At 72.1% G+C, this 115,343-nt stretch carries 95 protein-coding genes and 3 pseudogenes (2 of these 98 cut by a window edge); 46 read left to right on the forward strand and 52 right to left on the reverse strand.

The features are described from left to right. The 3 genes in view from sufD to ACIRRH_RS12845 are tightly spaced (at most 55 nt apart) and all read right to left on the reverse strand, a layout consistent with a single transcriptional unit that may run on beyond the window. Positions 1-280, reverse strand: partial view of a Fe-S cluster assembly protein SufD gene (gene sufD / locus ACIRRH_RS12835; protein ID WP_403065927.1) — the start only. It extends 953 nt beyond the left edge of the window; 280 of the gene's 1,233 nt are visible here — the first part of the coding sequence; it begins with the start codon at positions 278-280; the stop codon falls past the left edge of the window. Between the two features lie 55 nt (positions 281-335). Continuing rightward, positions 336-1,751: a Fe-S cluster assembly protein SufB gene (gene sufB / locus ACIRRH_RS12840; protein WP_403065930.1), complete on the reverse strand. Its 1,416-nt coding sequence runs from the start codon at positions 1,749-1,751 to the stop codon at positions 336-338. 9 nt (positions 1,752-1,760) lie between these two features. Then, entirely contained in the window at positions 1,761-2,603 is an 843-nt protein-coding gene (locus tag ACIRRH_RS12845; protein WP_403065933.1) for a helix-turn-helix transcriptional regulator, read from the reverse strand. A gap of 177 nt (positions 2,604-2,780) precedes the next feature. Between ACIRRH_RS12845 and ACIRRH_RS12850 the strand changes: the two genes are divergently transcribed. Then, complete coding sequence (locus tag ACIRRH_RS12850; protein WP_403065936.1) at positions 2,781-3,707, forward strand: ABC transporter ATP-binding protein; 927 nt, start codon at positions 2,781-2,783, stop codon at positions 3,705-3,707. An 83-nt stretch (positions 3,708-3,790) separates the two neighbouring features. Continuing rightward, positions 3,791-4,510 (forward strand): ABC transporter permease, encoded by a 720-nt coding sequence (locus ACIRRH_RS12855; RefSeq protein ID WP_403066265.1) that lies wholly within the window; start codon positions 3,791-3,793, stop codon positions 4,508-4,510. Between the two features lie 69 nt (positions 4,511-4,579). Here the strand turns inward: ACIRRH_RS12855 and ACIRRH_RS12860 are convergent, their stop codons facing one another. After that, the gene (locus tag ACIRRH_RS12860; protein ID WP_403065939.1) at positions 4,580-5,263 is read right to left on the reverse strand and encodes an LAETG motif-containing sortase-dependent surface protein; all 684 of its coding nucleotides are present in this window, start codon (positions 5,261-5,263) and stop codon (positions 4,580-4,582) included. Positions 5,264-5,624: 361 nt separating this feature from the next. Continuing rightward, entirely contained in the window at positions 5,625-6,935 is a 1,311-nt protein-coding gene (locus ACIRRH_RS12865; protein ID WP_403065942.1) for a choice-of-anchor A family protein, read from the reverse strand. Between the two features lie 313 nt (positions 6,936-7,248). On the opposite strand from ACIRRH_RS12865, the gene ACIRRH_RS12870 reads away from it, so the two are divergent. Next, on the forward strand, positions 7,249-8,172 hold the full coding sequence (locus ACIRRH_RS12870; protein ID WP_403066267.1) for a heme A synthase: 924 nt from the start codon (positions 7,249-7,251) through the stop codon (positions 8,170-8,172). A gap of 71 nt (positions 8,173-8,243) precedes the next feature. Here ACIRRH_RS12870 and ACIRRH_RS12875 read toward each other — a convergent pair whose 3' ends face one another. Beyond that, positions 8,244-8,864 carry a 2'-5' RNA ligase family protein gene (locus ACIRRH_RS12875; RefSeq protein ID WP_403065944.1) on the reverse strand — a complete coding sequence of 207 codons (621 nt, stop codon included), beginning with the start codon at positions 8,862-8,864 and terminating at the stop codon, positions 8,244-8,246. Further along, the gene (locus ACIRRH_RS12880; RefSeq protein ID WP_403065947.1) at positions 8,857-10,128 is read right to left on the reverse strand and encodes an XRE family transcriptional regulator; all 1,272 of its coding nucleotides are present in this window, start codon (positions 10,126-10,128) and stop codon (positions 8,857-8,859) included. The genes ACIRRH_RS12875 and ACIRRH_RS12880 overlap by 8 nt, the downstream gene beginning before the upstream one ends. Before the next feature lie 93 nt (positions 10,129-10,221). Here ACIRRH_RS12880 and rfbB point away from each other — a divergent pair, with 93 nt between their 5' ends. Genes rfbB through ACIRRH_RS12895 form a run of 3 tightly spaced genes read left to right on the forward strand, consistent with a single transcriptional unit; the run spans position 10,222 to position 13,366 of the window. Then, positions 10,222-11,196 carry a dTDP-glucose 4,6-dehydratase gene (gene rfbB, locus ACIRRH_RS12885; RefSeq protein ID WP_403065950.1) on the forward strand — a complete coding sequence of 325 codons (975 nt, stop codon included), beginning with the start codon at positions 10,222-10,224 and terminating at the stop codon, positions 11,194-11,196. Between the two features lie 11 nt (positions 11,197-11,207). Continuing rightward, positions 11,208-12,206 carry an ATP-grasp domain-containing protein gene (locus ACIRRH_RS12890; protein ID WP_403065953.1) on the forward strand — a complete coding sequence of 333 codons (999 nt, stop codon included), beginning with the start codon at positions 11,208-11,210 and terminating at the stop codon, positions 12,204-12,206. A gap of 17 nt (positions 12,207-12,223) precedes the next feature. Then, the gene (locus ACIRRH_RS12895) at positions 12,224-13,366 is read left to right on the forward strand and encodes a DegT/DnrJ/EryC1/StrS family aminotransferase (protein WP_403065956.1); all 1,143 of its coding nucleotides are present in this window, start codon (positions 12,224-12,226) and stop codon (positions 13,364-13,366) included. A 141-nt stretch (positions 13,367-13,507) separates the two neighbouring features. Here the strand turns inward: ACIRRH_RS12895 and ACIRRH_RS12900 are convergent. Next, positions 13,508-14,083 (reverse strand): annotated as a pseudogene (locus ACIRRH_RS12900) (UDP-N-acetylglucosamine--N-acetylmuramyl-(pentapeptide) pyrophosphoryl-undecaprenol N-acetylglucosamine transferase); the annotation flags it as partial. A gap of 143 nt (positions 14,084-14,226) precedes the next feature. After that, entirely contained in the window at positions 14,227-14,562 is a 336-nt protein-coding gene (locus ACIRRH_RS12905; RefSeq protein WP_403065959.1) for a hypothetical protein, read from the reverse strand. Between the two features lie 119 nt (positions 14,563-14,681). Here ACIRRH_RS12905 and ACIRRH_RS12910 point away from each other — a divergent pair, with 119 nt between their 5' ends. After that, on the forward strand, positions 14,682-15,323 hold the full coding sequence (locus ACIRRH_RS12910; protein ID WP_403065962.1) for a DUF2461 domain-containing protein: 642 nt from the start codon (positions 14,682-14,684) through the stop codon (positions 15,321-15,323). Positions 15,324-15,381: 58 nt separating this feature from the next. On the opposite strand, the gene ACIRRH_RS12915 is transcribed toward ACIRRH_RS12910, so the two are convergent. Beyond that, positions 15,382-16,329 carry a heme o synthase gene (locus ACIRRH_RS12915; protein WP_403065965.1) on the reverse strand — a complete coding sequence of 316 codons (948 nt, stop codon included), beginning with the start codon at positions 16,327-16,329 and terminating at the stop codon, positions 15,382-15,384. Between the two features lie 462 nt (positions 16,330-16,791). Here ACIRRH_RS12915 and tkt point away from each other — a divergent pair, with 462 nt between their 5' ends. From tkt to pgl, 5 genes are all read left to right on the forward strand, one after another. After that, a complete protein-coding gene (tkt, locus tag ACIRRH_RS12920) occupies positions 16,792-18,891 on the forward strand; it encodes a transketolase (RefSeq protein WP_403065968.1) in 2,100 nt (699 codons plus the stop codon). Between the two features lie 89 nt (positions 18,892-18,980). Continuing rightward, positions 18,981-20,123 (forward strand): transaldolase, encoded by a 1,143-nt coding sequence (tal, locus tag ACIRRH_RS12925; protein ID WP_403065971.1) that lies wholly within the window; start codon positions 18,981-18,983, stop codon positions 20,121-20,123. 61 nt (positions 20,124-20,184) lie between these two features. Then, a complete protein-coding gene (gene zwf / locus ACIRRH_RS12930; RefSeq protein WP_403066269.1) occupies positions 20,185-21,741 on the forward strand; it encodes a glucose-6-phosphate dehydrogenase in 1,557 nt (518 codons plus the stop codon). Beyond that, the gene (gene opcA, locus ACIRRH_RS12935; protein WP_403065974.1) at positions 21,738-22,838 is read left to right on the forward strand and encodes a glucose-6-phosphate dehydrogenase assembly protein OpcA; all 1,101 of its coding nucleotides are present in this window, start codon (positions 21,738-21,740) and stop codon (positions 22,836-22,838) included. Before zwf ends, opcA begins: the two co-directional genes overlap by 4 nt. Then, positions 22,835-23,623 carry a 6-phosphogluconolactonase gene (gene pgl, locus ACIRRH_RS12940; RefSeq protein ID WP_403065977.1) on the forward strand — a complete coding sequence of 263 codons (789 nt, stop codon included), beginning with the start codon at positions 22,835-22,837 and terminating at the stop codon, positions 23,621-23,623. Before opcA ends, pgl begins: the two co-directional genes overlap by 4 nt. 65 nt (positions 23,624-23,688) lie before the next feature. Here the strand turns inward: pgl and ACIRRH_RS12945 are convergent, their stop codons facing one another. The 11 genes from ACIRRH_RS12945 to uvrA form a co-directional block, all read right to left on the reverse strand. After that, the gene (locus ACIRRH_RS12945) at positions 23,689-23,976 is read right to left on the reverse strand and encodes an RNA polymerase-binding protein RbpA (RefSeq protein WP_223245297.1); all 288 of its coding nucleotides are present in this window, start codon (positions 23,974-23,976) and stop codon (positions 23,689-23,691) included. 205 nt (positions 23,977-24,181) lie between these two features. After that, complete coding sequence (gene secG / locus ACIRRH_RS12950; protein ID WP_403065980.1) at positions 24,182-24,418, reverse strand: preprotein translocase subunit SecG; 237 nt, start codon at positions 24,416-24,418, stop codon at positions 24,182-24,184. A gap of 87 nt (positions 24,419-24,505) precedes the next feature. Continuing rightward, positions 24,506-25,291, reverse strand: coding sequence for a triose-phosphate isomerase (gene tpiA, locus ACIRRH_RS12955; RefSeq protein WP_403065983.1), 786 nt, complete (start codon positions 25,289-25,291; stop codon positions 24,506-24,508). 6 nt (positions 25,292-25,297) lie between these two features. Continuing rightward, positions 25,298-26,509: a phosphoglycerate kinase gene (locus ACIRRH_RS12960; RefSeq protein ID WP_224275310.1), complete on the reverse strand. Its 1,212-nt coding sequence runs from the start codon at positions 26,507-26,509 to the stop codon at positions 25,298-25,300. A 154-nt stretch (positions 26,510-26,663) separates the two neighbouring features. Further along, positions 26,664-27,671: a type I glyceraldehyde-3-phosphate dehydrogenase gene (gene gap / locus ACIRRH_RS12965; protein ID WP_403065986.1), complete on the reverse strand. Its 1,008-nt coding sequence runs from the start codon at positions 27,669-27,671 to the stop codon at positions 26,664-26,666. A gap of 325 nt (positions 27,672-27,996) precedes the next feature. Further along, on the reverse strand, positions 27,997-28,977 hold the full coding sequence (gene whiA / locus ACIRRH_RS12970) for a DNA-binding protein WhiA (RefSeq protein ID WP_224275316.1): 981 nt from the start codon (positions 28,975-28,977) through the stop codon (positions 27,997-27,999). Then, a complete protein-coding gene (gene yvcK, locus ACIRRH_RS12975; RefSeq protein ID WP_403066271.1) occupies positions 28,968-30,065 on the reverse strand; it encodes a uridine diphosphate-N-acetylglucosamine-binding protein YvcK in 1,098 nt (365 codons plus the stop codon). Before yvcK ends, whiA begins: the two co-directional genes overlap by 10 nt. 63 nt (positions 30,066-30,128) lie before the next feature. Continuing rightward, entirely contained in the window at positions 30,129-31,013 is an 885-nt protein-coding gene (gene rapZ / locus ACIRRH_RS12980) for an RNase adapter RapZ (RefSeq protein WP_308020136.1), read from the reverse strand. Positions 31,014-31,131: 118 nt separating this feature from the next. Continuing rightward, positions 31,132-33,171, reverse strand: coding sequence for an excinuclease ABC subunit UvrC (gene uvrC, locus ACIRRH_RS12985; RefSeq protein ID WP_403065991.1), 2,040 nt, complete (start codon positions 33,169-33,171; stop codon positions 31,132-31,134). Positions 33,172-33,255: 84 nt separating this feature from the next. After that, the gene (locus ACIRRH_RS12990) at positions 33,256-33,687 is read right to left on the reverse strand and encodes a Rieske (2Fe-2S) protein (RefSeq protein WP_403065994.1); all 432 of its coding nucleotides are present in this window, start codon (positions 33,685-33,687) and stop codon (positions 33,256-33,258) included. A 118-nt stretch (positions 33,688-33,805) separates the two neighbouring features. After that, a complete protein-coding gene (gene uvrA / locus ACIRRH_RS12995; RefSeq protein WP_403065997.1) occupies positions 33,806-36,718 on the reverse strand; it encodes an excinuclease ABC subunit UvrA in 2,913 nt (970 codons plus the stop codon). 267 nt (positions 36,719-36,985) lie between these two features. Here uvrA and ACIRRH_RS13000 point away from each other — a divergent pair, with 267 nt between their 5' ends. Next, a complete protein-coding gene (locus tag ACIRRH_RS13000) occupies positions 36,986-37,726 on the forward strand; it encodes a maleylpyruvate isomerase family mycothiol-dependent enzyme (protein ID WP_403066000.1) in 741 nt (246 codons plus the stop codon). Positions 37,727-37,771: 45 nt separating this feature from the next. Further along, positions 37,772-38,425, forward strand: coding sequence for an MBL fold metallo-hydrolase (locus tag ACIRRH_RS13005; RefSeq protein WP_403066003.1), 654 nt, complete (start codon positions 37,772-37,774; stop codon positions 38,423-38,425). 81 nt (positions 38,426-38,506) lie between these two features. Here the strand turns inward: ACIRRH_RS13005 and ACIRRH_RS13010 are convergent, their stop codons facing one another. The 4 genes from ACIRRH_RS13010 to zapE form a co-directional block, all read right to left on the reverse strand. Further along, positions 38,507-39,484 (reverse strand): TerC family protein, encoded by a 978-nt coding sequence (locus ACIRRH_RS13010; RefSeq protein WP_403066006.1) that lies wholly within the window; start codon positions 39,482-39,484, stop codon positions 38,507-38,509. Positions 39,485-39,675: 191 nt separating this feature from the next. After that, positions 39,676-40,254 carry a TerD family protein gene (locus ACIRRH_RS13015; RefSeq protein ID WP_403066009.1) on the reverse strand — a complete coding sequence of 193 codons (579 nt, stop codon included), beginning with the start codon at positions 40,252-40,254 and terminating at the stop codon, positions 39,676-39,678. 266 nt (positions 40,255-40,520) lie between these two features. Beyond that, entirely contained in the window at positions 40,521-42,611 is a 2,091-nt protein-coding gene (gene uvrB / locus ACIRRH_RS13020) for an excinuclease ABC subunit UvrB (protein ID WP_403066011.1), read from the reverse strand. A 216-nt stretch (positions 42,612-42,827) separates the two neighbouring features. Then, complete coding sequence (gene zapE / locus ACIRRH_RS13025; RefSeq protein ID WP_403066014.1) at positions 42,828-43,910, reverse strand: cell division protein ZapE; 1,083 nt, start codon at positions 43,908-43,910, stop codon at positions 42,828-42,830. A gap of 70 nt (positions 43,911-43,980) precedes the next feature. Here zapE and ACIRRH_RS13030 point away from each other — a divergent pair, with 70 nt between their 5' ends. From ACIRRH_RS13030 to msrB, 4 genes are all read left to right on the forward strand, one after another. After that, a complete protein-coding gene (locus ACIRRH_RS13030) occupies positions 43,981-44,772 on the forward strand; it encodes a pyrimidine reductase family protein (protein ID WP_403066017.1) in 792 nt (263 codons plus the stop codon). Between the two features lie 51 nt (positions 44,773-44,823). Next, a complete protein-coding gene (locus ACIRRH_RS13035; protein WP_224275336.1) occupies positions 44,824-45,285 on the forward strand; it encodes an indole-3-glycerol phosphate synthase in 462 nt (153 codons plus the stop codon). Positions 45,286-45,396: 111 nt separating this feature from the next. Beyond that, positions 45,397-46,827 (forward strand): UDP-N-acetylmuramate--L-alanine ligase, encoded by a 1,431-nt coding sequence (gene murC / locus ACIRRH_RS13040; protein ID WP_403066020.1) that lies wholly within the window; start codon positions 45,397-45,399, stop codon positions 46,825-46,827. Between the two features lie 31 nt (positions 46,828-46,858). Beyond that, positions 46,859-47,263 carry a peptide-methionine (R)-S-oxide reductase MsrB gene (msrB, locus tag ACIRRH_RS13045; RefSeq protein ID WP_403066022.1) on the forward strand — a complete coding sequence of 135 codons (405 nt, stop codon included), beginning with the start codon at positions 46,859-46,861 and terminating at the stop codon, positions 47,261-47,263. Between the two features lie 48 nt (positions 47,264-47,311). On the opposite strand, the gene ACIRRH_RS13050 is transcribed toward msrB, so the two are convergent. The 7 genes from ACIRRH_RS13050 to ACIRRH_RS13080 form a co-directional block, all read right to left on the reverse strand. After that, positions 47,312-48,505: a cytochrome P450 gene (locus tag ACIRRH_RS13050; protein WP_403066024.1), complete on the reverse strand. Its 1,194-nt coding sequence runs from the start codon at positions 48,503-48,505 to the stop codon at positions 47,312-47,314. Next, on the reverse strand, positions 48,502-49,059 hold the full coding sequence (locus ACIRRH_RS13055) for a GTP-binding protein (RefSeq protein WP_403066273.1): 558 nt from the start codon (positions 49,057-49,059) through the stop codon (positions 48,502-48,504). The genes ACIRRH_RS13050 and ACIRRH_RS13055 overlap by 4 nt, the downstream gene beginning before the upstream one ends. Positions 49,060-49,159: 100 nt before the next feature. Further along, positions 49,160-49,513, reverse strand: coding sequence for a DUF742 domain-containing protein (locus ACIRRH_RS13060; protein WP_403066026.1), 354 nt, complete (start codon positions 49,511-49,513; stop codon positions 49,160-49,162). Next, positions 49,510-49,941 carry a roadblock/LC7 domain-containing protein gene (locus ACIRRH_RS13065; protein WP_403066028.1) on the reverse strand — a complete coding sequence of 144 codons (432 nt, stop codon included), beginning with the start codon at positions 49,939-49,941 and terminating at the stop codon, positions 49,510-49,512. The genes ACIRRH_RS13060 and ACIRRH_RS13065 overlap by 4 nt, the downstream gene beginning before the upstream one ends. Then, entirely contained in the window at positions 49,938-51,830 is a 1,893-nt protein-coding gene (locus ACIRRH_RS13070; protein ID WP_403066030.1) for an ATP-binding protein, read from the reverse strand. The genes ACIRRH_RS13065 and ACIRRH_RS13070 overlap by 4 nt, the downstream gene beginning before the upstream one ends. Before the next feature lie 172 nt (positions 51,831-52,002). Next, positions 52,003-53,013 (reverse strand): MBL fold metallo-hydrolase, encoded by a 1,011-nt coding sequence (locus ACIRRH_RS13075; RefSeq protein WP_403066032.1) that lies wholly within the window; start codon positions 53,011-53,013, stop codon positions 52,003-52,005. A gap of 238 nt (positions 53,014-53,251) precedes the next feature. Continuing rightward, a complete protein-coding gene (locus tag ACIRRH_RS13080; protein WP_403066034.1) occupies positions 53,252-54,208 on the reverse strand; it encodes a GNAT family N-acetyltransferase in 957 nt (318 codons plus the stop codon). Between the two features lie 267 nt (positions 54,209-54,475). On the opposite strand from ACIRRH_RS13080, the pseudogene ACIRRH_RS13085 reads away from it, so the two are divergent. From ACIRRH_RS13085 to ACIRRH_RS13105, 5 genes and pseudogenes are all read left to right on the forward strand, one after another. Further along, positions 54,476-55,815, forward strand: a pseudogene (locus ACIRRH_RS13085) (DUF692 domain-containing protein). A 29-nt stretch (positions 55,816-55,844) separates the two neighbouring features. After that, positions 55,845-56,927: a TIGR04222 domain-containing membrane protein gene (locus ACIRRH_RS13090; protein WP_403066036.1), complete on the forward strand. Its 1,083-nt coding sequence runs from the start codon at positions 55,845-55,847 to the stop codon at positions 56,925-56,927. A 95-nt stretch (positions 56,928-57,022) separates the two neighbouring features. Then, a complete protein-coding gene (locus ACIRRH_RS13095; RefSeq protein ID WP_403066275.1) occupies positions 57,023-58,045 on the forward strand; it encodes a TIGR04222 domain-containing membrane protein in 1,023 nt (340 codons plus the stop codon). An 89-nt stretch (positions 58,046-58,134) separates the two neighbouring features. Further along, positions 58,135-58,917 (forward strand): TIGR04222 domain-containing membrane protein, encoded by a 783-nt coding sequence (locus ACIRRH_RS13100; protein WP_403066038.1) that lies wholly within the window; start codon positions 58,135-58,137, stop codon positions 58,915-58,917. Between the two features lie 58 nt (positions 58,918-58,975). Further along, a complete protein-coding gene (locus ACIRRH_RS13105) occupies positions 58,976-59,203 on the forward strand; it encodes a hypothetical protein (protein ID WP_403066040.1) in 228 nt (75 codons plus the stop codon). Positions 59,204-59,588: 385 nt separating this feature from the next. On the opposite strand, the gene hemQ is transcribed toward ACIRRH_RS13105, so the two are convergent. Next, complete coding sequence (hemQ, locus tag ACIRRH_RS13110; RefSeq protein ID WP_403066042.1) at positions 59,589-60,308, reverse strand: hydrogen peroxide-dependent heme synthase; 720 nt, start codon at positions 60,306-60,308, stop codon at positions 59,589-59,591. Further along, a complete protein-coding gene (hemG, locus tag ACIRRH_RS13115; protein ID WP_403066044.1) occupies positions 60,305-61,735 on the reverse strand; it encodes a protoporphyrinogen oxidase in 1,431 nt (476 codons plus the stop codon). Before hemG ends, hemQ begins: the two co-directional genes overlap by 4 nt. A 131-nt stretch (positions 61,736-61,866) precedes the next feature. Between hemG and ACIRRH_RS13120 the strand changes: the two genes are divergently transcribed. Next, entirely contained in the window at positions 61,867-62,307 is a 441-nt protein-coding gene (locus tag ACIRRH_RS13120; RefSeq protein ID WP_403066046.1) for a DUF523 domain-containing protein, read from the forward strand. Positions 62,308-62,342: 35 nt separating this feature from the next. Here ACIRRH_RS13120 and hemE read toward each other — a convergent pair whose 3' ends face one another. Next, positions 62,343-63,356 carry a uroporphyrinogen decarboxylase gene (hemE, locus tag ACIRRH_RS13125; protein ID WP_403066277.1) on the reverse strand — a complete coding sequence of 338 codons (1,014 nt, stop codon included), beginning with the start codon at positions 63,354-63,356 and terminating at the stop codon, positions 62,343-62,345. Positions 63,357-63,592: 236 nt separating this feature from the next. On the opposite strand from hemE, the gene ACIRRH_RS13130 reads away from it, so the two are divergent. The 5 genes from ACIRRH_RS13130 (at position 63,593) to ACIRRH_RS13150 (ending at position 70,353) form a co-directional block, all read left to right on the forward strand. Beyond that, positions 63,593-64,255 carry a DUF3000 domain-containing protein gene (locus ACIRRH_RS13130; RefSeq protein ID WP_403066048.1) on the forward strand — a complete coding sequence of 221 codons (663 nt, stop codon included), beginning with the start codon at positions 63,593-63,595 and terminating at the stop codon, positions 64,253-64,255. Between the two features lie 320 nt (positions 64,256-64,575). Next, positions 64,576-65,310, forward strand: a complete 735-nt coding sequence (locus ACIRRH_RS13135) for a LuxR C-terminal-related transcriptional regulator (RefSeq protein WP_380766605.1) — start codon at positions 64,576-64,578, stop codon at positions 65,308-65,310. A gap of 175 nt (positions 65,311-65,485) precedes the next feature. Further along, on the forward strand, positions 65,486-66,727 hold the full coding sequence (locus tag ACIRRH_RS13140) for an HRDC domain-containing protein (RefSeq protein WP_403066051.1): 1,242 nt from the start codon (positions 65,486-65,488) through the stop codon (positions 66,725-66,727). 258 nt (positions 66,728-66,985) lie between these two features. Continuing rightward, complete coding sequence (locus ACIRRH_RS13145; protein WP_403066053.1) at positions 66,986-68,203, forward strand: thiolase family protein; 1,218 nt, start codon at positions 66,986-66,988, stop codon at positions 68,201-68,203. A 2-nt stretch (positions 68,204-68,205) separates the two neighbouring features. Then, positions 68,206-70,353 (forward strand): 3-hydroxyacyl-CoA dehydrogenase NAD-binding domain-containing protein, encoded by a 2,148-nt coding sequence (locus ACIRRH_RS13150; RefSeq protein WP_403066055.1) that lies wholly within the window; start codon positions 68,206-68,208, stop codon positions 70,351-70,353. A 98-nt stretch (positions 70,354-70,451) separates the two neighbouring features. Here the strand turns inward: ACIRRH_RS13150 and ACIRRH_RS13155 are convergent, their stop codons facing one another. The 3 genes from ACIRRH_RS13155 to ACIRRH_RS13165 all read right to left on the reverse strand — a co-directional run bounded on the left by ACIRRH_RS13155 (position 70,452) and on the right by ACIRRH_RS13165 (position 75,583). Continuing rightward, entirely contained in the window at positions 70,452-71,978 is a 1,527-nt protein-coding gene (locus ACIRRH_RS13155; RefSeq protein ID WP_403066057.1) for an ArnT family glycosyltransferase, read from the reverse strand. A 172-nt stretch (positions 71,979-72,150) separates the two neighbouring features. Beyond that, positions 72,151-74,058 carry a 1-deoxy-D-xylulose-5-phosphate synthase gene (dxs, locus tag ACIRRH_RS13160; protein ID WP_403066059.1) on the reverse strand — a complete coding sequence of 636 codons (1,908 nt, stop codon included), beginning with the start codon at positions 74,056-74,058 and terminating at the stop codon, positions 72,151-72,153. 346 nt (positions 74,059-74,404) lie between these two features. Further along, positions 74,405-75,583, reverse strand: coding sequence for an ROK family protein (locus ACIRRH_RS13165; protein ID WP_403066061.1), 1,179 nt, complete (start codon positions 75,581-75,583; stop codon positions 74,405-74,407). Between the two features lie 455 nt (positions 75,584-76,038). Here ACIRRH_RS13165 and ACIRRH_RS13170 point away from each other — a divergent pair, with 455 nt between their 5' ends. Together ACIRRH_RS13170 and pepN are read left to right on the forward strand one after the other, a co-directional pair. Then, the gene (locus tag ACIRRH_RS13170) at positions 76,039-77,745 is read left to right on the forward strand and encodes a PQQ-binding-like beta-propeller repeat protein (protein ID WP_403066063.1); all 1,707 of its coding nucleotides are present in this window, start codon (positions 76,039-76,041) and stop codon (positions 77,743-77,745) included. 173 nt (positions 77,746-77,918) lie between these two features. Further along, entirely contained in the window at positions 77,919-80,498 is a 2,580-nt protein-coding gene (gene pepN, locus ACIRRH_RS13175; RefSeq protein ID WP_403066065.1) for an aminopeptidase N, read from the forward strand. A gap of 119 nt (positions 80,499-80,617) precedes the next feature. Here pepN and ACIRRH_RS13180 read toward each other — a convergent pair whose 3' ends face one another. Together ACIRRH_RS13180 and malQ are read right to left on the reverse strand one after the other, a co-directional pair. Then, the gene (locus ACIRRH_RS13180) at positions 80,618-80,845 is read right to left on the reverse strand and encodes a hypothetical protein (protein ID WP_403066067.1); all 228 of its coding nucleotides are present in this window, start codon (positions 80,843-80,845) and stop codon (positions 80,618-80,620) included. 143 nt (positions 80,846-80,988) lie between these two features. After that, positions 80,989-83,109 (reverse strand): 4-alpha-glucanotransferase, encoded by a 2,121-nt coding sequence (gene malQ, locus ACIRRH_RS13185; protein ID WP_403066069.1) that lies wholly within the window; start codon positions 83,107-83,109, stop codon positions 80,989-80,991. A 393-nt stretch (positions 83,110-83,502) separates the two neighbouring features. On the opposite strand from malQ, the gene ACIRRH_RS13190 reads away from it, so the two are divergent. Beyond that, a complete protein-coding gene (locus ACIRRH_RS13190; RefSeq protein ID WP_403066071.1) occupies positions 83,503-87,453 on the forward strand; it encodes a beta-N-acetylglucosaminidase domain-containing protein in 3,951 nt (1,316 codons plus the stop codon). A 241-nt stretch (positions 87,454-87,694) separates the two neighbouring features. Here the strand turns inward: ACIRRH_RS13190 and ACIRRH_RS13195 are convergent. Further along, positions 87,695-88,204 (reverse strand): annotated as a pseudogene (locus tag ACIRRH_RS13195) (HNH endonuclease); the annotation flags it as partial. Between the two features lie 495 nt (positions 88,205-88,699). Here ACIRRH_RS13195 and ACIRRH_RS13200 point away from each other — a divergent pair. Continuing rightward, the gene (locus ACIRRH_RS13200; RefSeq protein ID WP_403066073.1) at positions 88,700-89,869 is read left to right on the forward strand and encodes a mechanosensitive ion channel family protein; all 1,170 of its coding nucleotides are present in this window, start codon (positions 88,700-88,702) and stop codon (positions 89,867-89,869) included. Positions 89,870-90,005: 136 nt separating this feature from the next. On the opposite strand, the gene ACIRRH_RS13205 is transcribed toward ACIRRH_RS13200, so the two are convergent. The 8 genes from ACIRRH_RS13205 to ACIRRH_RS13240 form a co-directional block, all read right to left on the reverse strand. Next, positions 90,006-91,271, reverse strand: a complete 1,266-nt coding sequence (locus tag ACIRRH_RS13205; RefSeq protein WP_403066075.1) for a hypothetical protein — start codon at positions 91,269-91,271, stop codon at positions 90,006-90,008. A 36-nt stretch (positions 91,272-91,307) separates the two neighbouring features. After that, positions 91,308-92,234, reverse strand: a complete 927-nt coding sequence (locus tag ACIRRH_RS13210; protein ID WP_403066076.1) for a hypothetical protein — start codon at positions 92,232-92,234, stop codon at positions 91,308-91,310. 114 nt (positions 92,235-92,348) lie between these two features. Next, complete coding sequence (locus tag ACIRRH_RS13215) at positions 92,349-92,588, reverse strand: hypothetical protein (protein WP_403066078.1); 240 nt, start codon at positions 92,586-92,588, stop codon at positions 92,349-92,351. Between the two features lie 461 nt (positions 92,589-93,049). Then, positions 93,050-93,901 carry a helix-turn-helix domain-containing protein gene (locus ACIRRH_RS13220; protein WP_403066279.1) on the reverse strand — a complete coding sequence of 284 codons (852 nt, stop codon included), beginning with the start codon at positions 93,899-93,901 and terminating at the stop codon, positions 93,050-93,052. Then, complete coding sequence (locus ACIRRH_RS13225; RefSeq protein ID WP_403066080.1) at positions 93,898-94,416, reverse strand: DUF6879 family protein; 519 nt, start codon at positions 94,414-94,416, stop codon at positions 93,898-93,900. The genes ACIRRH_RS13220 and ACIRRH_RS13225 overlap by 4 nt, the downstream gene beginning before the upstream one ends. Then, complete coding sequence (locus tag ACIRRH_RS13230) at positions 94,394-94,621, reverse strand: hypothetical protein (protein WP_393026035.1); 228 nt, start codon at positions 94,619-94,621, stop codon at positions 94,394-94,396. The genes ACIRRH_RS13225 and ACIRRH_RS13230 overlap by 23 nt, the downstream gene beginning before the upstream one ends. Positions 94,622-95,002: 381 nt before the next feature. Then, a complete protein-coding gene (locus tag ACIRRH_RS13235) occupies positions 95,003-95,200 on the reverse strand; it encodes a DUF397 domain-containing protein (RefSeq protein ID WP_403066082.1) in 198 nt (65 codons plus the stop codon). Positions 95,201-95,211: 11 nt separating this feature from the next. Then, on the reverse strand, positions 95,212-96,063 hold the full coding sequence (locus ACIRRH_RS13240; protein ID WP_403066281.1) for a helix-turn-helix domain-containing protein: 852 nt from the start codon (positions 96,061-96,063) through the stop codon (positions 95,212-95,214). A 1,382-nt stretch (positions 96,064-97,445) separates the two neighbouring features. On the opposite strand from ACIRRH_RS13240, the gene ACIRRH_RS13245 reads away from it, so the two are divergent. The 8 genes from ACIRRH_RS13245 (at position 97,446) to ACIRRH_RS13280 (ending at position 106,696) form a co-directional block, all read left to right on the forward strand. Further along, positions 97,446-98,636 carry an ROK family protein gene (locus ACIRRH_RS13245; protein ID WP_403066084.1) on the forward strand — a complete coding sequence of 397 codons (1,191 nt, stop codon included), beginning with the start codon at positions 97,446-97,448 and terminating at the stop codon, positions 98,634-98,636. Positions 98,637-98,740: 104 nt separating this feature from the next. Next, on the forward strand, positions 98,741-100,096 hold the full coding sequence (locus ACIRRH_RS13250) for an ABC transporter substrate-binding protein (RefSeq protein ID WP_403066086.1): 1,356 nt from the start codon (positions 98,741-98,743) through the stop codon (positions 100,094-100,096). Between the two features lie 25 nt (positions 100,097-100,121). Further along, entirely contained in the window at positions 100,122-101,135 is a 1,014-nt protein-coding gene (locus ACIRRH_RS13255; protein WP_403066088.1) for a carbohydrate ABC transporter permease, read from the forward strand. A gap of 21 nt (positions 101,136-101,156) precedes the next feature. Beyond that, positions 101,157-102,065 carry a carbohydrate ABC transporter permease gene (locus ACIRRH_RS13260; RefSeq protein ID WP_403066090.1) on the forward strand — a complete coding sequence of 303 codons (909 nt, stop codon included), beginning with the start codon at positions 101,157-101,159 and terminating at the stop codon, positions 102,063-102,065. Beyond that, positions 102,065-103,354, forward strand: coding sequence for a 6-phospho-beta-glucosidase (locus ACIRRH_RS13265; protein ID WP_403066092.1), 1,290 nt, complete (start codon positions 102,065-102,067; stop codon positions 103,352-103,354). Before ACIRRH_RS13260 ends, ACIRRH_RS13265 begins: the two co-directional genes overlap by 1 nt. 143 nt (positions 103,355-103,497) lie before the next feature. Further along, entirely contained in the window at positions 103,498-104,517 is a 1,020-nt protein-coding gene (locus ACIRRH_RS13270; RefSeq protein WP_403066094.1) for an N-acetylglucosamine kinase, read from the forward strand. A gap of 148 nt (positions 104,518-104,665) precedes the next feature. Beyond that, a complete protein-coding gene (locus ACIRRH_RS13275; protein ID WP_403066096.1) occupies positions 104,666-105,247 on the forward strand; it encodes a hypothetical protein in 582 nt (193 codons plus the stop codon). 345 nt (positions 105,248-105,592) lie between these two features. Then, complete coding sequence (locus tag ACIRRH_RS13280) at positions 105,593-106,696, forward strand: hypothetical protein (protein WP_403066098.1); 1,104 nt, start codon at positions 105,593-105,595, stop codon at positions 106,694-106,696. A gap of 80 nt (positions 106,697-106,776) precedes the next feature. Here ACIRRH_RS13280 and ACIRRH_RS13285 read toward each other — a convergent pair whose 3' ends face one another. Both ACIRRH_RS13285 and ACIRRH_RS13290 read right to left on the reverse strand, forming a co-directional pair. Continuing rightward, the gene (locus ACIRRH_RS13285) at positions 106,777-107,472 is read right to left on the reverse strand and encodes a response regulator (RefSeq protein WP_403066100.1); all 696 of its coding nucleotides are present in this window, start codon (positions 107,470-107,472) and stop codon (positions 106,777-106,779) included. Next, complete coding sequence (locus ACIRRH_RS13290) at positions 107,469-108,674, reverse strand: sensor histidine kinase (RefSeq protein WP_403066102.1); 1,206 nt, start codon at positions 108,672-108,674, stop codon at positions 107,469-107,471. Before ACIRRH_RS13290 ends, ACIRRH_RS13285 begins: the two co-directional genes overlap by 4 nt. A gap of 134 nt (positions 108,675-108,808) precedes the next feature. Here ACIRRH_RS13290 and ACIRRH_RS13295 point away from each other — a divergent pair, with 134 nt between their 5' ends. Beyond that, positions 108,809-109,720 (forward strand): ABC transporter ATP-binding protein, encoded by a 912-nt coding sequence (locus ACIRRH_RS13295; RefSeq protein WP_403066104.1) that lies wholly within the window; start codon positions 108,809-108,811, stop codon positions 109,718-109,720. Continuing rightward, positions 109,717-110,559 (forward strand): ABC transporter permease, encoded by an 843-nt coding sequence (locus ACIRRH_RS13300; protein ID WP_403066106.1) that lies wholly within the window; start codon positions 109,717-109,719, stop codon positions 110,557-110,559. Before ACIRRH_RS13295 ends, ACIRRH_RS13300 begins: the two co-directional genes overlap by 4 nt. A 14-nt stretch (positions 110,560-110,573) precedes the next feature. Here ACIRRH_RS13300 and ACIRRH_RS13305 read toward each other — a convergent pair whose 3' ends face one another. Then, positions 110,574-111,329 carry a tyrosine-protein phosphatase gene (locus tag ACIRRH_RS13305; RefSeq protein WP_403066108.1) on the reverse strand — a complete coding sequence of 252 codons (756 nt, stop codon included), beginning with the start codon at positions 111,327-111,329 and terminating at the stop codon, positions 110,574-110,576. A 374-nt stretch (positions 111,330-111,703) separates the two neighbouring features. Between ACIRRH_RS13305 and ACIRRH_RS13310 the strand changes: the two genes are divergently transcribed. From ACIRRH_RS13310 to ACIRRH_RS13320, 3 genes are all read left to right on the forward strand, one after another. Then, positions 111,704-112,819, forward strand: a complete 1,116-nt coding sequence (locus tag ACIRRH_RS13310; RefSeq protein ID WP_403066110.1) for a PucR family transcriptional regulator — start codon at positions 111,704-111,706, stop codon at positions 112,817-112,819. A gap of 215 nt (positions 112,820-113,034) precedes the next feature. Beyond that, positions 113,035-113,763: a hypothetical protein gene (locus ACIRRH_RS13315; protein WP_403066112.1), complete on the forward strand. Its 729-nt coding sequence runs from the start codon at positions 113,035-113,037 to the stop codon at positions 113,761-113,763. 78 nt (positions 113,764-113,841) lie between these two features. Then, positions 113,842-115,343: the 5' portion of a flotillin family protein gene (locus ACIRRH_RS13320; protein ID WP_403066114.1), read on the forward strand. Its footprint extends 529 nt past the window's final position; the window shows 1,502 of its 2,031 coding nt (coding positions 1-1,502); it begins with the start codon at positions 113,842-113,844; the stop codon falls past the right edge of the window.

The raw sequence follows: 115,343 nt of genomic DNA on the forward strand, positions 1-115,343 counted from the left end.
ACTCGACCTTGTCCTCGCCCCGCTCCGAGGCGGCGGCGGTGCCGTCGTGCAGCCCCCCGAGGCGGTGCAGCGGGGTGAACCGCCAGTCCTCCTCGCGGCCGCTGGGCACCGGGAAGTCGTTCACGTCGAAGGACGGCTTGACCGCGACGCGCGCGTCGATCGGCTGCTGGACCGCGGTGCGGCCGGTGCCGGGGCCGGCGAGCTGCGCGCCCGCGCCGGCGGTGCCGACCTCGATCGAACCGGCGGTGGTGGAGCCGGTGGTGTTCTGGACGTCAGCCATGGCTGTCGTAGTGCTCTCTTCCTCGAAAAGTCGGTGGGCGGTCTGCGGCTGGGCGTCAGCCGACCGCGCCCTCCATCTGGAGCTCGATCAGCCGGTTGAGCTCCAGCGCGTACTCCATCGGCAGCTCGCGCGCGATCGGCTCGACGAAGCCGCGGACGATCATCGCCATCGCCTCGGTCTCGGTCAGGCCACGGCTCATCAGGTAGAACAGCTGGTCCTCGCTGACCTTGGAGACGGTCGCCTCGTGGCCCATGGACACGTCGTCCTCGCGGACGTCCACGTACGGGTAGGTGTCCGAACGGGAGATCGTGTCGACCAGCAGCGCGTCACACAGCACGTTGGACTTGGCGCCGTGCGAGCCCTCGCCGATCTCGATCAGGCCGCGGTAGGAGGTCCGGCCGCCGCCGCGCGCCACCGACTTGGAGACGATGTGCGAGGAGGTGTTCGGCGCCATGTGCACCATCTTGGCGCCGGCGTCCTGGTGCTGGCCCTCGCCCGCGAAGGCGATCGACAGGGTCTCGCCCTTGGCGTGCTCGCCCATCAGGTAGACGGCCGGGTACTTCATGGTGACCTTGGAGCCGATGTTGCCGTCGACCCACTCCATGGTCGCGCCCTCGTACGCCACGGCACGCTTGGTGACCAGGTTGTAGACGTTGTTCGACCAGTTCTGGATGGTCGTGTAGCGGCAGCGGCCGCCCTTCTTGACGATGATCTCCACGACCGCCGAGTGCAGCGAGTCGGAGGAGTAGATCGGGGCGGTGCAGCCCTCGACGTAGTGGACGTAGGCGTCCTCGTCGACGATGATCAGCGTCCGCTCGAACTGGCCCATGTTCTCGGTGTTGATCCGGAAGTAGGCCTGCAGCGGGATGTCCACGTGCACGCCCTTCGGCACGTAGATGAACGAGCCGCCGGACCACACCGCGGTGTTCAGCGAGGCGAACTTGTTGTCGCCGGCCGGGATCACGGTGCCGAAGTACTCCTTGAACAGCTCCGGGTGCTCGCGCAGCGCGGTGTCGGTGTCCAGGAAGATGACGCCCTGCTCCTCCAGGTCCTCGCGGATCTGGTGGTAGACGACCTCGGACTCGTACTGGGCGGCGACGCCGGCGACCAGGCGCTGCTTCTCCGCCTCGGGGATCCCGAGCTTGTCGTACGTCGCCTTGATGTCCGCCGGCAGGTCCTCCCAGGACTCGGCCTGCTTCTCGGTGGAGCGGACGAAGTACTTGATGTTGTCGAAGTCGATGCCGGTGAGGTCGGAGCCCCAGGTCGGCATGGGCTTCTTGCCGAACAGCTTCAGGCCCTTGAGACGCAGGTTGAGCATCCACTCGGACTCGTTCTTCTTCGCGGAGATGTCGCGGACGACCTCCTCGCTGAGCCCGCGCTTGGCCGCGGCACCGGCGGTGTCCGGGTCGGCCCAGCCGTACTCGTAATTGCCCAGGCCCTCGAGCTCCGGGTGCGAAACGGTGTCAGTCATGCGAGCTTCCTAACGCGCGGACGCAGAATCTTCGGTGGACGTACCGGCAGTCGGCGCTGCATCGGAGCCGCGGCCCGAAGGCAGCCGGGCGGACGACGATGCGGCACCGGATGCCGGCACATAGGTGGTGCAGACCCCGTCGCCGTGGGCGATCGTGGCCAGCCGTTGCACATGGGTGCCCAGGAGCCGGGAGAAGACCTCGGTCTCCGCCTCGCAGAGCTGCGGGAACTGCTCGGCGATGTGCGCGACCGGGCAGTGGTGCTGGCAGAGCTGGGCGCCCGCGGGGGCCTTGGCCGCGGCCGACGGGACACGCCGCACCGTGGCAGCGTACCCGTCCGCGCTCAGCGCCTGGGCCAGCGCCTCGGTGCGCTCCCCGGCGGCGGCCAGGCGCAGGGCCTCCAGGTACTTCTCGGCCTGCTTGCCGAACCGGGCGCGGGCGAAGGCGGCGACCGCCTCCTCACCCGCCTTGCCGCCACCGACCGAGTCCGCGATCCAGCGCAGGGCGTCGGCCGCGAGCTGGTCGTACGCCTGGTAGAAGGCGTCCCGGCCGGCGTCGGTGAGGCCGAAGACCTTGGCCGGACGGCCCCGGCCGCGGCTGCCGTAGACCCGCTGTTCGCGGGACTCGACCAGGCCGGTGGCGGTCAGCCCGTCGAGGTGGCGGCGGACGGCGGCGGCGGTGAGGCCGAGCCGGCTCGCCAGGTCGGCGGCGGAGGAGGGGCCGTGGTCCAGGATCGACCGCGCGACCCGGTCCCGGGTGGCCCGGTGGCCCTCCAGCAGCACCTCGGCCGCCGTCACGGGCACGTCACAGGAGGAGGCCGACTCGGCCTCCTGCTGCTGGACGTGCTCGCGCATGTTTTTCACAACACCAGTGTTGCGTAATTACTTCCGCCGGGACAAGCCGTGATGCAGGCCTCACCGGTGGCATCTGTCACGCAGGCAAGCCTTACCTGGTCTGCGGGAGCGGCCGCCGGACCGCCGATACCCCCCGCCCGGAGGGCCGCGCGTCCGGCGGCTCCTACACTCGCCGGTATGCACTCCGAACCCGCGGTCCAGATCGCCGGGCTGGTCAAACGCTACGGCGACAAGCTCGCGGTGGACGGCCTCGACCTCACCATCCCGGCCGGCGCGATCACCGCCGTCCTCGGCCCCAACGGCGCCGGCAAGACCACCACCATCGAGACCTGCGAGGGCTACCGCCGCCCCGACGCCGGCACCGTCCGCGTCCTCGGCCTCGACCCGGTCGCCCAGAGCGCCGCGCTGCGGCCGAGGATCGGCGTCATGCTGCAGTCCGGCGGCGTGTACGCGGGCGCGCGCGCCGTCGAGATGCTGCGGCACACCGCCAGGCTGCACGCCCGTCCGCTGGACGTCGACGCCCTGGTCGAGCGCCTCGGCCTCGGCTCCTGCGGCCGCACCACCTACCGGCGGCTGTCCGGTGGCCAGCAGCAGCGGCTCGCCCTGGCGATGGCGGTGGTCGGCCGTCCCGAGCTGGTCTTCCTGGACGAACCCACCGCGGGCCTCGACCCACAGGCCCGCCGGGCCACCTGGGAGCTGGTGCGCGACCTGCGCCGGGACGGCGTCACCGTGGTCGTCACCACCCACCACATGGACGAGGCCGAACAGCTCGCCGACCGGGTCGCCATCGTCGACCGCGGCAGGGTGATCGCCCACGGCACCACCGAGGAGCTGTGCCGCGGCGGCGCCGAGGGCGCGCTGCGTTTCGACGGCCCGCCCGGCCTCGACCTCGGCCCGCTGCTCAAGGAGCTGCCCGAGGGTGCCACCACCGCCGAGACCGCCCCGGGCAGCTACCTCGTCGAGGCTCCCGTCGACCCGAAGCTGGTGGCCGCCGTCACCGGCTGGTGCGCGGCCTCCGGCATCCTGCCCGAACGGCTGTCCGTCCAGCGCCGCAGCCTGGAGGACGTCTTCCTCGACCTGACCGGACGGGAGCTGCGCTCGTGAGCGAACGAAGTGAGGGGACCCCGAGCGTGAGCGCCGTGTCCACCGACTACTCCCCCAGTCCCGGCGCGGCGCCCGTCGGCCGGATGCTGCTCGCCCAGACCGCGTTCGAGACCCGGATGCTGCTGCGCAACGGCGAGCAGCTGCTGCTCACCGTGGTCATCCCGACGGTGCTGCTGGTGCTGTTCTCCGCCGTGGACATCGTCGCGGTCGAGGGCCCCGGCAAGCGGGTCGACTTCCTGGCCCCCGGCCTGCTCGCACTGGCCGTGATGTCCACCGCCTTCACCGGCCAGGCCATCGCCACCGGGTTCGAGCGCCGCTACGGCGTGCTGAAGCGGCTCGGCGCCAGCCCGCTGCCGCGCTGGGCACTGCTGACCGCCAAGACCGGCTGCGTCCTGGTGACGGAGGCGCTGCAGGTCGCGCTGCTGTCGGTGATCGCGCTGGCCCTCGGCTGGTCCCCGCAGGGCAACCCGCTGACCGTGGCCGCGCTGCTGGTCCTCGGCACCGCCGCCTTCTCCGGGCTCGGCCTGCTGATGGCCGGCACCCTGAAGGCCGAGGCCACCCTGGCCGGCGCCAACCTGGTGTTCATCCTGCTGCTGCTCGCCGGTGGGGTGATCGTGCCGCTGAGCAGGTTCCCCTCCGCCGTGCAGTCGGTGCTGGAACTGCTGCCGATCTCCGCGCTCTCGGACGGCCTGCGGTCGGTGCTCCAGGCCGGCGCCGGGATGCCGTGGGCGGACCTCGGCATCCTGGCCGGCTGGTCGGTGCTCGGCCTGGCCGCGGCCGCCCGCTTCTTCCGCTGGGAGTAGCCCGCGGGAGCAACGCGCAACGCCCCCCGGCCGTCCGCGGCCGGGGGGCGTCGGGGTCATCGGCCGGCGTCAGCTCTCGCTGCCGCCACGGCGCTTGCGGGCGAGCAGGACGAGCGCACCGCCGACCAGCAGCACGCCGCCACCGGCCGCCGCGATCATCGGGGTCGCGTCGCTGCTACCGGTCTGGGCGAGCGCCGGCGCGCTGGTGGTGGGCGCCGGGGCGGGGGTCTTGCTCGGGGTGGGGGTGGCCGACGGGGTCGGGGTGGCCGGGGGCGTGACCGGCGGGGTCGTGGTCACGGTCGGCGTCGGGGTCGGGGTCGGGGTCGGCGTCGGCGTCTTGGTGGGGGTGGGAGTCGGGGTCGGAGTCGGCGTCGGCGTGTGGCACGGCTCGATGGTCTTGGTCTCGTTGATGTTCCAGCCCTTCTCGTTCGGGTTCTCCGTGGTGGTGACCACCAGGTTCGCCTTGATCGGGGCATCGTGGTCCTTCACCGGGAAGGTGCCGTGGTACTCCTTGGGGAAGATCTTGCCGTCCAGGACCTTCTCGCCGTCGATGGTGAGGCTGACGGTGTTCCTCACGGTCTCGTTGCCGCTGTAGTTGATCAGGTCGATCGTGACCTTGTCGCAGGTCACCGACCAACTCGGCACGTGCGCCGAGGCGTTGGTGGCCAGCGCCAGGGGCAGGAGAAAACCGGCCGCAGCCGTTCCGGCGAGTGCCGTCGCGCCGATCGCGAAGTGCCGCTGCTGTCGTGCCATTACTTTGTTCCCCTCCGAACGGTCCTGTGCAGCAGGCGTGTTGAGTGGTTCGCGGTGGCCCGCTACGACTGTCCGGGGGACTCTACCGGCACTCCCGCACCCCGCCACACCCCGCCGTACGACCGGATATCGACTGTCCGTCCGTCTTCCGATGTGCATGACCAGCCCATCACAGCCGCCACCTCGCGGAACGCGGATTCGGCAATCCCGGATGGACTTCGTCACCTTCAAGACAGAACGGAGCCCTCGGTGATCGGGTTCAATCACCGAGGGCTCCGATGCAGTCAGCCGACGAACCTCCGGGCCGTTCCGGCCTTCCGGCCTTCCGGCCGTTCGAACGCCGCGGCCCGGCCCGGCCGGTTCAGGCCTTCCTGGCCGCCTTGCGCCGGGCGGCCACCACGATCGCGCCACCGGCCGCGAGCACGACCGCACCGCCGATCGCCAGCGGCAGCACCGGGCCGGAGCCGGTGTGCGCCAGGTTGCCGCCCGCGTCCGGCTGGGCGGACGGGCCGCCCGAGGCCACCGGAGCAGTCGTCGAACCACCCACCGACGGACTGGCCGAGCCGCTCGCGCTGGGCTTGCCGCTCGTCGGGGCGGACGGGCTGCCCGAGGGGCTCGCCGAACCGCTCGGGGAGGTCGACGCGCTCGGCGTGACCGACGGCGATCCGCTCGGCACGGTCGGCGGCACCGTCGGCGTGCCGGACGGCGTCGGGACGGTGCCCGGCAGGCAGCCGGTGAAGGGGTAGTGGTGCGTCTCCGCACCGCCCTTGCCGGTCAGCGAGGCGGCGATCACCGAGCCGTTGACCGGGCCGCCGCTGCCGAGGTCGAACGCGGCGTTCGGCGCGAGCACGGTGCCGGCCCAGGCGGCCTGGCTGTTCTTGACCACCTTGGTGGCGGTCGGGAAGTTCCAGAGCAGCTTGGCCCGGATCGCACCGCCCGCGGCGCTCTGGAGCTTGTCGTCCAGCACGAAGGTCTTCTTGCCCTCGTCCCACAGGTGGAAGCCGGTGGTCCCGGCCGCCGCCATGTCGTACGAGCCGCCGGTCACGTTGATGACGGTGACCGAGCCGGCCGGCACCTTGACGAAGACGTCCTTGGCGCCCTGGAGCTTCGCGGCGTCGACGGTGAAGTTGTTGTACTTCGCGTCCCCGCCGGTGAGGGTCAGCTTGGCACCCTCGGCCTGGACGGTGGCGCCGGCGGTCTGCGGCACGGCGGCCAACGAGGTGGCGGCGGCGCGCAGCTTGGCGAACTCGGCCTTGAAGTCGATCGGCGAGGGGCCCTGGGCGATGCTGCCGGCGTGGGCCTGGACCACCGCGCCGTCGGCCTTGGAGCCGAAGACGCCGTTGCCCTTCATCACCTGGGTGTTGTGGCCGGTGATCTTGCCGGCCACGACCAGGGCGTTCTTGCCGGGCAGGGCGTCGACCTGGGCCGCGGTGAGCTCCTGGCCGACCGAGAAGCCGCCGGTGAAGTCGGCGTTGCCGCCGACCGCGACCGCGCCCTCGGCGTCGGGGGTGTGGGTGTCGTCGCCCTCGATGAACTCGCCGTAGAGGTTGGCGACCCCGAGGCTGCGGCACTCCTGGGCGTGGTCGGCGGCGTGGGCGGCCGGGGCGACCAGGCCGGCCAGTGCGAGAGAGCCACCGACGGCGAGCGCGGCGGCGGAAGTGGATATGCGCATGTGCAGGATCTCCGCTTACGTGCGGGATGGGGTGGGAGAGGCCCGAAAAGGTATGGACCAAGCCGCACTCTTTCCGCCGAACAGGCGATTGGTCAAGACCAATCCGCCCCTTGCCCGGACCACCCCGTTTTGTCCGCGTGTCGCCCCTGCGCGTGTCGCGGGCCGCCGGCACCGCAGCATCCCGTCGCGCCGCCCGCACCGTCGCGCCGCACCACCCGCGCCCCGCCCAAAGATCGCCTGTAAGGCCGCCTACGATTGACCCGTGCCTAACCCCTTCTCCCTGCTCGCCGAGCGCTGGCAGCCATCCGCCGAGATGGTCCGGCGCGCCACGTTCGCCGCGCTGGTGATGAGCGTGGTGATCGTCGTCACCGGCGGCGCCGTCCGGCTCACCGCCTCCGGCCTCGGCTGTACGACCTGGCCCCGTTGCACCGACGAGAGTCTGACGCCCACCGCCGAGATGGGCTTCCACGGCGTCGTCGAGTTCACCAACCGAATGCTCACCTACGTGTTGAGCGCCGCCGTCGGCTGGGCGATCCTGGCCGCCCGCTGCCACCGGCCCTGGCGGCACAGCATGACCAAGCTCGGCTGGGCGCAGTTCTGGCTGGTGATGAGCAACGCCGTGCTCGGCGGCATCACCGTGCTGACCGGCCTCAACCCGTACACCGTGGCGCTGCACATGATCGCCGCGATGGCCCTGGTCTGGGTCGCGCTGCTGATGTGGGAGCGGTCCAAGGAGGGCGACGGCCCGGCCAGGCTCTCGGTGGCCCGACCGATCCACCAGCTCTCGTACGTCCTGGTCACCGTGATCGGCCTGCTCGTCGCGGCCGGCACCCTGGTGACCGGCGCCGGCCACCACCCCGGCACACCCAAGGACAACAAGATCGTCCCGCGCATCCCGATCGACTACGACCGCCTCGCGCAGTTCCACGCCGACTTCGCGTTCGTCTCGGTCGGCCTGGCCATCGCGGTGATCTTCGTCTTCGCCGCCGTCAAGGCCCCCCAGCCGGCCAGGGCCCGCGCCAAGGAACTGCTCGCCGTCCTCCTCCTCCAGGGCGTACTCGGCTTCATCCAGTACTTCACGGATGCCCCCGAGCTCATGGTCGGCCTGCACATGCTGCTCGCCGCCCTCACCTGGATCGCCGCGCTGCGCGTCCCGCTCGCCCTGCGCACCCGCGAGGCCGTAGAGACCCCGGTCGACGCTCCGGCCCCACGGACGCCCGAGACCGCCACCGCCTGAGCAACAAGCCAGGTACGTCGAAGGCCCCCATCCACGATGGGGGCCTTCGACGTACCTGGCGCAGGTCTTCGTTATCCGAGCGACACTTGGGCGAACGACTGCCACTCGTACATCCGCTCGTCACGACCGAGGACGATCAGCTCGGCGGACGTAACGCGGGCGGTCGCCGGGTAGGACGCGACTTCCGCCAAGGCATCGGTGGCGGGCTGAACGGGGCCAATGGAGTTGGAGTAGGCGACGGAAACGTGTGGGCGGAACCCGTCGGCCACTTCGGGGACCTGCGTCCAGACGTCGGCGATGGCGGTGCGGATGGCCGAACGGACCGCGTGGACCGCGTCGGCGGGAGCAACGGTGAGCAGCAGCGCTTCGGGGGTCACGATCGCGGGACCGAGAGCAAGGTCGAAGGCGGGGACCTTCGCCAGGTGACGGCCGGCAGCGTCGCCGATGGCGCGGGCGTCGTTCTCGTCCACCTCGTCCACGAAGCCGAGGCCTTGCATAGTGAGGTGGAGCCAGCGGTCCGGGACCAGGTCGAGGCCGGTCACGTCCGCCAAGGCATGACGGTAGTCGGCAGCAAGCCGGTGGAGGTCGTCGGCGCCGTCGAAGGTGAGGTGCCAGGTATAGAAACGGCGACCTTCAGCCCAGCCCGGCCGCCACCACCAGTGATCTGCCATCCGTTCGGGAGTGTCACTCATGGTCGTTGATCCAAGCACTGGTTGCGATCCCCGGGGAGAGGGCGCGCGTGGCTTCGCGGACGGCGGTCTCGACCGCGTCCTGAAGGCGCAGGCCAGCGGCACTGTCTCCCATGGGGGAGGCGGCCGTGTCGCGTGCGAGGTCGCGCAGTCGCCGGCGGACGGGGGCAGTGCGGTGTTCGGTCGGCAGGGCGAGGACAGGGGCGATGGCGTCAAGGACGCCCTCCGGGTCGCGGGCGAGCAGGTGAGCACCGGCGCGGGTGATGTGCAATTGGGCCTCGGTGCCGTAGGCGCGCACGCGCTGCTGCTGAAGTGCGGCGAGTCCTCGCTCGGCGTGAGCGAGGGCGTTGCTTGCGGATCCGGTGCGGAGGTGGACCGCCGCGCTGTAGTTCGCATGACGTCCGGGCTGGCAGCTGAAGAGCCCGCCCACCTGGTCGTGGAGCGTGCTGGAGCGATCGAGGGAGGCGGCGTCCTCGGCCTGACCGATTGCCATCAATGCCTGGGCACGGGCGCCCGCTTCGGCCCAGGCGTCGGCGAGCTGGCACTGGAGGAGAACGGCGACGGTCCCGTGGGCCTGGTACGCAGCACCGCGCTGGGCATGCTGGATGGCCTGACGGAACTGCCCGTCCCAGAACGCGAGTTTGCTGCGGGTGGAACAGATCCAGGCGTACAGGGCCGGATCGTCGGCGTTGTCGGCGCACAACAGAGCGGCGCGCGCGTGGGTCTCTGCCTGTGCGCGGTGCCCGAGGTCGCTGGTCATCCAGGCGAGCATCGCGAAGAGGTAGCCGGCGGTGGTGAACAATTCCCGGCGCTGCTGCGGGCGTTGGTGTCCATAGAGCAGGTCCCAGACGCGATTGAGCTGGAGCTTGGTCTGCTGGAAGACCCGTAGCGGGTCGTCAGCCATCAGATACGCAGCGGCGAGGTACTGGGTGTCGGCGGTGAATTGTTCGAGTGCGACGGGTCCGCAGTTGGTGACCTCCGCCCATTGAGCCCACTGTGCGGTTTCCTGGGCGGCGACCTGGACGAGGTCGGCGCCGGTGAGTGGGACTGTCGGCTCCCTCGACGACGCCGAGGGAGCCGACGGTGTGGCCTGGCGGACTGTGACGGTGTCCGTAGGTGTGGGCTCGGCTCGGTGGCCCAGGATTCGCAGGTCGGATTCGGGAAGGAACTGGCAACACCGTCCCGAATGGTTCCTGTCGATTGATCCGCTCGACGCAGACCTCGCCATCGAATGGCCGCCCGAGCCCGCCTCCGTCGTCGTGGGCAACAGCCTGAGCCTCGCAGAGGCCCTCAACCGCAAGCTGCTGCCCTCCTGCACCGGCTGAACCTCCACCACACCTCACCCAGATCGGTGGCTCCCATGGAGAACATCCTCATCACCGGCGGCGCCGGCTTCATCGGATCGCACTTCGCCCGCCGCCTCATCGACGCCGACCACGTCGCCAAGGTGACCATCCTGGACGCCCTCACCTACGCCGGCAACCTCGGCAACCTCGACGGCATCACCGACTCCAAGAAGTTCACCTTCGTCCAGGGCAGCATCCTCAACCGCACCCTGGTCGACGCCCTGATGGAGACCCACGACGCCGTGGTCCACTTCGCCGCCGAGTCCCACGTCGACCGCTCCCTCACCGACGCCGGGAACTTCGTCTCCACCAACGTGCTCGGCACCCAGACGCTCCTCGACTCCGCCCGCCGCATCGGCGTCCGCAAGTTCGTCCACATCTCCACCGACGAGGTGTACGGCTCCCTGCCGACCGGCACGGCCTTCGAGTCCGACCCGCTGAACCCCACCGTGCCGTACTCGGCGTCGAAGGCCGCCTCGGACATGATCGCCCTGGCCTACCACTCCAGCTACGGCGTGCCGGTGTGCGTGACCCGCTCCTCCAACAACTACGGGCCCCGCCAGTACCCGGAGAAGCTGATCCCGCTGTTCGTCACCAGGCTGCTGGCCGGCGAGAAGGTCACCGTCCACGGCAACGGGGAGCACGTCCGCAACTGGCTCCACGTCACCGACAACTGCGCCGGAGTGGAGCTGGTCCTCCGCAAGGGCATCCCCGGACAGGCCTACAACATCGGCGGTGGCACCGACCTGACCACCATCGAGCTGACCGGCATGCTCCTGCGCGAGACCGGTGCCACCTGGAACCAGGTCACCTACGTGCCCGACCGGGCCGCCAACGACATCCGGTACTCAATGGACTGGGGCAAGCTCGCCCAGCTCGGCTACCAGCCCCGGCAGGACCTGGTGGCCGGCATCGCCGAGACCGTCGACTGGTACCGCCGTAACCCGGACTGGTGGGAGACCGCCGCCACAGCGCGGGCCGCCGCGTGAAGGGCCGGAACGTGGAGACCCCCAGCACGGAGGAGCCCCGTCGCATCCTGGTGACCGGCGTCGGCGGAGCCCCCGGCCTCGACCTGGCGCTCACCCTCCTCAAGCTTGGCCACGAGGTCATCGGCACGGACTCCAATCCCCTCGCGCCTGGCCTGCTTGCCCCCGGCATCACCGCTCGCACCATCGCCCGCGCCGACAGCCCGCTGTACGCCGCTGACCTGATGGAGCTGGTGCACGACCTCAAACCGGACGCCCTGATGTGCTGCGTGGAGAACGAGCTGCCGCAGCTGGTCCACCTGCGCGGGCACCTGGAGCGCGCCGGCGTGCGGACCTGGCTGCCGGACATGGCCGCCGTCACCACCGCGGGCGACAAGTGGGAGTTCCACCAGGCGATGTTCGCCGCGAGGGTGCCCACCCCGAAGACGTGGCTGCCCGACCAGATCGACCAGATCCCCGAGGACACCGAGCTGGTCGTCAAGCCGCGCCGAGGCCAGGGCGCCAAGAACGTGCACTTCTGCCGCACCCGCGAGCACGCCCGCGTGCTGTGCGAACTGGTGCCCTCCCCGATCGTCCAGCAGCGCGTCACGGGAACCGAGTTCACCGCCGACTGCCTGACGGACCGGGGCGGCCGCACCTCCGCGATCCTGCGCCGACGCCTGATGGTCCAGGCCGGGATGTCGATGGTCGCCGTCACCATCGACGACCCGGAGGCCACCAAGCGGGCCACCGAGGCGATCCGGGCGATCCGGGCCGTCGGCCCGGTGGACGTCCAGGGCTTCCTCACCGAAGGCGCCGACCCGCGCGTGGTCATCACCGAGATCAACGCCCGGTTCGCCGCCGGGTTCCTCCTCTCCGAGGAAGCCGGAGCCGACCTGGTCCGCCAGGCCGTGAACGGTCTCTTCCAGCAGCCCGTCGACCACCGGCGGCTCACCTACCGCAGCGGCACCTTCCTCACCAAGTACGTCGCCGTGATGTCCACCGAGCCCCGTGCCGTCCCCGGCACGCCCTGACGAAGGAGCACCCAGCCTTGACCCCGACCACCACGCGCCCCCCGGGCGTCGAACGCAACGCCGCCCCGCTCCTGCACGGCACCGAAGCCGCCGCGCTGGCCGCCGTCCTGCCCGGCGGCCAGTGGGGCCACGGCCCGGCCACCGACCAGTTCGAGGCCGGCGTCGCCGACCTCCTCGGCGTCACCGACACCGTCGCCGTGAACTCCGGCACCACGGCACTCCACCTCGCTCTGCGGTCGATCGGCATCGGCCCCGGCGACGACGTCGTCCTCCCCTCCCTCACCTTCTGCGCCAGCGTCCAGGCCATCACCTGGACCGGCGCCGCACCCCGCTTCGCCGAGATCGACCCCCGCACGCTGGCCGTCACCCCGGACACCGTGCTGGAAGCCCTCACCCCGAACACCCGGGCTGTCATGCCCGTGCTGTACGGCGGCCGGGCCGTGAACCTCACCCCGATCCGCGACCACCTGGCCGGCCGGGGCATCCAGATCATCGAAGACGCCGCCCACGCCTTCGGCTCCCGCTACCCGGACGGAACCATGGTCGGCGCCGACCCCGCCGTGCTGACCTGCTTCTCGCACGACCCGATCAAGAACCTCACCACCGGCCAGGGCGGCACGATCGTCCCCCGCACCCGCGAGGAAGCCGACACCCTGCGCAGCCTGCGCCTGTTCGGCATCGTCCAGTCCAAGGACGCCCGAGCCCGCCTGACCTCCTACGAGATCCAGGGCCCCGGGATGCGCTTCGACATGTCCCAGCTGAACGCCGCCATCGGCCTCGCCCAGCTGAAGAACTTCCCGCAGACCGCCGCCGTGCGCCAGCACCTGTGGCGCACCTACCAGGCCGAACTGACTGGCCTGGACGGCGCCCACCTGGTCGACGTGGACGTGGCGAACACCGTGCCGTTCAACTGCGTGGTGCTCCTCGACCGTCACCGGGACGACGCTTTCCACCACCTGCGGGAGCAGGGCATCGGCGTCGCCGTGCACTACCCGCCCAACCACACCCAGGCCGCGTTCTCGGCCTGGCACGGGGACCTGCCGGTCACCGAAAAGGTCGCCGGCCGGATCCTCGGCCTGCCGTTCCACCCTGCCATGACCCACGACAGCGTCCGCTACACGGTCGCCGCGCTCGCCGACGCGATCAAGGCCACCGCGTGACCGACATCAAGGAGCCGAAGATGAACGCGACGTTCCGCCACCCGAAGCGCCACCGCATCCTGGTGGTCTGCCTGGGCAACCACAACCGCTCGCCGCTCGCCGCCGCGGTCCTCGCCCACGTCGGCGGGGAGAAGGTCGAGGCGCCTGGATCGCCTTGTCGCCTTGGCCGGTCAGCACCTCCGGGCGTACCGGATTGCCGGTCACCACGGCCGTGACACGGGCCGACTCGGGCAGGAACTGGAGCGTCGACTCGGAGGAGACCGCGACCCGCGTCGCCATCCGGGCCAGGGCCCGGTTGCCCAGACCGAGCCGGACGGTCTGCTCATGGACCACCAACGGCCGGTGGCACATCCGGGCGGCCATCCCGACCGGCACCGCGACGTAGCCACCCGTGCCGAGCACCACGTCCGGGCCTAACTCGGCGACCGCAGAGCGGGCCTGCGCGACGCCCAAGGGAACGCGGCCCATGTCCTTGACGTTGGCGGGCGACACCAACTTGAGCGGGTTGGCACTGCGCCGGATCTTCCCGGTGGCGACGGTCCTGAACGGGATGTTCTCGGCGGCGGTCACCTTGGCCTCAAGGCCAGTGGCAGTGCCGATCCACAGCACGTCCAGGGCACCGCCCGCCGCAGCCAGCCGTGAGCGCAGGGCGCGGATCGCAGTGAGGGCCGGGTAGGTATGGCCGCCAGTCCCGCCGCCCGTGACGATCAGCCGCAGAGGCCGGCCAAGACGAGCTACGAGAGCACTGACGTCACGGTTCACGCCTGGAACATACCAGCCTCCAGAGGCCATTCCAGACGGCGAAGGCCCGGGCTCCCGTGCGGGGGGACCGGGCCGTCGCCGTATGCGGAACCAGGGCCTCAGCCGCCGAGCTGAAGGCCGGCCATCCGCTTCCACTCGTACTCGCCGGTCTTCACCTTGAGGCCCAGCTCGCCCTCGAAGTCCTCGTGCAGGGTCAGCCCGGCCAGCTCGGCGGCCCGGCGGCCGACGGCGTAGCTCGGGGCCACCTGGTCACCCCAGGCGCCGTCCGCGCCGACCACGACGATCCGGGTGGCCACGGATCCGACGTACTCGACGACCGCGTCGGCGTTGCCGCCGTGCTGCTGGGCGAAGCTGGTCAGGTGCTTGGCGATGCGCTTGGCGCGGCGCTCGGTACGGGCGTCCGGCGCGGCGGTTGCGGTCTCTGCGCTGCTCATGCCCGCATGCTACCCACCGGTAGACGCCCTGGCGACGGGAGCACCCTGTGCACCGGGCCACATAGTCAATTCCTCCTGGGCCTGAAGCCCTGGGTTGCTCGCCGGAACATACTGAAGACGTGACCTTCAAAGGCTGGCCGGCCGAGGCGCTGGACTTCTACGAGCACCTCGAAGCCGACAACTCGAAGACCTTCTGGCAGGCCCACAAGGACCAGTACGACGACGCCGTACGCGCCCCGATGGAGCAGTTGCTCGCCGACCTGGAGCCGGAGTTCGGGCCGGGGAAGATCTTCCGCCCCAACCGCGACGTCCGCTTCAGCGCCGACAAGTCCCCGTACAAGACGCACATCGGCGCCCACCTGGAGTCCGGCGGCTACATCCAGCTCTCCGCCGACGGCCTGTCCTGCGGCAACGGGATGTACCGGCTCGCCCCCGACCAGCTGGAGCGCTACCGCTCCGCCGTCGCCGAGGACGTCAGCGGCGCCGAGCTGGAACGGGTGATCGCCCGGGTGGAACAGGAGGGCCCGCAGGTGGCCGGCCGGGACTCCCTCACGTCGGCCCCGCGCGGCTACCCCAAGGACCACCCCAGGATCGGACTGCTGCGCCACAAGGGCCTGGTGGCCTGGCAGGAATGGGAGCCGGCCGGGTGGCTGGGCACCCGCGCCGCCTACACCCGGATCACCGGGTTCCTGCACGCCTCCCAGCCGCTGCGGGACTGGCTGGACGGCCACGTCGGCCCGTCCGAACTCCCCTCCCGCTAGCGGAAACGCGAAGAGCCCCGGTCCACCAGGACCGGGGCTCTTCGCCGTCGAACAAGCCCTACTTCACGAACGGGTCGATCGCGCAGACCACCATCAGCAGCGACAGGTAGGTGATCGACCAGTGGAACAGCCGCATCTCCTTGAGCTTCGCGCCCACGACCCCGGCCTTGGCCCGCGCGTACAGCGCGTGCGCCTCGCGCAGCCAGGCCGCGCCCAGCAACACCGCGGCGACCGGGTACAGCCAGCTCATGTGCCCCAGCGGCCAGAGCGCCAGGGAGACCGCCACCATCACCCAGGAGTAGACGACGACCTGCTTGCCGACCGCCACGTTGCCCTTGATCACCGGCAGCATCGGCACACCGGCCCGCTCGTAGTCGTCGCGGACCTTCATCGACAGCACCCAGGTGTGCGGCGGCGTCCAGAAGAACACCACCAGGAACAGCATCACCGCGGCCCAGGACACCGAGTTGGTCACCGAGGACCAGCCGACCAGCACCGGCATGCAGCCGGCGATGCCGCCCCAGACGATGTTCTGCGAGGTGCGCCGCTTGAGCCCCAGCGTGTAGACGAACACGTAGAACAGCAGCGCGCCCAGCGCCAGCCAGGCGGACAGCCAGTTGACCCCGAAGCCCAGCAGCAGGGTCGAGACGACCGCCAGCACGATGCCGAAGACCAGCGCCTCGCGCGGCGACACCATCCCGGTGACGATCGGTCGCCGCTCGGTGCGCGACATCACCGCGTCGATGTCCCGGTCGATGTACATGTTGAGGGCGTTGGCGCCGCCCGCCGAGAGGTAGCCGCCGACGACGACCTTCAGCACCAGCAGCATGTCCGGCACGCCCTGCTGGGCCAGGAACATCACCGGCACGGTGCTCATCAGCAACAGCTCGATGATCCGCGGCTTGGTCAGTGCGACGAACGCGCCGACACGGGCCCCGAACGGCCGGTGTGCAGGAGTCGCCCCGGTGACCCCGGCGGGACGGGTTTCGACGGCGGTCACTAACACCCCAACTGAAGATGAATCTTCGCAGGCGTCCACGGGAACGAAGGGTCCCGAATAGTCCGCTCTGCGCGTACCACGACACCATAGACGTTCCATATATCGCATCCGGCCCCGGGGTCCCCCGGCGAGGCGGAACGCACACCCCCGGGTGAACCGCCCGGTGGGGCCCTCGGACGCCTCCGGCGGGGTCCGTTCGCCCGTCCTGACCACCGGAGCTGCGCGCGGCCCCGAATCAGGAGAGTCTGGGACAAATCACCCAGGCCGCCCTTGTGGGAATCACCCTGCGGAATTGCCGGTTGTCTCAGCACGGAGGGTGAGGCGCGGCCCGGACGGTAGGCTCGCACGCAGAAGCGGGATCTACCCTCCGTGACCGGCACCACCCAGCGTCGGGACCACAGCGCCGTGGCCGACCCGGTCCCCAATTCACGGGGTCACTCTTCACAACGGAAGGAGCCCTGAGACAGGGTGAGCACTGCGCCGACGAACGCATTCGAGTGGACCGATCTGGATGAGCGCACGGTTGACACTGCGCGCGTCCTGGCCATGGACGCCGTCCAGAAGGTCGGCAACGGACACCCCGGGACGGCCATGTCGCTGGCCCCGGCCGCATACCTGATCTTCCAGCGGTTCCTGCGCCACGACCCGACCGACCCGTCCTGGGTCGGGCGCGACCGATTCGTCCTCTCCCCCGGGCACACCAGCCTGACCCTCTACACCCAGCTCTACTTCTCCGGCTACGGCCTGGAGCTGGACGACCTCAAGGCCTTCCGCGTCGCCGGCAGCCGCACGCCCGGCCACCCCGAGCACGGCCACACCGCCGGCGTGGAGACCACCACCGGTCCGCTCGGCCAGGGCATCGCCAACGCGGTCGGCATGGCGATGGCCACCCGCTACGAGCGCGGCCTGTTCGACCCGGAGGCCCCGGCCGGCGAGTCCCCCTTCGACCACACCATCTGGGCCATCGTCTCCGACGGCGACCTGGAGGAGGGCATCTCCGCCGAGGCCTCGTCGCTGGCCGGCCACCAGAAGCTGGGCAACCTGGTCGCCCTCTACGACGACAACCACATCTCCATCGAGGGCGACACCGAGACCGCCTTCTCCGAGGACGTCCTCAAGCGCTACGAGGCGTACGGCTGGCACGTCCAGCGGGTGACCCCGAAGTCCAACGGCGACATCGACGTGGCCGCCCTCGCCGAGGCGCTGGCCGCGGCCAAGGCCGAGACCTCCCGCCCGTCGATCATCGCGATGCGCACCATCATCGCCTGGCCGGCCCCGGACGCCCAGAACACCGCCAAGGCGCACGGCTCCGCGCTCGGCACCGCCGAGATCGCCGCCACCAAGAAGGTCCTGGGCTTCGACCCGGAGAAGACCTTCGAGGTCAGCGACCAGGTCATCGAGCACGCCCGCCAGGTCATCAAGCGCGGCAAGGCCGCCCGCGACCAGTGGCAGCAGTCCTTCGACGCCTGGCGCGCCGCCAACCCGCACCGCGCCGCCGAGTTCGACCGCATCGAGGCCGGCGAGCTGCCCGAGGGCTGGAAGAAGGCCGTCCCCACCTTCCCGGCCGGCAAGGACGTCGCCACCCGCAAGGCCTCCGGCGACACCCTCAAGGCGATCGGCGCGGTGATCCCGGAGCTGTGGGGCGGCTCGGCCGACCTCGCCGAGTCCAACCTCACCACCATCGACGAGGACAGCTCCTTCCTCCCCGAGGGCAACCCGCTGAAGTCCGCCGGCCCGTACGGCCGGACGATCCACTTCGGCATCCGCGAGCACGCCATGGGCTCGACCATGAACGGCATCGCCCTACACGGGAAGACCCGTGTCTACGGCGGCACCTTCCTGGTCTTCGCCGACTACATGCGCCCGGCCGTCCGCCTGGCCGCGCTGATGAAGCTGCCGGTCACCTACGTCTGGACGCACGACTCGATCGGCCTCGGCGAGGACGGCCCGACGCACCAGCCGGTCGAGCACCTGGCCTCGCTGCGCGCCATCCCGGGCCTGTCCATGGTCCGCCCGGCCGACGCCAACGAGACCGCCGTCGCCTGGCGCACCATCATCGAGCGCCAGACCAGCCACCCCGGCCCGGTCGGCCTGGCCCTGACCCGCCAGGGCGTCCCGACCTTCGACCGCGAGGTCTTCGGCTCCGCCGAGGGCACCGCGAAGGGCGGCTACATCCTGGCCGAGGCCTCCACCGGTGACCCGCAGCTGATCCTGCTCGGCACCGGCTCCGAGGTCCAGCTGGCCGTCAAGGCCCGCGAGGCGCTGGAGGCCGAGGGCATCGCCACCCGCGTGGTCTCGGTGCCGTCCTTCGAGTGGTTCCAGGAGCAGGACCAGGCCTACCGCGACAGCGTGCTGCCGCCGTCGGTCAAGGCCCGGGTCTCGGTCGAGGCCGGCATCGCCCAGGGCTGGCGCGAGCTGGTCGGCGACCACGGCCGGATCGTCTCGCTGGAGCACTTCGGCGCCTCCGCCGACTACAAGGTGCTCTTCGAGGAGTTCGGCATCACCGCCGAGCGCGTGGTGGCCGAGGCCCACAACGCCCTGCGCTCCCTCGAGGCCGTCAACCGCTAGCGCCACCCGGCCGGGGCCGCCGACCGCACATCGGCGCCCCGGCCCCTCTGACTACCCCACGAAGCAGAAGAACAAGGGACTGAAGCACCATGACTGACGCACTGAAGCGCCTCAGCGACGAAGGCGTTGCGATCTGGCTGGACGACCTCAGCCGCAAGCGGCTGAACTCCGGCAACCTGGCCGAACTGGTGCAGAACAAGCACGTGGTGGGCGTCACCACCAACCCGACCATCTTCCAGAAGGCCATCGCCGGCGCCGGCGACGACTCCTACGACGGCCAGCTGCGCGACCTCGCCGTCCGCAAGGTCACCACCGACGAGGCGATCCGCATGATCACCACCTCGGACGTGCGCGACGCGGCCGACGTGCTGCGCCCGGTCTACGACGCCTCCAACGGCCGCGACGGCCGGGTCTCCATCGAGGTCGACCCGCGTCTGGCCCACGAGACCGCCACCACCGTGGCCGAGGCCAAGCAGCTGTGGTGGCTGGTCGACCGCCCGAACGTCTTCATCAAGATCCCCGCCACCAAGGCCGGCCTGCCCGCGATCAGCGAGGTCATCGGCAAGGGCATCAGCGTCAACGTCACGCTGATCTTCTCGCTGGAGCGCTACAAGGCCGTCATCGACGCCTACCTGACCGGCCTGGAGGCCGCCAAGGCCAAGGGCCTTGACCTCTCCCAGATCGAGTCGGTCGCCTCCTTCTTCGTCTCCCGCGTGGACACCGAGATCGACAAGCGCCTGGACAAGATCGGCGGCGACGCCAAGGACCTGCGCTCCAAGGCCGCGCTGGCCAACGCCCGCCTCGCCTACCAGGCGTACGAGGAGGTCTTCGGCAGCGTCGACGGCAAGACCGCCGGCAACGCCCGCTGGGCCGCCCTGGAGGCCGCCGGCGCCAAGCCGCAGCGCCCGCTGTGGGCCTCCACCGGCGTCAAGGACCCGGCCCTGCCGGACACCCTGTACGTCACCGAGCTGGTCGCCCCCGGCACCGTGAACACGATGCCCGAGGCCACCCTGGACGCCACCGCCGACCACGGCCGGGTCACCGGCAACACCATCGTCCCCAACTACGCCGACGCCAAGGCCGTGCTGGACGCGATCGCCGCCGCCGGCGTGGACTACGACGACGTCGTCCAGCTCCTGGAGGACGAGGGCGTCGAGAAGTTCGAGCAGTCCTGGAAGGAGCTGCTCGACACCGTCACCGCCTCGCTCGCCTCCTTCGCCGACGAGAAGTGACCCCTGCTCACAGCCAGTGCACGAAAGCGGAGCCCATCAAGTGAGCACTGATTTCCCCGAGTTGACTCCAGAATCGGACGCGGGCGATCTCCCGCCCTCCCCTGCCAACCCGCTTCGCGACCCCTCCGACCGACGGCTCCCGCGCATCGCGGGGCCGTCCGGCCTGGTCATCTTCGGGGTCACCGGCGACCTGTCCCGCAAGAAGCTGATGCCGGCCATCTACGACCTGGCCAACCGCGGTCTGCTTCCGCCGGGCTTCTCCCTCGTCGGCTTCGCCCGCCGTGAGTGGGACGACGAGGACTTCGCCAAGGAGGTCCACGACGCCGTCCGGGACCACGCCCGCACCCCGTTCCGGGAGGAGGTCTGGCAGCAGCTCGCCAAGGGCATGCGGTTCGTCCACGGAACGTTCGACGACGACGAGGCCTTCGACAAGCTGCGCGAGACCATCGAGGAGCTGGACAAGGCCCAGGGCACGAGCGGCAACTTCGCCTTCTACCTGTCCGTCCCGCCGAAGTTCTTCCCGACCGTCGTCCAGCAGCTCAAGAAGCACGGCCTGGCCGACCCGCCCCAGGGCTCCTGGCGCCGCGCGGTCATCGAGAAGCCCTTCGGCCACGACCTGGAGAGCGCGCAGGAGCTCAACAAGGTCGTCCACGAGGTCTTCCCCCGGGACGAGGTCTTCCGGATCGACCACTACCTGGGCAAGGAGACGGTCCAGAACATCCTGGCGCTGCGCTTCGCCAACCAGATGTTCGAGCCGATCTGGAACCGGTCGTACGTCGACCACGTGCAGATCACCATGGCCGAGGACATCGGCATCGGCGGCCGGGCCGGCTACTACGACGGCATCGGCTCCGCCCGTGACGTGATCCAGAACCACCTGCTCCAGCTGATGGCGCTCACCGCCATCGAGGAGCCCGCCTCCTTCCACCCGAAGGCGCTGGTGGCCGAGAAGCTCAAGGTGCTCAGCGCCGTCAAGCTCCCGGCCGACCTCGGCCGGCACACCGTGCGCGGCCAGTACGCCTCCGGTTGGCAGGGCGGCGAGGAGGTCCTCGGGTACCTGGACGAGGACGGGATCGACCCCGACTCCAAGACCGACACCTACGCGGCCATCAAGCTGGAGATCAACAACCGCCGCTGGGCGGGCGTCCCGTTCTACCTGCGCACCGGCAAGCGTCTGGGCCGCCGGGTCACCGAGATCGCGGTCGTCTTCCAGCGCGCCCCGTACCTGCCCTTCGACTCCTACGCGACCGAGGAGCTGGGGCAGAACGCCCTGGTCATCCGGGTCCAGCCGGACGAGGGCGTGACGGTGCGGTTCGGCTCCAAGGTGCCGGGCACCTCCTTCGAGGTCCGGGACGTCACGATGGACTTCGCCTACGGCGAGTCCTTCACCGAGTCGAGCCCGGAGGCGTACGAGCGGCTCATCCTCGACGTGCTGCTCGGTGACGCCAACCTGTTCCCGCGCCACCAGGAGGTCGAGCTCTCCTGGCAGATCCTCGACCCGATCGAGAAGTACTGGGACGCCCACGGCAAGCCCGCCCAGTACGCGGCGGGGACCTGGGGCCCCGTCGAGGCGGACGAGATGCTCGCACGAGACGGCAGGAGCTGGCGCCGGCCATGAAGATCGACCTCACCAAAACGACGTCCAGCAAGATCAACGCCGCGCTGATGGAGGCGCGCCGGGCCAGCGGCTCCACCGCCGCCGGCATGGTGCTCACCCTGGTGATCGTGACCGACGAGGGCAGCGCCTACGACGCCCTCAAGGCCGCCAACGACGCCTCCCGTGAGCACCCGATGCGTACCCTCGCGGTCATCAAGCGCGCCGGGCGCTCGCCCCGGGCCCGCGCCGAGACCCGGCTGGACGCCGAGATCCTGGTCGGCTCGGACGCCGGCTCCGGCGAAACGGCCGTCCTGCGGATGCACGGCGAACTCGCCGCGCACGCCCAGTCGGTGGTCCTTCCGCTGCTGCTGCCGGACGCCCCGACCGTCGTCTGGTGGCCGGACAACGCGCCGCTGCACCCGGCACAGGACCCGCTGGGCTCGCTCGCCCAGCGCCGGATCACCGACGCCGTCACCGCCGAGTCCCCGGTCGGCCAGCTCGCCCAGCGCTCGCAGAGCTACGCCCCGGGCGACACCGACCTGGCCTGGACCCGGATCACCGGCTGGCGCTCGATGCTGGCCGCCGCACTGGACCAGCGGCCGTCCACCATCGTCTCCGCGGTGGTCGAGGGCGAGTCCTACAACCCCAGCGTCGAGCTGCTCGGCCTCTGGCTGACCAACCGGCTGCAGGTGCCGGTCGAGCGGGTCGTCACCGGCGGCCCCGGCATCACCGCGGTGCACCTGCGCACCAAGGACGGGGACATCACCCTGGACCGCCCGGACGGCCTGATGGGCACGCTGTCCATGCCCGGCTCGCCGGACCGCCAGGTGGCGCTCAAGCGGCGCGAGACCTCGGAGCTGATCGCCGAGGAACTGCGTCGCCTGGACCCGGACGACATCTACGCGACGGCCGTGCGCACGCCCGTCGACCAGCTGCACGAGCCGGCCAACGCCGAGACCGCGGCGGCCGAGAAGGTCGCCCGGGAGGTCGCCGAGGAGGCCGTCGAGGAGGCCGCCGAGGCCGCCGTGGCCAACCCCGAGCGGGTGACCGCCGAATCGTCGGAGAAGAAGCCCGCCAGGAAGGCCGCCGGCAAGCGCACCACCAAGGAAGGCGCATGACCAACGCGACCCCGCAGCTGGTCGTCCACCGGGACAAGGAGCTGATGGCCCAGGCGGCCGCGGCCCGGCTGATCACCCGGATCGTGGACGCCCAGGCCGCCCGCGGCAGTGCCTCGGTGGTGCTCACCGGCGGTCGCAACGGCAACGCCCTGCTCGCCGCGATCGCCGCCTCCCCGGCGCGCGACGCGGTCGACTGGGGCCGGCTGGACCTCTGGTGGGGCGACGAGCGCTTCCTGCCCGCCGCCGACCCGGACCGCAACGCGGTCCAGGCCCGCGCCGAGCTGCTGGACGCCGTCCCGCTCGACCCGGCGCGGGTGCACGAGATGCCCGCCTCGGACGGGGTGGACGGCTCGGACGTGGAGGCAGCCGCCGCCCGCTACGCGCAGGAACTGGCGAAGGCCGCCGGGCCGGGCGACCGGCTCGGCGTCCCCGCCTTCGACGTGCTGCTGCTCGGCGTCGGCCCGGACACCCACATCGCCTCGCTCTTCCCCGAGCACCCTGGCGTGCGGGAGACCGAGCTGACCGTGATCGGCGTGCGCGGGGCCCCCAAGCCCCCGCCGACCCGGATCTCGCTCACCCTCCCGGCGATCCGGGAGGCCCGCGAGGTCTGGCTGCTGGCCGCCGGCGAGGACAAGGCGGGCGCGGTCGCGCTGGCCCTGTCCGGCCCCGGCGAGATCCAGGCGCCCGCCTCCGGCGCGTACGGCCGCAGCCGCACCCTGATGCTGCTGGACCGCGCCGCCGCGGAGCGGATCCCGCCGCAGCTCTACCCGCCGGCCTCCGCGTAAGCGGCCCCGGCAACGCCGAAGGGCGCCACCGTCACTCGACGGTGGCGCCCTTCGTGCCGTTCTGCTCAGATCTCGCCGCGGAGCTTCGCCAGCGCCTCGGCCAGGATCGCCTCGCCGTCGGCGTCGGTGCGCCGCTCGCGGACGTAGGCGAGGTGGGTCTTGTACGGCTCGTTGCGCGAGGGCGCCGGCGGGTTGTGCTGGTCCTGCCCGGCCGGGAAGCCGCAACGCGGGCAGTCCCACGTCTCCGGGATCGCCGCCTCGGCGGCGAAGCTGGGACGGGTCTCGTGCTTGTTCGCGCACCAGAAGGAGATCCGGTTGCGCGGGGCGGACTCGCCGCGCTCCGCCTCGCCCATCGGGCCGGCCCCGACCCTGCTGCCACGGATGGCATTGCCACTTGCCACGGTCTGACTCCCTGCGTACTGGTGCGCCGACCCGCCGCGGTGCGCGTCGGTGGCGAAAGTCGTCCTAGTGTAAGCAGGAGCTAAGCATCCGCCACCATCGCCTCCGCACCCGACCGTCCCAGGATAGGCGTTCGGGCGACGGGGCGTCAGGGATACGTCAGCTCTGGTACTTCAGCACCAGGCCGAGGACCACGATGCACGCGAACCAGCCCAGGCCGACCACGATCGTGATGCGGTCCAGGTTGCGCTCGGCCACCGCCGAGCCGCCGCCGGTGGACATCGCGCCACCGCCGAACATGTCGGACAGGCCGCCGCCCTTCCCCTTGTGCAGCAGCACCAGCAGGATCATCAGCAGACTGAAGATGATCAGGGCAATCGAGAACCCGAGAACCACGACGGGACCAACTCTCTCGTATCTTCGGCGAAGGGGCCGGGCCGCTTACGGCGGTCCGGCCCCAAAGCCTACGTTGCTGCGGCGGCGTTAGCCTACTGCCTGCTCACGGTAGCGCACGATCTTGACGAACTCGTCGGCGTCCAGCGAGGCACCGCCGACCAGGCCGCCGTCGATGTCCGGCTTGGCCATCAGACCGGCCGCGCTCGACGACTTCACCGAACCGCCGTACAGCACCCGGACCTTGCCGGCCAGCTCGGCGTCGTACAGCTCGGCGATCCGCGCGCGGATGGCGGCGCAGACCTCCTGGGCGTCCTCCGGGGTGGCCACCTCGCCGGTGCCGATCGCCCAGACCGGCTCGTAGGCGATCACGATCGACTCGGCCTGGTGGGCCGGGACGTCGGCCAGGCCGCCGTCCAGCTGGGCCAGGGTGTACTCGACGTGGGTGCCGGCCTTGCGGATCTCCAGCGGCTCGCCGACGCACAGGATCGGGGTGATCCCGGCGCGGTAGGCGGCCTTCACCTTGGCGTTGACGATCTCCTCGTTCTCGCCGTGGTACTGGCGGCGCTCGGAGTGGCCGATCACCGCGTAGGTGCACTTGAGCTTGGCCAGCATCGGGCCGGAGATCTCACCGGTGTAGGCCCCGCCGTCGTGCTGCGAGATGTCCTGCGAGCCGTACTTGATCTTCAGCTTGTCGCCGTCGACCAGGGTCTGCACCGAGCGCAGGTCGGTGAACGGCACCAGGACGGCGACCTCGACGGCCGCGTAGTCCTTGTCGGCCAGCGCGAAGGCCAGCTTCTGGGTGTGCTGGATGGCCTCAAGGTGGTTGAGGTTCATCTTCCAGTTGCCCGCCATCAGCGGGAGACGGTCGGTCATGTGCTTTCAGTCCTCCAGAGCGGCGAGACCGGGGAGGGTCTTGCCCTCCAGGTACTCGAGGCTGGCGCCGCCGCCGGTCGAGATGTGTCCGAAGGCGTTCTCGTCGAAGCCCAGGATGCGGACGGCCGCGGCGGAGTCGCCGCCGCCGACCACGGTGAACGCGTTGCTGTCGAGCAGGGCCTGGGCGACGGCCTTGGTGCCGTTCGCGTAGTCCGGGTGCTCGAAGACGCCCATCGGGCCGTTCCAGAACACCGTGCCCGCGTCGGCCAGCTTGGCCGCGTACAGCTCACGGGTCTTCGGGCCGATGTCCAGGCCCTCCTGGTCGGCCGGGATGGCGTCCGCGGCGACGGTCGAGGGGTTCGCCGGAGCCTTGGTCTTGAGGTCCGGGAAGTCGGCGGAGACCAGGACGTCCACCGGCAGCACGAACTCGACGCCGCGCTGCTCGGCCTCGGCCAGGTAGCCGAGCACGGTCGGGATCTGGTCCTCCTGCAGCAGCGAGATGCCGACCTCGTGGCCCTTGGCCTTGAGGAAGGTGTACGCCATGCCGCCGCCGATCAGGATCCGGTCGGCCTTCTTCAGCAGGTTGTCGATCACGCCGAGCTTGTCGGAGACCTTGGCACCGCCGAGCACCACCACGTACGGGCGGGCGACGTCCTCGGTGAGCCTCTTCAGCACGCCGACCTCGGTGGCGATCAGGTCGCCCGCAGCGTGCGGCAGCAGGGCCGGCAGGTCGAAGACCGACGCGTGCTTGCGGTGCACGGCGCCGAAGCCGTCGCCCACGTACAGGTCGGCCAGCGCGGCCAGCTGCTCGGCGAAGGCCTTGCGCTCGGCGTCGTCCTTGCTGGTCTCGCCGGCGTTGAAGCGCAGGTTCTCCAGCAGCGCGACCTCGCCGTCGCCCAGCCCGGCCACGACGGCCTCGGCACTGTCGCCGACGGTGTCGGTGGCGAAGGCGACGGCCCGGCCGAGGATCTCGCCGAGGCGCTCGGCCGCCGGGGCGAGCGAGAACTTCGGGTCCGGCGCGCCCTTGGGACGGCCGAGGTGCGAGGCCACGACGACCTTCGCGCCGGCCGCGGCCAGCTTGGCGATGGTCGGCGCGACGGCGCGGATCCGGCCGTCGTCGGTGATCGTGACGCCGTCCAGCGGCACGTTCAGGTCGGCGCGTACGAAGACGCGCTTGCCTTCGACACCGGCTTCGATGAGCTCTTCGATGGTCTTCACGGGGATTCGGTTTCTCCTGGGGAGATGGTTGATGCGCAGTGAGGCGGCACGGCGCAGGGGCCGCCTGAGAAGTCCTTGAGCGCGGAACGAGGGCCCGGTCGGCACCGTACGCCGACCGGGCCCTCGCCCCTACATCACGTCAGCTCCCGCAAGGTCAGAGCTGCCCGCCGACGAGGGCGGTCAGGTTGACGAGGCGGTTCGAGTAGCCCCACTCGTTGTCGTACCAGCCGAGCACCTTGACCTGGTTGCCCTGGACCATGGTGAGGCTGGAGTCGAAGATGCAGGAGGCCGGGTCGTTGACGATGTCCGAGGAGACGATCGGGTCCTCGGTGTAGGCCAGGATGCCCTTGAGCGGGCCCTCCTGGGCGGCCTTCTGGAAGGCCGCGTTGACCTCGTCCTTGGTGACCTCGCGCTCCAGGGTGACGACCAGGTCCGTGATGGAACCGGTCGGGACCGGGACGCGCAGCGAGGTGCCGTCCAGCTTGCCCTTCAGCTCCGGCAGGACCAGGGCGGTCGCCTTGGCGGCACCGGTCGAGGTCGGGATGATGTTCTGCGACGCGGCGCGGGCGCGGCGCAGGTCCTTGTGCGGGAAGTCCAGGGTCACCTGGTCGTTGGTGAACGCGTGGACGGTGGTCATCAGACCCTTGACGATGCCGAAGCTCTCGTGCAGCACCTTGGCCATCGGCGCCACGCAGTTGGTGGTGCAGGAGGCGTTGGAGATGATGTCGTGCTTGGCGGCGTCGTACTTGTCGTCGTTGACGCCCAGCACGATGGTGACGTCCTCGTCACTGGCGGGCGCCGAGATGATGACCTTCTTCGCGCCGGCGGTGAGGTGCTTCTTCGCGGCCTCGGCCTTGGTGAAGATGCCGGTGGACTCGACGACGATGTCGGCGCCCAGGGCGGCCCACGGGAGGTTCGCGGGGTCACGCTCGGCGGTCACCTTGAAGGTGTGGCCGTCGACGGTGATGCTGTCCTCGGTGTGCGAGACCTCGCCCGGGAAGGTGCCCAGGGTGGTGTCGTACTTGAGCAGGTGAGCCAGGGTCTTCGTGTCGGTGAGGTCGTTGACACCGACGATCTCGATGTCCGCGCCCTGAGCCTTGACCGCGCGGAAGAAGTTGCGGCCGATGCGGCCGAAGCCGTTGATGCCTACCCGGATCGTCACGAACCGATCTCCTCGTTAGGTACGCCGGGGCAGGGCCCCGACGGGGGTGAGATTTGGGAAGTCCCCGACCGCCTATGACCCTACCCCTCCCGGGCCTGGGAGGGCACATCGCGCCGCCTGCCGAGACTGGGCGTGGCGCGGCCGAAACCCGATTTCAGGCCGTCCGGCCTTGGTCCGCCGGGCAGTTGGTCCCGGGCCAGTGGTCTCTACCAATTCGGGGGCGCAGGCGGGTCCGGAGGACCGTCCGGGAGACCGCCGGGAAACGCCGACGGCCGGTGCCCGGAAATCCGGACACCGGCCGCGTTTCGGTCACGGACCGTGAACGTCAGTTCAGCACCATCTCGTCGGTGATGCTGGCCTCGGTGCTCGGCAGGCCGAGCTCGGAGGCGCGCTTGTCGGCCATCGCCAGCAGGCGGCGGATCCGGCCGGCCACCGCGTCCTTGGTCAGCGGCGGGTCTGCGAGCGCGCCCAGCTCCTCCAGCGAGGCCTGCTTGTGCTGCATCCGCAGCTGGCCCGCCGCGGCCAGGTGCTCGGGCACCTCGTCGCCGAGGATCTCCAGCGCGCGGGCCACCCGGGCGCCGGCCGCCACCGCGGCGCGGGCCGAGCGGCGCAGGTTGGCGTCGTCGAAGTTGGCCAGCCGGTTGGCGGTGGCGCGCACCTCGCGCCGCATCCGGCGCTCCTCCCAGGCGAGCACCGACTCGTGCGCGCCGAGCCGGGTCAGCAGGGCGCCGATCGCGTCGCCGTCGCGGATCACCACCCGGTCCACGCCGCGCACCTCGCGGGCCTTGGCCGGGATGCCGAGCCGGCGGGCGGCGCCGACCAGGGCGAGGGCGGCCTCGGAGCCGGGGCAGGTGATCTCCAGCGAGGAGGAACGGCCCGGCTCGGTGAGCGAGCCGTGCGCCAGGAAGGCCCCGCGCCAGGCCGCCTCGGCGTCGCAGGTGGCACCGGAGACGACCGCCGGTGGCAGGCCCCGGATCGGGCGGCCGCGGCCGTCGACGAGCCCGGTCTGGCGCGCGAGCAGTTCGCCGTCCTTGACCACCCGGACCACGAAGCGGCTGCCGCGGCGCAGCCCGCCGGGGGCCATCACCACGAGGTCCGAGGAGTGCCCGAAGATCTCCAGCAGGTCCTTGCGCAGCCGCCGTGCCGCCGCCCCGGTGTCCAGCTCCGCCTCGATCACGATGCGGCCGCTCACGATGTGCAGCCCGCCCGCGAACCGCAGGATCGCCGACACCTCCGCCTTGCGACAGCAGGCCCGGGTGACCGGGAGCCGGCTGATCTCGTCCTTCACCGCTGGAGTCATCGCCATGGCCCGATCCTTCCATGTGTCCGGAAAATCCGGTCGTACGCTGCCGCCAACAGCTCGGGGTCGTGTCGCGGCGTCCCGTCGGTGCGGGCCACCGAGCCGAGCACCAGAGCGGCCCCCATCCGTTCGGCGGCCTTCTCCAGGCCGTCCAGGTCGGCCTGGCCGAAGGCCCCGCCGGTCACGGCGCGCTCGTCCACCAGGATCGCATCCACCGCGAGGTCCGGAGCGTGGTCGGCGATGACCTCCAGGTGACGCTGCGGGGTGAAGCCCTCGGTCTCCCCGGGCTGGGGGGCCAGGTTCAGGGTGAGCAGACGGCGGGCGCGGGTCTCGGTGAGCGCCGCGGCCAGCTCGGGCACCAGCAGGTGCGGCAGCACGCTGGTGAACCAGGAGCCGGGGCCGAGCACCACCCAGTCCGCCTCCCGGACGGCGGTGACCGCCTCCGGGACGGCGGGCGGCCCGTCCGGCAGCAGCCGGATCGACTGGACGGTGCCCGGGGTCACCGCGACGTCGGCCTGGCCGCGGACCGCGGTGACCTCGCCGGGGCGCTCCGGGTCGTGGCCGCGGACGGTCGCCTCGATGTCCAGCGGCACCGCCGACATCGGCAGCACCCGGCCCTGCACGTTGAGCAGCCGGCCGACCCAGTCCAGCGCCGTCACCGGGTCGCCCAGCTTCTCCCAGAGCGCGACGATCAGCAGGTTGCCGACCGCGTGGCCGCCGAGCTCGCCGTTGCCGGTGAAGCGCTGCTGGATCACCTCGGACCAGGTGCGGCCCCAGTCGTCGTCCCCGCACAGCGCGGCCAGCGCCTTGCGCAGGTCGCCCGGGGGCAGCACCCCCAGTTCCTCGCGCAGCCGCCCGCTGGAGCCGCCGTCGTCGGCGACGGTCACCACGGCCGTGAGGTCACTGGTGAGCCGGCGCAGCGCGGACAGCGAGGCGGACAGGCCCTGCCCGCCGCCGAGCGCGGTGATCCTGGGGGCCGGCTTGGCGCGGGAGGGACTGCTGCGCGGGCGGCCCGGCGCCGTGGGCCGGGCCGGGCTGCCCGCCCGGTCACCGGTCCTGCTCTGCGGCTGCCGCCCGGGCACGTATCCCGCCACAATCACCTCGCGTTCCTCGGCCCGCCAACCGCTCCGCCGGCGGGCCCGGCAGGAAGGCGGCGGTTACTCCCGTCCCATGTCACGGTGGACGAGCACCGTCTCGACTCCGTCGGCGATGAGACGCTTGGTCAGACGCTCGGACATGGCGACGCTGCGGTGCTTGCCACCGGTGCAGCCTACGGCAAGCGTCATGTAACGCTTCCCCTCGCGGCGGTATCCCTCGGTGATGATGCGCAGCAGCTGGGCGTAGCCGTCCAGGAACTCGTTGGCTCCGGGCTGCTGGAAGACGTAGTCGGCGACGTCCGCGTCGGTGCCGGTGCGGGCCCGCAGTTCGGGCACCCAGTGCGGGTTGGGCAGGAAGCGACAGTCCACCACGAGGTCGGCGTCGACCGGCAGGCCGTACTTGAAGCCGAAGGACATCACGGTCGCGCGCAGCTCGGGCTCGTCGTGGTCGGCGAACTGGGCGTCCAGCTTGGCGCGCAGCTGGTGCACGTTGAGGTTGGAGGTGTCGATCACCAGGTCGGCCTCGCCGCGCAGGTCGCGCAGCAGGTCGCGCTCCCGGGCGATGCCGTCCACGATCCGGCCGTCGGCCTGCAGCGGGTGCGGGCGGCGGACGCTCTCGAAGCGGCGCACCAGCGCCTCGTCGGAGGAGTCCAGGAAGACGACCCGGAGCCGGACGCCGCGCTTCTCCAGCTCGTCCAGCGAGGTGAGCAGGTCGTCGAAGAACTGCCGGCCGCGGACGTCCACGACCACGCCGATCCGGGCGACGTTGCCCTGGGAGCGGGCGCCCAGGTCGACCATGGTCGGGATCAGGGCCGGCGGCAGGTTGTCCACCACGAACCAGCCGAGGTCCTCCAGGCACTTGGCCGCGGTGGAGCGGCCGGCTCCGGACATGCCGGAGATGATCACCAGCTCCGGCGCGTTCTCGCCCACGTCTGACACGGTCACTTCGGTTCCCCGCTCTCGGTCTTTCTGAAGGGGAGAACGCGCACGGCTCGGCCGCCCTTTCCCGGCCCGGGCAGGCGGGCGGGGCCGGGGCACACCGGCTGACGGGCGGCGTCGGCCGTCATGGCGTCTCCTGGGATGGTGCGGTCTGGGGTGCTGCTGCCACCGGCTCGGCGGCCTGCTCGGCCCCGTCCTCGATGATCTCGCCGGTCGCGGTGTTGACCGCGGGTGCGGCGGGTGTACGGGACGACAACGCCTCCGCAACAGTCTGCGCGGTGCGGCGTCCGATGCCGGGTACCTCGCAGAGCTCGTCCACGGTGGCGGCCCGGAGCTTCTTCAGCGAGCCGAAGTGCTTGAGCAGCGCCCGGCGGCGAGTCTCGCCGAGGCCCGGGACGGAGTCCAGTTCCCCGGCGGTGAGTCGCTTGGAACGCTTGTTGCGCTGATAGCTGATCGCGAAGCGGTGCGCCTCGTCGCGGACCCGCTGGAGCAGGTAGAGGCCCTCGCTGGAGCGGGGCAGCACCACCGGGTCGTCCTCGCCGGGCAGCCAGACCTCCTCCAGGCGCTTGGCCAGGCCGCACAGCGCGACGTCGTCGATGCCGAGCTCGTCCAGGGCGCGCCTGGCGGCGGCGACCTGCGGCTGGCCGCCGTCGACGACCAGCAGCTGGGGCGGGTAGGCGAAGCGCTTGGGGCGGCCGTCCTCGTCCCGCGCGCCGCCGGTGGCGGTGTCGGGGTCGTCCTCCTCGGGGACGGCCCACTCGCCGGTCTGCTCGCGCTCCTGGAGGTAGCGGCGGAAGCGCCGGCTGATCACCTCGTGCATCGAGCGGACGTCGTCCTGGCCCTCGAAGCCCCTGATCTGGAAGCGCCGGTACTCGCTCTTGCGGGCCAGGCCGTCCTCGAAGACGACCATGGAGGCGACCACGTCCTCGCCCTGGAGGTGGGAGATGTCGTAGCACTCGATGCGCAGCGGGACGGAGTCCAGCTCCAGCGCGTCGGCGATCTCCTGGAGGGCGCGGCTGCGGGTGGTGAGGTCGGAGGCGCGCTTGGTCTTGTGCAGTGCGAGCGCCTGCTGGGCGTTGCGCTGCACGGTGGCCATCAGGTCCTTCTTGTCGCCGCGCTGGGGGATGCGCAGGTCGACCTGGCTGCCGCGCAGGCCGCTCAGCCACACGCGGACCGGCTCCACCGGGTCGGGCAGGGCGGGGACGAGCACCTCGCGCGGGACGGACTCGCCGCCGCCGTAGAGCTGTTGGAGGGCGTGCTCGACCAGGCCTGCGGTGTCGACGTCCTCGACCTTGTCGGTGACCCAGCCGCGCTGGCCGCGCACCCGGCCGCCGCGGACGTGGAAGATCTGCACGGCGGCTTCGAGCTCGTCCTCGGCGACGGCCAGCAGGTCGGCGTCGGTCGCGTCGGCGAGCACGACGGCGTTCTTCTCCATCGCGCGCTTGAGGGCGCCGATGTCGTCCCGCAGCCGGGCCGCCTTCTCGTACTCCAGCTCGGCGGCGGCCTCCTGCATCTGGTCTTCCAGCCGGCGCAGGTAGTTGCCGGTGCGCCCGGCCATGAAGTCGCAGAAGTCCTCGGCCAGCGCTCGGTGTTCGTCCGCCGAGACCTTGCCGACGCAGGGCGCGGCGCACTTGCCGATGTAGCCGAGCAGGCAGGGCCGGCCGACCTGGCGGGCGCGCTTGAAGACGCCGTTGGAGCAGGTGCGGACGGGGAAGACGCGCAGCAGCAGGTCGACCGTCTCGCGGATCGCCCAGGCGTGCCCGTACGGACCGAAGTAGCGCACGCCCTTCTTGTGCGCCCCGCGCATCACCTGGACCCGCGGGTACTCCTCGTTGAGGGTGACGGCGAGTTCCGGATAGCTCTTGTCGTCGCGGTACTTGACGTTGAACCGCGGGTCGAACTCCTTGATCCAGGAGTACTCCAGCTGGAGCGCCTCGACCTCGGTGCCGACCACGGTCCACTCCACCGAGGCGGCGGTGGTGACCATGGTCGCGGTGCGCGGGTGCAGGCCGGCCAGGTCCTGGAAGTAGGACGACAGGCGCGGCCGCAGGCTCTTGGCCTTGCCGACGTAGATGACCCGGCCGTGGGCGTCGCGGAACTTGTAGACGCCGGGGGAGGTCGGGATCGCACCGGGCGCGGGGCGGTAGGTGCTCGGGTCAGCCATGGGTCCACCGTACCGAGTGGGGCCGGGGCCGCGGGGCGGAGATCGTCAGGGGGGACCGTGGCGGTCGTGAGGCGCTCAACTGGGTCAGCTCGGGGTCACCTTGAGGTTGCCGCCCTCGACCGTGACGGTGTAGGAGGGCAGCGGGGAGGAGGCCGGTCCGTCCTGCACGGCGCCGTCGGTGATGGCGAACCGGCTGCCGTGGCAGGGGCACTGGATCTGGTCCTTCTTCACCTGGTCCACGATGCAGCCGGCGTGGGTGCACTTGGCGCTGAACGCCTTGTACTGGCCGGCGGTGGGCTGGGTCACCACGATCTTCTGCTCGCGGAAGACCTTGCCGCCGCCCTCCGGCACGGCCGAGGCCGGGCCGAGGTCGACCGGGCCCTTGGGGGCGCCGCTGCCGGAGGAGGAGCTGCATCCGGTGACCGCCACGGTGCCGCCGGCCGCCAGGACGGCCGCGGCCCCGCAGAGCAGGGTGCGGCGGGAGGCGGTGGGGTTGGTCTCGGGGGCCTCGGACATCGGTGTGCTCCTACGGTTGCTGCTGCGAGGGACCACGGAAGTCTATGCCGCACCCACCGGCCGCTCCCTGACTGCCCGGACAACGGGAGCGGCGGGAGCGGCCGGTGGGTGGACGGGTCTACTTCTTCGCTGCGACCGCGCGCTTGCGCGGCGCCCTCTTCGCCGGGGCGGCGACCGGGGCGTCCGCGAAGTCGGCCGGCAGGATGTCCCGCAGGAACTTGCCGGTGTGGCTCTCCGGGACGGCGGCGATCTGCTCCGGGGTGCCCTCGGCGACCACCGTGCCGCCGCCGGAGCCGCCCTCGGGGCCCATGTCGACGACCCAGTCGGCGGTCTTGATCACATCGAGGTTGTGCTCGATGACGATCACCGTGTTGCCCTTGTCCACCAGCCCGCTGAGCACCTTGATCAGCTTGCTGATGTCCTCGAAGTGCAAGCCGGTGGTGGGCTCGTCCAGCACGTAGACCGTCCGCCCGGTGGAGCGCTTCTGGAGCTCCGAGGCGAGCTTGACGCGCTGCGCCTCACCGCCGGAGAGCGTCGGCGCGGACTGGCCGAGCCGGACGTAGCCGAGGCCGACGTCGTTGAGCGTCCGCAGGTGCCGGGCGATCGCCGGGACGGCCTCGAAGAAGCCCAGCGCCTCCTCGATCGGCATGTCCAGCACCTCGGCGATGGACTTGCCCTTGTAGTGCACCTCCAGCGTCTCCCGGTTGTACCGGGCGCCGTGGCAGACCTCGCACGGCACGTAGACGTCCGGAAGGAAGTTCATCTCGATCTTGATGGTGCCGTCGCCGGTGCAGTTCTCGCAGCGGCCGCCCTTGACGTTGAAGGAGAACCGGCCGGGCAGGTAGCCGCGGACCTTGGCCTCCTGCGTCTCCGCGAAGAGCCGGCGGACGTGGTCGAACACCCCGGTGTAGGTGGCCGGGTTGGACCTCGGGGTGCGGCCGATCGGCGACTGGTCGACGTGCACCACCTTGTCCACCAGGTCGGTGCCGGTGATCCGGGTGTGCCGGCCGGGCACGCTGCGGGCGCCGTTCAGCTCCCGGGCGAGGTGGGTGTAGAGGATGTCGTTGACCAGCGTCGACTTGCCGGAGCCGGAGACACCGGTGATCGCGGTGAGGGTACCGAGCGGGAAGCCGACGGTGACGTCCTTGAGGTTGTGCTCGCGGGCGCCGTGCACCGTCAGCTGGCGCTTCTTGTCCCGGTCGCGGCGGGCGTCCGGGATCGGGATGGACCGCTTGCCGGAGAGGTACTGGCCGGTCAGCGACTCCTTGTTGCCGAGCAGCTGCTTCAGCGAGCCGGAGTGCACCACCTTGCCGCCGTGCTCGCCGGCGCCCGGGCCGATGTCGACCACCCAGTCCGCGGTCTTGATGGTGTCCTCGTCGTGCTCGACCACGATCAGGGTGTTGCCGATGTCGCGCAGCCGCACCAGCGTCTCGATCAGCCGGTGGTTGTCCCGCTGGTGCAGGCCGATGGACGGCTCGTCCAGCACGTACAGCACGCCGACCAGGCCGGAGCCGATCTGGGTGGCCAGCCGGATGCGCTGGGCCTCGCCGCCGGACAGGGTGCCGGCCGCGCGGTCGAGCGAGAGGTAGTCCAGGCCGACGTCGACCAGGAAGCGCAGCCGCTCGTTGACCTCCTTCAGGACCCGCTCGGCGATCTGCTTGTCCCGGGCATTGAGCTTCATCGCGCCCAGGAACTCGGAGCAGTCGCTGATCGACATCGAGGAGACCTCGGCGATCGACCTGCCCTCGACGGTGACCGCGAGCACCACCGGCTTGAGCCGGGTGCCCTGGCAGGTCGGGCAGGGCACCTCGCGCATGTAGCCCTCGAAGCGCTCGCGGCTGCTGTCGCTCTCCGCCTCGGTGTGCCGGCGCTGGATGAACGGGATCGCGCCCTCGAAGCCGGTGCTGTACGAACGCTCCCGGCCGAAGCGGTTGCGGTAGCGGACCTGCACCTGGTGCTTGTGCCCGTACAGCAGCGCCTTCTTGGCGCGGGCGGGCAGCCCGGCCCAGGGGATGTCGGTGCGGAAGCCGAGCTCCTCGGCCAGCGCGTCGATCAGGCGCTGGAAGTACTCCTTGGCGTGCCCGGCCGACCACGGGTGGATCGCACCCTCGTCCAGCGAGCGCTCGACGTCCGGCACGACCAGCTCCGGGTCGACCTCCATCCGGTTGCCCAGGCCCGAGCAGTCCGGGCAGGCGCCGAACGGCGAGTTGAAGGAGAACGAGCGCGGCTCCAGCTCCTCGAACGACACGTCGTCGTACGGGCAGTAGAGGTGCTCGGAGTACATCCGCTCGCGCTCCGGGTCGTCCTCGGGGAGGTCGACGAAGTCGAGCACGACCATGCCGCCGGACAGCCGCAGGGCCGTCTCCACCGAGTCGGTGAGCCGCCGCTTGGCGCTGTCCTTGACGGTCAGGCGGTCGATCACCACCTCGATGGTGTGCTTCTCCTGCTTCTTGAGCTTCGGCGGCTCGGCGAGCTGGATCGTCTCACCGTCGACGCGGGCGCGGGAGTAGCCCTTGGACTGGAGGTCGGCGAAGAGGTCGACGAACTCGCCCTTGCGCTCGCGCACCACCGGGCTCAGCACCTGGAAGCGGGTGCCCTCGGTGAGCTCCAGCACCTTGTCCACGATCGCCTGCGGCGACTGCTTGGCGATGGGGCGGCCGCAGTGCGGACAGTGCGGCTTGCCGATCCGGGCGAACAGCAGGCGCAGGTAGTCGTAGACCTCGGTGATGGTGCCGACGGTCGAACGGGGGTTGCGGTTGGTGGACTTCTGGTCGATCGAGACGGCCGGGGAGAGGCCTTCGATGAAGTCCACGTCGGGCTTGTCCATCTGCCCGAGGAACTGACGGGCGTAGGAGGACAGCGACTCGACGTAGCGGCGCTGGCCCTCGGCGAAGATCGTGTCGAAGGCGAGCGAGGACTTGCCGGAGCCGGAGAGGCCCGTGAAGACGATGAGGGAGTCGCGGGGCAGGTCGAGCGAGACGTTCTTGAGGTTGTGCTCGCGAGCACCGCGGACGATGAGGCGGTCGGCCACTGCTTCTGGCGCCTTTCTCCGGGGCGAGACGGCTTGCGGTGAGTTTCGGTACTTCTTCCAGGATGCGGCAGCCAGCCTATAGCTCAGGCGTTCGAATATCGACTCTGTCCAGTGGAGGCCACCCGAACGAGTGAAGGCCACCCCCTGACCGTCCGTACCCGCACCGAAATACCCCCTGCTCAGGGCACCGATTCGGCGGTAGCGTCGGCTGGTCAACGAGCGAAGCCCCCGTGGGCAACGCGCCGTCCCGCAGAGAAGGCAGATTCGATGACCGACCCGCAGTCCGCCGCCGAGGCCGCCCGGCTACTGACCCTGGTCGAGGCGAGCACCCGGCGCATGCTGGAGACCGTCTCCGCCCTGAAGCCCGAGGCCCTGGCCGAGCCCTCCGCGCTCCCCGGCTGGACCCGCGGCCACGTGCTGGCCCACCTCGCCCGCAACGCCGACTCCCTGGTCAACCTGCTGACCGGTGCCCGCACCGGCACCGACATCCCGCAGTACGCCAGCGAGCAGGCCCGCGACCAGGGCATCGAGGACGGCGCCGGCCGCCCGCTGGACGTCCAGCTCGCCGACCTGCGCGAGTCGCACGAGCGCTTCGTCGCGGCCACCGCGCTGATGACCGACGAGAACTGGGCCGCCGAGGTGCGCCACCGCTCCGGCACCGTCTTCCCGGCCTGCGACCTGGTCTGGAAGCGCTTCGCCGAGGTCGAGTACCACCTGGTCGACCTGGACGGCGGGTACTCCCCCGCCGAGTGGCCGGAGGAACTCGCCCTCCCCGAGTTCCGCCGCCTCACCACCCGCCTGGCCGGCGACGACGACCTGCCCGCCGTCCAGCTGATCGCCGACGACACCGACGACCGCGCCGTGATCGGCGCCGCCTCGGTCGGGTCCGGCCCGACCGCCGAGGGCCCGGTCCGCGCCCTGCTCGCCTGGCTCTCCGGCCGGTCCGCCGGGGACGGCCTGCGCCGCACCCCCGACACCGCCCTCCCCCAGCTTCCCCCGATGGGCTGACAGCGCGAGGATGATCCCAGGAGCCACTGGAGAGGGAGCGAACGGATGACGTACCACGGAGCGGTCAAGGTCGGCGGGCCGCCGGACGTGCGCGAGCTGGCCCACCTGATCATCACCAAGGTGGCCGTCGGCCCGTACGACAACAACGCCTACCTGCTGCGCTGCCGGGCCACCGACGAGCAGCTGCTGATCGACGCGGCCGCCGACGCGCCGGTGCTGTTGGAGACCGTCGGCGACGACCTCGAAACCGTGGTCACCACCCACCGGCACCACGACCACTGGGGCGCACTGGCCGAGGTGGTTGCCACCACCGGCGCCCGCACCGCCGCCGGTGAGCACGACGCCGAGGGCATCGACGTGCCCACCGAGCTGCTGCTCGCCGACGGCGCCAAGCTGCGGGTCGGCGACGTCGAGCTCACCGTCCGGCACCTGGTCGGGCACACCCCGGGCGCGATCGTGCTGATCTACGACGACCCGCAGGGCCACCCGCACGTCTTCACCGGCGACTGTCTCTTCCCCGGCGGCGTGGGCAACACCTGGGGCGACCCGGAGGCCTTCCGCACGCTCTACCGGGACGTCATCGAGAAGGTCTTCGACGTCCTGCCGGACGAGGCCTGGGTCTACCCCGGCCACGGCAACGACACCACCCTCGGCGCCGAGCGCCCGCACCTCGACGAGTGGCGCGAACGCGGCTGGTAGTCCGCCCCCGCCGAACGGCCGAGGCCCCGCGACCGGAAGCGGTCACGGGGGTCTCGGCGGTGCCGGGTCAGGCGTCAGGCGTCAGGCGTCGAGCTTCTCGCGCTCGGCGCGCTCCGCCTTCTTCGAGGCCCGCAGGCTGGTGAAGGTGGTGATCGCCAGCACCACCACGATGAAGCCCAGCGAGAACGGGATGCCGATCTCCGGGGCCCACGTCGCGCCGGCCTCGTGCGCGGCGTGCAGCACCAGCTTCACGCCGATGAAGCCGAGGATCACCGACAGGCCGTATGACAGGTGGACCAGCTTCTTCAGCAGGCCGCCGATCAGGAAGTACAGCTGGCGCAGCCCCATCAGGGCGAAGGCGTTGGCGGTGAAGACGATGTACGGGTCCTGGGTGAGGCCGAAGATGGCCGGGATCGAGTCCAGCGCGAACAGCACGTCGGTGGTGCCGATCGCCAGCATGACGATCAGCATCGGGGTCATCAGCCGGCGGCCGTTCTCCCGGATGAAGAGTTTGGTGCCGTGGTATTTGTCGGTCGACGGGAAGCGCCGCTCGATGGACTTGAGCAGGCGGTTCTCCTCGAACTCCTCATCCTCCTCCTCGGCGCGGGCCTCCTTGACCAGCTTCCAGGCCGTCCAGATCAGGAAGCCGCCGAAGATGAAGAACACCCAGGAGAACTCGGAGACCAGCGCGGCGCCGCCGGCTATGAACACCGCCCGGAGCACCAGCGCGATGATCACACCGAACATCAGCACACGCTGCTGGTAGATCTTCGGGACGGCGAACTTGCCCATGATCAGGATGAACACGAAGAGGTTGTCGACACTGAGCGACTTCTCGGTGATGTAGCCCGCGAAGAACTCACCCGCCGGCTCGGCGCCGGAGTGCCACCAGAGGAAACCGCCGAAGATCAGCGCCAGCACGACCCAGACGACCGTCCAGATCCCGGCCTCCTTGATCGAGACCTCGTGCGGCTTGCGTCCACCGATGAAGAAGTCGGCCACGATCAGGGCGATCAGCACACCGATCGTGGTGACCCACATGGTTACGGAAACGTCCACTACTGCTCCTCCGGCAGGTAGGCGAGACAGTCATCGTCACTGCCGGAGGTCTCTTCCGCCCGTCGGGCCAGCGCCCCGGGGTGCCGCGACGGGCACCCGTGATGACGGGGTCGGCTGTCGAGGAATACTCCCCTCCGCTGCCATCGAGAGTAACAGGGAGGGCAAGGAAAGGTAAAGAAGGTAAAGAACCGTCAGAGATACGGCTCGATCGCCGGCAGCAGGTCCTGGAAGGTGCGCCCCTTGGCCGGCGCGCCGATCGCCTGCATCTCCCAGCCGCCGCTGCCGTCCCGGACCACCTTGGCCATGATCTGCCCGGTGTGCGGCCCGCCGCCCGCCAGCTCGTAGCGGGCCAGCTCCAGCCCGGTGGTCTCGTCCACCAGCCGGCAGTGCGCCCGCTGCACCTCGGCGAAGGTCTGCCCGGTGTACGAGCTCACCGTGAACACCACCTGGGTGATGTTCACGGGCACGTGCACCAGGTCGACCAGGATCGCCTCGTCGTCCTCGGCCCCGGAGCCGCCCTCCAGGTTGTCGCCGGTGTGCCGGACGGAGCCGTCGTTGCTCTCCAGGTGCGAGAAGAACACCACGTCGGACGGGGTCCTCTCGGCGTACAGCAGCGCCGAGGCGTCCAGGTCGATCTTCCGGGTGCGGCTGCCGAACAGCCCGCGCTTGGGGGCGGCCTGCCAGCCGAGGCCCATCCGGACCACGGTCAGGGCGCCGCCCTGCCCCTTCTGGAGGCTGACCCGCTGCCCCTTGGCCAGGTTCACCGACACGACGTTGTCCTCTCTGCCGGCCGCGCGGTCACACCCGAGCGGCTCCACGGTGGAACACCCCGTCGCCGTCCCCCGGCTGAGGCCCCCTCTGCGTACGGCCCGCCACCCCGTCCCGAGGGCACGATGCCGCAGGCCAGCCTAGGGCCTGCGGCACCCTGGCCTCCCCCGGGTTTCCCCGTTTGTGGCAAGGCTGAGACACCCGTGGGCTTGACCGGTGTCATTCCGGCCAAGCCCGGTCGCCTCGCGGGTGCGCCCCTCCGGTACGCCTACGCCACACCGGCCTCGCGCATCTGCCGCAGTTCCTTCTTCAGTTCCTTGACCTCGTCGCGCAGCCGGGCCGCGACCTCGAACTGGAGGTCGGCGGCGGCCGTGTGCATCCGGTCGGTCATCTCCTGGATCAGGTCCGCCAGTTCGGCGGCCGGCAGGGACTTGGCCGGCTTGCGCTCCGCGCCCAGCGACGGCACCGGGGCCTTGCCCTTGCCCTGGTTCCGGTAGCCGGTGGAGAGCAGCTCGTCGGTGTCCACGTCCTCGCGGGCGAGGGTGTCCAGGATGTCGCCGATCTTCTTGCGCAGCGGCTGCGGGTCGATCCCGTGCTCCTTGTTGTAGGCCTGCTGCACGGCCCGGCGGCGGTTGGTCTCGTCGATGGCCTTCTCCATCGCGGCGGTGATCTTGTCCGCGTACATGTGGACCTGGCCGGAGACGTTACGGGCGGCGCGGCCGATCGTCTGGATCAGCGAGGTGCCGGAGCGCAGGAAGCCCTCCTTGTCCGCGTCCAGGATCGCCACCAGCGACACCTCGGGCAGGTCCAGGCCCTCGCGCAGCAGGTTGATGCCGACCAGCACGTCGTACCGGCCCGCCCGCAGCTCGCGCAGCAGCTCCACCCGGCGCAGGGTGTCCACGTCGCTGTGCAGGTACCGGACCCGGATGTCCAGGCCGAGCATGTAGTCGGTGAGGTCCTCGGCCATCTTCTTGGTCAGCGTGGTGACCAGGACGCGCTCGTCCCGCTCGACCCGCTTGCGGACCTCGTGCACCAGGTCGTCGATCTGGCCCTCGGTCGGCTTGACGATCACCTCGGGGTCGATCAGGCCGGTCGGGCGGATGATCTGCTCGACCTGGCCGTCGCCGCGCGACAGCTCGTAGGGGCCGGGCGTCGCCGACAGGTAGACGGTCTGGCCGATCCGCCCCAGGAACTCCTCCCACTTCAGCGGGCGGTTGTCCATCGCGGAGGGCAGCCGGAAGCCGTGCTCGACCAGGGTGCGCTTGCGCGAGGCATCGCCCTCGTACATCGCGCCGATCTGCGGGACGGTGACGTGCGACTCGTCGATGACCAGGAGGAAGTCCTCCGGGAAGTAGTCGAGCAGGGTGTTCGGCGGGGAACCGGGCTCACGGCCGTCGAAGTGCATCGAGTAGTTCTCGACGCCCGAGCAGGTGCCGATCTGGCGCAGCATCTCGATGTCGTAGGTGGTGCGCATCCGCAGCCGCTGGGCCTCCAGCAGCTTGCCCTGCTTCTCCAGCCGGGCGAGCGTCTGCGCCAGCTCCGTCTCGATGCCGTTGACCGCGCGCTCCATGCGCTCGGGGCCGGCCACGTAGTGCGAGGCGGGGAAGACGTAGACGGAGTCGTCCTGGCTGATGATCTCGCCGGTGAGCGGGTGCAGGGTGTACAGCGCCTCGATCTCGTCGCCGAACATCTCGATCCGGACGGCGAGCTCCTCGTAGACCGGGAAGATCTCGATGGTGTCGCCGCGGACCCGGAAGGTGCCGCGGCTGAAGGCCACGTCGTTGCGGGCGTACTGGATGTCGACGAAGCGGCGCAGCAGGTCGTCCCGGTCGATCTCCTGGCCGACCTTGAGCGGCACCATCCGGTCCACGTACTCCTGCGGGGTGCCGAGCCCGTAGATGCAGGAGACCGAGGCGACCACGACCACGTCCCGGCGGGTGAGCAGCGAGTTGGTCGCCGAGTGGCGCAGCCGTTCGACCTCCTCGTTGATCGAGGAGTCCTTCTCGATGTAGGTGTCCGTCTGCGGGACGTACGCCTCGGGCTGGTAGTAGTCGTAGTACGAGACGAAGTACTCGACCGCGTTGTTCGGCAGCAGCTCGCGGAACTCGTTGGCCAGCTGCGCGGCCAGCGTCTTGTTCGGCGCCATCACCAGGGTGGGCCGCTGCAGTTTCTCGATCATCCAGGCCGTGGTGGCGGACTTGCCGGTGCCCGTGGCACCGAGCAGCACGACGTCCTTCTCCCCTCCCCTGATCCGCCGCTCCAGCTCGGCGATCGCCGCCGGCTGGTCGCCGTTCGGCTGGAAGGGGCTGACGACCTCGAAGGGCGCCACGGACCGCTCAATACTCGTGATGGGACGCACCACTCAACGGTACGACCCACCACTGACAGGCGGGACGGAATCGGTCAGGCCGCGTGCGCCTCGAACCTCATGGCGGGCTCCCGGGCGGGGTCGATCCGCACGGCGGGGTCGAAGGCGGCGGCCGGGCGCTCGATCAGCGGCAGCGTCGGATCGACCCCGCTCTGCTCGATGCCCTCGACCCTCGATGCTCTCGACGGTCTCCTCGTCCGGCCCGGTCTACGCGGCGCTGTCCCGGGCGAGGGCGACCAGGCGGGAGATGGCGCGCAGGTACTTCTTGCGGTAGCCGCCGCGCAGCATCTCCTCCGGGAACACCTGGTCGAAGGGCAGGCCGGAGGCGGTGATCGGCAGCTCGCGGTCGTACATCCGGTCGGCCAGCACGACCAGGCGCAGCGCGGTGGACTGGTCGTCGACCTGCTTGACGCCGCGCAGGCAGACCGCGGTGACGTCGTCCAGCAGCGCGCCGTAGCGGCTGGGGTGGACGGCGGACAGGTGGGCGAGCAGGGCGTCGAAGTCGTCCAGCGCGGCGCCGGGGATGCGGGCCGCGGCGGCCTCGACGGCCTCGTCGGAGTACGGCGGCGGGGCGTCCGGCAGGCCGCGGTGGCGGTAGTCCTGGCCGTCGATCCGCATCGGGCGGAAGTGCGACGACAGGCCCTGGATCTCGCGCAGGAAGTCGGCGGCGGCGAAGCGGCCCTCGCCGAGCTTCTCCGGCAGGGTGTTCGAGGTGGCGCACAGCTTCACCCCGTTGTCGACCAGCCGGCCGAGCAGGGTGGAGACCAGCACGGTGTCGCCCGGGTCGTCCAGCTCGAACTCGTCGATGCAGAGCAGCTTGTGCCCGGAGAGGGTCTGCACGGCCTGCTGGAAGCCGAGCGCGCCGACCAGGTTGGTCAGTTCGACGAAGGTGCCGAAGGCCTTGGGGCCGGGGGCGGCGTGCCAGAGCGAGGCGAGCAGGTGGGTCTTGCCGACGCCGTAGCCGCCGTCGAGGTAGACCCCGGCCGGGCCGGTGGGCGCGGGGGCGGAGCGGCGGAACCAGCTGCGCTTGGGCGCGGAACCGTTTCCCCCGACAAGGGTGGCCGCGAACTGCTCCAGGACCTGGACGGCCTCGTACTGGCTCGGCTGGGTCGGGTCCGGGATGTACGTCCCGAAGCTCACGTCGGCGAACCGGGGCGGCGGGACCATCTCGGCGACCAGCCGCTCGGCGGGCACGACGGGGCGGCGGTCGGTGAGCGCGATCGGGGAGCCGGACGCGTGTGCGGCGGCTATCGGCTCGGTCGCGGCGGCGGGGTGGGAGGCTGCGGGCACATCAGTAGAGGGTACGCCTGCCCTGTACGCCGTCCGAACGACCCACGGTCCACGGTGGAAGACTGGGGACATGCAACAGTTGATCAGCCCGCTGAGCGCGACGCTTGCCGATCCCGCCGCGCTGGAATCGCTCGCCGCCCTCTACGCGTACCCCGAACAGGTGAATCAGGGGCGCCCCTGGCTGCGCGCCAACATGGTGTCCGGCCTGGACGGCGGGGCCAGGCTGGACGGGCTGTCCGAGGGGCTCTCCGGCGACGCCGACAAGCGGATCTTCGGGGTGCTGCGGGCGCTGTCGGACGTGGTACTGGTGGGCGCGGAGACGGTCCGCGCCGAGGGCTACCGTCCGGCCCGGGCGCGCAGGGAGTTCGCGGCGGCCCGCGCCGCGGCGGGGCAGGCGCCCGCCCCGGCGATCGCCGTGGTGAGCCGCTCGCTGCAGCTGGACCTGACCGCGCCGCTGTTCACCGAACCGCTGGTGAGGACGGTGGTGATCACCACCGGGGACGCCCCCGCGGAGCGCCGCCGGGCGGTCGCCGAGGTGGCCGACCTGGTGCTCGCCGGCACCGGTTCGGTGGACCTGCGGGCGGGCGTGGCGGCCCTGGCCGAACGGGGCTGGACCCGGCTGCTGACCGAGGGCGGCCCGCGCCTGCTGGGGCAGATCGCGGCGGCCGGCCTGCTGGACGAGCTGTGCCTGTCGCTGGCGCCGCTGCTCACCGGGGGCGACGCACCGCGCATCCTCCACGATGCGCAAATGCCGGACGTGCAGCGGATGCGGCTGGTCTCATTGATCGAGCAGAAAGGATTCCTCTTCACCCGCTACCTGCGTTACCCGGGTTCGGATGACCCCGTGACCCCCCGATCGTGATCCCGTTATGCGATGCCGGGGCCCGGGGGCCGGCCACTGGAAGGGATTCACGTGTTCAAGACGGTACTGATGATCGAAAAGGCTCTCTCCGACGCGGACGTGGAGCTCGTCACCACGCTCCACGGCGAGGAGGAGGTGTCCTTCGTCGTCCTGATGCAGCCGCGCGGCAAGCAGGACGAACTGCTGCGAGCGCTCGACGACGTCGCCCTCGGCCACCTCGACAAGGTGGTGCACGAGCACGACGAGTCCGAGAGCGGGCCGACCGTGGCCACCGAGTCGCTGGAGCACAGCCTGCGCCACCTGCGCTCGGCCGGGACCGAGGCGGTGGGCGAGCTGGTCGAGGAGAAGCCGCTGGAGCGGCTGCGCGCGGTCGTCGAGGAACACCGGGCGGACGAGGTGGTGGTGCTCACCTCACCGCACTTCGTCGAGGAGTTCTTCCATCGCGACTGGGCCTCCCAGGCCCGGCACAAGGTAGGGGTCCCGGTGCTCAGGCTGTTCGCCAGCGACTCCTAGCCCGGCGCGCCGGTGGTGCAGAATCGTCCTTGCGGTCCGCCCGCGAGGACGATTCCGTCTTCCCGTCCCGTCCGCCCGACCTGTCTGCCCCCGCCCGTACGGAGCCACGCCTTGAACGACGCCGCGCACGACCTGCACGCCCCGCACTTCATCGGCATCGGCGGCGCCGGGATGTCCGGCCTGGCGAAGATCCTCGCCGTACGCGGGGCCAGCGTCTCCGGCAGCGACTCCAAGGAGTCCGAGACCGTCCTCGCGCTGCGCGCCCTCGGCGCCACCGTGCACGTCGGCCACGCCGCCGAGCACGTGCCGGACGGCACCAGCAGCGTGGTCGTCTCCAGCGCGATCCGCGCGGACAACCCGGAGCTGGTGGCCGCCGACGAGCGCGGCATCCCGGTGGTGCACCGCTCCGACGCGCTGGCCGCACTGATGGGCGGCCGCCGGGCGCTGGCGGTGGCCGGCACCCACGGCAAGACCACCACCACCAGCATGCTCGCCGTCGCCCTCGGCGAGCTGGGCCTGGACCCCTCCTACGCGATCGGCGGCGACCTCGACGCGCCCGGCTCCAACGCCCACCACGGCACCGGCGAGATCTTCGTCGCCGAGGCGGACGAGAGCGACCGCAGCTTCCACAAGTACGCGCCCGAGGTGGCGATCGTGCTCAACGTGGAACTGGACCACCACGCCAACTACGCCTCGATCGAGGAGATCTACGAGTCCTTCGAGACCTTCGTCGGCCGGATCGTCCCCGGCGGCACCCTGGTGGTCTCGGCCGACCACGACGGCGCCCGCGAGCTCACCTCCCGGGTGGCCGGCCGCGAGGGCCTGAACGTGGTGACGGTCGGCGCCGCCGAGGACGCCGACCTGCGGGTGCTGTCGGTGGTCGCCCACGGCATGACCAGCGAGGTCACGGTACTGCTGGACGGCGCCGAGCTGGCCTTCACCGTCTCGGTGCCCGGCCGGCACTACGCCCACAACGCGGTGGCCGCGCTGGCCGCCGGCGTCGCGCTGGGCGTCCCGGCCGCCGACCTGGCCAAGGCGCTCGGCGCCTACACCGGCGTGCGCCGCCGCCTCCAGCTCAAGGGCGAGGCCGGCGGGGTCCAGGTGATCGACTCCTACGCCCACCACCCCACCGAGATGACCGCCGACCTGGAGGCGATCCGCGAGGGCCTGACCGGCGAGGGCCGGGTGCTGGTGGTCTTCCAGCCGCACCTGTTCAGCCGCACCCAGCAGCTCTCCGAGGAGATGGGCCGGGCCCTGGCGCTGGCCGACGCCTCGGTGGTGCTGGACATCTACCCGGCCCGCGAGGACCCGATCCCCGGTGTGACCAGCGAGCTGATCATCGACGCCGCCCGCCGGGCCGGCGCCGAGGTCACCGCCGAGCACTCCTTCGCCGCCGCCCCCGCCCTGCTGGCCGGCCTCGCCCGTCCCGGCGACCTGCTGCTCACCATGGGCGCCGGGGACGTCACCAACCTCGGGCCGGCCATCCTGGACCACCTCGGGGGAGGCCTGGCCCACCTCGCGAACGTTGCTTCCAACGTCTGACCCGTACGTACACCGCGACCGGGAGCCCGTGATGAGCTACGAGATCGAGAAGACCGAGGCCGAGTGGCGCGCCCAGCTCAGCCCCGAGGAGTACCACGTACTCCGTGAGGCGGGCACCGAGCGCCCGTTCACCGGTGAGTACACCGACACCAAGACGGTCGGCGTCTACGGCTGCCGGGCCTGCGGGGCCGAGCTGTTCACCTCCGAGACCAAGTTCGACAGCCACTGCGGCTGGCCGTCCTTCTACGATGCGCGCAACTCCGACGCCGTGGAGCTGCTGGAGGACAACAGCCTCGGCATGCGACGTGTCGAGGTTCGCTGCGCGAAGTGCGGCGGGCACCTCGGGCACGTCTTCGAGGGGGAGGGCTACGGCACTCCGACCGACCTCCGGTACTGCATCAACAGCGTCTCGCTGACGCTGAAGCCGGCCGGATAGGACGACCGCCAGGAGGCCCGGTCACCGTGCGGTGTCCGGGCCTCCTCGTCATCCCGCGACCGGTTCGAAGCGGACCGGCAGGTGCATCAGGGCGCGGTGGAACGGGCCCGGGCGCCAGAGCAACTCCTCGGCGGGGGTCGACAGTTCGAGGTCACTGAGGCGGCTGCCCAGCTGCTCGACGGCGGTGATCGCGATCAGCAGGGCCGGGTCCCTGGCCGGGCAGGCGTGCGGGCCGGCCGCCCAGGCCAGGTGGGCGCTCTCGCCGCTGCGCAGCCCGCCGTCCCCGGTGGGCGGCGCGGCCTGGGAGTTGGCGGCCGCGTACGAGACCAGGACCAGCGACCCCGCCTTGATCTCCCGGCCGTGGAAGGTGATGTCGTACCGCGGGTAGTGGGCCGAGAGGTTGGCCATCGGCGGCTCGTGCCAGAGCACCTCGTCGATCGCCTGGTGGGCGGTCATCGCGCCGCCGAACAGCGAGCCGGCGTAGCGGGCGTCGGTGAGCAGGCGCAGCAGGGCGTTGCCGATCAGGTTGGTGGTCGGCTCGTGCCCGGCGATCAGGGTCAGGGTGATCTGCCGGATCACCTCGTCGTCGTCCAGCCCGACCGGGTGGGTGACGTACCAGGAGGCCAGGTCGTGCCGGGGGCGCTCGCGGCGCTCGGCGACCATCGCGGTGACCACCGCCAGGAGCTTCCCGTACGAGGCGCCCGCCTGCGCGGTGGACTCGATCAGGCCGGTGATCGAGTCCACCACCTCGGCGCGCTGCTCCTGCGGCACGCCGAACCAGGTGGTGAGCACGAAGGCGGGCAGCCGGCGGGCGTACTCGGCGATCAGGTCGGCGTGCCCGGCACCGGCGAAGCGGTCGATCAGCCGGTGCGCGGTCTCGGCGACCTGCCGCTGGAGCCGGTGCGGTTCGAACAGCGCGAGGGCGTCGGTGATCACCGCCCGGTAGCGCGCGTGCGTCTCGCCGTCGCTGAACATGGCGGTCGGACGGTAGCCGAGCATCGGCATCAGCGGGGAGTCCGGCGGGATGGTTCGCTGCCAGGCCCGGGAGTCCTTGGAGAAGGTGTCGGTGTCGCGCAGCAGGTCCAGCGCGGCCTGGTAGTCGGTGACCAGCAGGGCCTGGACGCCGGGCGCGATCTCCACCGGGGCGACCGGGCCGTGCCGCCGCAGCCGCTCGTAGACCAGCTTGGGATCGGCGGCGAAGACCGGGCCGTGGATCGGGGTCGGTCGGGACTCGACGGTCACGGCTGCTCCGGGGTGGCGGGGGCGGCGGGCAGGGCGTCCAGGATGTGCTCGGCCAGCGCGATCAGTGCGTCCAGGCTGCTGTCGCGCTCACGGGCGTCGCAGAGCAGCAGCGGGGTGGCGGGGTGCAGGTCCAGGTGGGTGCGCAGCACCTCGACCGGGTGGTCCGGTGCGTCGGGGAAGCGGTTGACCGCGACGGCGTACGGCAGGCCCTGCTCCTCGACCATGTCCATGATCTCGAAGGAGTCGGCCAGCCGGCGGGTGTCGGCGAGCACCAGCGCGCCCAGGGCGCCGCGGGCGATGTCCTGCCAGAGCGGGAAGAAGCGGCGCTGTCCGGGGGTGCCGAACATGTAGAGCACGACGTTGCCGGGCAGGGTGAGCCGGCCGAAGTCGACGGCGACGGTGGTGGTGGTCTTCTCGGGCAGGCCGGCCAGGTCGTCCACCGGGCGGCCGGTCTCGGTCATCGCCTCCTCGGTGTGCAGGGTGGCGATCTCGGAGAGGGTGCGGATGAGGGTGGTCTTGCCGACCCCGAACGGGCCGGCCACCACCAGCTTCATCAGCGTCTGGTCCTGGTCGGGCAGGTAGCCCACCCGACCCGGCTGATCCGCCCCTCCGGGCCGGATCGTCTGGTCTTCCGGGTCCGGCCGGCCGGCCGGGTCAGCGGAGCGCACGGAGTCCAACGAGGAGCCTCTCGACGATGGAGCGGTCGGTCTGCTGGGCGCGCGGGATCGGCGCGCGGGCGTGCAGGCAGCCCGCCTCGACCAGGTCGGCCGCGAGGAAGACGGTGGCGCTGACCGGCAGGCGCAGGTGCGCGGCGGCCTCCACCACGGTCAGCGCGCCGGGGCGCAGCAGGTCCCAGAGCCGGCGGTGTTCGGGTTCCAGCGCGGCCGGCGGGTCGGCGCGGTCGGCGAACAGCACGGTCAGCCGCTCGAAGCCCTTGGTGCCGGGGCTGCTGCGGCCGCCGGTGGCCAGATAGGCGGGCACCATCCGCCTGCGGGGGGCGGCGGTCATGACCGGCCGTCGTCGTCCTGCCGCCGGGTCGGGCTCGCGAGCGCGCGACCCAGGGCGGCGACCTGCACCTGCATCTGGTAGGCCACGTTGCCGAGCTGGGCGTCCGGCGAGGTGAACACGGCGAGCGAGGTGTTCTCCCCGGCGGGCACCACGATGGCGTAGCCGAGGTCGGACTCCACCACGGTCTGGGCCAGCCGGGGCCGCTCGGCGTCGGTGAACGCGGTGGTGAAGGCCCGGGCGGCGGCGTGCACGGTGGCGGTCATCGCGGCGACCCGCTCGGCCGAGGCGCGGTCCAGGCCGCCCGAGGCGCCCTCGACCAGGCCGTCCCCGGTGGCGATGACCGCGTGCAGCACCCCCGGCAGCTCCAGCAGCGGGGTCAGCACCCACGAGATCTCGTCGGTGGCGGTCGGGCTGGGCGTGCTGCTCACTGCTCGGCTCCTTCTGAGGTCGGACCGGTGCTCTGGTCACCGGGGTCGCGGCCGGCGGTGGTGCCGCCGGGGGTGCTGGTGGTGTTCGTCGTGCCGGTGGTGCCGTCGCTGTCTCCGGGGGCGGCCCGGCCGGGTGCGGCACCGGCGGCCTCCTCGCGGACGGCCCGGGCCACGGCGGCCCGGCCGGAGTCGGTGCCCCGCTGCAACGCCTGCCAGTGGGCGGCGGCCTGCTCGGGGGTGCGTGCGGCCACGGGGGCGGGGGCGGGCTTCGCGGTGGCCGGCTTCGCGGCAGCCAGCGGACGGCGGCGGCGCCGGGTGGGCAGGCCGATGCCGTCGTCGGCCGCAGGTGCGTCCGCTGCGGGTGTGTCCGTCGCGGGCGCACCTGACGCGCCTGACACGCCGGCCGCGGGGCCGCCCTCTGGCGCGTCGTCCTCTGCCGGGCCGTCCGCGACCGGGTCGGGCACCACCCGGATGGCCGGGGCCGGGTGCGGGCCCGGCCGGTTGTGGCGGTCGGCGAGCTGCGGACCGTCCTGCTCGTCCGCGTCGCGCATCGGCGGGACGGCCGCGACGGTGGGCGCCGGGGCCGGGCCGGCGCCGCCCCGCAGCGGCAGCGGGGTGAGCACCGACAGCGGCCGCTCGTCGTCCACCACGGTCACCAGCGCGGCCGGGATGCGCAGGATGGTCCGCATGCCGCCGTACGGCGAGGGCTCGACGTGGCAGGAGAAGCCGTACTGGCGGGCCAGCTTGCCGATCACCGCGAAGCCGGTCTTGGGCGGGTTGCCGAGCTCGGTGAGCAGCATGTCCGGCGGGCCGGCCAGCAGCCGGCGGGCCCGGCGCAGCTGGTCCTCGTCCATGCCGATGCCACTGTCGTCGATGATCACCAGCGCGCCGCGGCCGCCCTGCTGGACGGTGACCGGGACGTCCGTCTCCGGGTGGGAGTAGGCGGTGGCGTTGGCGAGCAGCTCGGCGAGGGTGACGGCGATCGGCTCGGCGGCCCGGGCGACCACGGCGAGGCGCTGCTCGCGCAGGTGGTTGGCGACCTTGATCCGGGCGTAGCCGGGCACCCGGGAGAGCGCGCCGACGACCACCTCGGCGAGCGGCGAGTCGGTGCGGGCCAGGCCCGGCCAGGCCTCGCAGAGCACCGCGACGGTCTGGATCCGGCGCAGCGCGACCTCGTTGCGGAAGTCGACCTCCAGCAGCCGGGGGTCGTCGTTCTCGTGCTGGAGCTGCTGGACCAGGCTCTGGATCTGGTACAGCAGGGTCTGGATCCGGGAGGTGGCGCCGCGCATGGCGGCGCGGGCGGCGGCGTCCACCCGCTCGCGCTCGTCGGCGAGGGCGGCCTGGGCGGCGTCCAGGACGGCCTGAAGTGCCCGGACCGCCTCGGGGCCGACGGCCTGCGGGTCCAGCGGGCCGACCAGCGGGGCGTTGCTGTGGGTGAGCCGCACGGCGGTGGCGGCGACCCGCTCCTGGGCGAGGTGGCCGATCTCGGCGAGCAGCGCGGCGGCGCGCGCCTCTGCGGCGGCGAGCGCGCGGTCGGCCTGTTCGGCCCGGGCGGTCGCGGCGTCGCCCTGCTGGACGGCGTCCCGGACGGTGTCCTGCGCCTGCCGGGCCGCCTCCTGCGCCTCGCGGACGCTGTCCTCGGCGGCCCGGGTGCGCTCCTCCGCCCGCCGGGCGTCCTCCGCGGAGCGCCGGGCGGTCTCCTGCGCCTCGCGCTGCTGCTGCTCGACGCGGGCGAGCGCCCCCTCGGCGGCCCGGGCGCGCTCCTCGCCCCGGCCGAGCGCGGTCTCGGCGGCCACCGCCCGGGCGACGGCCCCGGCCCGGCCGCGGGCGAGCACGGCCGCGGCCACGGCGGCGACCAGCGCCAGGACGATCAGCGCGATCTGCGTCATCGAAGTCCTCGGGGGTGCTTGCGGGTTGGATCGGGTGGTTCGGCCGGGCCTGTCGGGAGGGGGCGCGGCGCGGGTGGGGCGCCCGGGCGGGGTCGGTCCCGGGCGGGAGCGGTCCCGGGCGGGAGCGGTCCCGGGCGGGAGCGGTCCCGGGCGGGAGCGGTCCCGGGCGGGGTCAGTTCCGGGCGGTACGCGGGCGCGGGGAGCGGACGTCGTCCTCGGCCAGTTCCCGGGCCACCAGGGCGACCTGGCCCATGGCTTCCAGGACGCCCGGGGCCGCCGAGCCGTCCAGGTGCCGGTATTCGGCCGCGACGGTGAGCACCAGCCGCTCGGGCAGGCCGAGCTCGGGGTAGCGCTGCTCGGCGATCACCCGTCGGGCGGCGTCCAGAGCGGGTATCCCGGCCGCGTGCAGGGCGTGGGCGCGCTCGCGGACGTAGGCGAGGTAGCCGATGTGCTCCCGGACGCCGTCGCGGTCGAGCACCGGGCCGTGGCCGGGCACGAAGATCTCCGCGCCGGTGGCCAGGGCCTGTTCGCAGGCGCCGATGATGTTCTCCAGCGGTCCGGCCCAGTGCGAGGGGTGGTCGCCGGGCTGCTCGGGCGTCGAGGAGAAGATCACGTCGCCGGTGAACACCGCGCGCTGGTGCGGGAGGTGGACCATCAGGTCGCCGCCGGTGTGGGCGGCGGGCAGGCTGGTGATCCGCACCGGGTAGCGGCCGACGGTCAGCTCCAGCTCGCCGGTGAAGACGGTGTCGGGGCGCACCGGCTCGGTGTCCGACCAGTCGAACCGCCCGAAGTGCTCCTTCAGGTAGCCGCCGAGCACCGAGTCCGGGTCGCTGTTGACGACCAGCGCGTGCTGCTGCTGCGGGCTGGGCTCCCAGTGGATGTGCTCCAGTGCCTCGCGGGTGGCGATCACCTCGGCGTCCGGCAGCACCCCGGCGCCCCACAGGTGGTCCCCGTTGGCGTGGGTGACGACCACCCGGTCGATCCCGACCCCGTCCGGCAGCAGCCGCCGGCTCGCGGCGAGGAACTCCCCGGCCATCGAGGGGTCGTACGGCGTGTCGATCCAGAGCGCGGTGGTCTCCGAGGCCAGCAGCCCGCAGTTGGCCAGGCCCCACCCCCGCTTCGGCGGGAGCCATACGTACAGGTCCTCGGCAATCGCGCTCACGTTCGCACGGCTGATCGTCATGTGCGCGATTATGCCCATGCTGTGTCAGAAGTGGAGCAAGACCATGTCGGTTCAAGCCACTTCGCGTCCGGAGCAACCCGGGCTGTCCCGATTCGTCCCGCATGGTCTGGACCACATCTGGCCGAAGTAGCCCGGCCCGGAACCCCGCGGAAGCACCCGCTCCACCCCTCGGACCAGCACCGGCCCCTCGGCGACGGCATCGATCGCACACGCACCCGCCGCCGGCCGGACCGCGGCGTCAGAGCACGCGCGCCGAGGGCTGCTTCAGCTGCTTGATCCCCTTGCGCTCCCCCGCGCAGCGCTCGTAGCCCAGCCATGCGTTGATCGCCAGCATCGGCCCGTTGGTCGTGTCGTTGCTGGTGTACGCGTGCCGGTGGCCCGCCGCCGCGGCGAGCCGCAGCGACTCCAGCTTGGCCGACTTGGTCAGCCCCCGGCCGCGGACCTCCCGGCGGCAGGCGGTGAACGCGGACCAGTAGCGGTCCACCCCGTCGGTCTGCGCCATGCTGAACGCGGCCGGCCGGCCGTCCACCACGGCGACGACGCTCAGCGCCAGGTCCCGGTCCGGCCGGGCCCAGTCGTCGCGCAGCCAGTCCTCGTACTTCAGGGCGTCCATCGGCACTTCGCCGGGCTCGTCCGGGATGGCGTCCGCCTCGACCAGGAACACCGGGTTCGGGTCGGCCGCCCAGTCGGCGGCCGGGCGCAGTTCGACCCCGGCCGGCAGTACGGGCGCGGGCGGCAGCGGCAGCGTCAGGTCCCGTCCGGCGAACTGCATGGTGCGCCCGAGCCGGTAGTCCTGGGCGGCGCCGAAGGCCAGCGAGGCGGGCTCGTCGTCCAGCCAGGTGTGCACCTCGGTCACCCCGTGCCCGGCCAGGTGCCGTTCGGCCGCGGCCAGCAGCGCGGTGGCCGCGCCGCGCCGCCGGAACCCGGGCAGCACACTGCCGTTGGCGTAGCCGACGCCCGTGGTCGTCGTCCCGAGCACCACCCCGCAGCGCACCGCGCCGACCACCCGGCCGTCCAGCTCGGCGACGAAGGTGCGGAAGTGCTCCTCGGAGCTGAGCTGGGCGTTCAGCCAGACCAGGGTCTCGGCGGAGAGCACCAGGTGCTCGCGCCCGGCCCGGTGGGCCGCGGCCACGGCCACGGCGTCCTCCGGGCGGAAGTCACGGATCGTCAAGGAGGAGGAAGGCGAAGAAGTCATGGATGCCCACGCTAGCCTCGCCCGCCCGCCCGACGCCTCCGATTTTCCCGCCGCAAGGTCACCCCGCCTGCGGGGACGGCCCGGGGTCGGGACCGGGGTCCCTCACCACCGGAAGAACATGCTCAAATAATGCTCTGAGAAGACCGGGTGAGGCTTGGCAGCCACCCCGCCCGGGGACATTCTCAGCAGCACGGCCGCACGGTTCCGGCGACGACGCCCGCACCGGTCGACGGCCCTCCCACCCGGCCCTCCGAAGGGGGCGAACCGATGACTTCCCCTGCCCTGGACACCGCGCCCCGAGAAACCGCCGACCGTTCAGCCGCGCCCCGCCTGGGCGTCGGCCTCGGCTGGCGCAGCGAGATCGACACCGTCGTCGAGCGCCAGCCCGGCCTGGACTGGGTCGAGGTGGTCGCCGAGAACATCTGCGCCGACCACCTGCCCGACTCCCTGACCGTGCTGCGCGAACGCGGGGTCACCGTCGTCCCGCACGGCGTCGGCCTCGGCCTCGGCGGCGCCGACCTGCCCGACCCCGACCGCCTCGCCCGGCTCGCCGAGGCCGCGCTGGCGCTCGGCTCCCCGCTGGTCACCGAGCACCTGGCGTTCGTCCGGGCCGGCGGCCTGGAGGCCGGCCACCTGCTGCCCGTCCCCCGCACCCGGGACTCGCTGCGGGTGATCGCCGAGAACGTCCGGATCGCCCAGGACCAGCTGCCGGTGCCGCTCGCCCTGGAGAACATCGCCACCCAACTCGCCTGGCCGGACGACGAGTTCACCGAAGGGCAGTTCCTCGCCGAGCTGGTCGGCCGCACCGGCGTCCGACTGCTGGTCGACGTCGCCAACCTGCACACCAACCGGGTCAACCTCGGCATCGACCCGGCCGCCGAGCTCGACCGCCTGCCGCTGGAGGCGCTCGCCTACGTCCACGTCGCGGGCGGCACCCTGGTCGACGGCGTCTGGCACGACACCCACGCCCACCCCGTCACCGAACCGGTGCTGGAAGTGCTGGCCGAACTGTGCGCGCGGGTCGCCCCGCCCGGGGTCCTGCTGGAGCGGGACGCCGACTTCCCGCCGCCCAGCGAGCTGGCCGGCGAACTGGACGCCATCCGCCGGGTGCTGGAGGGGAGCACCCGGCGATGACCGACCTGACGAAGACCGCGCCACAGAACGCCGATGCCACCGACCAGGACCTCGCCGCCGCCCGGCAGCGCCTGGCCCGGCGTCAGGAAGAGCTGCTGACCGCCCTGGTGGCCGGCGGCCCCGTCCCGCCCGGCTTCGACGAGCGCCAGGTCCGCGCCCAGTCCACCGGCCTGGCCGCCAAGCGGCGGGACACCACCGCCAAGGTGGCCCCGAACCTGCCCCGCATCCTCGGGGAGCGGTACCGGCCGCTCTTCCTCGGCTACGCCCGCTCCCACCCGCAGACCGGCGGCTACCGCGCCGACGCCCGGGCCTTCGCGCAGTGGGTGCTCACCGACGGCGGCCCGCTCGCCGCCGACCACCGCCGGGCCCTGGAGCAGTGGCTCCACCCGGCCCCCGTACGGCCGCCCGGCCCGCTCGCGCGCCTGCGCCGGGCCCTGCGCCGCCGGCCGCCGACGCCCACCGCAGGGCCCTGACGCACCATCACCACCCGGGGGAACCGCCCATGTGGCACAACAGCTACTTCATCGTCCCGGCCGTCCTGTTGGCGGCCGCCGCCCTGTACGCCGGCCAGACCCGGCAGCGCATCGGCCAGGTCCGGTACGCCAAGGGCCTGCCCGGCCGCGGCCTGCCGCTGCTCGACACCGCGTTCCTGTCCGGCGGGCCGGGGCGGGTGTTCGACACCGCCCTGGTCCGGATGCACCTGACCGAGCGGGCCGTGGTCAGCCGCTCCGGCCTGGTCACGCTCACCGGCGCCAAGCCGTACGACGCCGTCGACCAGGCGGTCCAGGACGCCGTCGGCCCGGCCGGGAGCCGCGAGATCGGCCCGCTGCGCCATGCGGTGATGCGTTCCGCCGCCGTCCAGGAGATCGGCGACCGGCTCGCCGACCGGGGCCTGATGCGCCGCCCCGAGCGGTTGCGACGGGCCCGCACCGCCCGTCGGCTGCTCTGGCTCGCGCTGCTCCTCGTGGCGGCCTCGGCCGTGGCCGCCAAGCTGCTGGACGACGGCGTCGCCGGCCGCGAGCGCCCGAACCTCTGGGTGCCGGGCACCCTGCTCCTCGTCGGCTTCGTCACGCTGCTCGCCACCCCGCCGGTCAGGAGCCGGATCACCCCGGCCGGGCAGCGCCAACTCTCCCTGATGCAGGGCCGGCCGTGGACGCCCAACGCCGGGATGCCGCCCCGGCTGGCCGGTGGCGCGCTGCTGGGCGCGCTCGCGCTCGGCGGGCTGGCGGCGGCGGGGATGGAGGACCAGGAGCTGCAGGCCGCGATGCTGGCCGCGTCGGCCGAGGACGAGGTCGTCCGGCAGGCCGCCGCGTCCCCGCTGTCCTCTTCGTCCTCGTCCTCGTCCTCGTCGTCCTCGCCGTCCTCCTCCTGCTCCTCCGGTTCGGACGGCGGCTCCGCCGCTTGGTGCGGGTCGTCCTCGTCCGGCTGCGGCTCCTCGTCCTCCTCCAGCTGCGGGTCGTCCTCGTCCAGCTGCGGCTCCTCGTCCTCCTCCTGCGGCTCGTCCTCCTCCAGCTGCGGCTCCTCGTCCTCCTCCTGCGGCTCGTCCTCCTCCAGCTGCGGCGGCGGGAGCAGCTGCGGCTCCTGAGGCTCCCCGGCCGGCTCGCGCGCCCGCACCGGGCCCTGCGCCGCCCGCCGCCGACTCGCCCTGACGCCCCACCACCACTCCGGAGGGAACCGCCCATGTGGCACGACAGCTACTTCATCGTCCCGGCCGTCCCGCTGGCGGCCGCCGCCCTGTACGCCGTCTGGACCCGCCACCACATCGGCCGGTTCCGTTTCGCCAAGAGCCTGCCCGGCCGCGGCCTGCCGCTGCTCGACGCCGCGTTCCTGGCCGGCGGGGAGGGCCGGGTGTTCGACACCGCCCTGCTCCGGATGCACCTGACCGAGCGGGCCGTGGTCAGCCGCTCCGGCCTGGTCACGCTCACCGGCGCCAAGCCGTACGACGCCGTCGACCGGGCGATCCGGGACGCCGTCGGCCCGACCGGGAGCCGCGAGATCGCCCCGCTGCGCTACGCGGTGAAGCGCTCCGCCGCCGTCCTGGACATCAGCCACCGACTCGAGGCGCAGGCCCTGGTGTATCCCTTCGCGTGGCGGTGGCGGGTCTCCGTCGCACGTCGGCGGCTCCTGCTCGCGCTGCTCCTCGTGGCGGCCTCCGCCGTGGCCGCCGAACTGCTCGATGACGGCGCCGCCGGTCACGACCGCCCGAACCTCTGGGTCCCGGGCCTGCTGGCGGCCGGGGGCTTGGTCACGATGCTCGCCGCCTGGCCGTCGAAGAAGCGGATCACGCCGGCCGGACGGCGCCAGCTCTCCCTGCTGCGGAACACGCCGTGGACGCCCGAGCACGGCGTACCGCCCCAGTCGGCCGGTGGGGCGCTGCTCGGCGCGCTCGCGCTCGCCGGTCCGGCCGCCGCCGGGCTGGAGAACCCGGAACTGGAGGCCGCGATGCTGGCCGCGGCGGCCCAGGAGGCGACCGTCCGGCACGCGACCGCCGCCGGAACCGCCGCGTCGTCCGCGTCCGGGTCGCCGTCCTCGTCGCCGTCCTCGTCGTCCTCCTCCTCGTCCTCGTCGTGTTCCTCCGGCTCCTCCGGCTTCTCCGGCTGCGGTTCGTCCAGCTGCGGCTCCTCACACTCCTCCGGCTGTGGCTCGTCGCACTCCTCCGGCTGCGGATCCAGCTGCGGATCGGGCTGCGGCGGCGGATCCTGACTCCGGCGGCACCCGCCGGACGTCACAGTTCGGTATCGCGGACCGGGAAGACGTCCCGCGCGCCGTCGACACAGGCATACAACAAGCCCATGTGGTTGCTGTTCCTCGTACCGGCATGCGTCGCGGCGGTCCTGTCCTGCCTCCGGCTGGTCCGGATGACCGCCACCGCCGACGCCCTGGCCGACCAGAACGGCCTGCGGCCCCCCGAAGCCGTCGGCATCGGCCTGTACGAGACCGCCTATCTGGCCGGGGGCCCGGACCGGGTGGTCGAACTCGCCCTCGTCCTGATGGCCGGCCGCGGACGGCTGCACCTGGCGCACACCGGCTGGACCACCGTCGTCGACCCCAAGGGCCGCAGCCGTCTGGAGCGGGCCGTCATCGCCACGGTCGGTCCCGAGGGCCAGTGCCGGACGGACGAGCTGCGCCGGGCGATGGCCGAGCACCCCACCGTGCTGGAGATCGGCGCCCGGCTCACCCTGGCGGGCCTGGCCACCCCGGCCCTGGTACAGCGCAACACCGTGGTGGTGATCCGGCAGGTCCGGCACGCGCTGCTGCTGTCGCTGGTCCTGCTGGCCGCCTCGCTGTCCCTCAGCGGCTTCACCGGCGGTGACACCGTCGCCCCGATCGCCTGGTTCTCGCTGCCGCTGGTGCTCACCTCGGGCACCCTGCTGATGGCCCGGGTCGACGTCTACCCGTACACCCGCTGGGCCTCGCCGATCGGCCAGGAGGTGCTGCGCGAGGTCCGCCCGGCCCGCCAGCGCGGCCTGACCGACGACGAGGAGCGCGAACTGCTCACCGCCGTCGCCATGAACGGCCCGGCCGTCCTGCCCGACGCCCGGCTCCGCGCCGCGCTGCGCCCGCACCGGAGCTGAGACACCACAGTCGAAAACCGGCTGCGTGCACCCCTGTGACCAGGGCAGACTTCCTTCCATGGACAAACAGGACCACGCCGTACTCGACCGCGCCCAGGCCGAAGGACGGCTGGTCCGGCTGCGCCGCACGATCCCCGGCGCCGACCGGCTGGAGGGCTTCGTCCTCGGCACCGGCCCGGTCTGGACCCTGCTCGCCAACTGCGTCGACCACCGCCTCGACGGCTGGACGGCCGTCCACACCTGCACGCTGCACAAGATCCGCGACCGGGCGGGGAGGAGAGCCTGACGGCACGGTCGCTGCGCGGCCGCGGTCTGTGGCCGGTCCCGCCGCCCCGCACTGAGCTGCCGCTGGACGACCATTCCGGCCTGATCGCCGCCGCCTCCGCGGCGTACGGCCTGATCAACCTGCACACCGAGAGAATCGATCCGGACGTCTGCCGGGTCGGTACGGTCACCGAGCTGCGCCCCCGCTCGCTGCGGCTGCACGAGGTCGACCCGGAGGCCCAGTGGTATCCGAAGCCGACCAGGTGCCGACTCCTCGACGTCACCCGGGTCGACCTCGGCACCCACTACACAGACGTGCTGCGCGAGTTCGCCGGGCCGCGGCCCTAGCAAGCCGGAGGCCGGCTCCCCGTACGCGGGGAACCGGCCTCGGCGAGGTCAGCGGTCGCTCAGACCAGGCCGTTCAGCAGCTCGCTGACCGGCTTGCGGCGGCCGGTGAAGAACGGCACCTCCTCGCGGACGTGCAGCCGGGCCCGGGAGGGGCGCAGGTCGCGCATCAGGTCGACGATCCGGTGCAGCTCGTCCGCCTCGAAGGCGAGCAGCCACTCGTAGTCGCCGAGCGCGAACGAGGCCACCGTGTTGGCCCGCACGTCGGGGTAGCCGCGGGCCATCTGACCGTGCTCGGCGAGCATCGCGCGCCGCTCGGCGTCCGGCAGCAGGTACCACTCGTAGGAGCGGACGAACGGGTACACGCAGACGTAGTCGCGCGGGCGCTCGTCGGCGAGGAAGGCCGGGATGTGCGACTTGTTGAACTCGGCCGGGCGGTGCAGCGCCATGTTCGACCAGACCGGCTCCAGCAGTCGGCCGAGGCCGGTGCGGCGGAAGCGGTTGTACGCCTCCTGGAGGTCGTCCGAGTCGGCGGCGTGCCACCAGACCAGGATGTCGGCGTCGGCGCGCAGACCGGAGACGTCGTACGTGCCGCGCACGGTCACGTCCTTGGCGGCCAGCTGGGCGAACAGCTCGTCCACCTCGGCGGTCAGGGCGGTGCGGTCCTCGGGCAGGGCGCCCTTGAGCTTGAACACCGACCACATGGTGTAGCGGATGACCTGGTTCAGGTCGCGCGCCTTCTTCTTCTCGGGCTGCTGCTCCCGCTCAACACTCTCAGTCATGCGTCCATTGTCCTCTCCGTGGAACCTTCCCCCGTCGCCGGGGTCAACAGTCTGTCGACGGCCGCCGCGGCGGCAGCCGCCGATCCGATGCACGCCGGAATGCCCACCCCGTCGTACGCGGCGCCGCACAGCGCCAGCGCACCCACCCGTGCCGCTGCGGCCCGCACCCGGGCCACCCGGTCCAGGTGCCCCACCGGGTACTGCGGCAGACCGGCCGCGAAGCGGGACACGAAGGTGTCGTACGGCCGGGCGGTCAGCCCGATCGCCTCCTCGAGGTCCGCCAGCGACCGCGCCACCAGCTCCTCGTCCGCCAGCCCCAGCACCTCCTCCTCGCGGTACCGGCCCAGCGAGGTGCGCAGCAGGAACGCGTCCGGCGCAGAGCGCTCCAGCCAGCCCCACTTGTTGGAGGAGAAGGTCGAGGCCTTGATCCGCCGCCCGTCCACCGGCGGCACCAGGAAGCCGCTGCCGCTCGGCAGCCGGGCCAGGTCGGCGCGGCGGAAGGCCAGGGTCACCAGGGCCATGCCCGCGTACTCGACGGCGTCCAGCTCGGTGGCGGCCGCCGGGACGTCCTCGCGCAGCAGCCGGGCCGCGGCGGGGGCCGGGACGGCCAGCACCACGGCGTCCGCGTGCAGTACCTGCCCGCCGGTCACCACCCGCCAGCCGTCGGGGGTACGGCGCAGCTCGTCCACCGGGGCGTCGGTGCGCAGGTCCACCCCCGCCTCGACGCAGGCCTCGGCGACCGCGCCGGGCAGGGTGCCGAGGCCTCCGCGCAGGCCCTGGAACACGGGGGCGCCGGCCACCTTCGGCCGGGAGGCCAGCTCGTGCACGCCCTCGACCAGCGAGCCGCCGCCGCGCGCGATCGACAGCAGCTGCGGTACGGCGGCGCGCAGCGAGATCTCGTCGGCGCGGCCGGCGTAGACGCCGCCGAGCAGCGGCTCGACCAGCCGGTCCACCACCTCCCGGCCGAGCCGGTCGGCGACGTAGCGGCCGATCTCGACGTCCTCGCCGACCTCGGTGGGCTGCTCGTGCCGGGCCCGCTCCAGCCCCTCGGCGGTCAGCACCCCGGAGGCGGCCAGCGCCTCCAGGTCACCGGGGACGCCCATCACCTGCCCGCCGGGCAGCGGCCGCAGCGCGCCGCGGGTCCAGATCGCGGCCTTCGCGGTGGTCGGCGGCTCCAGTTCCTGCGCCAGGCCGACCGCCCGGGCCAGCTCCACCGCCTCCGGCCGCCGGGCCAGCACCGACTCGGCCCCGAGGTCCACCCGGACCCCGCCGACCTCCCCGCCCCACAGCTTCCCGCCGACCCGCCCGGACGCCTCCAGCACCGTCACCCGCGCCCGCGCCGGCCCTCCGGCCGCCCCACTCAGGAAGGCGGCCGCAGCCAGCCCCGCGATCCCACCACCGACGACGACGACCTGTGCATCCGACATGCTCCGCAGTCTCGCAGGTCCTTACGCCGGACCCTCAATCCCCTGCACGCCCGAGGTCGATCGCGATCGGGAACGGCGCCCCGAGACGGCGAGTCCGGGGAGCCGGAGAGCCGCCCCTTAGGGTGTGTGCTGTGGAACCGATCGTGGTGAGTGCGTGTCTGGCCGGAATTCCCTGTCGGTACGACGGGCGGGCGAAGACCTCCGACGACGCCGTGCGGCTGGTCAAGGAGGGGCGGGCCGTGGTGGTGTGCCCGGAGGGGGCCGGCGGGTTGCCGACGCCGCGGCCGCCGGCGGAGATCGTGGGCGGGGACGGCGCGGACGTGCTGGACGGGCGGGCCCGGGTGGTGGACGCGACCGGGGCGGACTGCACCGCGGAGTTCCTGGCCGGCGCCCGCGCGGCGCTCGCCGCCGCCGAGGAGGCGGGGGCGGGTCGGGCGGTGCTGATGGCGCGCAGCCCGTCCTGCGGCTGCGGGCAGGTGTACGACGGGACGTTCACCGGGGAGCTGCGCCCCGGTGACGGGGTGACGGCGGCGCTTCTGCGCCGGGCCGGGATCGAGGTCACGGCCGGATAGCGGGCCCCCGGAGCCGGAGGCCCGCCACCCGGGGGTCAGCGCGCGCTGGCCTCGTGGACGAAGGCGACGAGGCGGCTGAGCGCGTCCGGGTCCATGGACGGCATCACGCCGTGGCCGAGGTTGAAGATGTGGCCGCTGGTGCCGAGCGCCTGGGCCGCGTGCAGCACCTCGCGGGCCTTGGTCTCCACGACCTTGGTGGGTGCGAACAGCACTGCCGGGTCGAGGTTGCCCTGCAGCCCCTTGCCCGGGCCGACCCGCTCGGCGGCGACGTTCAGCGGCACCCGCCAGTCGACCCCGACGATGTCCGCGCCGGCCTGGCCCATCAGGCCGAGCAGCTCGCCGGTGCCGACGCCGAAGTGGATCCGCGGCACGCCGTACCCGGCGACGGCGTCGAAGACCTTGGTGCTGGCCGGCATCACCGAGCGGCGGTAGTCGTCCGGCGCGAGCGCGCCGACCCAGGAGTCGAACAGCTGGATCGCCGAGGCACCGGCCTCGATCTGCACCTTGAGGAAGGCCGAGGTGATGTCCGCGAGCCGGTCCACCAGGGCGGCCCACAGCTCGGGCTGCCCGTACATCATGGCCTTGGTGTTCTCGTGGTTCTTGGACGGCCCGCCCTCGACCAGGTAGCTGGCCAGCGTGTACGGCGCTCCGGCGAAGCCGATCAGCGGGGTCTCGCCGAGCTCGTCCACCAGCAGGCCGACGGCCTCGGTGATGTAGGGGACGTCGTCGGGCTCCAGCGGGCGCAGCCGCTTCAGGTCCTCGACGGTGCGGATCGGGTCGGCGATGACCGGGCCGATGCCGGCCTTGATGTCGACGTCGATGCCGACGGCCTTGAGCGGCACCACGATGTCGCTGAAGAAGATCGCCGCGTCCACCTTGTGCCGGCGCACCGGCTGGAGGGTGATCTCCTTGACCAGCTCGGGCCGCATGCAGGACTCCAGCATGGGGATGCCCTCGCGGACCTTCAGGTACTCGGGCAGCGAGCGGCCGGCCTGACGCATGAACCACACCGGGGTGTGCGGCACGGGCTCGTGCCGGCAGGCGCGCAGGAACGCGGAGTCGTACGCGGCGCCGCGGCGCCCGGGGGTGGTCGGGCCGTCGTGGGTGGCCGCCGTCGTGTCTGCCGTTGTCTCGCTCACGCGTCAAATCTTCGCACGCGTGCCGGGCCCGGTTTCCCGGCCGGTCTCGTCGGTTCCTCCAAGATCTGTCCGGGTTTGCCGTTCCGGCACGCCGCAGGGAGAGAAGTTGCGGCGATAACCCCGTTCTTCGACCTAGTCTTCGGGGCATGGCAGCGGTCGGAGGGCACCCCGCGCAGGGTGGCGGAGCAGGTGGCGGAGCGGGTCGCGAGGGGGCACCGAGCGAGTTCCGGGCGGCCGTGGCGGCCCTGGACGGGGCCCGGCTGCGCCCCGAGGTGGAGCTCTCCCCCGCGCCGGCGCCGCGCCGGCTCGCCCCGTACTCGTTCGCGGTGACCGCCTCGGTCGAGGTGGACGGCGAGGAGCTGGCGGACGGCCGGCTGGTACTGCTGTACGACCCGGCCGGGCAGGAGGCCTGGAACGGGGAGTTCCGGGTGGTCACGATGACCCGGGCCGAGTTGGAGCCGGAGATGGCCGGCGACCCGATGCTCTCCGAGGTCGGCTGGGCCTGGCTGCTGGACGCCCTGCAGGCGCACGGCGCCGGGTACGCCGAGCCGTCCGGCACGGTGACCCTGGCCTCCTCCCAGTACTTCGGCGGTCTGGCGGACCGCCCGTCCTCGACCGAGATCGAGATCCGGGCCTCCTGGACCCCGGCCGACGGCCGCTTCGAGCGGCACCTGGCGGCCTGGGCGGACCTGCTGTGCATCAGCGCCGGTCTGCCGCCGGCCGCCCCGACCCCGCAGGGGCCCTCCGAGGTTTCTTCACTCGGTGGAGTGGTCCCGATGCCGTCCCGGCGACGCCCCCGGTCGCACTGACGGGTGGCATCGGGACCCGACGGCACCCGGGAGCCGGACGCCACCCCCAGGGCTGACGGAGTGTGACTTCGAACTCGCTCTGTGTCAATTCGCCGGTCGATACCGACCGATCGACACCGAATCTGATCGATTTTGTGCGAATACCGGGCATGTCGCGTCAATCATTTGCGCGATTTGTCCGTATTGTTACTCACTAGATCGTGATCTTTCGCTAAAGCCGGGCACGGATGCTGCCGAAGCAGACTGTGACCCTTTCCAAACGCGGAACACTCCGACCGCCCCCATCGGGGTTCCGTCCGCCACTCCCCGCAGGAGGCCTGGTGTCGGTCCTTCTTGAGCACCCCGCAAACGTGGTCGCCTACCGGCCGACCAAGCCCACCGCCATGGTGGTCATCGCCGATCCCCGTGTCCGAAACACCGTCACCCGCCACCTCTGGGCACTCGGCGTCCGGGACGTGATCGAGGTGTCGTCGATCGCCGAGGCCCGCCCACGGGTCTCCACCCCACGTGACATCTGCGTCGCCGACGTGCACCTGCCGGACGGCTCCGGGCTGACCATCCTCGCCGAGACCCGCGCCGCGGGCTGGCCCAACGGCCTGGCCCTGTCCGCCGCCGACGACATCGGCGCGGTCCGCAGCGCGCTGGCCGGCGGTGTCAAGGGATACGTGGTGACCGGCACCCGGACGAACGTCGCGATGCCGGGCCGCCCCGGGATGCCGCTCGGCGCCGCCGGGCTGGCCGGCCGGATGCGCCGCCCCGGGATGCCGGGCATGCCGGGCGCGGCCGGTGCTCCGGGTGCCCCTGGCGCCCCTGGCGCCCCTGGCGCCCCCGGTGCGCCGGGCGCGCAGCAGGCCGCCTACCGCGAGCTGTCCGGCCGCGAGGTCGAGGTGCTGCGACTGGTCGCCGAAGGACAGTCCAATAAGGCGATCGGCGTAGCGATGGGTCTGTCCGCGCTCACCGTCAAGAGCCACCTCGCACGGATCGCCCGCAAGCTGGGCACCGGCGACCGTGCCGGAATGGTCGCGGTCGCGCTGCGCACCGGCATCATCCACTGAGCCGGGCACTTTGGACCGCTGCGGCGGCCGAGGAGGAACGTTTCCTCCTCGGCCGCCGCAGCGCTGTCCCAGGGGCCCGTGACGCGCTCGCCCGGCCCCGGAGACGGGCGGGCGATCAACAGTCTGACCAGTCCGACAACACTCCCGGTCGCGAGGACCGTCGTACCCTTGGGGGGTGACCGACGCCGTAGCAGCCATCCCAGAAGAAGCAGCCCCGGTCCCGCTCCTCGAACCGAAGGAGGGGATCCCGCCCGTGGTGGCGGACGACCGGGCGCTGGCCGCCACCGTCGCCGCCTTCGCCGCGGGCACCGGACCGGTGGCCGTCGACGCCGAACGGGCCTCCGGCTACCGCTACGGGCAGCGCGCCTACCTCATTCAGCTGCGCCGCGCGGGTTCCGGCTCCGCCCTGATCGACCCGATCGCCTGCCCGGACCTCAGTGCGCTCGGCAGGGCCGTCGAGGGCGCCGAATGGGTGGTCCACGCGGCCTCCCAGGATCTGCCCTGTCTGTCCGAGGTCGGCATGAGACCCCGGCAGCTGTTCGACACGGAGCTGGCCGGGCGGATCGCCGGCTTCGCCCGGGTGGGCCTCGGGCCGATGACCGAGAACGTGCTCGGGCTGAGCCTGGCCAAGGAGCACTCGGCGGTCGACTGGTCCACCCGCCCGCTGCCCGAGCCGTGGCTGCGCTACGCCGCTCTGGACGTCGAGGTGCTGGTCGAGCTGCGCAACGCACTCGAACGGGAGCTGGACGCCCAGGGCAAGCTCGGCTGGGCGATGGAGGAGTTCGCCTCGATCGCCGCCGCGCCCCGCCCGGCCCCGCGCACCGACCCGTGGCGCCGCACCTCGCAGCTGCACAAGATCCGCCGCCGCCGTCAGCTGGCCGTGGTGCGCGAGCTCTGGCTGGCCCGCGACCGGATGGCCCAGGACCGCGACGTCTCCCCCGGCCGGGTGCTCTCGGACGCCGCGATCGTCAACGCCGCACTGGCCATGCCGCTGAACATCGCCTCCCTGCAGGCCGTCCAGGGCTTCGGCCCCCGGGTCCACCGGCGCCAGCTGGAGCAGTGGCTGGCGGCCGTGCAGCGCGGCCGGGAGATCCCGGAGAACCTGCTGCCGCCGGCCACCGCGCCGCACGACGGACCGCCGCCGCCGCGGGCCTGGGCCGAGAAGGACCCGGTGGCCGCCGCCCGGCTCGCCGGCGCGCGTAGCGCGGTCAGCGAGCTGGCCGAGCGGTACCGCCTGCCGGCCGAGAACCTGATCACGCCGGACCTGGTCCGGCGGGTCTCCTGGCAGCCGCCCGCCGACCCGGGCCCCGAGAGCGTGGCCGCCGCACTGCGCGGGCTCGGCGCCCGGAAGTGGCAGGTGGAGCTGGTGGCGGCGGCGGTGTCCGCCGCGTTCCTCGCGGCCGCGGCCGCGGGCTGATCACGGCCCGGCCGATCAGGCACCACATGGAAGGGGATGTCGTCCGTACGGGCGACATCCCCTTCGTCGTACCCGGGAACGGCGTTCCTGGTCGGACGGGCCGGGGAACGTGTCGGGGGACACATGGTCGGATCCCTCCGAGGGGCCTGGGCAGGTTGGTTACCGGCGGGTAGCATGGCCGTGATGCGGCGCCGCTCGGGCCTTCGACGGCGGCAGCCTGCCCACCTCGAAATGTTGGTCCCTGGGAGGAGAGCCCCCGTGCCTCGTACCGCGAGGGACGTCGTCTTCGTTGACGGCGTCCGCACCCCGTTCGGCAAGGCCGGCCCGAAGGGCATCTACCACGAGACGCGCGCCGACGACCTGGTCGTCAAGTGCATCCGGGAGCTCGTGCGCCGTAACCCGAACCTGCCCGTCGAGCGCATCGACGAGGTCGCCATCGCGGCCACCACGCAGATCGGCGACCAGGGTCTGACCATCGGGCGCACCGCCGCCCTGCTGTCCGGCCTGCCGAAGTCCGTCCCCGGCTACGCGATCGACCGCATGTGCGCCGGCGCGCTGACCGCCGTGACCACCACCGCCGGCGGCATCGCCTTCGGCGCGTACGACGTGGTCGTGGCCGGCGGCGTCGAGCACATGGGCCGCCACCCGATGGGTGAGGGCGTCGACCCGAACCCGCGGTTCGTCTCCGAGAAGCTGGTCGACGAGTCCGCCCTGTTCATGGGCATGACCGCGGAGAACCTGCACGACCGCTTCCCGCACCTGACCAAGGAGCGCTGCGACGCCTACGCCGTGCGCTCCCAGGAGAAGGCCGCCAAGGCGTACGCCAACGGCGACATCCAGCCCGACCTGGTGCCGATCTCGATCCGCAACACCAACCCCGAGGTCGGCGAGACCGGCTGGGGCCTGGCCACCGTGGACGAGCCGCTGCGCCCGGGCACCACGATGGAGAGCCTGGCGGGTCTCAAGACCCCGTTCCGTCCGCACGGCAACATCACCGCGGGCAACTCGGCCGGTCTGAACGACGGTGCCACCGCCTCGCTGCTGGCCGCCGAGGACGTCGCCGAGGAGCTCGGCCTCCCGGTCAGGATGCGCCTGGTCTCGTACGCCTTCGCGGGCGTCGAGCCCGAGGTCATGGGCATCGGCCCGGTGCCGGCCACCGAGAAGGCGCTGGCCAAGGCCGGTCTGACCATCGACGACATCCAGGCCTTCGAGATCAACGAGGCCTTCGCCGTCCAGGTGCTGTCCTTCCTGGACCACTACGGCATCGCGGACGACGACGAGCGGGTCAACCCGTACGGCGGTGCGATCGCCTTCGGCCACCCGCTGGCCTCCTCCGGCGTGCGCCTGATGAACCAGCTGGCCCGCCGCTTCGAGCAGCGCCCGGACGTCCGCTACGGCCTCACCACGATGTGCATCGGCTTCGGCATGGGCGGCACCGTCATCTGGGAGAACCCGCACTTCGAGGGTGGTAAGTGACCATGACGAGCACCACTGAGCTGCTGACCCGCGGCGCCGAGCTCTTCCCCGGCGAGGTCGTCACGACCGCGCACGTCCGCCACCTCGACCTGCCGCTGCAGGCCGGCAAGCTGGCCCTGATCACCCTGGACAACGGCTTCGACCACACCAAGCCGACCACCTTCGGCCCGGGCTCGCTGCTCAAGCTGAACGAGGCACTGGACCAGGTCGAGGCCGAGGCCACCGAGGGCACGATCGTCGGCGCCGCGATCACCGGCAAGCCGTTCATCTTCGCGGTCGGCGCCGACCTCAAGGGCGTCGAGCTGCTCCAGGAGCGCGCGGACGCGCTGGCCATCGGCAAGGGCGGCCACGACGTCTTCAAGCGGATCGCCGCGCTGCCCGTCCCCACCTTCGCCTTCTACAACGGCGCGGCGATGGGCGGCGGCGTCGAGGTCGGCCTGCACTGCGACTACCGCACGGTGTCGGCGGGCGTCCCGGCCTTCTCGCTGCCCGAGGTCTTCCTCGGCCTCGTCCCCGGCTGGGGCGGCTGCACCATCCTGCCGAACCTGATCGGTGCCGGTAAGGCCGTCAAGGTCGTCATCGAGAACTCGATGAACCAGAACAAGCAGCTCAAGGGCAAGGACGTGTTCGAGCTGGGGATCGCCGACGCGATCTTCGAGCCGGCCGACTTCCTGGAGCAGTCGCTGCTGTGGGCCGCCAAGGTCCTCAAGGGCGACGCCGTCGTCGAGCGCGAGGCGATCGACCGCGGCAAGGCCTGGGACGACGCCGTCGCCTGGGGCCGCCTGGTCGCCGACGGCAAGGTGCACGGTGCCGCTCCGGCCGCCTACAAGGCGCTGGACATCATCGCCGCCGCCAAGGACTTCGACCTCGCGGACAAGGCGAGCCTGCAGGCCGGCTTCGACGCCGAGGACGCGGCCCTGGCCGACCTCATCATGAGCGGTGAGCTGCGCAGCGGCATCTACGCCTTCAACCTGGTGCAGCGCCGGGCCAAGCGCCCCGTCGGCGCGCCGGACAAGTCGCTGGCCCGCTCGGTCACCAAGGTCGGCGTCGTCGGTGCCGGTCTGATGGCCTCGCAGCTGGCGCTGCTGTTCGCCCGCCGTCTGGAGGTGCCGGTGGTCCTCACCGACATCGACCAGGAGCGCGTCGACAAGGGCGTCGGCTACGTCCACGCCGAGATCGACAAGCTGCTCGGCAAGGGCCGGATCGGCCAGGACAAGGCCAACCGCCTCAAGGGCCTGGTCTCCGGCTCGCTGGACAAGGCCGCCGCCTTCGGCGACGCGGACTTCGTCATCGAGGCCGTGTTCGAGGAGATGGGCGTCAAGCAGGCCGTCTTCGCGGACCTGGAGAACGTGGTCTCGCCGACCTGCGTGCTGGCGACCAACACCTCCTCGCTGTCGGTCACCGAGATGGCCTCGAAGCTGAAGCACCCCGAGCGGGTCGTCGGCTTCCACTTCTTCAACCCGGTCGCGATCCTGCCGCTGCTGGAGATCGTCCGCGGCGAGCAGACCGACGACGCCTCGCTGGCCACCGCCTTCGCCGTGTCGAAGAAGCTGAAGAAGACCTCGGTGCTGGTCAAGGACGCCCCGGCGTTCGTGGTGAACCGGATCCTGACCCGCTTCATGGGCGAGATCCAGGACATCATCGACGAGGGCACCCCGATCGCCGACGTCGAGAAGGCCGTCGAGCCGCTCGGCCTGCCGATGTCCCCGATCGTGCTGCTGGAGCTGGTCGGCCCGGCCATCGCCCTGCACGTCTCGGAGACCCTGCACGGCGCCTTCCCGGAGCGGTTCACCGTCTCCGAGAACCTCGCCAAGGTCGTCAAGGCCGGCAAGCGCGGCTTCTACACCTGGACGGACGGCCGGCAGGTCCTCGACCCCGAGGTGCTGGAGCTGCTGTCCTTCGGCGACTCGGTGCTCACCGGGGAGCAGGTCCGCGCCCGCGCCCTGGAGGCCGTGGCGCAGGAGATCGGCCTGATGCTGGAGGAGGGTGTCGTCGCCGAGGCGCAGGACATCGACCTCTGCATGATCACCGGTGCCGGCTGGCCCTTCCACCTGGGCGGGATCACCCCGTACCTGGACCGTGAGGGCGTCTCGGAGCGGGTGAACGGCAAGACCTTCCTCGCCCCCGGCGTGGCCTCGGTGCCCGCGTAAGGCGGAGCCCGTACACGGAGGAGCCCCGGTGACCGAGCGGTCACCGGGGCTCCTCCGTGTGCACGGACGTCATCACGCTGCGTCCGTGTACGGACGTCTCAGTGCTTCAGGCGGTAGACCACGGTGTCGGCGAAGACGCCGACCATCTCGTAGTGGGTGTCCAGCAGGTTCTCGATCCGGGGGACCATGACGGGCTGGTACGGGGCGATGCCGGAGTCGTCGACCACGACCTCGGGCAGGCCGTTGGCCAGCTCCTTGTCGAAGGTCTGCCAGGCGTTGGCGACGCTGAACTGCTCGCCGACGTTCTGGTTGCCGTCCTTGCCGCCGCTGTAGTTGGTGAGGAAGCCGGCGGTCAGGTAGCGGGTGGCGGGCTTGCGGTCGGCCAGCCAGTACAGCTCGGGGTGCATGCCCCAGACCAGCACGGTGTCCTTGGGGGTGGTCTGGTTGGCGACGGCGGTGGCGACCTCGGTGGTGCGGTTGAGCCGCTCCCCCGGCCAGGCCAGCGCCAGGCCCCAGAACACCGTGGCGGCGACCGTGGTGTACACCAGGACGGGCTTCCAGCGGATCGCCGAGGTGGCGACCGCCCCGGTGCCCAGCAGCACCAGCGGCGGCATCAGCTGGAGGTAGTAGTGGCCGAAGAAGTGGAAGCCCACGCTGACCGCGACGACCGAGGAGAGCAGCCAGACCCACAGGTCGGTGGTCGAGCCGTGCTCCTCGCCGGCCACCGGCAGCGGACGGTGGCGGTACTTGAGCCAGAGCCGGCGCCCGACCGGGAGCAGGAAGCCCAGGCCGGCCGCGCCCAGGATGGCCGAGTTGCCGAGCGCCCGGCCGAGCATCTGGAGCCAGGCGCCGCCGAAGGAGGCGTAGTCGCCGCTGCCGGTGACCACCCAGAAGAGGAAGCCCTTGGGCTTGGTGAGGATCACCGCGACCAGCGCTATCGGCAGGATGAAGCCGAACCCGATCTTGAACAGCGCGGGCGGCCAGCGCACCCCGCGCCGGCGGGCGTCCTGGAACAGCATCCAGAGCACCGGCAGCAGCACCGCGCCGCCGGTCTGCTTGGTCAGTGAACACAGGGCGACCGCGATGCCCGCGGCCAGCCAGCGTCGCCGTTCGGCGTACCGGAAGGCGGCCACCATGGCGGGCAGCATGAAGACCTCGAAGGTCGCCGCCTGGGTGTCCTCCGGGGAGAGCCCGATGGAGACCAGCAGGTAGAGCAGTCCGGCCCCGGCCCCGGCCCGGTTGCCCCAGCGGCCGCGGGCGATCGAGGCCAGCAGGATCGCCGTGACCAGGTGGGCCACCACCGCCAGGGTGCGCAGCGGCCAGAGCGAGGCGGAGCCGAAGACCGCGAAGCAGGCCTGGTAGAGCCAGGGCAGCAGCGGCGGCTTGCGGTCCACGACGGTGTCGTACAGCACCCCGCCGTCCGCCAGCATCCGGGCCTGGGTGGCCAGGAAGCCCTCGTCCGGGCTCCAGACGGGCCGGGCGAAGGAGGGGATGTGGGTGAGCAGCGCGACCAGCGCGAGCACCGGCACCAGCCTGGTCCAGTACCCGGTGAGCACACGGGTGCGGACACGCTCGGGCAGGCGCTCGGCCAGTCCGGTGAGGCGGAGGCGGGTGGGGGTCGGCACGGTGGACAACCTACCGGGCGGGATCGGCGCCGGTGGCGCCGGTCCCGCCTTTCAGTGCGATTGTCAGCTTGTTCCGTGACGAACTGTTACGAAGTTACGACGAACAGTCGCCTGCGGAACGGGTGGCCGGTCCGACACGAACAAGGCGTCGGCCCTTCGCGAGGCCCTTTCGTCAGGCCTTGACCGGCGCCGCGTCCAGCTTGGCGACCAGCGCGGTCACCTTCCGGGCGATGTCCTGGGCGTTCAGGCCGATCTCGGCCAGGATCTCGGCCCGGCTGGCGTGGTCCAGGAACTCCTGCGGGATGCCGAAGTCGCGCACCGGCAGGTCCACGTCCGCGTCCCGCAGCGCCTGCGCGACGGCCGCGCCGACACCGCCCACCCGGCCGTTGTCCTCGATCGTGACGACCACCCGGTGCTCGGCGGCCAGGCCCGGCAGGGCCCGGTCCACCGGCTTGACCCAGCGCGGGTCCACCACGGTGGCGGTGATGCCCTGGGCGGCCAGCAGGTCGGCGACCTCCAGGCTGGTGGGGGCCATCGCGCCGACCGAGACGATCAGCACGTCGGCGCGGTGGGCGCCGGAGGGCTCCTCGGCGGCGCGCAGCACGTCCATGCCGCCGATCCGGCCGACCGCGGGGACGGCCGGGCCGACCGTGCCCTTGGAGTAGCGGACCACGGTCGGGGCGTCCTTGACCTCGACGGCCTCGCGCAGCTGGGCGCGGACCTGGTCGGCGTCGCGCGGGGCGGCCAGCCGCAGGGTCGGGATGATCTGCAGCATCGACATGTCCCACATGCCGTTGTGCGAGGCGCCGTCGTCGCCGGTGACGCCGGCCCGGTCCAGGACGAAGGTGACGCCCAGCTTGTGCAGGGCGACGTCCATCAGGACCTGGTCGAAGGCCCGGTTCAGGAAGGTCGCGTAGACCGCGAACACCGGGTGCAGGCCGTTGGTGGCCAGACCGGCGGCGCTGGTGACGGCGTGCTGCTCGGCGATGCCGACGTCGAAGATGCGGTCCGGGAAGGCCTCGGCGAACGGGGCCAGGCCGACCGGGTGGAGCATGGCGGCGGTGATGCCGACGATGTCCTCGCGCTCGTGGCCGAGCGCGACCATCTCCTCGGCGAAGACCGAGGTCCAGCTCCGACCGCCGCCGGTCTTGATCGGCAGACCGGTCTCCGGGTGGATCACGCCGACCGCGTGGAAGCGGTCCTCGTCGTTGTTCTCGGCGGCGTGGTAGCCGCGGCCCTTCTCGGTGAGGCAGTGCACGATCACCGGGCCGCCGAAGCCGCGCGCCTTGGTCAGCGCGGACTCCAGGGCGGTCAGGTCGTGGCCGTCGATCGGGCCGATGTACTTGAGGCCGAGGTCCTCGAACATGCCCTGCGGGGCGATGAAGTCCTTGAGGCCCTTCTTGGCGCCGTGCAGCGTCTCGAACAGCTGCTGGCCGACCACCGGGGTGCGCTGGAGCGCGTCCTTGCCCCAGGACAGGAAGCGCTCGTAGCCCTGGGTGGTGCGCAGGGTGGCGAGGTGGTTGGCCAGGCCGCCGATGGTCGGGGAGTACGAGCGCTCGTTGTCGTTGACGACGATGACGAGCGGGCGGTCCTTGGCGTCGGCGATGTTGTTGAGCGCCTCCCAGGCCATGCCGCCGGTGAGCGCACCGTCGCCGATCACCGCGACGACCGGGTCGTTCTTGCCCAGCAGCTGGTTGGCCTTGGCCAGACCGTCGGCGTACGAGAGCACCGTGGAGGCGTGCGAGTTCTCGATCACGTCGTGCTCGGACTCGGCGCGGGACGGGTAGCCGGACAGGCCGCCCTTCATCCGCAGCCGGGAGAAGTCCTGGCGGCCGGTGAGCAGCTTGTGGACGTAGCTCTGGTGACCGGTGTCGAAGAGGATCCGGTCGCGCGGCGAGTCGAAGACCCGGTGCAGCGCGATGGTCAGCTCCACCACGCCGAGGTTGGGGCCGAGGTGGCCGCCCGTCTTGGAGACCTCGGTCACCAGGAAGGTCCGGATCTCCTGGGCCAGTGCGGCCAGCTGTCCGGGCGTGAGCCGGTCGAGATCGCGCGGTCCCCGAATGCGGGTCAGCAGGGCCACCCGTTCCTCCTCGTTCAGTCTTCGCGGACCACGGACGGTCCGACGGGCGTCGCTGCCCGGCCCGGCGGCAGGCCGACGGTCCCGGCCGGTGGCGACCGGTCGAGTCTAATGTCCGCCTGCCGGACACCGGGCGGCGCGCCCGGTTCCACTGTTCGGTTGCCGCCGTTCCGGGAGGTCGGGCGGGGTAGGCGGGTCACGCCAGGTTGACGCACGGGCGTTCGGGCATGCTTATGCGGTCAGGGCCGACCATTCGGAGTCGACTGTCCGGGATCGGCTATTCGAAGTCAATCATGTGGAGTTGACCGTCCGGGGCCGACCCGGACGGCGCCGCGGCCGCCCGGAGGCGTCACGCGCGGCCCAGCGCGCCGGACTCCCCCATCTCGCTCATCACCAGGGCCAGCGCGCCGAGCACCTCGGCCCGGCCGCCGAGGGTACCGGGGACGACCGAGAGCTGACGGGCGGCGCTCGGGATCGCGTAGCGGGCCACCGAGTCCCGGATCGGGGCGAGCACCAGCTCACCGGCCTCGGCGAGATCCCCGCCGAGGATCACCCGGCGGGGGTTGAGCAGGTTGCACAGGGTGGCGACCCCGGTGCCGATCTGCCGGCCCGCGTCGGCGATCACCCGGCGGCAGCCGAGGTCGCCCTGCTGCGCCAGCTCGACCACCCGGGGCAGGCTGAGGTCCGGGCCGAGGGTGGGGACCAGCAGCGAGAGCAGGTAGCGGGAGCCGACGAAGGTCTCCAGGCAGCCGCGGTTGCCGCAGCGGCAGACCGGCCCGGCCTCGTCCAGGGTGATGTGCCCGATCTCACCGGCGGTGCCGCCCGGCCCGCGGTAGATCTGGCCGTTGACCACCAGCCCGGCGCCGACGCCGCTGGCGACCTTGATGTAGGCAAGGTCACTCAGCCCGCGGCCGGCACCCCAGACCAGCTCGCCGAGCGCGCCCAGGTTGGCGTCGTTGTCCACGTGCACCGGCATGCCGAGCCGCTCGCCCAGCTCCCGGCCCGGGGCGATGCCCGTCCAGCCGGGGAGGATCGCGGTGGAGCCGAGCGCGCCGGTCTCGACGTCGATCGGGCCGGGCACGCCGAGGCCGACGCCGATCACCTTGTCGGGGCGGAACCCGGCCTGCGCCAGCAGCCGCTCGACCATCGCCTCGGCGCGGTCGAAGCCCTGCTGGGCGGAGACGTCGACGTCGATCGGGGCGCTCTCCTCGGCCAGCACCCGGTGGGCCAGGTTGCCGACCGCGACGCGCAGGTGGGTGTGGCCGAAGTCGATGCCGACGACGATGCCGGCGTCCCCGCTGAGCGAGACACTGCGTGCGCGGCGGCCGCCGGAGGAGGTGTCGGCGACCACGACGGTGCCGCTCTCCTTCAACTCCCGCACGATGTTGGACACGGTGGCCGCGGACAGTCCGGTGCCGCGGGCGATCTCGGCCTGGGTCAGCGAGCCGGCCATCCGCACCGCGCGGAGCACCCGTTCCAGGTTCGCCCGGTGCAGCGACGACTGCGAGCCCGGTGTGTCCGTCGACATGATCCACCCTCCCAGGGCGGGGACCCCTCCGCCGGGCGTCCCCTTCAACTCCTGAAGGGTACGGCCCGGGCGCCCGGGCGGGGATCCCGGCCGGGGCGGACGGGCGCACCCGGGGGGCGCGGACGGCGGCCGACCGGCGCGGACCGCGACGCGGGGGCCGCCGGGCGCTCGGCGTGGGGGCGCGGTGATCGGGAGGTGAAGGTGTTGCACGGCCCGGCCTGCGGAGAGGGGGACCAGCGGTCCTGGCCGCGGCCGAAAACCACACACCACTACCATGGTGCCCAATTCTCACCCGTCCCATCGGAGCCGTGGACGGCACCGGCAGGGGGACGCTTCCACACATGACGGGGAATCAGATGGCAGGGGATCACCCTACGCCGGGGGCAGGCGAAACGCCCGGCAGCGGCCCGCAGGACAACCGGGGCGTCTCGTTCGGGCGCCCGCCAGGCGGCGGTGTGGATCCGGCCGCCGTCGCGGACCAGATGACGCAGCTCGACGGCGCGGCCGTCCCGGGCCCGGCCGCGCCCGCAGGCCCGCCGCCGGCCCAGCCGCCGGCACCGCCCGCACAGCCGCCCGCACAGCCGCCCGCACAGCCGCCCGTCGGCAGCCCGGAGTACACGGCCTACGCGCCGACCGCGACCGGATTCCCCACCCAGGCCCCGCCGCCGCCCGGCGGCGCACCGGTCGGCCCGTACGACCCGGTCCCCGGTGCCCCGTACGGCGCCCCGGACGCCGGGCAGGCCTACAACGCCGGCGGCTACAACTACCCGCAGCAGCCCGGGTACAGCTACCCCGGCGCGCCCGTTGCTCCCGTCGCGCCCAAGCAGCGCAACCCCGTGATGCTGTGGGGCGGGATCATCGGCGGTGTGCTGGCGATCTCGATCGTGGTCGCCCTGGTCGTCCTGTTCAAGGGCAACGGCCCCGATCCGGCCCCGGACCCGGTCAGCACCGGCGCCACCGACAACGGCGGGACCAGCAACGGCCCCACCCCCGGCCCCGGTCCCAAGGGCGGCACCTTCACCGTCGCCTGGAGCGTCCCCAAGCCGGCCAACGCGGACAGCGCGAACCAGATGCTCGGCGTCTGGGGCACCGACAAGCTCGCCGTACGCGTCGACAGCTCGGGCATCAAGGGCTACAACCTGGCCGACGGCAAGGAGGCCTGGACCATCCCCGTCCCGGCCGGCAGCAAGGAGCTGTGCACCGCCTCGTACGGTGCCAACTCCAAGGGCGTCGCCGCCGTCTCCTTCAACACCGGTGACAGCGACTGCTCCACCGTCGGCGCCGTCGACCTGGCCCAGGGCAAGCTGCTCTGGACCGTCAAGGTCTCGGCCGACCGGATGTCCTCACCGACCCTCAGCGTCACCGAGAACGTGGTCGCCGTCGGCGGCAACACGGTCGGCGCCCTGAACATCGCCACCGGCCAGCCGGCCTGGCAGTACCAGCCGCGCGACAAGGACTGCATCCTGCGCGGCAAGGCGGCCGGCGTCCAGATCGCGGTCAGCGACCGCTGCTACGGCACCAGCGGCCCGAAGTCCCAGCTGGTCATCGTCAACGCCGAGACCGGCAAGCCGGCCAGCACCCCGGTCACCCTCACCGGCAGCATCGAGCAGGTCGACTCGGTCGTCCAGGACAAGCCGCTGGTGCTGCTGATGTCCAACGGCCCGCAGGGCGACTACATCCTGCCGTTCGACAAGGACAACAAGCCGGGCAACCAGATGTCCGTCAAGGAGCCCGGTTCGGACAGCCTGCGGCTCTCCGGCCAGGACGAGGCCCTCACCCGCAACGTCGTCAGCGGCACCACGCTGTACGTCCAGGTCAGCGGCAGCAAGTCGGGCATCAACGCCTACGACCTGAACACCGGCAAGCGGCTCTGGTCGGCCAACTCCGGCTCGACCAGCAACGACATGCGCCTGGTGGCCGGGACCGACAAGGACGGCAAGGTCCGCGCGATCGTCGACCAGGGCTACAACAAGCCCGCCCGGCTGGTGACGCTCTCGCCGGCCGACGGCTCGATGACCGACCTCGGCACCATGACGATGCCGACCAGCATGGGCATCGGCAGCAGCAGCTCCGAGTACCTGATCTCGGACGACGGCGCCGCCGTCTACGCGTTCCGCCGCTACAGCGCCAGCGACGGTCCGCTGACCAAGTGGAAGAAGTGACCCCGGGGTGACACCGGGGCCGGCGCCGGGGGCGTGACCCCTCGTCGCGAGCCACACGGGCGGGGCGGGTACGGGCTGATCGCCCGGGCCCGCCCCGCCCGTGATTATTCGGCCGCCCCGTCCGTTGGACGTGCGAGGATTCGGACCATCAGTCTGACAAAGGAGTGCAGCGAGTGCCCGGCACAAACCTGACCCGTGAGGAGGCCCGCACCCGGGCCGACCTCCTCCACGTGGACGCGTACGACATCGAGCTCGACCTCGGTTCGGCCCGCGACGGCGGTACCTTCCGGTCCACCACCGTGGTCCGGTTCACCGCCACCACCCCCGGCGCGGAGACCTTCATCGACCTCGTCGCCCCGAGCGTCGAGGAGATCACCCTCAACGGCGTGCGGCTCGACCCGGCGAGCTTCGTCGACAGCCGCATCCCGCTGCCGGGCCTGGCGGCCGAGAACGAGCTGCGGGTCGTCGCGAACTGCGCGTACACCAACACCGGTGAGGGCCTGCACCGGTTCGTCGACCCGGTCGACGGCGAGACCTACCTGTACACCCAGTTCGAGGTACCGGACGCCCGCCGGGTCTTCGCCACCTTCGAACAGCCCGACCTGAAGGCCGCGTTCGCGTTCACCGTGACCGCGCCGAAGGGCTGGGTCGTGGTCTCCAACTCGCCGACCCCCGAGCCGGTCGGCGACGGAGACACCCAGGTCTGGACGTTCGAGCCCACCGGCCGGATCTCCAGCTACATCACCGCGCTCGTCGCCGGCCCGTACGTCGGGGTCTTCGACACCTACGAGAACGGCGAGCAGAAGGTGCCGCTGGGCGTCTACTGCCGGCCCTCGCTGCGCGAGTTCCTGGACCCGGAGGCCGTCTTCGAGGTCACCAAGCAGGGCTTCGACTACTTCCAGGAGAAGTTCGACTTCCCGTACCCGTTCGCCAAGTACGACCAGCTCTTCGTCCCGGAGTTCAACGCCGGCGCGATGGAGAACGCGGGCGCCGTCACCCTGCGCGACCAGTACGTGTTCCGCTCCAAGGTCACCGACGCCGCGTACGAGGCCCGTGCCGCGACGATCCTGCACGAGCTCGCCCACATGTGGTTCGGCGACCTCGTCACCATGGAGTGGTGGAACGACCTCTGGCTCAACGAGTCCTTCGCGACCTTCGCCGAGGCCGTCTGCCAGGCCGAGGCCCCCGGCTCCAAGTGGCCGCACTCCTGGACCACGTTCGCCAACCAGATGAAGACCTGGGCGTACCGGCAGGACCAGCTGCCGTCCACCCACCCGATCATGGCGGACATCAACGACCTGGAGGACGTCCAGGTCAACTTCGACGGCATCACCTACGCCAAGGGCGCCTCGGTGCTCAAGCAGCTGGTGGCGTACGTCGGCCAGGACGCCTTCTTCCAGGGCGTGCAGGCCTACTTCAAGCGCCACGCCTGGGGCAACACCCGGCTCAGCGACCTGCTCGGCGCCCTGGAGGAGGCCAGCGGCCGCGACCTCAAGGCCTGGTCCAAGGCCTGGCTGGAGACCGCCGGCATCAACGTGCTGCGGCCCGCCGTCACCGTCAACACCGACGGCGAGATCGAGTCCTTCACCGTGCTCCAGGAGGCCCCCGCGCTGCCCGCCGGCGCCAAGGGCGAGGCCGTGCTGCGGCCGCACCGCATCGCGATCGGCCTGTACGAGCTGAACGGCGACGCGCTGGTGCGCACCGACCGGATCGAGCTGGACGTGAACGGCCCGCGCACCGAGGTGCCCGAGCTGGTCGGCCGGCACCGCCCGGCCGTCGTGCTGCTGAACGACGACGACCTCTCGTACGCCAAGATCCGGCTGGACGAGGACTCGATGGCCGTCGTCACCGAGCACCTCGGTGGCTTCACCGACTCGCTCCCGCGCGCGCTGTGCTGGGCCTCCGCCTGGGACATGACCCGCGACGGCGAGCTGGCCGCCCGCGACTACCTGTCGCTGGCGCTGTCCGGCATCGGGCGCGAGAGCGACATCGGCGTGGTGCAGTCCGTGCACCGCCAGGTCAAGCTCGCCCTCGACGCCTACGTCGACCCGGCGTGGCGCGAGGAGGGCCTCGACCGCTGGGCCGCCGCCGCGGAGGAACACCTGCGCGCCGCCGAGCCCGGCAGCGACCACCAGCTGGCCTGGGCCCGCGCCCTCGCCGCGGTCGCCCGTACGGACGGTCAGCTGGGCCTGCTCGCCGGGCTGCTGGACGGCTCGGTCGAGATCAAGGGCCTCGCGGTGGACACCGAGCTGCGCTGGACCCTGCTCACCCGGCTCGCCGCCACCGGCCGGGCCGACGAGGCCCTCATCGCCGCCGAGCTGGAGCGGGACAACACCGCGGCCGGCCAGGAGCACGCGGCCACCTGCCGCGCCGCCCGGCCGACCGCCGAGGCCAAGGCTGAGGCCTGGGCGTCGGTGGTGGAGTCCGACAAGCTGACGAACTATGTGCAGGAGGCCGTCATCGCCGGCTTCCAGCAGTCCGACCAGCGCGAGCTGCTCGCACCGTACGCGGCGAAGTACTTCGCGGCGGTGAAGGGCGTCTGGGAGACCCGCAGCCACGAGATCTCGCAGCAGATCATCGTCGGGCTGTACCCGGCCCTGCAGGTGACGCAGGAGACCCTGGACACGACCGACGCGTGGCTGGCCTCGGCCGAGCCGGCGCCGGCGCTGCGGCGCCAGGTCGTCGAGGCGCGGGCAGGCGTCGAGCGCGCGATCAAGGCCCAGGCGGCCGACCGTGCGGCGGGCGCCCGCTGACGGTGCGCGGACAGCCCGAAGGGGCGCCGGATCGTCCGGCGCCCCTTCGGGGTCGTGCGGGTCCTGGTGGACGTGGAACGTCCGGATGGACGTCGTGCGGGCCCGGTCGGGCCCGCCGGTTACTTCTTCTTGCCCTTGCCGTACGGCATACCGGCCAGACCGGCGATGATCGCGAAGGCGACGAGCGGGACCACCACGTACAGGCCGATGGTCTCACCGACACTCAGGCCGGAACCCGGGTCGTCACCGTCGTCCCGGGTGAAGGCCATGGCGGGCGACGACAGCAGCATCATCAGCGTGACCGTTGCGGAGACCGCGCCGGCTCGCAAAGCGTTCCTCTTGTCCACGTTTCCAACTTACCCGCCGCTTACGGGGGCGCGCGCGTCGGGGTCGACCCGACCGGGCGGGGGCGCCTGCGGCGGGCCGGGGAGGGGGCTGGGCGCGCCGGGCTCCCCCGGGTGGGGGTCTGCCTTCCACGGGCCCCCGCCGGTCAGCGGGAGGGGTTCCGGGGGCCGGGCGGGGCGAGGAGGTGGGCGAGCAGGCCTGCGGCGGGGGCGGCGGCGAGGCGTTCGAGGGTGACCGGGTCACCGGCGCCGTCGGCGACCGGGAGGCGCCAGTTCGGGTACTGGTCCCAGGTGCCGGGCAGGTTCTGCGGGCGCGGGTCGCCGACCAGGTCCGGCAGCCACACCCCGACCAGCTCCGCCGGGGTGGCCCGCAGGAAGCGGTACAGCACGGGCATCGACAGCGGCTCGTCCGCGTCGAGCAGCCCCAGCCCCGCCAGCTCGGCCCGCCAGTCCGCCAGCTCCGCCGCCGCCTGCTCCTGCTCCTCCCCGAGCGGACGGGCCAGCAGGCCCAGCCGGTGCCGCAGCTCGACGTGCTCACCGGAGAGCCGGGCGGCGGTGCTGGGCAGGTCGTGGGTGGTGAGGGTGGCCAGGCAGCCCGGCCGCCACCGGTCCGGGCCGAGGATCGCGCCGTCGGCCTGCCAGTCCCGCTCGAACCAGAGCACCGAGGTGCCCAGCACCCCGCGCGCCGCCAGCTCCTCCCGCACGCCCGGCTCCACCGTGCCGAGGTCCTCGCCGATCACCGCCGTCCCGGCCCGGTGCGCCTCCAGCGCCAGCACGCCGAGCATCGCCTCCGCGTCGTAGCGCACGTACACGCCCTCGGTCGGGGCATGCCCCTGCGGGACCCACCAGAGCCGGAACAGGCCCATCACGTGGTCGATCCGCACCGCTCCGGCGTGCCGGGCGGTGGCCCGCAGCAGCTCCGCGTACGGGGCGTAGCCGGCCTCGGCGAGCGCGTCCGGGCGCCAGGGCGGCAGGCCCCAGTCCTGGCCGTGGGCGTTGAAGGCGTCCGGCGGGGCGCCGACCGAGATCCCGCCGGCCAGCACGTCCTGCAGCGCCCAGGCGTCAGCACCGTCCGGGTGGACGCCGACCGCCAGGTCGTGGATCAGGCCGACCGGCATGCCCGCCCCGCGGGCGGCCTGCTGGGCCAGGGCGAGCTGCTGGTCGACCTGCCAGGCGAGCCAGCAGTGGAACTCGACCCGCTCCCCGAGCTCCTTCTCCGCCTGCTCCACCTGTGGGCCGTCCGGGTGACGCAGGCCCTTCGGCCAGTGGTGCCGGTCCGCGCCGTGCACCTCCGCCAGGGCGTTCCACAGCGCGTGCCGGCGCAGCCACTCGCCCTCGCGGCGCCGGTACGCCTCGTACTCGGCCTGGCGGCCGGGGCCGCGCGGCACCGTGTGCAGCAGCTCCAGGGCCTCGCGCTTGAGCCGCCACACGGCGTCCCGGTCGATCAGCGCGTCGTGGACGAGCACCTCGTCGCGCAGCCGGGCCGCACGGCGGGCCAGCTCCTCGACCTGGTCGCGCCGCCCGCCGTCCAGGTACGCGTACTCGGGGACGGCCTCGATCCGCAGGTGCACCGGGTCGGCGAAGCGGCGCGAGGACGGGCGGTACGGGGAGGGGTCGGAGGGGGCGCCGGGAAGGGCCTGGTGCAGCGGATTGATCTGCACGAAGCCCGCCCCGAGGCCGGCCCCCGCCCACCGGGTCAGCTCGCCGAGGTCGCCGAGGTCGCCCATGCCCCAGGAGCGCTCGGACAGCACGGAGTACAGCTGGGCGAGGAACCCCCAGCTGCGGCCGGGGAGTCGGGGCAGCCGCTCGGGGGCGACGATCAGCGCGGCCCTCGCCCTCCTGTCGCCGCACTCCGCCGTGAGCACGTGGCGCCCCAGCGGGAGGTCCCCCGGCACCCAGTGCGAGTGCCCCTGCGGCAGCTCCCAACTCCCCCCGTCCTCCAGCTCCACCCGCAGCCGGGCGTCCGCCGGCACGTCCAGCGCCGTCCGCCTCCCCTGCCGGACCACCACGCACGGCGGCAGCAACCGGGCCTGCTGCTCGGCCCGGTGACGCTCCAGCGCCTCCCCCACCTCCTGCGACGTCCCGGCCGCCACCCCCATCGCCGCCAGCACCGCGACCAGCGTCCGCGCCCCCACCTGCCCGCCCGGCCCCGGATACCGGGTGTCCACCCCGTACGCCTGCGCCAGCGCCACCAGTTCGGCGGGCGGCGGCGGAGCATCCTGCGCCGGCACCTGCTCGGCTCCGTCACTGTCGTGGTAAGCGGCCACTCGCGGCTCCTGCGATGTCTCGGCAACGCCCGGTCGGAACAGCCACAGTCCTACCCGCGTGACACCACGATCACCCAGCGCGACACGGGGCCGGGCGTCCGTGTCGTGCTCCGGCCGACGGGTCCATCGACCCGGCCTTCGCTGAACTCGGCGGTGCCGCCTGCTCCGCCGCACTTCTGAACTCCGGGATCTGAGCAGGCGACAGGACCCGTGCCGCCGATCGACGGCGCGGGCCCGACGCGTGATGGAGGCGGTCCGGGGCAGTCCCACGGGCTGCCCGGGCAGAGCGACAAATAGGGGCAAGGCAGTCATAGCCGTCGGCGACGTTGACACCGGATTGGCCAGCTGGTGGGGTTGCGGACGATGTGGTCGTGGCCTGGCGAGGAGGCTCCTGTGCAAGCCCGAGTGTCCGTTGCGGCCGGGCGGCGGCTGCGGTCGCAGCTGGAGCAGAGTCCGGCGTTGCGGGAGGTGTTGCAGCACCCTGCGGCGGTGGTGGCGCGGCGGGCCACGGCGCGGACGTGCCGTCAGCTGGCGCCGCGGGCGGCGGACCGGCTGATCGCCGACCTCAAGGGGACGGAGCCGCTGTTGGCGTCGGTGCGGGAGGAGCGGACGGACCGGGCCGCGGGGCGGCCGGGGCGGCGGACGATGCAGATCGCGGCCGGGGTCGCGGCCGCGGCGGTGGTCGGCGGGCTGCTGGCCGGCTCGTTGCCGTCGACGGCGCACGCGGCGCCCTCGGCGCCGAACGTGGTGAGCACCGCGCCGCAGACGCCGCTGGGCAGCGTGACGGACCCGAAGGTGTTCCCGAAGCCGCAGGAGCAGACGGTGGCGGGCAGGCCCGTCGCGGTGCCGTCCGCGGTGACCCTGGTGACCGCGCCCAAGGTGGACCTCGGCGCGGTGCGGGCCGTCCGGGAGGTGCTGGAGGTCGCCGGGGCGGGCGAGGTGACGCCGCAGCCGGACGGCGGGACGCCGGCCGCCGGCGCGCTGGTGGTGTACGTCGGCGGGCCCGGCGAGGGTGCGGACGGCCAGACCGGCCGGGTGCTGGGGCAGCTGGCGGCCGCGGCGGGCGGCAAGGAGGGCGCCGCGCCCTCGACCGCGGGGATGCCGGCCGGAGGGTACGTGCTGTCGGCCGGTCAGCTGCCCGCCCAGGGCGGCGGGACGTACGGCGCCGTGGTGCTGGCCGGCGTGGACGCCACCGGCACCTTCTACGCCGCGCAGAGCCTGCGTCAGCTGCTGGCCGCCGTACCGGCCGGGCAGGGCCAGGCGCCGGGTGCGGCCGGGCTCGGCCTGCCCGGGATCACGCTGCGGGACTGGCCGACCGGCGCGCCGGTGCGCGGCACCGCGGAGGCCTTCTACGGCACCCCGTGGACCGCGCAGCAGCGGCTGGAGCAGGTCGACTTCCTGGGCCGCTCCAAGCAGAACTTCTACCTCTACGCCCCCGGTGACGACCCGTACCGGCTCTCCCGCTGGCGCAACGCCTACCCCCAGGCCCAGGCCGAGGAGCTGCGCGAGCTGGGCTTCCGGGCGCGGCAGAACCACGTCACGCTCGGCTACGCGATCGACCCGGGGCAGTCCCTGTGCTTCAGCTCCGGCAAGGACGTGGACGCGCTGGTGAACAAGCTGGACGGGCTGCGCAAGCTCGGCTTCACCGCCTTCCAGCTCCAGTTCCTGGACGTCAGCTACGACGAGTGGCACTGCGGCGACGACCGCGACGAGTACGGCACCGGGCCGGCCGCGGCCGCCAAGGCGCAGGCCGCGCTGGTGAAGAAGGTGCAGGACCGGCTGATCGCGAAGAACCCGGGCCTGGCGCCGCTGTCCGTCGTCCCGACCGAGTACCACCAGCAGGGCTCCACCCCGTACCGCAAGGCGCTGGCGGCGGCACTGCCGGAGGGCGTGCAGGTGGCCTGGAGCGGGGCCGGGGTGATCCCGGAGAAGATCACCGGCGCCCAGGCCTCGGACACCGCCGGGCTGTACGGGCACCCGCTGCTCACCATGGACAACTACCCGGTCAACGACGCCACCCCGGACCGGCTCTTCCTCGGCGCCTACACCGGGCGCGACCCGGAGGTGGCCACCCGCTCGGCGGCGCTGCTGACCGGCGCGATGCAGCAGCCGGTGGCCTCCCGGATAGCCGTCTCGACGGCCGGCGACTTCGCCTGGAACCCGGCCGGGTACCGCCCGGAGGAGTCCTGGCAGGCCGCCGTGCGTTCGCTGGCCGGGCCGACCGGCGCCGCCCCGACGCCCGCCGGGACGGCGCTGTCCGCGGTCACCGCGCTGGCCGGGAACAGCGCCTCCTCGCCGCTGTCCAAGCAGGAGTCCGGCTATCTGACGCCGCTACTGGAGCGCTTCTGGGCGGCCGCCGAGCCCACCTCCGGTGCCGCCCCCGACCTCGCCAAGCTGGTCGAGGCCGCCGCCCCGCTGCGGGACGCCTTCGCCACCATGGCCACCGCCCAGCAGACCCTGGCCGGCACCCCGGCCACCACCCAGCTGGCCGGCGAGGCCGCGCCCTGGCTGGGCCCGCTGCGCGACTACGGGCTGGCCGGGCAGGCCGCCCTCGACATGCTGCTGGCGCAGCGCGGCGGCGACGGCACGGCGGCCTGGAAGGCCCGGGTCGAGCTCAACCGGCTGCGCGAGCAGCTGGACCGGGCCCCGGCCACCGTCGGCGCCGGGGTGCTCGGCCCGTTCCTGGAGCGGGCCGTGCGCGCCGCCGACAACTGGTCGGGCGTGGGCGGCGGCGCGGTCACCCCGACCAGCACCATGGGCACCGCGCAGGACCACCTGCCGGCGCTGATGGCCGACGGTCTGGCCGACACCTTCTACTGGAGCTCCGCTCCCCCGCAGCCCGGCGACGCGGTCGGTCTGGACCTGGGCGCGGGCCGCCCGGTCAGCGGCGTGACGGTGCTGATGGGCGGCTGGGGCAACGGCCCGGACGCCCGGACCGCCGCGGACGACTACATCCGCGACGGCGTGCTGGAGTACTCCACCGGCGAGGGCGGCTGGAAGCAGCTCGCCACCGTCAGGAACCAGAAGACGGTCAGCGCCCAGCTCCCGCCGGGCACCGTGGTGCGGGCGGTGCGGCTTCGGGCCACCGCCGCGCAGAAGACCGCCGTCGCGGTGCGCGAGTTCACCGTCACCGCCCCGGACGACTCCCCGGCCAGCGTCAGCGGCGGTCCCGACGCCGCGCCCGGCTCCTCCGCCGCCGCCGTGCTGGACGGCAACCCGGACACCGCGTACCGGGCCGCCAAGGCGCCGACCGCGCAGGACGAGCCGCTCGTCGTCGAGCTCGGCGCGGCCCGTCCGCTGGACCGGCTCACCGTGCTGACCGACCCGGCCGTGCGCGCCACCGCCACCGTCGCGGTGCGCCGGGCCGACGGCACCTGGGCCGACATCGGCACCGTGCAGCCCGGCTACAACGAGCTGCCGGCCGGCGGGCAGGCCGCCGACGCGTTCCGGCTGACCTGGCGGCCCGGCGGCGACCCGCCGGTGGTCAACCAGGTGATCCCCTGGTACGCGGACGCCCCGGCGGCCCGGCTCAGCCTCTCCGACGCGGCCCTGGACGTGGTCACCGGCGCATCCGCACCGGTCCAGACCCGGGCCACCGTGGAGGCCGGCCGCCCCGAGGGCACCACCGGCGAGCTGCGCACCGAGGTGCCGGCCGCCGCCAAGGGCCTGACCGTGACCCCGGCCGGCCCGGTGAGCGTGCCGCGCGGCGGCCGGGTGGGCGTACCGCTGCTGGTCAGCGCCGCCGCGGAGACGCCGTCCGGGACGTACCGGGTGCCGGTGCAGTTCGTGGCCGGCGGCACCACCGTCCGGCAGGTGCTCCAGGTGCACGTGGTGCCGCCCACCGGCGGTCCGGACCTGGCGGTCGGCGCGAAGGCCACCTCCTCGGGCGACGAGACGGCGGGCTTCCCCGCCTCGGCGGTCACCGACGGCGACCCGAAGACCCGCTGGTCCTCGCCGGCCAAGGACGACGCCTGGGTGCGGCTGGAGCTGCCGCAGGCGACCCGGCTGGGCGCGGCGGTGTTGCACTGGCAGGCCGCGTACGCCGCCTCGTACCGGATCCAGGTCTCGGCGGACGGGAACAGCTGGACCGACGCGGCGACGGTGGACAACGGCAAGGGCGGCGACGAGACGGTGCGCTTCGACGCGCCCGGGGTCCGGTACGTCCGGGTGCAGGGCGTGGCGCGGGCGACCAAGTACGGCTACTCGCTGTGGGGCGTCGAGCTGTACGCCGTGACCACGCCGGCCACGCCGCAGCCCCCGGCCGGCCGGACCGCCCAGCCCGGCGGCGCGCCGGGCACCCAGGCGGCGCCCCCGGCGACGGGCGGGGCCGCGACCAAGCCGTAGCGGCCCGGGAACGCGGCGGGCCGCCGGCTCCCCGGTGCGGGGGGCTCGGCGGCCCATGAGGCGCGTACCGACGGTGTGACGGGCGGGCCCTTGTGGAGCTGGGTCAGGCGGAGAGCGGTTCGGGCTGCTCGCCGCGGCGGACGGGGGCCGGGTGGGCGGGGTGCGCCCGGCCGAGCGGGACGGGGTGGGCCGGCTGCTCGGTGCGGTCGTGGTGCTCGTACTCGCCCCACTGCGGGGCGCGCAGCTGGTCCGCGCCGCCGTAGGGCTCCAGGTAGGGCCGCCACCGCGGGTCCTTGATCCCGGTGCCGATGATGCGCCAGGCCAGGCCGCTGGGCGGCGCGGGTGGTCGCTTCATCCGCCATCCGAGTTCGGTGAGGTGGCGGTCGGCCTTGGTGTGGTTGCAGCGGCGGCAGGCCGCCACCACGTTGTCCCACCGGTGCTGGCCACCGCGGCTGCGCGGGATGACGTGGTCGACGCTGGTGGCGGCGGCCCCGCAGTAGACGCAGCGGCCGTGGTCGCGGGCGAACAGCGCCCGGCGGGTGAGCGGGACGGGCCCGCAGAACGGGACCCGCACGAAGCGGGTCAGTCGGACGACGGACGGCGCCGGAAGGGCGCTGGTGGCGCTGTGCAGAGTGACTTCCGAGTCCTCCAGGCTGACCGCCTTGTGGTTGAGGACCAGGATGAGTGCGCGGCGCATCGGTACGACGCCGAGTGGCTCGTAGGACGCGTTGAGGACCAGGACATGCGGCACGGATGCCTCCTTGGACGCCTGCGGCGCGTGGCTCGCGCCGGGACGAGCGGTTGGATCGCGCCACTCGTGCGCGATCTCCCCCAGTGTCGCCTTACGCCTTTGTACGGCGCCACCACTCCTGTGTAACGGACCTTGCGGGAACTCCGGGTGTGGTCTCGGTCATAGCCGGTATGCCCGGGGGAAGGTCGGGTTGCACCCGGGTGGCGGTGCGGCCCGCCCCGGGAACCCTGCCGGGGGTCCCTCCGGGGGCACGGATCGGCCGTCCGGAGCAGTGCCCCGACTGGCCCGGACGGCCTCGGAGTCCGGGTGCGGGGGGAGCGTACGGGTGCGTTGACGGGGCGTTCGGTACGTTCCGTACGCCCTCGACCACCCTCACGGGAGGTTCCCGGCGCGTCCCGGCGGGCGTCCGGCGGCGGATAGGCTGACGCTCACGGTCCGCGGGCCGCTCCTCGGCGGTGCGGGCCCGCCACGCACGCCAGCCAGGAAGGTCCGCACGTGTTCAGCTCCGGTGCCACCGGTCCGTCCGACGCGTCCTCGACGCTCACCACCCCGACGCCGGCCCCCAGCCCCACCGCGCAGCTGCCCGAGCTCGACCTGCGGATCCCGACCAGCGCGCAGGAGGTCTCGGACACCACCCGGCAGGCCGCCAGCTGGTTCGACACCCACTGGCAGGGCTGGCTGGCCTCCGGGCTGCGGATCGTCTTCATCATCGTGCTGGCCCTGGTGCTGCGGGCCGTGGTGCGCAAGCTCATCACCCAGCTGATCGGGCGGATGGCGCGCACCTCCGAGCACCAGGAGGAGAGCCGGCTGGGCGGGCTGCTGGCCAACACCGGGGTGGTGAACCCGGAGCGGCGCCAGCAGCGCTCGGAGGCGATCGGCTCGGTGCTGCGCAGCGTGGCCTCCTTCTCCATCCTGGGCACGGCGGCGCTGATGGTGCTCTCCGCGCTGGGGGTGAACCTGGCGCCGCTGCTGGCGAGCGCCGGTGTGGCCGGTGTGGCGATCGGTTTCGGCGCCCGCAACCTGGTCACCGACTTCCTCTCCGGGGTCTTCATGATCATGGAGGACCAGTACGGCGTCGGCGACGAGATCGACACCGGGGTGGCCACCGGCACCGTGCTGGAGGTCGGCCTGCGGGTGACCAAGCTGCGCGGCGCGAACGGCGAGATCTGGTACATCCGCAACGGCGAGGTGAAGCGGATCGCCAACATGAGCCAGGGCTGGGCGACCGCCTCGGTGGACGTGCAGGTCGGGTACAAGGAGGACCTGGTCCGGGTCGAGGAGCTGATCCTGGCGACGGCCGAGGAGATGGCCAAGGAGGCCCCGTACGACGAGCTGATCTGGGCCCCGGTGTCGATCCTGGGCGTGGAGTCGGTCGCCTCGGACTCGGTGGTGGTGCGGGTCGAGGCCCGGACGGCCCCGGGCAAGGCGGCCTCCGTCTCCCGGGCGCTGCGCCAGCGGCTGAAGGTGGCCTTCGACCAGGCCGGGATCAAGGTCAAGGAGGAGCTCCCGGCGGCGGCCGGGGCGACCGGCGTGGTGATCGCGCCCTCGCCGGTGCCGGCCGCCGAGCAGACCGCACCGTCCGCGCTGGCCGACCCGGCCTCGCCGCGCTACCGGGCCACCGAGCCGATCCCGGCGAAGGGGGCGGACGACCCGGCGAAGCCGTAGCGGTCCGGCGACCCGGACCCGTCCACGAGGCCCCGCTCCCACCCGAGCACGGTGGGGGCGGGGCTTCGCGCTGTCCGAAGGCCGTAGGTAGGCCGTCGGGGGCGCTGGTCGGTCAGTGGGGAGCGGGACGGGCGTATCAGATCGGCTGAACACACCTCCCCTTCCGAGGAACCGGCGGGAGGTTCGTGAGCATGCGAAGAGCCTGATCACGTGCGCGAAAGCCGAAGCTGATGAGGGTGATGCTCTCTCCGACACTGAGCGGCGTCCGGCCGTGCGGCGTGAGTGCGCCGTCGAATACGACGCAGTCACCCACGCCGAGGTCGCATTCGAGATAGCCGTCGGCGTTGATGAACACGGTGGTGCTAACCGTGGGCACACCGGTGCGGCGAGCGTGCTTGAGGCAGAGGATCAGGTTGGCCTCACCGAAGCCGGACTCGTCAACATGGAAGTCGAGGAACTGCCCTTCCTCGTAGCCGATGTAAACGCCGGTGTGTGGCTGCTCGACTTCCAGACCGGTGGACCGTCCTACGACTGCGGCGAGATCGATCCGTGCGGCGAACCGGTTCGCGGCGTCGCCGACGGGCGCGTTCCACTTGCCGTTGTGCAGGTATCCGCTGGCGGCGACGGCCTTCTCGGCCTCCACTGCCATAGCGGCGATCAGCTCAGCGGGAAACGACTGATCACACAGGTGGCGCGGGTGCACGCGCTGGTGTGCGGCGAGTCCGCGCACAGCGTCCCGGAGAGTAGGGAAGCCCTCTGCCCACCGGGCCGGCGTCTTGGCCGTGGTGTGGGACTGGAGCCATGAGGTCCACTGACCGCTCCACTGACTCGGTGCCACAATGTTCGCTGCTGATCCGGCGACGTCGCCAAGCAGCAGCTCGACCCGGTCGAGTGCGGCCTGCGTGGACTCGACCAGCTCGGTATTCCCCTTGGCGATCCGCAGCCGCATCGCTTCTTGAAGGCAGGCCTGGGCACCCGCGAGGTCGCCACGCTCCATCAGGTGCTTGCCGGTGTGCTGAAGCGCGAAGTCAACGAGTTCCGGGTGCTGGCTTCGCGCGGTGTTCAGCGCGCTGCGGTAGAGCGCGTCCGCAGTCCGCGCGTCACCGGCGTAGCGGTGCGCGTCGCCGAGGTTGAGCCCGGTGGCGACGACGGCCCGGGTGTTGCCGATCGCCGCGGCCAAGTCGAGCGACTGCCGGAGGAACGCGCGGGCCTCCTCGTGGTGGCCCAGGCACATCTGGCCGATGCCGATCCACCTGGTCAGAACCCGAGCACGCGCGGGGTCATCCCCCTCGGGCAGGGCCCGCAGTTCCTCGTGGAGTCGGCCGACCGCAGTGGTCAGTTCGTTCCGGTCGGTGGGGACCATACGCAGGCCCTCGTCCTGGGCGATGAGGTGTTGGAGCACTGGACCTTCCCTCGTTCGGTTCTGCTCAGCGTGGCGCTACAGCTGGTCGGTCTGGTGACGCAGGTCGGCCAGCAGCTCCACCCCATGTGGGGAGAAGTGCTCACGCAGGAGTTCGAGTTCGCGCATGAGGTACCGGACGGCCGGCAGGCCCTCGTCGTAGGCGCTCTGGAAGCTCGCGCGCTCGGTGAGCGTCAGGTCGTCACGGCACAGTTCGGACTGGCGGAACCGCAGCAGCTGGTTGTACACGCAGGTCGCGTGGAAGGCCCTGTCGATCTCCCAGTACTGGTTGCGGCCCTCTCCTTGCCCGGCCCGCCACTTGATCTCGATCTTGGGAGAAGTCTTGGACGAGTACCCGTCGACGAATACCTGGCGCTGGAGGACGTGGAAGCTGATCGACTGGTGCACGCCTTCGTGCAACAGGTTCTCCGCCAGGAAGAGGGGGGACGGCTGCTCGCTGACCGTGTTCGGCGGAATGTGGCGGCACGCCTTGTCAGAGAACGTGATGATGTACGGGAGCGCCGGGTCGCTGGAGCTGGTCAGCGAGGACGTGTGGACGCCCGGCTTGAGGCCCACCCACAGCAGCCCCCGAACGAACCCGCGCACGCGGGCGAACCCCTCGGGGTGGACCAGCGACAGACGGTCCAGGGCCTGAGTCAGCGCCGTGCGGCGCTCGTCGGTGTGCTGGACGATCTCGTAGTCCATCAGGTTGATCTCGTCAGCGATCTCGCCGTGAAGTACGGCATCGAACCAGCCGAAGGTGGCGCCGGCCACGGTCACGGATTCACTGCGAAGAGAACGGGCGTGCTCCGCGTAGGGGGTGCCCGACTTCACCAGGCGCTCCATCAGGGCGAACGGCAAAGCCAGCTCGGCGCCCTCCTCGCGGAGCCGGGTCAGCACCGGATCCTTCCGATCGAGGTCGAAGAAGGAGCCGGCAGGGACGCAGGGGGCGATGACGGTCTTCAATGCGGACTCTCCTTGGTTGGGGTGTGCGACGCCGAGCGGCGGGTCGGCTCGGATGGGTCACCCGCGCCGACCCGCCCATGCCGTCAACTGACCGGCATCAGTCGGGGACTACGGTCAGACCTCGGCACCCACCGGGGCGAAGTCACCGTCGGGGACGGAGTGGTCCAGGCGACGGGTCAGGGACTCAACGCCCACCTCCGGGGCGAAGTCGCCGTCCGGGACCGAGTGGTCCAGGCGACGGGTCAGGGACTCAACGCCCACCTCCGGGGCGAAGTCGCCGTCCGGGACCGAGTGGTCCAGGCGGCGGGTCAGGTTGGTGACCTCCGGGTCCGGCTCGATGGTGACGGTGCTCATGTACCTCTCCAATCGGGTTGGCCTCTGCTCGCCCGCACCCGGGCGAGCAGTCTTGCGGGGTGGTGCGGTCCGGCCCGGAAGAAGGCCCTTTCCGACAGGCCGGGGGCTTGTGGGGCGCCCGAAGGCGCGGGTGTCGGCCAGTAGCGGCCGGAGGCGATCAGCGCTGTTGCCAGCGCTATGAGGACGAGCAGCGAGAGCGTGCAAGCGACAGCGACCGGCCGGGGGCGAGGACCCCGCGAGCCGCTTGTTCGGCAGCCTCCCGGTAAGCATCCCGGCCGTCGTCCACGAGCCGTCGAAGACCGTCAGCCTGCACCAGCCTCACTCGACCCCTCTGCGGGCAACGCAGTTGTGACAGGGGCAAATGGCGCCGCTCCCTCCGTCTCAGGGCATCTGGTGACATGTAGAGACGGTAGGGAGCAGCGGGATGCGCAGTCGACGAACTTGCTTGAGCTTGCTCGCATTCACCCGAGCGCGTTGATGGCTCCAGTGATGAGCGATCTTGCCTCGGCACCGTAGACAGCGATGCTGGCCAGCTCGGAGAATGCCTGGCCGTACTCGGAAATCTCGGCCGGCTGGGTGATGGTGAGGTGGGCGGAGACGAGCTCGACGTTCACCTGCGCATCGTCGTAGATGGTGAAGGACTCAACCGGCCAGCCGGCGCCCCTGGTGGAGCCAAGGGGAATCACCCCAAGACTCACCGACGGGAGGGAGCCGACGGTGATGAGATGGCCGAGCTGACCGACCAGGATGTCCGGAGTGCCGATGACGGTCCGCAGCACCCACTCCTCGATCAGGATGGCGAACCGGTGGTCTCCCATCTGCAACACCTTCTGCCGCTCCATTCGCACGGCAACAGCGGCGTCAACATCGTCGGGAGTGCTGCGCAAGGAAACGATCGTGCTCAGCACTTCGCGCGTGTAGGCCGCTGTCTGGAGCAGACCGGGAATGACCCACGACTGGTACATCCGGAATCGCCGCGTGCGCTCGAAAAGGGGGCGCACGGACTCCTGAGCCCGTTTGAGGCCGGCGCGCTCAAGGCGCCGCCACTCGACGTACATTCCCTCGATGTTCCGGGCCGTCGCGATGAGGTCTGCTGCCTGATCCGGGACCCCGCAGATGGCCGTCCAGGCATGGAGGTCGGCCTCCGATGGCATCACCCGGCCGCTCTGGATCTTGGAGCACTTCGATTCATGCCACCCAGCAGCTTCGGCCAGCGCCCGCGCGCTGAGTCCGGAGTCTCGCCGGATGTCGCGCAGACGCTGGCCGAGGGCCTGCTTGGCTTGCTGAACGCTGGACGACGCGGACACGGTCAGCGCAGCCGGAAGTCCTCGTGCGGGACCGCCCGTTCCCAGACGGCCTCGAAGGCGGAGGCGCAGAGCTTCACGGTCTGCGGATCGGTGGTGACCTCGTCGTCCACGAAGTTGCCGTCACCGCTGAAGTGGTGGACCAGGAGAAGCTGTCCGTCGATCAGCCAGAAGTCGTTGCCCGGAAGCGCCAGGCCAGTCGCCTGCCGACGGGAAAGCCATCTGACCTGCTCACCGGAGGCGACGTTCCGGAACGTGATTTCGTGCTCGAACCGGATGTACTCGCTCACCGGTTCCGAGACGACCCGCGCGCGCCGCACCTCAACCCCGCGGCTCGTGGCTTCCTCGATGAGCTGCAACCAGGGGCTCCACCACGCCGGGCGGTCGGCAGGGTCGTCGCGCTGTCCGCTGAGCCAACGGAGGAACAGCGGGTCGTCCCGCATGTATCCGTCGCGCATCTCCAGGTGGAGAGCTGAGCGGGTGCAGGTCCGCAGCAGATCCTCAAGCGATGGGACTGCTGCCACCGTTCACCTCCGGGAAGAACTGCATCATGCGCTTGGGGAATTCGATCACGGTCTCGTGCCCGGGGATGTCCATCTGCGCGAGACGTTCCGGGTCGAGCACCTTCCAGCCCTGGAGGATGTAGTTGCCCGTCACGTCGTCGAAGTAGACCGTCGGCGACTTGCCCTCGGGGCTGTTGGGGTCTTGTCCGAGCTTGTGCAGTGCCATGGTGGGCCTCCTAAGCGGGTCGGAGTCGATCGCCTTGAACGATCTTGCCGTACAAGTCGCCACTCGCACCATGAACTTGCTCGAACTTGCTCTGGCCTTCCGCTACGACGACCACTTGGCCGTCAACCCACTGCCCTACCCCAGGTGAGTGAACGCCAGCAGCTGGTTCTACAACTACGCTCACAGCTTCGGATCCATGTCGGTCTTGCGGTCCAGACTCATTCGAGGGGCCTGCATAGTCTGCGAAGCCTTGGGTGTGTGCCCAGCGGCCTTGCAGCGGCGCGGCAAGCTCGCTTGCTCGCTGTCATCCGTTCCGGCCCAGAAGTTCGGCAGTTCCCCCATCGCTTCTCGGTCCGCACAGGCGGGCCGCTCAAGGAGGAACTACCTTGTCAGGTGGTCGAACTCACCTTCCTTGATGCCGCATAGGAGGGCGCGGAGTCCGCCGGGCGTTGTGGTGATGACGACGTCGGGCTCATCGCTTTCGCGGAGTTTGATGCTGCGGTCGGGGCCTGCGGCAAGGTAGAGACAGTTGGCCGACTCGGAACTGTAGCTGGACTTCTGCCAGTTGAGATCTGACATGGCGCTTCCTCTCAGGTTTCCTTTTCGATACGGGCAATGAGATCACGCGACTTCGCCGGGCTGATGGCACAGGCCTCCATGAGATCCAGAACCTTCTGGTACTTCACCAGTTGCGCATGGGCGTCAAGGAACTCGGAGCCGTGGTATGTATCGAGCTGCACGGTGTCGAGCTGGGGCACGACCTCGGAGCAGTAGACGATGGACTGCCCGGAGCCGGGGAACGTTCCCGCACCGAAGGGAATCACGAGGACGGATACGTTCTCACGGGTGCTCGCCTCAATGAGGTGCCTGTGCTGGGCGCGGGCCACGGCCGGCCCGCCGAACCCCATCCGCAGGGCTGCCTCATGGACGATCGCTGTGAGCGGGATCGCCCGCTGGCCGTAGACGACGGCCTGCCGCTTGATCCGGTACGACACCCGGTGCTCCACGTCGGGTGGCGTCAGAGGCGGTACGACATTGCTGGCGAGCACACGTGCGTGGTCGGCGGTCTGAAGCAGGCCGGGGATGTGGATCACCGAGGCGATGCGCATCGCCGTGGCGTGGTGTTCCGTTTCAGCAAGATCGAGCATGTTCGGCGGCAGGATGTCGCGATACTCCTCCCACCACCCCCGAGTCCGCCTGCCTGTCATACCGGCGAGAGCGTCGATCAGGCTCTGATCCGTGCATGCGTACGCCCGAGCGAACGCGCGGACGCGCTCCGCGCTCACCGCGTAGCGGCCCGCTTCGATTCGGCTCATATGGCCCTGGTTCACACCGACGAGAGCTGCGGCGGCAGTTGAGCTGAGCCCGGCGTTCTCGCGAAGTTTGCGCAGCTCAAACCCAAGGCGCTGCTGCCGCAACGTCGTGGCGCCACTCGATGCCATCGCGATCCTCTCATTCACTGCCAAGAGTGATATGGCAAGTCTTCAATGGACTACATGGAAACTATGCCACGTCGGCGCTACCGTACGACATGGATCAGCTACTGAAGGTGCTGGCCGTTGGCTCAACCATGCCTTGAGGCAGGAGACTTCCATGCCAACCGGGTGCCGCCGAGTTGGACCGGGCCGAAGCTGCCTGACCTCCAGCCTACGGACGCGCCTGTCGACGCAGGAGCAGGCGTGAGGGGATCGCAAGGGAAGGGATACGGCAGGCCAGGACCTTGGGCCCGAGCCCGCCCGATTTGCGTTGGCCACTTGCTTTCCCCTGGTTTCGGGCGGCCCGGCCGTTGTCGGCCGGGCCGCCCACCGATCGCCGTAATTGCAGGTCGGGCCAGATGGGGGCGCTCCGTTCGCGGCAGGGTGGGTGGGTGGGTGGATGAGGCGCCCAACGTCTGGGCGGGCCCGCGTCCAACGACGCGGGCCCGCCCTTCTCATCCGTTCCTTGCTCACCTGCATTGCGCTCCGTTCCGCCGCGATCACGATCGCGGCGGAACGGCGAAAGAAACTGTGATTGCCCCACAGTCTTCCCACCCTCTGTGCAGGAAGTCGGTCTGGCCGACTTCCTGCACAGAGCGGCCGGACACTGCCGTCGCCGCACCCCAGGGCCTCTCTTGAGTATTCTTCAGAGGGGATTTCATCCCTGATTCATGCGCTCTCGTCCCACTTCGCCCATGCCTGAGGTTTCTTTGGCTGTCGCTCGTCAGTGCCGAGGAGCGACAGCCAATTCCTGCATAGGCTGGGAGCCCTGATCGGGGGAGGTGAACTGTTGTCAACCGGCCTATCTGCTGCTTTCCGACGCCGGCTTCCTCGCTGGAGGAGGCCGGCGCCCTTCTTCTCTCCCTTTACTCCCCCCCTGCGATCGCCCACCTTGCAACCTGGGCGAGGCGGGCGATCGAGTTCCTGCGGCCCTCCTCTACTAGCCTCGGGTCATTCAATCGGTTTTTGGTGGCGACTCCCCTCGACCCACCGAGGATTGATGTCGCCCCTCGGCGCACCGAGGGGCGACATCACAATTCCCACCTTCATAATTTCACTCATAAGTGTATCGCCCCTCCTTGCCGAGGAGGGCGACACGCTTTTTTAAGTTTCTTTTTGAACGCTGGGCAAGGGCGAGCCCCGCCACCGCGGGGGCGGGGCTTCGCGCTGTCCGGTAACGCTTCGGCATCCTCCGCTCCACCCACCATTGACACCCCGCCGACACGGCCCTTACGGTCCTTCCCAAGCGACTGGAAAGTTTCCTAACAGTTCGCCCGAAGCCAGCCCGCTCCCCACGCCGGCGCCACCCGCGGGCCATCCCGAACAGCCGAAAGAGGAGGATTCCGGGCATGACCAAGAGCACCGCCAAGGCCCCCCTCGCCGGCACCCCCAGCCTGCTGCGCGCCATCAACGACCGGGCCGCCCTCGAACTGCTGCTGGAGAACGGGCCGCTCTCGCGCACCCAGATCGGCGCCCTCACCGGGCTGTCCAAGCCCACCGCCTCCCAGCTGCTGGCCCGGCTGGAGGCGGCCGGGCTGGTCCTGCCGGTCGGCACCACGGCGGGCGGCCCCGGCCCCAACGCCCAGCTGTACCAGGTGAATCCGGCCGCCGGGTACGTCGCCGGACTGGACGTCACCAACAGCGAGATCCGGGTCGCCGTCGCCGACATCACCGGCACCACGCTGGCCGGGCACACCGTGCCGACCAAGGGCGTCCCGGCCGCCGGGACAGTCCCGACCGTCGCCGCCGCGGTGGCCGAGGCGGCGCGGGCCGCCGGAATCCCCGAGGGCGGTCTGCGCACCGCCGCGATCGGCGTCGGCGGCGCCCCCGACCCCGTCACCGGCAAGCTGCGCTACGCCTCCCACCTGCCGGGCTGGCACTCGCCGCGACTGGTCGAGGAACTGACCGGGGCGATCGGCGCGCCGGTGTCGATCGAGAACGACGTGAACCTGGCCGCCGTCGCCGAACGGTCCTCGGGTGCGGCGGCCGGCTTCGAGGACTTCGTCCTGCTCTGGGCCGGGGCGGGGGTCGGCGCGGCGATCGTGATCGGCGGGCGGCTGCACCGCGGCTTCACCGGCGGAGCCGGGGAGGTCGGCTACATGCCGCTGCCCGACTCGCCGGTCGAGTGGGACGCCCGCCGCCGCAAGTTCGGCGGGTTCCAGGCCCTGGTCGGCGCACCCGCCGTCCGGGCCCTGGCCCGTGAGCACGGGCTCGGCGCGGCCACCGCGCAGGAGTCCATCGCCAAGGCGCTGGCCACCCCGGGCGCCGGCGACGCCTTCCTCGCCGAGCTGGCCGGGCGGCTCGCCGTCGGGCTGGCGGTGATCGTCGCCGTCGTCGACCCCCAGCTGGTGGTCCTCTCCGGCGTGGTGCCGAGCGCGGGCGGCGAGCGCCTGCGCGCACTGGTCGAGGACGAACTGGCGCGGATCTCCATCGCCCGTCCGGAGGTCCGCAGCAGCGCCCTGCCCGGCTCACCGGTCCTGCTCGGCGCCCTGCAACGTGCCCTGTCCGACGCCCGCGAGGCGGTCTTCTCCACCCACTGACGCTCCCCCTGTCACCTCGCTCCCTGCACCCACCTCTCCCCTACCCCCGAACGCGGGACCCGAGGCAACGAGGCCTGCCCGCGCACCCCCAGGAGGATCCCGAAGTGCACGCCACCACCTCCCGCAGAGGCCGTCGCACCATCGCCGCCGTCGCCAGCAGCGCCGTCCTGGCCCTGCTCGCCTCCGCCTGCACCGGTTCCAGCGACTCGGGCGGCAGCGACGACTCGGCCAGCGGCAAGGACGTCACCATCACCTTCTGGCACGGCTGGAGCCAGGAGAACGAGATCAAGGCGATCAACGACAACATCGCCGCCTTCGAGAAAGCCCACCCCAACATCCACGTCAAGGCCGTGGACAGCCTCGCGGACGACAAGGTCAACCAGGCCCTGCGGGCCGGCGGCGCCGACGCGCCGGACGTGGTCTCCTCCTTCACCACCAACAACGTCGGCATGTTCTGCTCGACCAAGGCCTTCGTCGACCTCAAGCCGATGCTCCAGAAGAGCGGCATCGACCCGGCCAAGACCTTCCCGGCCACGATGCTCGACTACACGCAGTTCCAGGGCAACCAGTGCTCGCTGCCGCTGCTCGGCGACGCCTACGGCCTGTACTACAACAAGAAGGCCTTCGCCGCCGCCGGCATCGCCCACCCGCCGAAGACCTTCAGCGAGTTCGCCGAGGACGCCGCCAAGCTGACCGTCGCCGACGGCGACTCGTACAAGCAGCTCGGCTTCATGCCGCTGTACCACGGCTACGAGAACACCACCGAGCACTTCCTCGGCCAGTACGGCCCCACCTACTTCGGCTCCGACGGCAAGTCGAACATCGCCACCGACCCGAAGGTCGCCGCGATGTTCAGGTGGCAGAAGGGCCTGGTCGACCAGCTCGGCGGCTACGACAAGCTGGAGAAGTACCGCGCCACCTTCGGCGAGGAGTTCAGCGCCAAGAACCCCTTCCACACCGGCCAGGTCGCGATGATCCTCGACGGCGAGTGGCGCACCGCCTCGCTCGCCAAGGACAAGCCCGACTTCGAGTGGGCCACCGCCGCCTTCCCCGTCCCGGACGACCAGGCCGGCACCTACGGCCGCGGCTACCAGACCGGCACCATCGTCGGCATCGCCAGCACCAGCAAGAAGCAGGCCGCCGCCTGGGAGTTCGTCAAGTACCTGACCACGGACACCGACGCGGTGGTCGGCTTCGCCAACGCGATCCACAACGTGCCGAGCACCTTCGAGGCGCTCAACTCGCCGAAGCTGGTCAGCGACGAGAACGTCAAGACCTTCCTGGACGTCGCCAGGAACGCCGACTCCACCACCACCCCGCCGGCCGTCAACGGCGGCAGCTACATCATCACCCTGCAGAACCTCGGCTACGACTACGAGTCCGGCAAGCAGACCGACCTCCAGGCCGGCCTGGCCGCCACGGCCAAGCAGATCGACACCGACATCGCCCAGGCCAAGTAGGCCCGGAACGGTCCACGGAGCTCCCATGTCACTCGCGTTCGGCACCCGCAAGGGAAACGACGAGGCCGACGCGGGACCGACCGGCCCGGCGGCGCCCTCCACGCAGCACCTGCTGCGCCGGAAGCGCCGCCGGGAGGCGGCCCGCACCCTCGCCTTCCTCTCCCCCTGGCTGATCGGGTTCAGCGTCTTCTTCGTCTACCCGCTGGTCTCCACCGCCTACTTCTCCTTCACCTCCTACAACGGCTTCGGCTCCCCGACCTTCAGCGGCCTGAAGAACTGGGACTACGTCTTCAACCAGCTGCCGACCTTCTGGCAGGGCCTGCGCAACACCCTGTGGCTGGTCGTCGTCATGGTGACCCTGCGGGTCGCCTTCGGCCTGGGCATCGGGATGCTCATCACCAAGGTCAAGACCGGCGCCGGCTTCTTCCGCACCGCCTTCTACCTGCCGTACCTGGCCCCGCCGGTGGCCGCGACCGTCGCCTTCGCCTTCCTGTTCAACCCCGGCACCGGCCCGGTCAACCACCTGCTCGGCGAGCTCGGCCTGCCGCAGCCCGGCTGGTTCGCCTCCGAGGACTGGTCCAAGCCCGCGCTCACCCTGCTCGCCATGTGGGGCATCGGCGACCTGATGGTCATCTTCATGGCCTCGCTGCTGGACGTCCCCAGGGAGCAGTACGAGGCGGCCGAACTGGACGGCGCCGGCCCGTTCCAGCGGTTCCGGTACGTCACCCTGCCGAACATCTCGCCGATCATCATGTTCGCGGTGGTCACCGGGGTGATCCAGACCATGCAGTACTACACCCAGGCGATCGTCGCCGGGAAGGTCGCCAGCGGCATCGCGGGTGGCTCCGGCCAGCCGTTCGAGCCCGGCTACCCGGGCGGCTCCACCTGGACCCTGCCGCAGATGGTCTACAACCTCGGTTTCCAGCGCTTCAACTACGGCGCGGCCTGTGTCGTCGCCCTGGTGCTGTTCGCCATCTCGATGGCTGTCACCTCGATCCTGCTCCGCCGCCGCTCCGGCTTCATGGCGAGCGACGACTAGCGGGCCTGTGAGGACCTGATCATGACTCTTGGCACCACGCTCACCAAGGCGCCGGCCACGGCCGGCCCCTCCCGTCACGGCGGCCCCGCGGCCCGGGCCGCCCGGCGCCGCGCGGCGCTCAACTGGGTGGCCGTGCACGCGCTGGCCATCGCCGCCGCGCTGTTCTTCCTGCTGCCCTTCGTCTTCGTCTTCCTCACCTCGGTGATGTCGGACCGGCAGGCGCTCACCACCGACTACTGGCCGACCAGCTGGAACTGGGGCAACTACGGCAAGGTCTGGGACACCCCCGGCTTCCTCACCTGGTGGCGCAACACCCTGCTGTACGCCGCGCTCGGCACCCTGCTGACCGTGGTCTCCAGCCTCCCGGTGGCCTACGCGCTCGCCAAGTTCCGCTTCCGGGGCCGCAACCTGGCCCTGATGGCGGTCATCGCGATGATGATGCTGCCGCCGCAGGTCACCGTCATCCCGATGTACCTGTTCTGGGCCAAGCAGATGGGCATGAGCGGCTCGCTCTGGCCGCTGATCATCCCGATGGCCTTCGGCGACGCGTTCTCCATCTTCCTGCTGCGCCAGTTCCTGATGACCATCCCCAAGGAGTACATCGAGGCCGCCCGGATGGACGGCTGCGGCGACCTGCGCACCCTGCTGCGGGTGGTCCTGCCGATGGCCAAGCCGGCCATCGCCGCGGTCGCGCTGTTCCAGTTCTTCTACTGCTGGAACGACTACTTCGGCCCGCAGATCTACGCCAGCAACAACCACGAGGCCTGGACCCTCAGTTACGGGCTGGAGTCCTTCAAGGCCGCCCACCACACCAACTGGAACCTCACCATGGCCGCCACCGTGCTGGTGATGGCGCCGGTGATCGTCCTCTTCTTCTTCGCTCAGAAGGCCTTCATCGAAGGCGTGACACTGACAGGGGTCAAGGGCTGATGTCCGCACTCAAGTTGGCAATCGTCGGCGGCGGTTCGACGTACACCCCGGAGCTGGTCGACGGCTTCGCCCGGCTGCGCGACACCCTGCCGATCGGCGAGCTGGTGCTGATCGACCCGGCCGCCGAGCGCCTGGAGCTGATCGGCGGCCTCGCCCGGCGGATCTTCGCCAGGCAGGGCCACTGCGCGGTCGTCACGGTCACCACCGACCTGGCGGCGGGCGTCGCCGGCGCCGACGCCGTACTGCTCCAGCTGCGCGTCGGCGGGCAGGCGGCGCGCAACCAGGACGAGACCTGGCCGCTGGAGTGCGGCTGCGTCGGGCAGGAGACCACCGGCGCCGGCGGGCTCGCCAAGGCGCTGCGCACCGTCCCGGTGGTGCTGGACATCGCCGAGCAGGTGCGCCGGACCAACCCGGACGCCTGGATCGTGGACTTCACCAACCCGGTCGGCATCGTCACCCGGGCCCTGCAGAGCGCCGGCCACAAGGCCGTGGGGCTGTGCAACGTCGCGATCGGCTTCCAGCGCAAGTTCGCGGCGCACCTGGGCGTGGACCCGGAGCTGGTCCGTCTCGACCACGTCGGGCTCAACCACCTGACCTGGGAGCGCGGGGTGACCCTGCTGGACGCCCCGGGCGCCGCGGCCGGGCGCGAGGTGCTCCCGGAGCTGCTGTCCTCGCACGGCAAGGAGATCGCCGAGGACCTGCACCTTCCGCAGGAGGTCATCGAGCGGCTCGGCGTGGTGCCGTCCTACTATCTGCGGTACTTCTACCAGCACGACGCGGTGGTGGCGGAGCTGAAGGAGCAGGGCTCGCGGGCCGCGCAGGTGGCCGAGATCGAGCGGCAGCTGCTGGAGCTGTACGCCGACCCGACCCTGGACACCAAGCCCGAGCTGCTCGGCAAGCGCGGCGGCGCGTTCTACTCGGAGGCCGCCGTCCAGCTGATCGCCGCACTGCTCGGCACCGGCGGCGGGACCTCCGTGCAGGTGGTGAACACCCGCAACGACGGCGTGCTGCCCTTCCTGCCGGACGACGCCGTCATCGAGGTGCCGGCCGAGGTGGATGCGCGGGGCGTGCGCCCGCTGCCGCAGCGGCCCGTCGAGCCGCTGTACGCCGGCCTGATCGCCGCCGTCACCTCGTACGAGCACCTCGCTCTCGACGCCGCCCTGCGCGGCGGACGCGACCGGGTCTTCGACGCCCTGCTCGCCCACCCGCTGGTCGGCCAGATCGAGCTCGCCGACCAGCTCACGGACCGGCTGCTCGCCCACAACCGCGAGCACCTCGCCTGGGCCTGACCCGGCCCGTCGTGCCCGCCCGGCGACCTCCTCCGGTCGCCGGGCGGGCACGGCGAGGAGACCGTCCACCCCGGCCGGGGACCCTTCGGCCGGGCACCCGGCCGACGACCACGGCCCGGGCCACGTACGAGCGCGGGGACCTGATGACCCACCAGCCAGAACCACTCCTGCCCGGCGTCCTCGCCATCGACGCGGGAAACTCCAAGACCGACGTCGCCCTGATCGGCACCGACGGCAGCATCCTCGGCACCGCCCGCGGCGGCGGCTTCGAGCCGCACAGGATCGGCGGCGCGGCGGCCGTCGCCGGCCTCGCCCCGCTGGTCGAGCAGGCCGCCGCGGCGGCCGGCCACCCGTCCTGGAGCGGCGTGCTCACCAGCCACGTCAGCGCCTGTCTGGCCAACGCCGACCTGCCGGTCGAGGAGGAGGCGCTGCGCGAGGCGCTGGAGTCCCACCCCTGGGGGGCCGGCACCACCGTCGCCAACGACACCTTCGGCCTGCTGCGGGCCGGCACCGACGGCCCGCGCGGGGTCGCGGTGGTCTGCGGCGCCGGGATCAACTGCGTCGGCCTGCTGCCGGACGGCCGCACCGCCCGCTTCCCCGCCCTCGGCGAGCTCACCGGAGACTGGGGCGGCGGCTCGGGGCTCGCCATCGCCAGCATGTGGCACGCCGTCCGCGCGGAGGACGGGCGCGGCGGTCCGACCGGGCTCGCCCGGGCCATCGCCGAGCACTTCGGCCTGCCCAGCGCCGGCGCCGTCGCCGAGGCCGTCCACCTGGGGCACCTGCCGAACGCGCGGCTGCACGAGATCGCCCGGGTGCTGTTCGCGGTCGCCGCCGAGGGCGACGCGGTGGCGCTGGAACTGATCGACCGCCAGGCCGACGAGATCGTCCGGCTCGCGGTGGTCGCGCTCGGTCGCCTGGAGCTGCTGGACACCCCCACCCCGGTGGTGCTGGGCGGCGGCGTGCTCGCCTCCCGGCAGCCGCTGCTGCTGGACAACCTGACCGCCCGGCTCGCCGAGGCCGCGCCGCTGGCCGAGCCGCGGGTCGTCGTCGCGCCGCCGGTGCTGGGCGCGGCGCTGCTCGGCCTCGACCACCTGGCGGCGGGCGCCCAGGCGCAGGCCCGGCTGCGCGAGGCGTACGAGGCGGGCCTGCCGGTGGCGGCCTGACGCCCGCTCGACGAACCCCCTCCCCCGCCGGATCCGCACGTCCGCCGGGGGAGGGAACCGGCGCACGCCGGGGGAGGGAACCGCGGGCCGGGCCCCGGTCGTGTTAGGCAGGTACCGACAACCGCCGCCGCCCGGGGAGACTTGTGCCATGGCCACGCCCCGCATCCTCCTCGCCGCCGTCCTGCTGGCCTGCGGCACCGCCGCGCTCACCGGCTGCACGCCCGCCGACTCCCGCTCCACGGTGGCCGCCGCCTCCGCCGCCGCCGGCGAGGGCGCGGACGACCTGCTGGACGACGATGACGACCTCTTCTACGAGGACGAGGAGCCCTACTCCTCCGTGGTCGACCCGTCCGCCGACCCGTCCGCCGGGCCGGAGTGCGCCACCCCCACCGGACGCCCCGGCCACGAGGTCCTCCTCGTCGTCTCCGCCGGCCCGGCCTCACTCACCGCCCAGCCCGCCCGCTTCAGCTGCGGCACCGGCCGCTACGAGCCCGCCGGCAGCCCGGTCCACTACGGCTTCGCGGGGGCGGGCGTGACGGCGACCCTGGTCGACGCCCCGCACGACGACCCGTCCAGGACCGTCCCCCTCGACGAGCTGATCACCCACCTCGACGACTGCCTGGCCGAGCGCGACCCGGCCGACCCGTACGGCTGCCACGGCAACGCCTACGACGTGGTGCTGGACTCCCACGGCCGGATCATGCGCATCGGCGAGGTCGAGGGCCCCTGACCGCGGTCCGCCGGTGAATACGGTGTAGAAGCGCCTCTCAACTGTTGGCATTCGGCCGCGCTACGCGCATCGACCACCCGTCAGCTGGGGGTTTTTGACGTTCTATACGTCCGCTGGGTCCTTCCTTGGGGCGGGTCTTACCTTTTCCGTCGTTGACCCTGTTTCGACAACTCTGCTTTGCTTCCGGCCGTCGGCGGTAACCGGCTCCCCATCCCCACGGCACTGACCGTTCACCACGGGCTGTCAGTTCCTCCGCGCTGCCGTCGTCGCACTTCCCCCTTCGTCCCCCACCGTGCCGCCCGTTCCCGTACCCGGGTTCGGCGGCATCAGAGAGGAACCCTCACGATGGGCATCTCCCCCACCTCCCGTCGGATGCGGCTGCGCGCCCTGACCGGGCTCAGCGCCCTGGCCCTGGCCGCCACCGGCTTCGCCGCCGCCCCGGCCGCCCAGGCCGTCCAGGACAACCGGCCGGCCGGCGAGTTCGCCGGGCAGCCCCACCCGTACCGGCACGGCGTGCACCCGACCAAGGAGAACGCCGGCCAGTCGGCCAAGGGCGCGAGCAACAACCTGAGGTACGGCGGCGGCGTGGACGGCATCGGCGTCACCACCGGCGCGCCGAAGGTCTACCTGATCTTCTGGGGCACCCAGTGGGGCACCCAGGGCACCAACTCCGCCGGCTACACCACACTCTCCGGCGACCCGAAGGGCGAGGCCGTCCGGGCGCAGCAGCTGTTCAAGGGCCTCGGCACCAACAACGAGACCTGGTCCGGCGTCATGACCCAGTACTGCGAGGGCGTCGCCACCGGCGCGACCAGCTGCCCGAGCGGCTCCGCGCACGTCGGCTACCCGACCGGCGGCGCGCTGGCCGGCGTCTGGGTCGACGAGTCCGCCGCCGCTCCGAACCAGGCCAGCGGCAACCAGCTGGCCGCCGAGGCCGTCAAGGCCGCCGGGCACTTCGGCAACACCACCGCCGCGTCCAACCGCAACGTGCAGTACGTGGTGCTGTCGCCGACCGGCACCCACCCGGACGGCTTCAACACCCCCAACGGCGGCTTCTGCGCCTGGCACGACTGGAACGGCGACACCACCCTGACCGGCGGCGCCGCCCCCTCCCCGTACGGTGACGTGGCGTTCACCAACGACCCGTACGTGACCGACATGGGCACCTCCTGCGGCCAGAACTACGTCAACAGCGGCAGCGCGGGCACCCTGGACGGCGTGACCATGGTGTACGGCCACGAGTACTCGGAGACCATCACCGACCAGAACCCTGCGGGCGGCTGGACCGACTCCACCGGGTACGAGAACGCCGACAAGTGCTCCTGGAACGGCGTCGGCGGGACGGGCGGCTCGCAGAACGTGGCGTTCGCGACGGGCACCTTCGCCATGCAGGGCACCTGGTCCAACGGTGTCAGCGGGTGCCAGATCTCGCACGCGATCGTCCACTGACGATCTGATCGCCGGAGCGCCGGGGTGGACCGTGGGGGCCCGCCTCGGCGCTTCGCCATGTGCTCCTACGGCGCGTGCTCCTACGGCACGACCAGCCCGAACTCGTAGGCCTGGATGACCAGGTGGACCCGGTCGCGGGCGTCGAGCTTGGTGAACAGCCGGGCGACGTGGGCCTTGGCGGTGGCCACGCTGATGGTGAGCTCCACGGCGATCTCGGCGTTGGACAGGCCCCGGCCGACCAGGGTGAGAACCTCGCGCTCGCGCTCGGTGACGGCCTCGGCGACGGGCCTGCGGGGCTGGGCGGGCCGGGCCGTTCCCTGCGGGCGGGCGGCGAACTCGCCGATCAGCCGGCGGGTGATGCCGGGGGCCAGCAGGGCGTCCCCGGCGGCGACCACCCGGATGCCGTCCAGGATGGTCTCCAGGGCGAGGTCCTTGACCAGGAAGCCGCTCGCCCCGGCCCGCAGCGCGCCGTACACGTAGTCGTCGTCGTCGAAGGTGGTGAGGACGAGGACGTGGGTGGGCAGGTCCGGGTCCGCGGTGATCCGGCGGGTGGCCTCGATGCCGTCCGTGACTGGGGGCACCTCCCAGCCGCCAGGCTGGGGGCGCATCCGGATGTCCATCACGGCGACGTCGGGGCGCAGCCGGGTGACCAGCTCGACGGCCTCGGCGCCGTCGCCGGCCTCGCCGACCACCTCCAGGTCGGGGGCGTCGGCGATCAGTACGCGCAGGCCGGTGCGGATGAGCGGCTGGTCGTCGACCAGGACGACGCGGATCACGGTCCCACCTCCAGGGGGAGCTCGACGGGGGTCTGCTCGGGGAGCGGCAGGCGGGCGGCGACCAGGAAGCCGCCCCCGGAGCGCGGTCCGGCGCTGAACTCGCCGTTCAGCAGGGCGACCCGCTCGCGCATGCCGGCCAGCCCGTAGCCGGTGCCGGGGGTGCCGGTCGCCGCTCCCGCGCCCAGGTCGACCACCGTGACGTCGAGCTCGTGCGGGCCGTACTCGACGGTGACGTGGCAGTCGCGGGTGCCGGAGTGCTTGACGACGTTGGTGACCGCTTCCTGGACGATCCGGTAGGCGGCCAGGTCCACCTCGGGCGGCAGGGGACGGGCTTCGCCGCGGCGGGTGAGCGCGACCCGCACCCCGGCGCCCGCCGCCTTCTTCACCAGCCGGTCCAACTCGCCCAGCCCCGGCACCGCTTCGAGCGGAGCGGACTCCCCCTCGCCCTGCCGCAGCGCGCCGAGCATCCGGCGCAGGCCGGCCAGGGTCTCCCGGCTGGTGGCCTCGATCGCCTCCAGGGCGCGGCGGGTCTCGGCGGGCTGGGTGTCCATGACCCGGCTGCCCATGCCGGCCTGGATCGCGATGATGCCGATGTTGTGGGCCACCATGTCGTGCAACTCGCGGGCGATCCTTAGCCGTTCGGCGGTGATGGCCTGTTCGGAGGCCCGGCCGCGCAGCGCATCGGCGTGGGCGCGGCCCTGGTGGACGGTGTTGCCGACCAGCCAGGCGATCAGCACGGTCGCGGCGAAGCCGGCGTAGGCGAGCGGGTTGACGGGGTAGTCGTTGACGGCGCCCCAGAGCAGCAGCCCGGCGAGGGTGGCGAGCGGCAGCGCCAGGGCGCTCAGCGAGACCCGGCGGGAGCGGGTGGCCGCGCAGTAGCCGACCACCGCGTCGGCGATCAGGAACTGGAGCGGCGCGGCCTCCGGGACGCCCCACATCCCGAGCGCGAAGATGGCACCCGCGAGCGCCACCACGATGGCCAGCAGCGGCAGCCGGACCAGCAGCGACGCGACCAGGGTGGTGACCACCGCGGTGACCACCATCGGCATGTCCTCGGGGTTGCCGTGGTACTTGAACAGGTGCTGCAGCTCGTTCTCGCGCGTGAAGAAGCGGAACATCACCAGGGCCGTCCAGAGCGCCCCCACCCACACGCCCGCGGGCAGGCGCCTGAGCAGCGGCGGGCGGGGTTCGGCAGTGATCATGACGCGATGGTAGCCGCGGCCCGGACGGCGGCACATTGGCCCGGGGGCGTAATCCCCGGGGCCAGTGCGGTGGCCCGCGGTTGTGGCCCGCGGCCCGATGCCCGGGCCGGGCTCCGACCGGCAGCGTTGTCCCCGTGATCGAGATCGAACGACTGACCAAGCGGTACGGCGCCACCACGGCCGTCGACCGGCTGACCTTCACCGTCCGGCCGGGCGCCGTGACCGGCTTCCTCGGCCCCAACGGTGCCGGCAAGTCCACCACCCTGCGGATGATCCTGGGCCTCAACACCCCCACCGAAGGCACCGTCACCGTGGCCGGGGCGCCCTTCGCCGGCCGGCCGCGCGGCCTGCGGCACGTCGGCGCCCTGCTGGACGCCGGCGACGTGCACGGCGGGCGCAGCGCCCGGGCGCACCTGTCGGCGCTGGCCCGCAGCAACCGCATCCCGCTCGGGCGGGTGGACGAGGTGCTGGCGGAGGTCGGCCTCGGCAAGGCCGGCGGGCGGCGGATCGGCGGCTACTCGCTGGGCATGAAGCAGCGCCTGGGCATCGCCGGCGCGCTGCTCGGCGACCCGCCGGTGCTGCTCTTCGACGAGCCGCTGAACGGGCTGGACCCGGAGGGCGTGCTCTGGGTGCGCGGGCTGTTCCGGCGGCTCGCGGACGAGGGACGGACGGTGTTCGTCTCCAGCCACATGATGGCCGAGATGGAACACACCGCCGACCACCTGGTGGTGATCGGACGCGGCCGGCTGATCGCCGACCAGAGCCTCGCGGAGTTCTCGGCCCGCAACGCGGTCTCCTCGGTGGCCGTACGGGCGCCCGAACTCGCCACGCTGGTCGAGGTCCTGCGCACCGAAGGAGCCGAGGTGCGGCTGACGGAACCGCGGGTCGGGATCGTCACGGGTATGCCGGCCGAGCGGATCGGCGAACTCGCGCTGCGGCACGGCCTGGTGCTGCACGAGCTGGCCGCCCGGACGTCGTCGCTGGAGTCGGCGTTCATGTCCCTGACCGCCGACAGTGTCGAGTACCTGGCTGGAGAGGCCCGATGAGCACCGCGACCCATGCTTGCGCCGAACCCGCCCCCCGGTTCGTCGACCTGCTCGCCGCCGAGTGGATCAAACTGCGCTCGCTGCGCTCCACCTACTGGGTGCTGGCGCTGGCCTCGCTGGTGGCGATCGCGGTCAACGTGAACGCCGTCCACACCGACCTGCCCTACATCGACCACCCGCGGCCGCGGATGCCCGGCCAGCCTCCGTACAGCTACGACCCGCTGTTCCACGGCCTCGGCAACATCGCGAGCGACCTCATGGCTGTCGCGGCCGGCAGCCTCGGGGCGATCACCGTGTTCGGCGAGTACACCACCGGCCTGATCCGCACCACCTTCGCCGCCGTACCGGACCGGCGGGGCGTGATCACGGCCAAGGTGCTGCTGATCGGCGGGATCACCGCGCTCGCCGGGCTCGTGGTCTCGGCGGTCTCCTTCTTCACCATCAACGCGATGCTGGCCTCCCGGCACGTCGGGCTCTCCGTCACCGACGAGGGCTGCCTGCGGGCCGTGCTCGGCTATGCGGCGATCGTGCCGGTCTGCGCGCTGATCGGGATGGCGCTGGGCGCGCTGCTGCGGCACGCCACCGCCTCCATCGTGTCGCTGGTGATGGTGATGTTCATCCTGCCGATGATGTTCGGCGGGGACCGCTACCGGTGGCTGAAGGAGATCGGCACCCACCTGCCGCTGGCCACCGTGCAGCGGCTCACCATCACCCCGAACTCCACGGCCACGATGGGGAAGTACGCGCCGAGCGTGCTGGACTCGTGGATCACCATGGGCGTGTGGGGCGTGGCCGCGGTGGTGGTGACGGTGGTCGTGGTACGGCGGCGGGACGTGTGACCCGCCTCCTCGGCTCAGGCCACGGCCGCCTTGGCGCGGAAGGCGCCGAGGGTCGCCGCCGGGACACCACAGCCGGGGAGGAAGGAGGCCGCGCCGCCGTGGTGGGTGTGGACGCGGTCGAGGAAGACCGACATGGCCTCGGCCGGGGCCTCCAGGAGGGGCGCCGGGATGGTGAGGTCGCGGCCCCGGGAGTCGGTGACGCGGGAGGTGGTGCGGTCGTTGAGGGCGGTGCGGTGGCGCTCGGCGAGGCCGGCGAAGATCTGCGGGAGGGCGTCGGCGGTGCGGGTGTAGTCGGCGACGATGCGCTCGGCGGGGACGCCGAGGAGGTCCAGCAGGAGGGCGATCAGCAGGCCGGTGCGGTCCTTGCCGGCGGCGCAGTGCAGCAGGACGGCGCCGGGGCGGACGGCGGCCTCGACGGCGGCGGCCACCGCCGCGGGAGCGGACTCGGCCAGCAGGACGTAGAAGTCGCCCAGGTCGGCGGCCGTGGCCATGGTGCTCATCCGGGCGGTGAGGGCGTCGGTGGCGGGGTTCACCGGGGCGGCGACGACAGCTGTCCCGGCGGCTTCGACGGCGGCCCAGTCGGCGGGGTCGGTCTCACGCGGGTCGCGCAGGTCCACGACGGTGCGGATGTCGCAGCCGCGCAGCTGGGCGACGGTGGCCTCGTCGGCGGCCGGGAACGGCTGGGCGGAGCGGTACAGCACACCGGGGCGGATCCGCCGGCCCTCGGGGTCGCCGAGGGCGGCGGCGTCGCGGAAGTTGACCAGGGACATGCGGGAGGCCTTTCGGTGGAGCCGCACCCGGGACGAGACGGGGACATCCGCAGGCGCGCGGAGAGACGTCTAGATGTGTAACCCCTCCGGGGGCCGCCGGGCAAGCCTCGATCGGTGCACGCCCTGGCCGGTGCAGGCCTCGATCGGTGCATCCCTGCGACCCACTCCCGTCGCCCGGCCGCGGCGCCCGGAGGGCACGGCGACGGCGCGCCGGCGCTGTCCGTGCGGCGACGGATCGACGGCAGCGGCGCACGCTCCGTCCCGCACGTCCGCGACCGGTGGCGCGGGGGGCCGCCGCGGCGGTCCCCCGCCGGGGGCGGCCCTGATAAATTCAGCGCCGAACGACCAGGCCGCACGGGGGTTGGCAGGACACGGTGACCGAGGAGATCGAGTACGACATACCCGCCGAGCTGGCCGAGGTCTACCTCGTGCTGCTCGCCGACGTCTCCCGTACCGGCCGGCTGCTGCGCCGCGACGAGCTGGAGCGTCTGCGCACACTCGGCGAGCACTGCGCCGAGGCCGGCTACGGGCTGCGCGAGGTGGTGTCGCACTGTCTGGCCGCGGCCCGGCGGGCCTGGCAGACCCTGCCCGGGACGACGGCCGCGAGCAGCGTCACCGAGCTGCGCGGGATGGGCGACGCGGTGCTGGCCACCACCCACGCCGCACTGGCCGCGCTGGGCGAGGGCCACGAGCGGGCGCAGCGCCTCGCCGTCCGCCAGGAGGAGGCGGCCCGGCGGGAGTTCATCGACGACCTGCTGTTCGGCCGCAGCGACCTCGGGCTGCTCGCCGAGCGCGCGGAGCGGTTCGGGCTGCGGCTGGCGGGCTCGTACACGGTGGCGGTCGCGGTGGGCGACGAACCGTTCGCGGACGTGCATCCGCTGGTGCACCGGGTGGAGCGGGAACTGGCCGGACGGTTCGGCGAGCGGGACGTGCTGCTGGCCAGCAAGGACGGCCGGCTGGTGTGCATCGCCCCGGACTCCGAGCGGGCCGTGCTGGAGGCCTTCGCCGAGCTGACGCTGCGCCCCGGCCCCGGCTACCGCCCGGTGCGGCGGGTGGCCACCGGCCGCCGGCACTCGGGGCCGAGCGGAGTGCCGCGCAGCTACGAGGAGGCGCTGGGCGCGCTGGACTACGCGCACCGGCTGGACCTGCCGGCCCAGCAGCTGCGGGCCGAGGAGCTGCTGGTCTTCCCGGTGCTGATGCGTGACCGGGCGGCCATGGCCGACCTGGTGCGCAGCGTGCTCGGCCCGCTGACCGAGGCACGCGGAGGCGCCCGTCCGCTGCTGGACACCATCGCCGTGCAGGCGGAGGCCGCGTACGTGAACGCGGAGGCGGCGCGCCGGCTGGGCCTGAGCGTGCGCACCCTGAGCTACCGACTGGAGCGGATCAAGGCGCTCACCGGGTACGACCCGGCGGACGCGCTCCACCGCTTCACGCTGGAGACGGCAGCCATGGGGGCACGGCTGCTGAACTGGCCGGAGCAACCGCTGTAGTCCCGCCGCGCCAAACCTGCGGGGCACCGCTGCGACCGTCCGGCGGCCGTCCTGTTGCCGAGCTGTTGCAGTGTCACGCGGGCCGCACGTACCAGGGTGTCAAGAGGGCGTAAAGATTGCCGGATCCTGGCAATGTGCCGCGGGCCCCGGCGCTGCCATGATCTCCTCGGCGCCGAAGCGCGGCGCCGGCGGAAAGACGGGGGAGCGTGGCCGGGATGGGGGGATTCTTCGCGGCCGCGCTGGCCTTTCCGACGGCGCTGTTCAGCTTCGCGCTGGTGGTGGTGGTCGGGTACTGGTTGCTGATGCTGTTCGGCGGCCTGGTGCCCGGCGCCGTGCACGGGGGGCACGGCGGCGGGCACCACGTGGACGTCGGGCACGCGGGGCACCACCTGGGTGCCGGGCACGGGGGGCACGCCGGAGATCCGGGGCACGGTGCCGGGGGGCACGGCGGCGACGGGGGATCCGACCGGCACGGCGCCGGCCACCACACGGGCGTGCTGGACGCGCTGGGGCTGGGCGGGGTGCCCGTGACGGTGGCGGTGTCGCTGCTGGTCGCGCTCGCCTGGTTCGTCAGCCTGGCCGGCACCGTCCTCACCTCGGGGGCACCGGCGCGCGGCGGCGTGTTCGCCGTCGCGCTGGTCGCCTCCTGGGCGGGCACCCGGGTGCTCGTCCGGCCGCTGTCGCGGCTGTTCCCGCAGGACCGGCCGGCCACCCGGGGGGACTTCGTCGGCCGGGTCTGCGTGATCCGGACCGGCCGGGTGACGGCCGACTTCGGGCAGGCCGAGGTCACCGCGGAGGACGGCTCCACCGCGACCGTCCAGGTCCGCACGGCGGAGCCCGAACCGGGCCTGACGGCCGGACGGACCGCCCTGATCTTCGACTACGACGCCGAGGGCGAGCACTTCCTGGTGGCGCCCTTCGATCCGCCGTCCGAACTGACCTGACGATCCGTCACCTTTCTCGACTTCCTTCACCGCACTCCTCTATCGCACCAACTCGCCATCTCGTCAAAGGACTCCGTGATGGACACCATCGCCGTGGGTTTCGGCGTGCTCGTCGCCGTCGTGCTGCTCATCCTGCTCGCCATGCTGCTGTTCGTGGGCCGCCTGTTCCAGAAGGTCGAGCAGGGCAAGGCACTGATCGTCTCCCGGACGAAGAAGGTGGACGTGACCTTCACCGGCGCGATCGTCCTCCCGGTGCTCCACAAGGCCGAGTTGATGGACATCACCGCGAAGACGGTGGAGATCCACCGGGCCGGCCGGGACGGTCTGATCTGCCGGGACAACATCCGCGCGGACATCCGGATCTCGTTCTTCGTCCGGGTGAACAAGACCGTCGAGGACGTCATCAAGGTCGCGCAGTCGATCGGCACCGCCCGGGCCAGCGACCCGCAGGCGATCCAGGAGTTCTTCGCCGTCAAGTTCGCCGAGGCGCTCAAGACCGTCGGCAAGCAGCTGGACTTCACCGACCTGTACACCCACCGGCACGAGTTCCGGGACCAGATCATCGCGGTCATCGGCACCGACCTCAACGGCTACACCCTTGAGGACGCGGCCATCGACCACCTGGAACAGACCCCGATGAACCAGCTGGACGCCGACAACATCCTGGACGCCCAGGGCATCCGCAAGATCACCGAGCTGACCGCGATCGAGCACGTGCGCACCAACGAGTACCAGCGCACCGAGCAGAAGGAGATCACCCGGCAGAACGTGGACGCCCGGGAGGCCGTCCTGGAGCTGGAGCGCCGGCAGGCCGACGCCGAGATCCGCCAGCGCCGCGAGATCGAGACCCTGCGCGCCAAGGAGGACGCGGTGATCGCCCGGGTGCAGGAGGAGGAGCGGCTGAACGCCCAGACCGCCTTCCTGCGCACCGAGGAGCTGCTCGGGGTGCAGCGGGAGAACCAGGCCCGCGAGGTCGCGGTGGCGCAGAAGAACCGCGAACGGGTGATCGCGGTGGAGAACGAGCGGATCGAGAAGGACCGCCTGCTGGAGGTCGTCGGCCGCGAGCGGGAGACCGAGCTCGCCGCGATCGCCAAGGAGAAGGAGGTCGAGTCCGCCAGGCGCGAGGTCGCCGACGTGGTCCGCGAGCGCGTCGCGGTGGACCGCACCGTCGCCGAGCAGGAGGAGGCCGTCAAGACGCTGCGCGCCACCGAGGAGGCCGAGCGGGTGCGCAAGGCCGTCGTGATCCAGGCCGAGGCCGAGGCGCAGGAGAAGCTGGTCAAGGACATCAAGGCCGCCGAGGCCGCCGAGCAGGCCGCCGCGCACAAGGCCCGCGAGGCGCTGGTGCTGGCCGAGGCCCGTCAGCAGGCCGCCGAGCTGGACGCGACCGCCAAGATCCGGATGGCCGAGGGCATCCGTGCGGAGGCCGCCGCCGAGGGCCTGGCCAGGGTCCAGGTCCGCGAGCAGGAGGCCGCGGCGGTGGAGAAGGTCGGCCGCGCCGAGGCCGCCGTCCAGGCCGAGAAGGCCAAGGCCGCCGCGCTGGAGGTCGGCGCCAAGCTGAAGGCCGAGGCCGAGGGCCTGAC

The sequence above is a fragment of the Kitasatospora sp. NPDC101235 genome, assembly GCF_044767505.1.
Taxonomy (GTDB): domain Bacteria; phylum Actinomycetota; class Actinomycetes; order Streptomycetales; family Streptomycetaceae; genus Kitasatospora.

Coding starts and splice junctions, on each gene's coding strand:
- ACIRRH_RS13265 (WP_403066092.1), top strand. CDS start 102,065: ATGTCCGCACTCAAGTTGGCAATCGTCGGCGGCGGTTCGACGTACACC.
- rfbB (WP_403065950.1), top strand. CDS start 10,222: ATGGAGAACATCCTCATCACCGGCGGCGCCGGCTTCATCGGATCGCAC.
- hemG (WP_403066044.1), bottom strand. CDS start 61,735: ATGTCGGATGCACAGGTCGTCGTCGTCGGTGGTGGGATCGCGGGGCTG.
- sufB (WP_403065930.1), bottom strand. CDS start 1,751: ATGACTGACACCGTTTCGCACCCGGAGCTCGAGGGCCTGGGCAATTAC.
- ACIRRH_RS13305 (WP_403066108.1), bottom strand. CDS start 111,329: ATGTCCCTGGTCAACTTCCGCGACGCCGCCGCCCTCGGCGACCCCGAG.
- ACIRRH_RS13100 (WP_403066038.1), top strand. CDS start 58,135: ATGTGGTTGCTGTTCCTCGTACCGGCATGCGTCGCGGCGGTCCTGTCC.
- opcA (WP_403065974.1), top strand. CDS start 21,738: ATGAAGATCGACCTCACCAAAACGACGTCCAGCAAGATCAACGCCGCG.
- ACIRRH_RS13105 (WP_403066040.1), top strand. CDS start 58,976: ATGGACAAACAGGACCACGCCGTACTCGACCGCGCCCAGGCCGAAGGA.
- ACIRRH_RS13165 (WP_403066061.1), bottom strand. CDS start 75,583: ATGTCGACGGACACACCGGGCTCGCAGTCGTCGCTGCACCGGGCGAAC.
- pgl (WP_403065977.1), top strand. CDS start 22,835: ATGACCAACGCGACCCCGCAGCTGGTCGTCCACCGGGACAAGGAGCTG.
- ACIRRH_RS13270 (WP_403066094.1), top strand. CDS start 103,498: ATGACCCACCAGCCAGAACCACTCCTGCCCGGCGTCCTCGCCATCGAC.
- ACIRRH_RS13280 (WP_403066098.1), top strand. CDS start 105,593: ATGGGCATCTCCCCCACCTCCCGTCGGATGCGGCTGCGCGCCCTGACC.
- ACIRRH_RS13095 (WP_403066275.1), top strand. CDS start 57,023: ATGTGGCACGACAGCTACTTCATCGTCCCGGCCGTCCCGCTGGCGGCC.
- ACIRRH_RS13030 (WP_403066017.1), top strand. CDS start 43,981: ATGCAACAGTTGATCAGCCCGCTGAGCGCGACGCTTGCCGATCCCGCC.
- ACIRRH_RS13090 (WP_403066036.1), top strand. CDS start 55,845: ATGTGGCACAACAGCTACTTCATCGTCCCGGCCGTCCTGTTGGCGGCC.
- ACIRRH_RS13255 (WP_403066088.1), top strand. CDS start 100,122: ATGTCACTCGCGTTCGGCACCCGCAAGGGAAACGACGAGGCCGACGCG.
- ACIRRH_RS13245 (WP_403066084.1), top strand. CDS start 97,446: ATGACCAAGAGCACCGCCAAGGCCCCCCTCGCCGGCACCCCCAGCCTG.
- msrB (WP_403066022.1), top strand. CDS start 46,859: ATGAGCTACGAGATCGAGAAGACCGAGGCCGAGTGGCGCGCCCAGCTC.
- ACIRRH_RS13215 (WP_403066078.1), bottom strand. CDS start 92,588: ATGAGCACCGTCACCATCGAGCCGGACCCGGAGGTCACCAACCTGACC.
- ACIRRH_RS13070 (WP_403066030.1), bottom strand. CDS start 51,830: ATGACGCAGATCGCGCTGATCGTCCTGGCGCTGGTCGCCGCCGTGGCC.
- ACIRRH_RS13235 (WP_403066082.1), bottom strand. CDS start 95,200: ATGTCAGATCTCAACTGGCAGAAGTCCAGCTACAGTTCCGAGTCGGCC.
- ACIRRH_RS12945 (WP_223245297.1), bottom strand. CDS start 23,976: ATGGGCGAGGCGGAGCGCGGCGAGTCCGCCCCGCGCAACCGGATCTCC.
- ACIRRH_RS13300 (WP_403066106.1), top strand. CDS start 109,717: ATGAGCACCGCGACCCATGCTTGCGCCGAACCCGCCCCCCGGTTCGTC.
- ACIRRH_RS12865 (WP_403065942.1), bottom strand. CDS start 6,935: ATGCGCATATCCACTTCCGCCGCCGCGCTCGCCGTCGGTGGCTCTCTC.
- ACIRRH_RS13150 (WP_403066055.1), top strand. CDS start 68,206: ATGACGAGCACCACTGAGCTGCTGACCCGCGGCGCCGAGCTCTTCCCC.
- ACIRRH_RS13230 (WP_393026035.1), bottom strand. CDS start 94,621: ATGGCACTGCACAAGCTCGGACAAGACCCCAACAGCCCCGAGGGCAAG.
- whiA (WP_224275316.1), bottom strand. CDS start 28,977: ATGGCGATGACTCCAGCGGTGAAGGACGAGATCAGCCGGCTCCCGGTC.
- ACIRRH_RS13240 (WP_403066281.1), bottom strand. CDS start 96,063: ATGGCATCGAGTGGCGCCACGACGTTGCGGCAGCAGCGCCTTGGGTTT.
- ACIRRH_RS13055 (WP_403066273.1), bottom strand. CDS start 49,059: ATGAAGCTGGTGGTGGCCGGCCCGTTCGGGGTCGGCAAGACCACCCTC.
- ACIRRH_RS12870 (WP_403066267.1), top strand. CDS start 7,249: ATGGTCCGGCGCGCCACGTTCGCCGCGCTGGTGATGAGCGTGGTGATC.
- ACIRRH_RS13315 (WP_403066112.1), top strand. CDS start 113,035: ATGGGGGGATTCTTCGCGGCCGCGCTGGCCTTTCCGACGGCGCTGTTC.
- hemQ (WP_403066042.1), bottom strand. CDS start 60,308: ATGACTGAGAGTGTTGAGCGGGAGCAGCAGCCCGAGAAGAAGAAGGCG.
- ACIRRH_RS13290 (WP_403066102.1), bottom strand. CDS start 108,674: ATGATCACTGCCGAACCCCGCCCGCCGCTGCTCAGGCGCCTGCCCGCG.
- ACIRRH_RS12860 (WP_403065939.1), bottom strand. CDS start 5,263: ATGGCACGACAGCAGCGGCACTTCGCGATCGGCGCGACGGCACTCGCC.
- ACIRRH_RS12990 (WP_403065994.1), bottom strand. CDS start 33,687: ATGTCCGAGGCCCCCGAGACCAACCCCACCGCCTCCCGCCGCACCCTG.
- ACIRRH_RS13260 (WP_403066090.1), top strand. CDS start 101,157: ATGACTCTTGGCACCACGCTCACCAAGGCGCCGGCCACGGCCGGCCCC.
- ACIRRH_RS12845 (WP_403065933.1), bottom strand. CDS start 2,603: ATGCGCGAGCACGTCCAGCAGCAGGAGGCCGAGTCGGCCTCCTCCTGT.
- ACIRRH_RS12850 (WP_403065936.1), top strand. CDS start 2,781: ATGCACTCCGAACCCGCGGTCCAGATCGCCGGGCTGGTCAAACGCTAC.
- ACIRRH_RS13005 (WP_403066003.1), top strand. CDS start 37,772: ATGACGTACCACGGAGCGGTCAAGGTCGGCGGGCCGCCGGACGTGCGC.
- tpiA (WP_403065983.1), bottom strand. CDS start 25,291: ATGACCGACCGTCTCCCGCTGATGGCGGGCAACTGGAAGATGAACCTC.
- tal (WP_403065971.1), top strand. CDS start 18,981: ATGACTGACGCACTGAAGCGCCTCAGCGACGAAGGCGTTGCGATCTGG.
- ACIRRH_RS12875 (WP_403065944.1), bottom strand. CDS start 8,864: ATGAGTGACACTCCCGAACGGATGGCAGATCACTGGTGGTGGCGGCCG.
- ACIRRH_RS13000 (WP_403066000.1), top strand. CDS start 36,986: ATGACCGACCCGCAGTCCGCCGCCGAGGCCGCCCGGCTACTGACCCTG.
- ACIRRH_RS13275 (WP_403066096.1), top strand. CDS start 104,666: ATGGCCACGCCCCGCATCCTCCTCGCCGCCGTCCTGCTGGCCTGCGGC.
- uvrC (WP_403065991.1), bottom strand. CDS start 33,171: ATGGCTGACCCGAGCACCTACCGCCCCGCGCCCGGTGCGATCCCGACC.
- ACIRRH_RS13060 (WP_403066026.1), bottom strand. CDS start 49,513: ATGACCGCCGCCCCCCGCAGGCGGATGGTGCCCGCCTATCTGGCCACC.
- ACIRRH_RS13130 (WP_403066048.1), top strand. CDS start 63,593: ATGGCAGCGGTCGGAGGGCACCCCGCGCAGGGTGGCGGAGCAGGTGGC.
- ACIRRH_RS12905 (WP_403065959.1), bottom strand. CDS start 14,562: ATGAGCAGCGCAGAGACCGCAACCGCCGCGCCGGACGCCCGTACCGAG.
- ACIRRH_RS13080 (WP_403066034.1), bottom strand. CDS start 54,208: ATGACTTCTTCGCCTTCCTCCTCCTTGACGATCCGTGACTTCCGCCCG.
- ACIRRH_RS13075 (WP_403066032.1), bottom strand. CDS start 53,013: ATGACGATCAGCCGTGCGAACGTGAGCGCGATTGCCGAGGACCTGTAC.
- ACIRRH_RS12855 (WP_403066265.1), top strand. CDS start 3,791: ATGCTGCTCGCCCAGACCGCGTTCGAGACCCGGATGCTGCTGCGCAAC.